This window comes from Ewingella sp. C233 (assembly GCF_055407225.1).
Genome location: NZ_JBUZRI010000001.1, coordinates 977,226 through 1,092,568, shown reverse-complemented (window position 1 = coordinate 1,092,568; position 115,343 = coordinate 977,226). Strand labels below are relative to the sequence as shown.

Here is a 115,343-nt window from a genome sequence, read left to right as displayed (position 1 = left end):
TAAATTCTTAGCAATTTCTAATTCTGCACGAATGATCCCTACAACGCCGCCAGTCCATTGCATAGACGTCGTCATATCAAACCAGATATTCTTTTTCATTATCTTATTACCTCTACAATTCTTCCATGCTCTAGTCTTATAATTTTGTTGCACATAGTTTTGATCATTTCAACATCATGAGACGCAAGTACAAATACTTTCGACGTATTAGAAATCTCTTGCATCTTTAAATTTGCTTTTTTTTGAAAATTCTCATCACCAGTTGAAATCATTTCGTCTACCAAGAAAATTTCCGGTTTAACACTTGTAGCAACACCAAACATCAATCTCATCGTCATACCACTTGAATAAGTGCGCACTGGGAGATCAATAAAATCACCTAAACCTGAAAAATCTATAATTTCGTCAAGAATGCTAAATGCCTCTTTGTAACTTGCACCTTGCAACATTGACATTCGGAGAATATTTTCTCTACCCGTAAGCTCGTGGTCTACACCAGAACCCAATTCAAAAACGGTACTAATCTTACCTTCACAGTTTATAGTACCCTGAGTTGGCTTATATATTCCGGCAATAGTCCTCAGCAACGTACTTTTCCCCGAGCCGTTATGCCCAAGGAGTCCCAGCGAATCGCCTTCATGTATAGACAGGTTAATATCATCTAACGCTTTGATATGAACTTTTTTTCCGGCTTCTGATGAAATTTTACCACCAGTGCCTAATCGTAAAAGATTGTGTCTTAGTGACATTGACTTAGCGTTATAAATTGGAAAATCCAATGACACGCCTGTTAACTCAACATGGGCCATGATAATACCTTTATAGCCAGAATGAAATTTTGTCTTTTTTATATGAAAGCAACGAAACACCAAGTACTACAACAACACAAGTGATTATTGCAAAACCTGTAATTGTTTCTTGTGGAATTGCAACCCCTAATAATGGGTCTCGAATAATATTTACATAATAAGCAATCGGATTAAAATCAATTACCCATGAAGAAATCTTAATTTGCGAAGGTTTGTATATAATTGGTGTAATAAAGAATAGCAGTGGCAGAAAAGCAGTAACTGTCGGCTCCAGATCCCTAAAGCGAGCCCCGATGAACCCCAAAATAAGGCTTAAAAACACCATATTAATAATTACCAAAAGTAAAGCTGGTATTACCAATAGTGTTTCTAAGTTAACCGAAACTTTAAAATAAAGCATCACTAAGATAATGACAGCGAAATTATGTATGAAGTTTATTACATGCTTAGATACTAAGAGACATGGAAAGAAGAAGAACGGTTGGGGGCTATTTTTTATAATACTCCCAGACCGCATATATAATGATGACGACTCTGCAATTGTGTTAGCAACTAATTGCCAGCATACTAAACCAACTGTTAAGTTCGGTATGAAGGTATGACTATCAATATTTAATATTTGGCTCCAGACAATACCTAAACCTAGAACTCCAATTAACGTCCCCAGGGTTAACCAAAAAGGACCTAAAATACTACGGCGATATCTTGCTTCCGTATCAGTCTTTGCGAAGAAAATAATTACATTTATTTTCCTCAGTGTCATTAAAATATCATTTATACCGCTCATGAACTCACCACTCGTAAAAAGCCAAACTTAATCAATAATATTCAATATTTGCTGAGTTTTTTCCAACATTAGTTCTTTGTTATTGGATTCAACATTTAAACGTATAACCGGCTCTGTATTTGATGTGCGTAAATTGAATCGCCAATTAATATGCTCAATGCTCAAGCCATCGGTATAATCGACATTTACTGCATTTTCTTGGTAGATTTCTTTAATTTTTTGTATTACTTTTTCTGAATCTTTTACGGTGCAATTAATTTCACCTGATGCTGGATATAACTCTATTCTGTCATTCACTAACGAACCAAGGCTTGCTGCTTTGTTGCTAACAAGCTCTGCCACTAAAAGCCAGGGGATCATACCGCTATCGCAATATGCAAAGTCACGGAAATAATGATGGGCACTCATCTCTCCGCCATACACAGCATCTTCTAGTCTCATTCTTTCTTTAATAAATGCGTGGCCAGTTTTACTCATTACGGCTATACCGCCAGCACTATCAACAATATCTTTTGTATTCCAGGTTAAACGTGGATCATGGATAATCTTCGAGCCGGGTTCTTTTTGTAAAAATGACTCAGCTAGCAATCCAACCAAATAATAACCTTCTATAAACTGCGACTTTTCATCGAAAAAGAAGCATCTATCAAAATCGCCATCAAACGCTATTCCCATATCAGCGCTATGCAATGTAACTGCATCAGATGTTGCTTTTCGACATTCTGGCAATAAAGGATTAGGAATTCCATTAGGGAAATTACCATTCGCTTCATGGTGTACTTTGATGATGCTAACTGGACACTTAGCAGATTTAAATCGTTTTTCTATCTCATCAATTACGTGACCCGCAGCACCGTTTCCTGAATTAATGACCAGTTTTAAGGGAGTCTTAAATCTATTAAAATCAATATAGCCCATGAGGTGATCAACATATTCAGTCAAAATATTGATCTTCTCTAATGTTCCGCGTTTTGAGCTCTCAACATGCGTAAAGTCATTCTCTTCGGCAAGTTTTTTAATGTCCTTTAACCCGGTATCACCACTAATAGGTTTTGCACCTGCACAAACTAGCTTCATACCATTATAATCCATTGGGTTATGGCTTGCTGTAACCTCAATTCCGCCATCAATGCCTAAATGGAATGTTGCAAAATAAACCTCTTCAGTTCCACTCAAACCGATATCAAATACATTTGTACCGCCATCCATCAAACCATTAGCTAATGCTGACTTCAGGGACTCACTAGTAAGCCGCACATCGCCCCCCACTACTACTGTTTTCGGCTTTAAGAATTCTGCGTATGCTCGACCAATACGATAGGCAATATCTTCGTTTAACTCTTCGCCTAACTTTCCTCTAATATCGTACGCCTTAAAACAATTTAAATTTTTCATGCGACCCTCAAGATCAAATAATATCTAATAATTTTTTTAATTCTATAAAATCGTCATCACCAAGATATGAACCTGACTGAACTTCTAATAGTTCGAGTGGTATTTTACCCGGATTTTCAAGCATATGACTTGAACCGATAGGGATAAATGTTGACTGATTTTCTGTTAATAGAAACGTCTTGTCTTGAATTGTAACTTTGGCTGTGCCTGATAATATAACCCAGTGCTCGGCCCTATGGTGATGCATTTGCAATTGAAACGCCTCACCCGGTTTTACTGTAATGCGATTTACATTGAAACGATTTTCCTGAACAACCACGTCACACTGGCCCCAAGGAAGGTAACTTTCTCGATGTTTTCTGTATTCGCTTCTGTCTTTAGATTTGAGGAATTCAACTACTTTCTTTACATCCTGTACTTGTTCTTTATTAACGACGAGTAAGGCATCTTTAGTATTTATGATTACTAAGTTATTAACACCAATTGCCGCAATGAGCTTTTCATCTGTATTTATATAGCAGTTATCAGTGTTATGAATGAATGTGTCGCCTGTAACAAAATTATTATTTTTATCTTTTTTGCTTACGTCCCACAGAGCAGACCATGAACCAACATCGCTCCACCCAGCATCCATAGGCACCACAAGAGCTTCGCTTGTTTTTTCCATTACGGCATAATCGATTGACTCATCAGGACAAGAAATAAACAACTCTTTATCAATCGTAATGAACTCACCTTCTTCCGTTGATTTTTCAATCGCTTTTTTGCATGCATCAAGAATATCAGGACGAAATTTTTCGAGTTCTTGTAAATATCTTTTTGCACGGAACATGAACATACCACTGTTCCAATAATATTCACCGGAACTTAAATATTCTTCAGCTGTTGCTAAATTAGGTTTTTCAACGAACCGCTCTACTTTGAAAACTGAATCTGCATTATTCTCAGCTTCTTGCCCACGATGTATATATCCATATCCAGTTTCCGGACCAGTAGGGATAATACCAAAAGTAACTAGAGCCCCAGATTCTGCATATTTCGTTGCAATTTCAAGCGCTTTATGGAAAGAAGCATTGTCATTGATAATATGATCAGCAGCTAGAACGAGCATAATCGGATCATCACCATCAGCAATTGCTTTAAGAGCTGCCAAGGCAATCGCAGGAGCAGTATTACGTCCAACTGGTTCAAGAATGATATTGTGCGACAATTTTTTTATTTGCCTAAGCTGCTCTGCCACCAAAAATCTGTGCTCAGTGTTGCATATCACTACCGGCTCTCGAACGTTTATTCCATCAAGGCGGTTCAGTGTTTCCTGTAGCATAGAGCTCTGCCCATGCAATCTTAGGAATTGCTTTGGATGCAACTCTCTTGACATTGGCCACAAACGGCTACCTGTACCACCTGCCATGATTACTGGAAGTAACATTTTTGTTCCTCAAAAATTTATAGTGCTAAGCAAACCAATTAAATTCATTAAAAACAATAAGTTAAAGTCATATCAAGGATTGTAAGCATGCTACCGCCCTTGGCTTGCAGCTACCAACATGCATATACAAATTTTTGTAGAGTACTGACTCGTTGCTTTAATGCTCAAATCTAGTTATCGAAATAACTATCAAAGTTCGTGACCTATTATATCTTTCACTTTTCTGTAAGAATAATATTCAGCGTGCGTATGCTACCATTACATCTGTTTTTTTTCCCCAACATAATTCTCTTATTCTTATTCGCAAAGTTTTTTCTAAGAAACAAATAAATTACATAGTAGATTAGGAGGTTAGCTACACATTTGGGCACTCCATATATTTACTAAAAAGCAAAAAAGCACCGTTCTTCAGTGCTTTTGTTGTTCTCGATATATAAGCAAAATTGAGGATTTACTTCTCAGCAAACTCTTTCAACCAGCTCTCAAACGCTGCACCCTGCGAAGGATGACGAATACCGTACTCGACGAAGGCTTTCATGTAACCCAGCTTGTCGCCACAGTCATGCGAACGGCCGGTCATGGTGAATGCTTCGACGGTTTTCTTCTTCATCAGCAGTGCAATCGCATCGGTCAACTGGATCTCGTTACCTGCACCGTATGGCGTGATTGCCAGCAATGGCCAGATATCTTCTGAGAAAACATAACGCCCTACTACTGCCAGATTTGACGGAGCATCTTTCTGATCCGGTTTTTCAACAATAGCAGTCATTGGCGTACTTTTACCCGGTTCGCCTTCAACGCCATTGCAATCAACCACACCATATTTAGAAACATCTTCTTCTGGTACTTCTTCAACCATAACCTGGCTGTTCCCCGTTTCTTTAAAACGTGCCAGCATGGCGGCAAGGTTATCTTTGCGCAGATCGCTGGTTGAGTCGTCCATCAGAACGTCTGGCAGGATAACGGCGAAAGGAGAATTGCCAATCAGTGGTTTTGCGCACAGTACAGCGTGGCCCAGGCCTTTTGACTGACCCTGACGCACGTTCATGATCGTCACGCCTTTCGGGCAGATAGACTGCACTTCTTCCAACAGCTGGCGCTTAACGCGCGACTCGAGCATGCTTTCCAGCTCGAAAGAGGTATCGAAGTGGTTTTCAATAGCATTTTTGGATGAGTGAGTCACCAGGATGATTTCTTTAATACCCGCGGCAGCACATTCATTAACAATGTATTGAATGAGTGGCTTATCAACGATCGGCAACATTTCTTTAGGAATGGCTTTCGTTGCAGGCAACATACGTGTGCCAAGACCGGCAACAGGGATGACAGCTTTTAACATTGTAAAGGATACTCCTTGAAACCAATAATTCGAAAATTCAGCCAGTTAGAATATCAAAACGGTTTGGTCACTCACTGTACTGAAACTGTTTAAGCAATTTCTTTCTTAGCGCCACATACTCTTACACCAGTATAGACCTTAAGGGTCACATGAGAGTGCGTGCAGCATCATCGACTCATTTCACACTTGCTAATAAGATACCAGTAAGCACCCATAAACGTTAAGCGAAAGACTTAAAATTCAGAATGTTTCCCTCATTCGCAGTTTTTATAACCATAATTTGTCGCTTTCTGACCCATTTTTTTCAAAAAATGATGCTCTCTGCTTTCCATTTAAACCCTCATCTTTCCGGCGGCTAGAGGGCTGATTTAAATTTGAATTTTCATCTGCTTGCGACCATCATTCACGTTGCGACATCCGTCGCGCAACTCAAGGTGAAAAAGGCAATATGGAATGGATCGCCGATCCGTCTATCTGGGCAGGGCTTGCGACTCTGGTCATTCTGGAAATCGTTCTGGGTATCGACAACCTGATTTTTATCGCCATTCTTGCGGAGAAACTCCCCCGTCATCAGCGTGACAAAGCCCGCGTCACCGGCTTGTTGCTTGCTCTGGTTATGCGTTTAGGCCTGCTGGCCTGTATCTCCTGGCTCTCGACCCTCACTCGCCCGCTGGTCACTCTTTTCAGTCAACCGTTCAGCGCCCGCGATATTATTATGCTGATCGGCGGGATATTCCTGCTGTTTAAAGCCACCATGGAACTCAATGAACGGCTCGAAGGTAAGGACGAAGAACAGAGCAACCAACGTTCAGGTGCCAGATTCTGGCCCGTGGTTGCACAAATCGTGGTGCTGGATGCCGTCTTTTCCCTCGACTCGGTGATCACCGCCGTCGGCATGGTTGAACATCTGGCTGTAATGATGGCCGCTGTTTGCATTGCTATCCTGCTGATGCTGCTTGCCAGCCGCCCGTTAACGCGGTTTGTTAATGAGCATCCGACGATTGTTATTCTTTGCCTGAGTTTCTTGCTGATGATTGGGTTCAGTCTGGTCGCAGAAGGTTTTGGCTACAAAATCCCGAAAGGTTATCTGTACGCGGCAATCGGGTTCTCCGTCATTATTGAAGCGCTGAACCAGCTGGCACATTTCAACCGGCGGCGTTTTCTCTCCTCCCGCCGCTCATTGCGCGAACGAACTGCCGAGACGGTATTGCGTGTATTACGGGGGAAACATGAAGAGGCCGAACTGGACCCGCACTCTTCCGGCATGATTGCCGACAGCGGAGGTGAAGCGATATTTAACCAGCAAGAACGCAACATGATCGAACGCGTGCTGGGTCTGGCACAGCGCACGGTCAGCAGCATCATGACCTCACGTCATGACGTTGAGAATCTGGAGCTTAACGATCCGGCCGATGTTCTCGTTCAGCAAATTGCCAATAATCAGCACACACGTATTTTGGTGACAGAAGACAGTTCTACGGATGAGCCACTCGGCGTGGTACACGTTGTCGATTTGCTCAAACAGCAGTTATTACACAATGAACTGGATCTTAAGGTATTGATCCGCCAGCCCCTGATTTTCCCTGAGCAGCTTTCTCTGCTTAAAGCACTGGAGCAGTTCCGTCAGGCGAAAACGCATTTTGCTTTTGTGGTGGATGAGTTTGGATCAGTCGAAGGGATTGTGACCCTGACAGATGTCATGGAGACCATCGCCGGCAGCCTGCCAGAGACCAATGAAACACCGGATGCTCGTCATGATATTCAGCAGCTGGAAGATGGTAGCTGGGTAGCCAACGGCTATATGCCGCTTGAGGATTTGGTGATGTATCTGCCGTTAGCGATAGAGGAGAAGCGCGAATACCACACCCTCGCCGGGTTACTGATGGAGTACGCGCAGAACATCCCGCAGGTGGGTGCCCAACTTCATATCGATAATTACCTTTTTGAACCTTTGGAAGTCAGCAGCCACCGTATTTTGAAAGTCAAAATTACGCCGCTCTCCTCACGAGATAATGAGGATGGCGAAGTTTAACGCTTGGCCTGGACAAGGAAGCTCACCCATAAAAAGGGGCCTCAATAAGTGAGGCCCCTTTTTTCGACAAATATCGATGTTCAGATCACTACTGCTTGATCAGCGATTTAAGGTCTTTGCCTTCTTTACTGCCTTTGTTTTTATCAATCCAATTCTGAATCGCGCTTTTCGCTTCATTCTGCAGCGTCTGGCGCAGAACCTGATCAACCTGCAATTGGTAGTTCAACTGTGACCATGGGCCATACACCCGTAAAGGAATATCGGTATTTTGCAGGCGGGCGATCAAATCGTTGTTGCCTTTCCAGCCACCAGTTACCCGTACGTTCAGGTTTATATCGCTCTGATTATCCTGGAAATTGATAGCGCCCCCGCCTTTTACTGTCAACATATCAGAATTCGCCATCAGGTTTGACAACTGCAAGGTTCCGTCCTCAAGTTCTCCCTGAGCCTGGAGTGTTTTCACGGCAGTGAAATGCTCATAACGATCGAGCCCCTGCACACTGTTATTATTACGGGTAATAGCTTGTTGAATAAGCTGCTGGATATTAAGGCCGTTCAGGCGGGCATTCTCCATCGACAGCTGCGCATTACCGCTCCAGTTCTGGCTGAAATCTTCAGCAGACAGACCCTGCCCTGAAACATCACCGTCCACTGAGAAGTTACCGGACAGCACCTGCGGCAAATTATAGGCGGTCAGTAGCTGACCCAATTCAATATTGTGAACCACGGGTTTGAGGCTGATTAACACCGGCGTCTGTGTGGCGTCCAGAGTGCCCGGCAGCGAGAAATCACCAGGGGACATATTGCCGCTCAGTGTTTTGAGGTTGACCTTACCCTGATGATTTTCAGCCTGCAGATTGAGGTGCTGAATGTTCAAACCGCGGTAGGTCAGATCAGCCACGTTCAGTGCCACATTGGCATTGAAGCTATTGAGTATACTGAAGTTGTTGGTCTGTTTACTGATATCACGGGCAATCACCGGTGCCGAGGTGACGGCTTTAGAAGCCTGAGCCGTCTGATCCGGCGTTTTCGCCTGCCAGCCGGAAAGGGCATCAAGATCCAATTTCTCAGCGTTGAGGTTCACCTGATATTCCGCGGTGCCGGAAAGCGTGGCAGCCGCCGTGCCGCTGAGTTGGTTATCATTCGCCGTCAGCGCCAGCTGGCTGAGCGTAAGACGCTGGCTGTTATTCTCATAACTGGCCTGCATGGCTCCCTCGCCCTGAATTCCCTGAGCAGGAATATCTGCACCACTTAGCTGATAAGTAAATTTATTGACGTTGGCGGAGAACTGCTCAGGATATTTTTGCATATCCAGATCGGCAGAGAGCGCGAAGGTGAGATCGCGCTGATTGCGGTTAATTCGGCTGGAAAGTTCCAGTGTTGCCTGCCGGTGCGCGTTCTGTTCAAGCTGCAGATTCAAATCACGTACATTGATTTGGTCATTCTCACCGCGCTGCCAGATAAGCAGACTGTCAGCCACGCTGATTTTTTCGATATCAAACTTCCACCCGGCTTCAAGTTCGCTGGGTGGCTGGACAGAAGAGGAAGGTGCGACAGGCGCATCCGGTACATTCGCCTCGCTTTCCGGCGTCAGACGGATCACCGCGTTTTTGAACATCACCTGCTTCACCGCCAGTTGATGTGACAGCAGTGGCCAGAGTTTCACGTCGAGGCGCATATTCTCTGCACTGACTACAGGCTTTTGCGCACCCGGCGCGGTCAGCGACGTTTGCCCGGCGATAATGCTCAGCTGTGGCCAGACATGCCAGCGCAAATCACCGCTGATCGCCAGCTGATAGCCGCTTTTTTGTTCAACCCTGTCCGCCATGTAATCACGGAAATCATTCGGATTGATTAAAAATACCAGCGACGTCATACCGGCAATAATCACCACCAGCAGAATAACCAGCGTAGTCAGTAGTCTTCTCATGCCTTCCTCTTGTCGTTTAACCCGCAAATCAGAGGGTATGAACCTGAATCAGTCTTTATCGATGCGGCTTGCCACTGCGCTCTGCTGGTCACGGTATTTCGCATCCTGGCGACTGTTATAAGGACGGGCAGCCGGGCCCGATAAGGGTTCAAAGCTTAACGCACCAATTAACATCCCCGGACGCAGAGCCAGAGGCAACTTACCTGAATTATAGAACTCCAGCACGATCCGGCCTTGCCAGCCGGGATCAATACGGTGTGCCGTCACATGGACCATCAACCCGAGGCGTGCCAAAGATGAACGCCCGTCAAGCCAGCCTACCAGATCATCAGGGATAGAAACGGTTTCGAAAGTAACCGCCAGCGCCAGTTCACCCGGATGCAAAAAGAAAGCCTCGCCTTCCGGCAGGACAATCTCATCACTCATCACTTTATCCAGAGCGGCGCTGACTTCATCCTTCGGGCCGCTGAGATCGATAAAACCGGCGTTATGGCCGAGAAACACGCGGAATCCGTTACCCAGACGCACATCTACCGTCGCGCCGTTTATCCGTTCAATGGGTGGACGCGGGGAAATGGTTAATTTGCCGCTGTCCATCCAGGCTTCTATGTCTCGATCGCACAGTCTCATCGTGTCTCTCTCCGTTTGCTAACTGCTAAAAATGGCCGTCGTAAACAAGGGGCATTTAATTAAAGAACTGGCTGATTTTTGCTTTAAGAATATCGATGGCGATACGATTTTTCCCGCCACGCGGAACGATGATATCTGCGTATTGTTTTGAAGGTTCAATAAATTGCAGGAACATCGGACGAACGGTTTTCTGATATTGCGCCATGACGGAGTCCATCGAACGACCGCGTTCATTGACGTCGCGCTTCATACGGCGCATCAGACAGATATCCAGCGGGGTGTCCACAAAAATAGAGAAGTTCATCTCCTGACGCAGGCGGACATCCGTTAACAGCAGGATGCCTTCAAGAATGATCACTTTCTTTGGCTTAAGGGTGACAGTTTCGCTAAGACGGGTGTGCTCGATAAAGCTGTAGCCCGGTAATTCAATCGCCTGCCCGGCTTTCAGGCTTTGCAGATGCTGGAACAATAAATTGTGGTCCATGGCGCTGGGATGGTCATAGTTCGTTTTTACCCGCTCCTCCATGGTCATATGACTCTGGTCTTTATAGTAGCAATCTTCTGGAATCACCCCGATATGCTCATCACCGACCTGATCACGAAGTTCACGATATAAGGTACTGGCAATAAGGCTTTTTCCAGAGGCAGATGCGCCAGCGATACCTACGATGACACACTGATGGAGCTTGTCAGACATAAAATTAAAGACCTGATTTGGAGGATTGAGGGGCTAAAGCACGCAGACAGTGCTTTGATCGCGCCAATTATAGGGAGTAAGCCGGCGCGACGCCAGCACTTACCGGACACTGGGCGCGATCACCTGAACATTTGGTTAAAACTGTAGCCATAAACAGACGAGGATAGGGTAAAATCTTCTTTCGCCCATTTTTAGAACACAGTCATTGTCCGCCAGAGTTAGAATTAACTCGTTGGTTTGTTGGTGATCTTTCGAATATCCTTGAATTATTTGGAAACAACCGATTATTTCGCTTAAAAAAGAATCCTCCCTATGAATTGGCATTTTCTGACATTTTTCGGCGACAGCATGCTGCTGCTGCCCACCGCAGTCATTATTTTTATTCTGCTGATGTTAAACCCCGTCAGCCGTCAGTCTGCCTGGCAATGGGCACTCCTTTGTGGGGGCGTTGGTAGCATCATTTGCTTGTCAAAGCTGGCTTTCATGGGGTGGGGTATTGGTAGCCGCGAATATGACTTCACGGGTTTTAGTGGTCATTCAGCACTATCAGCCACTGTCTGGCCTGTGATGTTGTGGCTACTTAGCAGGCAATTCCCCATCACAGTGCGCCCAGTGGCCGTGCTCTGCGGTTATATATTGTCTCTTGCCATTGGCTATTCACGTTTAGTTATCCACGTACATTCTACGTCAGAAGTGGTGGCTGGATTGGCGCTGGGCTTCATAGCCAGCAGCACTTTCTTATTGTTACAGCGCAAAAATGTACTGCCACGCCTGTCCTATAAAAAAATTGCCTGCGCGCTAATATTTCCGTTGCTATTAATTAATACCGGTAAGCCAGCACCAACCCAGGGATTACTTGAGAAGATAGCAATGGTGATCTCCTCAATGGAAAAACCCTATACGCGAGCGGATCTGCACGCGACACAACCCACAGCGTGACCCATGCCTGATGAGCAATACAAAACCGGCATCAGCGCCGGTTTTGTATTGCTATAGAAATGATACGTCAGAGCTTATAAAGCGCGGAAAGCAATCTCAGTCGGGATGGCATCGCCCTTCCAATAGAGTTGCGCGGCCATACGGGCGGCTAACTGACGATACAAAAGCGTAAATTCGCTCTGTGGATTGGAGATAACCGTCGGTTCACCGCGATCCAAATCCTCACGCAGCGAAATATGCAGCGGCATTTGAGCCAATAACTCGCAGCGGTATTTTTCTGCCAGCTTCTGCGCACCACCTGTCCCAAAAATGGGCTCATGATGACCGCACTGGCTGCAAATATGCAGGCTCATGTTTTCGATAATACCCAACACCGGCACTTTGACTTTTTCAAACATTACGATGCCCTTCATCGCGTCGAGCAGCGCGATGTCCTGCGGCGTTGTCACTACCACGGCACCCGTCACAGGAATATTCTGCGACAGCGTCAGCTGGATATCACCGGTGCCCGGCGGCAGGTCAATCACCAGATAATCGAGATCTGGCCATAACGTATCCTGTAACATCTGCATCAGCGCCTTGCTGGCCATCGGGCCACGCCACACCATGGCGTTATCGTCCGTCACCAGATAACCGATCGAGTTAGTCGCGAGACCATGCGCCATGATCGGTGCCATGTGCTGGCCATCCGGCGATGTCGGGCGCTCATCTTCAGTACCGAGCATATTGGGCACCGACGGACCATAAATATCAGCGTCCAGAATACCGACTTTACCGCCTTCGGCCGCCAGCGCCAGTGCGACGTTTACCGCCGTCGTTGACTTCCCTACTCCGCCTTTGCCGGAACTAACGGCGATAATATTACGCACGCCTTTGATACCCGGCTGATCGTTAGCACGGCGCAATGTGGCGATATCGTGTTTCAGACGCCACTCAACGGCCTTCGCACCGGTCAGTCGCAGCAATTCCTCGCTGGTGCTGGCTTTGAGCGCTTCAAATCCGCTTTGCCACGCAAACGGCAGGGTCAGATCAAGATGCAGCACGTTGTCCATCAGCGCGCAGTGGTGCAGCGCTTTCATCGACAATAGATCTTTTTGCAGGGTGGAATGGGTAAAGGTGGCCAGTACGCCGGTCACCAGGGCGCGCAGTCCCTCGGGGGTGTTCTGCTCAGGGGAATGAGATGTCATCCCGGCTCCTTGAAACGTGTTATTAAATGACATTATTTTCGAGGCACAGCATAACAGAAGGTACGGCGTCAGCCCCGCTTGTTTACGTGGGATAGCCCTTTCGGTTAACATCAATGCCCCTGATTTCAACAGCAGAAAGCAAGTTCTTACTATGGCTCAAGTCGCGAAAAAAATTTTGGTAACCTGTGCACTTCCGTACGCCAACGGATCTATCCATCTCGGTCACATGCTCGAGCACATCCAGGCTGACGTCTGGGTGCGTTACCAGCGAATGCGTGGCCACGAAGTGCATTTCATCTGTGCTGATGATGCACACGGTACGCCGATCATGCTCAAAGCGCAGCAACTCGGTATTGAACCGGAGCAAATGATTGCCGAGATGAGCCAGGAACATCAGAAAGATTTCGCCGGCTTTGGTATCAGCTATGACAACTACCACTCAACGCACAGTGACGAAAACCGCGAACTCTCTTCGTTGATCTACGGCCGCCTGAAAGAAAACGGTTTCATCAAGAACCGCATTATCTCTCAGCTGTATGATCCGGAAAAAGGCATGTTCCTGCCGGATCGTTTCGTTAAAGGCACTTGTCCGAAGTGTAAATCACCGGACCAGTACGGCGATAACTGCGAAGTCTGCGGCGCAACCTATAGTCCGACCGAGCTTATCGAGCCGAAATCTGTGGTGTCCGGCGCCACGCCGGTGATGCGTGATTCCGAGCACTTCTTCTTTGACCTGCCGGAGTTCAGCGCCATGTTGCAGGCCTGGACACGTTCCGGTGCGTTGCAGGAGCAGGTCGCCAATAAGATGCAAGAGTGGTTTGAATCTGGCCTGCAACAATGGGACATCAGCCGTGACTCGCCGTACTTCGGCTTTGAGATCCCTGATGCGCCGGGTAAATACTTCTACGTATGGCTTGATGCACCTATCGGCTACATGGGTTCATTCAAAAACCTGTGCGATCGTCGCCCTGACCTGAGCTTCGACGAGTTCTGGAAAAAAGACTCCACGACGGAGCTGTATCACTTCATCGGTAAAGATATCGTCTATTTCCACAGCCTGTTCTGGCCTGCGATGCTGGAAGGCAGCGGTTTCCGCAAGCCAACCAACCTGTTCGTGCACGGTTATGTGACGGTCAACGGCGCGAAGATGTCCAAATCCCGTGGCACCTTTATTAAAGCGGGCACCTATCTGAAGCATCTTGATGCGGACTGCCTGCGTTACTACTACGCCGCCAAACTCTCTTCACGTATTGATGATATAGACCTGAACCTGGAAGACTTCGTCCAGCGCGTTAACGCAGACATCGTCAATAAAGTGGTAAACCTGGCGTCGCGCAATGCCGGTTTCATCGCGAAACGTTTTGACGGCGTGCTGGCAGATAAACTGGCAGACGTTGCGCTGTATAAAATCTTCACCGATGCCGCAGAAAGCATTGCCGAAGCTTACGCCAGCCGAGAATCGGGTCGTGCAATCCGCGAAATCATGGCACTGGCCGATCTGGCAAACCGCTATGTTGACGAACAGGCGCCGTGGGTAGTGGCGAAACAGGAAGGCCGTGATGCCGATCTGCAAGCCATCTGTTCCATGGGCATCAACCTGTTCCGTGTCCTGATGACTTACCTGAAACCGGTACTGCCGTCGCTGACCGAGCGCACCGAAGCTTTCCTGAACACGGAACTGACGTGGGATTCCATCGCCCAGCCGTTACTGTCACATAAAGTGAATACGTTTAAAGCGCTGTTCAACCGTATTGAACTCGACAAAGTAGCTGCCATGGTTGATGCATCGAAAGAAGATATCGCTGCGGCGAACGCGAAAGTGGTTACCGGCCCGCTGGCCGACGCGCCGATTCAAGAGACCATCACCTTTGATGATTTCGCCAAAGTGGATATGCGCATCGCGTTGATTCAGAGCGCGGATTTCGTTGAAGGTTCTGACAAGCTGCTGCGTCTGCAACTGGATCTCGGCGGCGAAACCCGTCAGATTTTCTCTGGCATCCGCTCCGCGTATCCGGATCCAAAACTGCTGGAAGGTCGCCTGACTATTATGGTTGCTAACCTGGCACCGCGTAAGATGCGCTTTGGTGTCTCTGAGGGTATGGTGATGGCCGCTGGCCCTGGCGGTAAAGAGATCTTCCTGCTGAGCCCAGATTCCGGTGCCCAGCCAGGTATGCAGGTGAAATAAACCCGTTCGGATTTTGAGCTAACACCTGACCGGTGGGGGAAACCTCACCGGTTTTTTTATGGGCTGGGGCCGCCCAAACTGGCCTTTTTACTTCTTTAAATTCTTTAAATTCAAATTCAAGGTCGTGGGCACCGGCCCACACCGGGATAAGGGGAATGAAACGACTCCCCTTATCAATCCCCCGTTTTATTCACTCCGTTGCTTCGCAAATCCGGATGGCCGTATTTCAGGTACCAAAGCGATCGCCGTAAAATGTCATCGCTTCGCGATTCCCGGCTGCGGGTTCGAGCCAACGGTAAAGATGTTGTCTCTCCACCGACTTGCCGGTGACATTTTGAACACGGCCGGGGCTTTTCTAACTTCAAAACCAAACCTATCTCAGACCTGTTTTTGTCTTTTAAAAAAGTGGGGGCCGCATTCAAAAATGACGCTGAACGAGAGGTGCAAAACCGCGTGTCTTTTTACGCGGGTTGGAACCCGAAGTGAAGGGACCGCCTAAGCGGCGGGATTTTGCGGCTATAACCGATGTACCTGAAACACGTCCATCCCAATTCAGCGATAGCGCGCAGTTAAAAAACGCAGGGGTCCAGGGGAGGCGCGTTTACGCCTCCCCTGGTCGGTGTGGGCCGACGCCCACGACCTTGAATTTAACAGCGCTAGTGAGCCGCCACCTCACCCTCACTTTGGCCATGAAGGCCAAACCTTCCTGTCGTATTCTTTGTGAATATCACCTTGCGTCAACCCGATATCCCTGAGCTGTTCGCCAGTGAGCGACAACAATATTTTACGGCTGACACGTCGTTCATTCCACAACATCACCTTCTGTACTGCTTTTTTTAGCCAGCCCGCTGATTGCGGATGAACGACCTGTACACTCTGTTCTGGTGGAAACTCAACACAATCAGCTGATGCACAACCGCAAAATTGGCGTTCTTCAATGATATTTTTCATGCTGTAACCTCCCGTTAACCCTGTGACAACAGAATGCCGGGGGGCGCGGTTACATTACAGATTCAGATAATCGTTATTTAAACCATACAGTGCTAGCAGGAAGGACAGTTGATGGTCTAGATTAGAAGCATCTGTACTGGTTTAACTTAAAGGCGGCGGTGTTACACATGAATCGATATGAGAATCTGGCACACGTATTGAGCGAGCGCATAGAGCAAGGGCTTTATCCGGCGGGCGTACGGCTGCCATCAGTGCGTATTCTCAGCAGCGAACACGGTGTCAGCGTCAGCACGGTACAACAGGCATATCGCGTACTTGAAGAGAAACATCTGGTGGAAGCGCGGCCTAAATCCGGCTATTTCGTCACGTCGGCCCGCCCGCAGGCGGCACTCCCGGCAGTGTGCCGCCCGGCTCAACGCCCGGTGGATATCACCCAGTGGGATCAGGTACTGGAGCTGATCACCGCACCGGAACGCCCGGACCTGATGGAGCTGGGCCGCGGCTCGCCGGATATTTCCGCCCCCACGCTTAAACCGCTGAACCGCGCCATGTCTCGTGCGGGCCAACATCAGAATCTGCTGGCACTGAAATACGACACCATCTATGGCTCGCTGGAACTGCGCGAACAAATCGCGCGTCTGATGATTGACAGCGGCAGCCATATGGATGCCAGCAACATCCTGATCACCACCGGCTGCCACGAAGCGTTGTCGATTGCCATCCGTTCGGTTTGCGACGTGGGCGACATCGTAGCGGTGGACTCCCCAAGTTTTCACGGTGCCATGCAGACGCTCAAAGGCTTCGGCATGAAGGCACTGGAAATCCCGACCGATCCGGTCACCGGTATCAGCATCGAAGCGCTTGAACTCGCTTTAGAACAGTGGCCCATCAAAGCCATACAGCTAACACCAAACTGCAATAACCCGCTGGGTTACAACATGCCGGATGATCGCAAAAAGGCGCTGTTGCGTCTGGCGCAGTGCTACGACATCGCAATTATCGAAGATGATGTGTATGGCGAACTGGCCTACCAGTACCCCCGCCCGGCGACTATCACCTCGTTTGATGAAGATGGACGCGTGCTGCTGTGCAGTTCATTTTCCAAAACGCTGGCCCCAGGTCTGCGCATTGGCTGGATAGCCCCCGGTCGTTATCACAACCGCGCGCTGCACATGAAATTTATCAGCACCGGCGCCACCTCCACCTTGCCGCAAATTGCCCTGACCGACTTTATCAAACAGGGGCACTACCATCAGCACTTGCGGCGTATGCGCAATCAGTACCAGCGCAATCTGTGTACCGTGACTGACTGGGTGACAAAATATTTCCCGTGTGGCGTGGGCATCAGCCGTCCACAAGGGGGTTTTTTACTGTGGATTGAGCTCGACGAACGCCTCGATGCGCAGCGGCTCAACCGTATGCTGGAAGAACACAAAGTGCATATTGCGATAGGGTCGATATTTTCTGCATCAGGGAAGTATCGCAACTGCCTGCGGATCAATTATGCTCAGCCGTTGACAGAAATTTACGAACGGGCGATCCAGCAGATTGGTCAGTCGATACACGAACTGATGGCGTGCCAGTGAAGTCTGCAATCCGGTGGTAGTCCGACGCTGGTTACTCAGTCATGTTTTGAGGATGCAACGTGCAGATTGAGCCTTTACCCCCGCTGAACACCCTGGTGGCGTTTGAATGTGTTGCGCGTTATTGCAGTTTTTCCCGCGCCGCCGATGAACTCAATCTGACCCAAAGTGCCATCAGCCGGCAGATATTACAGCTGGAGGAGATGCTGGGCTGCAAGCTGTTTCAGCGCAACCAGCGGAAAGTCAGCCTGACGCCGCGCGGTGAAATTTATGCCGAACAGGTACGGAAATGGCTGGGGGATATTTCGCAATCCACCGCCGAGGTGATGGGCTGGAATGGTTTACCGCAGGTGACACTGGCCTGTACCAGCGCCATGAGCGGCCTGTGGCTATCATCACGGCTCTCGGCCCTGCGTCAGCTGATGCCTGACCTGCAAATTCGTATGAAGATCTCTGACAGCTTCTCAGAGCTGAAATCGTCAGAGTTCGATCTGGCGATTTTCTATCTCCGCGCCCCGCCCGTCGGCTACCATGCTGAACCGCTGTTTGATGAAGTCTGTTACCCGATGTGCTCCCCCGCGCTGCTCAAACAGCTACCCGCCGGCGTCAGTGCCTCCGACCTGCTTAACCACACCCTGCTGATTCAGGATGATCCGCAGCGCGAATGGACCGGCTGGCGCGACTGGTTCGCCTCACAGGGCATCCAGCACATTGCCCCACGCAAGACCTGGCGGGCCAACAATTATCCTTTTCTGGTGCAGTCTGCCGTGCTGGGAGACGGTATTTTACTCGGTTGGGAAGGACTGGTGCAGGATTTCGTCAACAGCGGGCAACTGGTGCCTGCCCACCCCGGGAAGCTCGCCGCTGAGGGGAAGTGTTTTATGCTGACGCCAAAAGACCGGTATTTGAGACCCGTGATTCGGCGGGTGAGTGAGTGGCTTTTGAAAAGCCAGCAAACTAACCATTGAGTTGCGACTCAAACCCGCTTTTTAAATTCAAGGTCAAAACCTTGGGTTGCCACCCAAACTGGCCTCAAGGGTGGTCTATCGCCACCACCCTTGAGAATCCCGGGCTCTTTTAAAAACAGCAGCTGCGCTGGTCACAATGGCCGTGTTTCAGGTACCACAGTGATAACCGCAAAATGTCATCGCTCCGCGATCCCCGGCTGCGGGTTCGAGCCAACGATAAAGATGTTGTCTCTCCACCGACTTGCCGGTGACATTTTGAACACGGCCGAAGCTTCATAAAATTCAAGACCAAGCACTTTTTGCCTTTCAGAAGGTTACCTTTAAATTCAACATCAGGGCCTTTCTTGTCTTTTAAAAAAGTCCTGGCCGCATTCAAAAATACCGCCGGAGGAGAGGTGCAAAACCGCGCGTCTTTTTGCGCGGGTCGGAACCCGAACGAAGGGGACCGCAACGCGGCGGGATTTTGCGGCTATAGCAGCGGTAACTGGAACACGTCCGTTCCAATTTAGCGATAGCGCGCAGTTAAAAGAGCGGGGAGTCCAGAGGGACGAGCGACTGCGGCCCTCTGGTCGGTGTGGGCCGACGCCCACGAATTTGACGTTAAAGCGGGTTTGGGTGGCAACCCAAGGTTTAGACCCTGAATTTAAATTTTGTAATAAAAATCTCACCTTTATTTTAAATGTCAACTCTTGGAGTTTTATTCCGCTCCATATAACGCCGTTTTCTCGCCGCATTCATTCCAAGTAAAGTAAACAAAAGCCAGCACGACTGGGAAATACAGGACGCCAGATTGAAATCATGGCTTAAAGAATAGAGCCCAAACACACCGCCAATAATATTAAGATATGCGTAAACGTTAGCATCAACTGCTAGTCTTCGCATCTGAACCAGCGCATACGCCAACAGATAACAAAACACGCCAATTAAGCCCACAACGGTATGCAGTTCCACCCATTATTTCCCATTATCAAAATCATCCACAGGCAAAATAAAACTTTACGGGGTGTTCTGCCGCGCATTTTTCGCATACCCTCATGATAAATTCTCATGCAAGTTCATGGAGGTGTTTTGATATAAATCACTTGGACAGAATACAAATACTGAACCACTTTTGCCTGCAATCACCAGGTTTCGCCACCACGGAGTCATACAATAATATGAAAGATAAAAATTCCGCTTTGACGCAATTAATGCAGGATGCAAAACTCAGCCGCCGCGGCTTTATTACCAGCGCTGCTGCTGTGGGTATTACTACCGCTTATGGCCTTTCTCCATTATCTGCTTTTGCCGCTGAACCAAAAAAAGGCGGCGTATTAAAACTGGGAATGTCAGGGGGTAACACCAGTGATACCTTAGATCCCACATTATTCAGCGACTGGGTGCCATTAAATCAGGCATATATGCTGATGAACGGTCTGGTGGAGATCGATGAAAATAACAAAGCCATTCCAGAACTCTTTGCCAGTTGGGAAGCGAAACCCGGCGCCACAGAATGGTTGTTTACCCTGCAGGATGACGTAACATTTCACAACGGCAAAAAACTCGATGCCGACGACATTATTTACTCCATTAATTTGCACCGCGGTGATAAATCCAAAAGCGCCATCAAAACCCAGCTCGCGCCGATCACCGGTCTGACCAAACAGGGCGATAAGCAAATCCTCATCACGCTGGAAAGCGGTAACGCCGACCTGCCTTACCTGCTGGCAGATTATCACCTGCTGGTGGTGCCGAACGGCTTTACGGACTGGTCGCACCCGATTGGAACCGGCGGTTTCACCTTCGACCAATACGAGCCCGGCGTTCGCTCACTGTTCAAACGCAACCCAAATTACTGGAAAAAAGATCGCGCCTTTGTCGACGCGGTGGAAGTCATCGTTATCAACGACCCAACGGCCCGCACCAATGCGCTGATTTCTGGTCAGGTTCATGCCATCAACCGCGTTGACTTCAAAACCGTCGACTTCCTCAAACGCAGCCCGATGCTCAACATTGTGCGTTCCTCCGGCGGTCAGCACTTTACCTTCCTGATGGACTGCAGCGTCGCACCGTTTAACACCAACGATGTGCGCATGGCGATTAAACACGGTATCGACCGGCAGAAAATTCTCGATACCGTACTGCGTGGCTACGGCTCATTGGGCAACGACCATCCGATCCCAAAAACCGACCGCTTCTTCAACCACCAGCTGGAGCAGCGCGTTTATGACCCGGATAAATCGGCCTTCTATCTGAAAAAAGCCGGGCTGACCGATCTGAAAGTGGAGCTCTCTTCCTCTGATGCCGCATTTGCCGGTGCGCTCGACGCCGCGGCCCTGTTTCAGGGGCAGGCGCAGAAAGGCGGAATTCAGGTCAGCATCAAACGCCAGCCAGCCGACAGCTACTGGGACGATGTATGGATGAAAGCCCCGTTCAGCATGGGTTACTGGGGCGGACGCCCGACGGCGGATCAGATGTTCTCTACAGCCTACCAGTCCACCGCCAAGTGGAACGATACGCACTGGAAGGATGACAAATTCGACGCCCTGCTGGTGCAGGCCCGCTCCCTGCTCGACGACAGTAAACGCGCTGAAATTTACGGCGAACTGCAAAGCATTGTGCGCGATAACGGCGGCGCGATGATCCCGTTATTCGGTGATTATCTCGATGCCGCGAACAAGAAGGTTGGCGGTATCAAACCGCATCCGATGTTCAACTTCATGGGTGGTCGTCTGGCCGAGCGCGTCTGGCTGGAGGCATGATGAAGAAGAGGATTTTACAACGCGTACTGCTTGGCGTGGGTACGCTTTGGCTGGTGTCACTGCTGATTTTTGTCGGAACAGAAATGCTGCCGGGGGACGTTGCTACGGCCATCCTCGGCCAGAGTGCCACGCCGGAGACGGTTGCCGCCATGCGCCTGCAACTGGGCCTCGATGAACCCGCCGTGCTGCGATACCTCCATTGGCTGGTGGGTATTTTGCATGGCGATCTCGGAAATTCTCTGGCGAACGGCAGGCCGATTGGTAACGAGCTGCTGCCGCGTCTGGGCAACACACTATTTCTGGCGGGTTACGCCGCCATCATCGCCATTCCGCTGGCCGTGGGTTTAGGTATTGCCTCGGCCATCTGGCGCGGTTCAGTATTTGACCGGCTGGCGAATACCCTGACGCTCATCAGCATTTCGGTCCCGGAATTCTTCGTCGGCTATGTGCTGGTGATCGCCTTTGCCATCCGGCTGACGTGGTTCCCAAGTCTGGCAATGGTTGACTCAGGAACGTCGTTCGCCGAGCGGCTGTATGTGTGCACGTTGCCCATGCTGACCCTGACGCTGGTGGTGCTGGCGCATATGCTGCGTATGACCCGCGCGTCGGTTACTGCCGTGATGTCCAGCCCCTACATCGAAAGCGCCGTGCTCAAAGGCATCTCGCGCTGGCGGATAGTCGTGTCACACGCGCTGCCTAATGCCCTCGCACCGATTATCAACGTGGTGGCCTTCAATCTGGCGTATCTGGTGGTCGGCGTGATTCTGGTGGAAGTGGTGTTTGTCTATCCGGGCATCGGCCAGTACATGGTAGACGCTGTGACCAAACGCGACCTGCCGGTCGTGCAGGCCTGCGGATTGCTGTTTGGCGGCACCTATATCTTCCTCAATACCACCGCTGATTTGCTGGCGATTTGGTGTAACCCACGTTTACGCCATGCGCGCTAGAGGCCGGACATCATGAAACGTTCATTTATCAACATTCCGGTCTCGGCCTGGATTGGCATCATTATCATTGCGGTCAACCTGCTTGCAGCAATTTTCGCGCCCTGGCTGGCACCGCACAGCGAAACCGAACAGGTCGGCGATATCTGGCTGCTGCCTTCGGCGGCCACGCCGTTTGGCACGGACAGTCTGGGCCGTGACATGCTGTCACGCATTCTATTTGGTGCACGTACCACCATCGCCATCGCGCTGACCATCACTTTCACCTCGTTTGTCATCGGCATCATCACCGGCTTTGCGGCGGCGATTTATGGCAAATGGGTGGACGTGCTGCTGACACGCATCGTCGATACTGTAATGTCCATTCCGGTGCTGATTTTCGCCCTGATGGTGCTTTCGGTGATGGGGACCTCCATTCCGGTACTGGTGTTGACCATCGCCCTGCTCGACTCCACCCGCGTATTTCGGCTGGCCCGTCTGGTCGCGCAGGCCATTGTCTGTCAGGAGTACGTTGAGGCGGCACGCCTGCGGGGCGAAGGCCTGCTCTGGGTGCTGCGAAAAGAGATATTACCTAACGCCATCCCTCCGCTGCTGGCGGAATTCGGTATGCGTTTTTGCTTCACCTTCCTGTTTATCGCGGGCCTGAGCTTCTTAGGTTTGGGCATTCAGCCGCCGTACGCCGACTGGGGCAGCATGGTCCGCGACAACGCACAGGCGATTAACTTCGGCCAGTTCGCGCCGCTTTACCCTGCCGCGGCGATTGCCGTACTGACCATTGGTGTCAATCTGGTGGTTGACTGGCTTTTGGCCCGCAACAGCCTGCCACACGGAGAAGAAGCATGAACCCGTTAACTCAGGAATTGATTCTGGAAATGCGCGGGCTGCGGGTGGAAACCCTCGACGGCTCACCGCTGGTTCACAATATCTCGCTGCAACTGGCACGAGGCGAAGTCCTCGGGCTTATCGGTGAATCCGGCGCGGGTAAATCGACTATCGGGCTGGCGGCGCTCGGCTATGCGCGCCAGGGCTGCCGGATTGCCGGTGGCGAAGTGATCCTCGACGGCACCGATATCGTGCCGCAACCGGCGCGAGTCAAACGTGAATGGCGCGGACGCCGCGTGGCTTATGTGGCACAGAGCGCCGCCGCCGCCTTCAATCCGGCACTCACTATTGAGAAACAGGTATGCGAAGGGCCGATCCGCCACGGTTTGATGAGCAAAGAAGAGAGCCGTCAGTGGGCCATCACCCTGTTCCGTTCGTTGGATCTGCCTGACCCGGAAAACATCGGTAAACGTTATCCGCATCAGCTTTCCGGCGGGCAGTTGCAGCGTGCGATGGCGGCGATGGCGATGTCTTGTAAGCCGGATCTGCTGGTGATGGATGAACCGACCACGGCGTTGGACGTCACCACGCAGATTGAAGTGCTGGTGATGCTGCGCAAACTGGTGCGTGAATTCAACACGGCGGCGCTCTACATCACTCACGATCTGGCCGTGGTTGCCCAGCTTGCCGACCGCATCATGGTATTGCGTCACGGCAAAGAGGTGGAAACCGGCACCACGGAGAACATTCTCAATTATCCGCAGCAGGAATATACCCGCCGTCTGGTGGCCGAGCGTGAACACGCCGCGGCCCCGGTGACCGCTTCGCAGCCTTCCGGCAGCGCAGCCCTGCTGACCATCAGCAACCTCAGTACCGGCTATAACCGCAAAAAAGTGGTCAGTGAGATCAATCTCCAACTGCCGCGCGGCAAAACGCTGGCGATCATCGGGGAGTCCGGCAGCGGAAAAAGTACGCTGGCGCGGGCGCTGGTGGGTTTGCTGCCCGATACCGAAGGCAAGGTGGAATTCGACGGCGCCACCCTTGCGCCGCTCTATCAGCAGCGGCAGAAAGAGACGCTGCGCCGCATCCAGATGATCTATCAGTTGCCTGACGTAGCGCTTAATCCGCGCCAGACCATTCTCGAGCTGATTGGCCGCCCGGTGGCGTTCTATTTCGGGCTGAATAAACGTCAGGTCCGCGCACGGGTGGAAGAGTTGCTCAAACTGACTGAGCTGCCGCTCAAACTGATTGACCGCTATCCCGGAGAGCTTTCCGGCGGGCAGAAGCAGCGTGTCTGCATTGCGCGTGCTCTGGCGGCGCAGCCTGAACTGATTATTTGCGATGAAGCCACGTCAGCCCTCGATCCGCTGGTGGCAGAAGAGGTGCTGAATCTGCTGCGCGGATTGCAGGAAAAACTGGGCCTCTCTTATCTGTTCATCACCCATGACCTCGGGACGGTGAAACGCATTGCCCATCAGGTCGCGGTGATGTATCAGGGCAAGATTGTCGCCAGCGGTGATACCAGCGTAGTGTTCAGCCCGCCGATGCACGGCTACACTGAAAAACTCCTGACCTCGGTGCCGGAAATGCGCACCGACTGGCTCGACGAGGTTCTGACCTTGCGTTCATCCTCTCTTTCCACCGAGAAATCTTCACATACAGGCGCATTATGAGCACTAAACGCATCATTACTGAGTTCCCTCACAAGGTTACGACGGTAGAACATCTGTGGATCAAACTGAGTGACGGCACCCGTCTTGCCGCCCGTTTATGGTTGCCGGATTCTGCCGGCGACACGCCGGTGCCGGCCATTCTCGAATACATTCCTTACCGCAAACGCGACGGCACCCGCACGCGCGATGAGCCGATGCACGGCTATTTTGCCGGGAATGGTTACGCAGTTCTGCGCGTGGACCTGCGCGGCAGCGGAGAATCCGACGGGCTGCTGGCCGATGAATACCTGCTGCAGGAACAGAACGACGCGCTGGAAGTGATTGAGTGGATAACCGCGCAGAGCTGGTGCAGCGGTAACGTCGGCATGATGGGTAAATCCTGGGGCGGTTTTAACTCGCTTCAGGTTGCGGCCCGCCGCCCGGCGGCCCTCAAAGCCATTATCACCGTCTGCTCTACCGACGACCGCTACCGTGACGACATTCACTACAAAGGCGGTTGCCTGCTCAACGACAACCTCTGGTGGGGCGGCATCATGCTCGCTTACCAGAGCCGCCCTGCCGACCCGGCGCTGGTAGGCGATGGCTGGTACAACGAATGGCTGCACCGCCTGGAAAACATGCCGTTCTTCCCGGCGCTGTGGATGGAACATCCGCTGCGTGACCGCTACTGGCAGCACGGTTCCGTGTGTGAAGACTGGTCGGCGATCCGCTGCCCGGTGCTGGCGATTGGCGGCTGGGCAGATGCCTACAGCAACGCCGTTTTCCGCCTGATGGATAACCTGAAAGTCGCACGCCGCGCCATTATCGGCCCGTGGGCGCACGTTTACCCGCAGGACGGCACGCCGGAACCTGCCATCGGTTTCTTACAGGAAGCACTCACATGGTGGGATCACTGGCTTAAAGACGAACAAAACGGCGCGATGGATGGCCCGATGATTCAGGCATGGCAGCAGGACAGCCAGCCACCGTCAGCGCAGCGTCCGGTGAGCAAAGGCCGCTGGGTAGGGTTTGACCGCGGCACGGCCAGCAACGTTGCCCACGATACTCTCTGGCTGACGCGCGGCCAGCTTAACCGGCAGCCGGATGCGGATGCCGGTGTAATTTCAATCTGTTCGCCACAAAACCACGGTCTGATGTCCGGTGAGTGGATGGGTGCAGGCGTGCTGGGTGAAACGCCGCCCGATCAGCGCGTGGATGACGGCAATGCGGAGATTTTCGACGGTGAACCGCTGGCCGAACCGCTGGCCATATTCGGTTTCCCGGAGTTTACCGTCGAGCTGAGCAGTGATAAACCTGCGGCCATGCTGTATGTGCGGCTGTCGGATGTGTCGCCGGAGGGCGCGGTCAATCGTGTCACTCACGGCTGGCTGAATCTGGCGCACCTGCAAGGCCACGACCAATCTGTGCCGCTGGTGCCCGGTGAAAAAGTCCACGTACCGGTTCAGCTGGACGGCATTTCGCACCGCTTTGAAGCCGGCCACCGCCTGCGTATTTCACTCGCCACCACCTACTGGCCGATGATTTGGCCGATGGCCGAAGCCGCCACGCTGACGCTTGACCTGCACAGCGCCCAGCTTTCGCTGCCGGTGTGTGAAAAACCGTTAGAAATCGACGGCCCGAATAAGCAGCCGGAAAGCGCCGAGCCAACGCCGCAAACCGTGCTGACGCAGGGCCGCGTGGACCGTACGGTCAGCTATGACTTCCTGACCGACAGCTGGACCTGCGTGACCAACGGTGTGGGTGGCGTATTCGGCGAAGGCGTTTACCGCTTCGATGATATCGACACGACGGTCGATCATAATCTGCGACGGGAGCTGACGATCGGCAACAGCGATCCACTTTCTGCGCGTTATCTGCTGACGCAGACCATGAAAATGGGCCGCGAAGGCTGGCGGATTGAAGCGGTGATCACCCTCGATATGCGCAGTGATTTGACCCATTTCATCGTCAGCGGCGATATGGTGGTCAGCCTCAACGGCGAGGAAGAGTTCACAAAATACTGGCACGAGAGAATTGCGCGTTAAGCGTCAGGAATAACCGCCGTAATATCCCGGCTTTCCAATAACCGTCCGTCCTGCGCGCGAAGTTCGATTTTGCGCAGCGGCTGACGGTTTTTTGCATCCACCAGACGGGTGCAGGGTTCACCGTCTGCAAACAGATATTCGCTGCCCCACTGCCCTAAGGCCACCAGAATCGGCTGCAACGCGATGCCCTTTTCCGTCAGGACATAATCCTGATAAGCCGAACCATCGGCCGCGGGTTCCACCCGTAAAATCCCTTCTGCCACCAGCGCCTTCAGCCGCGTACTGAGAATATTTTTTGCCGCACCCAGGCTGCGCTGAAATTCGCTAAAGCGGGTCATGCCGCGCATGGCATCGCGCACAATCAGCAGCGTCCACCAGTCACCGATCAAATCCAGCGCACGCGCGGTCGGACACGGGGTATTTTCCAGACGGGTTCGTTTCATCAACGTGCTCCTGAAGCGATAGCAAATAATGCGGTGATTGAAAATCTGGTTGCATTATAGGACTACCTCGCGTAATTATCATCTGGTTTTATTATTAAACCACAATTCACGCATATCGAGGTATCACACAATGGCTACATCAACACATTCAAACCCTGTCGCCCTAATCACCGGCGCATCCAGCGGTATTGGCGCAACCTACGCGGACCGTCTGGCGAAACGCGGCTACGATCTGGTGCTGGTCGCCCGTGACGGCAAACGCATGGAAGTGCTGGCGGCACAGCTTCGTGAATCAAACAGTGTCGCTGTTGAGGTACTTCCGGCGGATCTGACCCGTCACGATGACCTGCTTCGGGTGGAAGATTATCTGCGCAGTCACCCAGCCATTTCCCTGCTGGTGAATAATGCCGGTGCGTCGCTGCCGGGCGGGTTCGATACCAGTGATGCCGACACCATCGACCACCTGATCCGGCTCAATGTCACCTCCGTTGCCCGCCTCTCCCGCGTGGCGCTGGACGGCCTGCTGAAACACCCCGACGGCGCCATTATTAATATTGCGTCCGTGATGGCACTGGCCCCGGAACTGCGCTCGGCGGTCTATTCCGCCACCAAAGCCTTCGTGTTGACGTTCACCCAGACGCTGCAATGTGAGCTGGAAGAGCGCGGACTGTATCTGCAAGCGGTACTTCCGGCGGCGACCCGTACGGAAATCTGGGAAAAATCCGGGCGTGATCTGAAGGATGTACAGGGGTTAATGGAAGTGGGTGATCTGGTTGACGCCGCGCTGGTGGGCTTCGACCGCAAAGAAAAAATCACCATCCCGCCCCTGCATAACGAAAAACAGTGGGACGATTATAACGCCCTGCGCGTTGCCATGCTGCCGGGCTTTATGCAGTCTCAGCCGGGCGAGCGCTATACCCGTTAATATCCGTTAACAAACTCCCCCCTGACCAGCGAAGCAAATTTGCTGGTCAATTCCCCGCCTCTTTGCAAAGATAACAAAACATTAACGTACAGATTGTTATGTGATTTTTATCTGGCTTGCCAACCTCATCCCTTCGCGCATTGAGACTAAAACCATGACTGATTATGTAATAACTCCCCCTGCCGTTCCGTCACTGGCCGTTGAAGACCAACAGACCCGCTTCCCGCTGCGCCGCGTGTACTGTGTTGGGCGAAATTATGCCGACCACGCCCGTGAGATGGGCCATAACCCGGATCGCGAACCGCCGTTTTTCTTCTCCAAACCGGCGGATGCCGTCGTCCCGGCCAGCGGTGACGTGCCTTATCCGTCACTGACGAAGGAGTTGCATTACGAAGTGGAACTGGTGGTGGCAATCGGTAAAGGCGGTAAAGACATCGCGCCGGAAGATGCGCTGGAACATGTTTGGGGTTACACCGTCGGGGTGGATTTAACCCGCCGCGATTTGCAGACGCAGGCAAAGAAAGCCGGGCGCCCGTGGGATCTGTCTAAAGGTTTCGACGCCTCCGCGCCGACCCACCCGCTGTTGCCGTTAATCCAGACCGGTCATCCGGCACAGGGCAAGATCTGGCTGAAGGTCAATGGCGAAGCGCGCCAGCAGGGTAATTTGAACGAGCAGATCTGGCAGGTGCCTGAAATCATCAGCTACCTGTCGCAGGCAGTAGAACTGCAACCGGGCGATCTGATTTACACCGGCACACCGGCCGGCGTCGGTGAGATCAAGCCGGGCGATGTCGTCACCGGCGGTATCGAGAATATCGGTACGTTCAGCTTCACCCTCGTCTGATATCACCACGTTCTGCTACAACAACGGCGTCCTGTCTCAGGGCGCTGTCTGTTCAATATCCTGCTTGACCCGTGGTGCCAGCTTTTCAAACCCGCAGGCGGTGGCGGGGTCAAACAGCGACAGCGACTCTATCTGGCTAAACAGGATCACTTTGCGAAAGTTAAGCGCATTATCCGGCTCAGACACCGGCGTTATCCAGTGCTGCTGAAAATAGGCCGCATAGTTATGCTCCACCACCAGTTGCTGGGTCTGGCGGTCGCGGTAGCCGCTGATCATCGGGATGACCACTACGTTATCGGTTGACGAGGTTTCACAGCGCGCCGTATGCACCATACCGATGTAAACCCGGTGCGAGCTCAGCGTGATGTAAATCATGTCACCCCGCTCCATGCACTGGTACAAAATGCCCTCCACGCCGTTAGCGCTGGTCAGCTGTTTATACAGGTGCTTACGCCCGGCGCTATTAAGCCGCAGGCCCGGCGACCAGGTGGTACGGAAAAGACAGAGCATCACCGAGACGCACAGCATAATCACCACCGGCGCCTGGATCCCTAAGAAACTCCAGTTGATGAAGTCGCGGTGATAATGCACATCCTGGTTCAGCGCGTGGATCTCAGGCAAATGGTTAATCGCCGAGGAAACACCCCACAAAAGCAGGTAGACAATCGCGATGACCAGCACGCCTTGCAAAACGAAGATACAGCCGTAGAGCGCCACCAGAAAATAGACGTCCCAGCCAAAGGTACGTTTTAGTTTAAAGCGCGTGGAGATGTCGCGCGTGGTGTACCAGTAGCCGCACACCATCAGTACCATAAATACCGCCGTCGCCATCAGAGCACGCTCATCTTTTTCACGTGACGGGTGAAGTCCTGCTGCACCTGTTCATTAGATGGGTTGACCGACGCAATGCCGTTTTCATCAATGATAATGCGTTCTCCCTCTTCGATGGTTTCTTGAATGTCGTTCGCGCTGAACAACCCTAAAAATTTTTCCGGGCTGGAAAAGACCCGCAGGAAGATTTTCAGCATGAGTGCTCCTTTTTCGTAAACATACAGCGTAGCGAAGAAAGCGGATCATGCGACCTGAGAAAAGACTTTTCAGAATAGTTACTGGCGGGAAGAGAAGAATAGTGGAAAAGAGATGAAGCAAAAAGGGCGCAGCTTTCACGCCGCGCCCTTGGTACTTATCACATCAGCCGTAGCCTTCAGTGATTTTTATTCTATTCGCTGCGTGACGTCTTCTCTTCACTCGCGTGATGCGCTTCTTCGTGAGCCACCTGTTCGGCTTTCACTTCTTTGGCGCGGTTACGCAAACCGTACCAGCCAAGTACCAGCAGAATGATCAGGATCGGAATAGTCCCCACGGTGAAGGTACCGTTCGGGTAGTCAAAGGCCATCAGCACCAGCACGCTGGCGAGGAAAGCCAATGTCAGCCAGGAAGTGACCGGCGCCCACGGCATCTTAAAGGAGACCTCTTTGGCCTTGCCCTCTTTGATGGCTTTACGCAGTTTCATCTGGCACACCACGATAAAGGCCCATGAGCTCAGGATACCCAGCGAGGCGACGTTCAGTACAATCTCAAACACCTGCGACGGCACGTAATAGTTCAGTACCACGCCGATGATATAGATACCGACGGTGACCAGGATCCCGGCGTAAGGTACCTGCTGAGCGTTCATTTTTGACATGAACTTCGGTGCAGAACCGCCCATCGACAGCGAACGCAGAATACGCCCGGTAGAGTAAAGGCCCGAGTTAAGGCTCGACAGCGCAGCGGTCAGCACCACGATATTCATGATCGTGCCGATGTAAGGCACGCCAAGTTTGCTAAAGAAAGTCACGAACGGGCTTTGCCCTGCCTGATAGGCATTCCACGGCAGCAGTAGCACCAGCAGTACCACTGATCCAACGTAGAACAGCGCAATACGCCAGATCACGCTGTTAATGGCTTTCGGCAGCACTTTTTCCGGATTTTTGGTTTCGCCGGCCGCTGTGCCCACCAGCTCAATGGCGGCAAAGGCAAACACAACGCCCTGCACCAACACCAGTGCAGGTAACAGACCGTGCGGGAAGATGCCGCCGTTGTCGGTGATAAGGTGCAGGCCAGTCGCATTACCCGCGATTTCTTTGCCTGTTCCGAGTACCACGACGCCGACAATCAGGAACAGCGCAATGGCCGCCACTTTGATCAACGCAAACCAGAATTCCATTTCGGCAAACCACTTCACGCCGATCATATTCATGGTGCCGACAATCGCCAGTGCGCCAAGGGCAAACATCCACTGTGGGATATCACCGAAGGTGCCCCAGTAATGCATGTAAAGTGCCACGGCGGTGATGTCCACAATCCCGGTCATCGCCCAGTTGAGGAAGTACATCCAGCCCGCCACATAGGAAGCTTTCTCGCCGAGAAATTCGCGCGCGTAAGAGACAAAACTGCCGCTGGTTGGGCGGTGTAATACCAGTTCGCCCAGCGCACGGAGAATGAAGAAAGAGAAGATACCGCACACCGCATACACAATGGCCAGCGCCGGACCGGCCATCTGTAAACGCGCACCCGCTCCGAGGAATAAGCCGGTACCGATAGAACCACCGATAGCAATCATCTGAACCTGACGATTGCCCATACTCTTGTGATAACCGTCGTCATGTGAATCCAACCAACGTCGCTTGGCGGCTTGTTTTGCCTCAGCAGACTTTCTATGTAATCGCATTCGATCCTGTTCTCCAAAATGCCCGATGCCTGAAATCCTTACAGGCAAACGATTGCAGATGCTGACGTTTACGCGGCTTTGCCGCTGTATTATTTTTAGCCTGACTGAATATCAGTATATTTCCGGCGTTGGATGCTACCCGTTCTCAACTGGACTGGCAAAAAAAACCGTCGGGTAAAATTGTGAACAGTCATAATTCGTGACAAAAATTTTGTGCGTAAAAATAGCCTAGCGTTCTTCGGCGCTGCGGCTCTCTTTGCGCACCCGCTCTATATTGATCGACAGATACATGATCTCTTCGGTGCTCAGTTCACGCTGATAATGCGTGGTCAGATAGGCACTTATTTTCTCCGCACAGGACCAGGCTTTCGGATAATTCTCTTTTACCGCGACGTGCAGCATCAGATCATCATCCGGGACCACGGAACGACTCAGCATACGCTGGGAGAAAAATTTCAGATGCGTGACAAAGCGCTGATAACTGAGGGACTCTTCGTCATAATCAATCCGTAGCTGGTATTTGACCATGTGCAGAATTTCCTGCATCACCTTGGTGATTTGCGTCACTTCCGCCATTTCACCGTTGAGCTGCGCATTGACCAGATGCAGGGCAATAAACCCGGCCTCGTCAACCGGCAGACGCACGCCGAGCCGGGTGTCGATCATCTCCAGTGCTTCCAGCCCCAGCGCGTACTCTTTCGGGTAGAGGCGGCGCGTCTCCCACAACAACGCATTGCTGACAGGTACCCCCTGTTTTTGCCGTTCGATGGCAAAATTACAGTGGTCAGTCAGCGCGATGTACAGATTTTCCTGCAATTTCCCCAGCCGCTGGCTCGCCAGCTGAATGATCTGGTCACAGGTGGTCATCACTTCCATCGGAATATGACCGAGTAATTCGGAAAGTCTCGCCACCAGTTGATCATTTTTCAGCGCAAACACTTTCTCAATCTTGCTGTCGTCGAGGCTGTCTCCCACTTGTTTCTGAAAAGCCAGCCCACGCCCCATGACCACCTGCTCACGCAGCTGATCGTCTAACACCACCACCACATTATTATTAAGTATTTTGGCGATTATCATTTACGTCCCCTGAAAACAAAAAAACCCGACCGCCCGGTAAAGGGTGATCAGGTTTTGCCTGCGTGAGCAGTAACAATCCAACGGAGGATTTTAGCAGTTTTCAGAGGCGCCTCAATGGATGCCTTGCTGAAACGTGATAAAGATCGCCGCTGCCCGTGATTTAGAAGGTAACGATGGCCTTCAGTCCGGTCACCCACGCATCCTGCGTCTCTTTAATGCCTGCCGGACGGTACCAGTATTGCAGATCCGGTTGCAGGATAAGCCACGGTCTGACCTTGATTTGATAGTATAAATCAGCATTCACGGAATGCCCCGGCACCGGACGGTAAAGCGGATTGCCGTAGTCATCTACCTGATTGACGTCATTAATATTAATTTGGTTTTGACGGTAGTGATCGCTCATCTTAACGTAAGTGACGCCAAGGCCCAGCCAGTCATCCGGACGGGCATCAAACAGCCCGCGATAACGCATCGAGGCTGCCTGAGAATAGTGAATATAGTTGCTGCGCGGGTCGCCCAACCCGAGGCTGTACGAGACGCTCATGCCGCGATTCGCATCGCCGTCCCTTTGCGTGATCTGCTGGTTAAAGCCGGTATACATAAACCACGTGCGGTCGTGGCTGTCATAACCTTCGGGATCGGTTGCACCGTTACTTTGGGATTTGCCCTCAGACAAGTCCTGCTGCGGCGCATTAGTAAACAGCACGCCGAGGTTATAAATACCGGGAAGGCCATTCACCGTGGTTTTCAGTTCCGCTTCCACCGGTAACAGCACACCTTTGCTGCCTTTGGTTGACCAACTCCAGGCATGGCTGCGCGCCGGGGCCTGCGGGTTCTGTTCCAGCACCCCGGTTTTCAGCGTCAGTTCCGGCGTCAGTTTATACTGCACGGTGGTTCCCCAATAATGCACGTTCCAGTTGTACCAGGTCAGGGAGTTGGCTGATTTACCACCGCACTGGCTCAGAACCTGAAAGTCGCAGGGGATGATCTGGTCAAAGTCCTGGTTTTTATTCATCATGCCGATGCGCCAGTGCAGGCGACGATCGTCAAAACTGCGGGCAAAGGTCAGCCAGCCCAGACGGGTGATTGACTGCCCTCCCCAGCTCTCCTGCGCGACATCGTTGAAAGCTACACGGGAGTCCTGCGTACGTTCGGTGGTGAGATTGTCATTATGATTACGGTTAACAATATTACCTTCGATGGCCGCGTCAGGAATACCGGTCCACATTTCGAGATCCTGAGTGAACGTCAGTGAAAACTGATCTATATAGGCGGTCTTTTTATCATGGTTATATCCGCCACCCGCGTTATATGCAGATTCGCTTAAATAACCCAGATTATAATGGAAACCGTTATTTTCCAGGATCGGGCGAATACCCAGCATGTCGCCAAGCATACCTTCGGGCTGCGCTTCGAAGCCAAGCACCGTGCCGTTCCAGGCGGTACCGGCCTGAGCGGAGAGCGGACCGGCAAGGCAGCAGGCCATTATTACGGCGCAGCCTGTTTTACTGGCGACAGGATTCAGTCTCTTTCGAATGGGTTTCATCATTATAACCTTGTTGATCATTTTATTATTTTTGCTCATTCACCGGGCATAGAAATCCCTGCGATAGAGGTCGCATATTATTTTCTGATTACTTTTAAATAGCGGCTTAATGGAAGAAATTCATTAAACCGCCGGAGGGATTAATTATGCTTTGAGTGTGGCACCGTTATTTTTAATAATATCGGCATACCAGTAAAAACTTTTCTTGCGGCGGCGTTCCAGCGTGCCATTGCCTTCGTCGTCACGGTCAACGTAGATATAACCGTAGCGCTTGGAGAACTCCGCTTTAGAGGCGCTGACCAGATCGATGGGCCCCCAGCTGGTATAGCCCATCACTTCCACACCGTCTTCAATGGCTTCGCGCACCTGCACCAGATGATCGTTGATGTACTGAATGCGGTAATCGTCGTTAATACTGCCGTCTGCCTCGACGGTGTCACGCGCACCCAGGCCATTTTCCACGATAAACAACGGTTTCTGATAACGGTCATACAACTCATTCATCAGATAGCGCAGCCCTTCCGGGTCAATCTGCCAGCCCCATTCGGAACTTGCCAGATGTGGATTCGGCACCATATTGAGAATATTAGCGCGGGCTTTTTGATTTTGCTCTTCGTCTGTGGTTACACAGCCCGTCATGTAATAACTAAAGGAGATAAAATCGACAGTCTCTTTCAGCGCCGCTTTATCCTCTTCGGTAACGTTCAGCGCAATATTATGCTGCTTAAAGAAACGCTTCATATATGCCGGATAATAACCGCGCACCTGCACGTCACCGAAGAATAACCAGTCACGGTTCTGTTGCAGGGTTTCCATAACGTCAGCCGGTTTGCAGGTCAGCGGATAGAGCATTCCGCCGAGCAGCATATTGCCGATTTTCGCGTCAGGAATGATTTCATGACAAGCTTTCACGGCTTTGGCACTGGCCACCAACTGATGGTGGATGGCCTGATAGATCGCCTGTTTGTCGCTCGTTTCTGGTAAACCCACACCGGTAAACGGCGCGTGCAGCGACATATTGATTTCGTTGAAGGTCAGCCAGTGTTTCACTTTTTGCTGATAGCGCTGGAAGACGGTGCGGGCATAATTTTCGAAGAAGCAGATGGTGTCACGACTGCCCCAGCCACCGTGTTTTTTCACTAATCCGTAAGGCATTTCGTAGTGTGACAACGTCACAAGCGGCGTAATGCCGTACTTTTTCATCTCATCAAACAGACGATCGTAGTACGCCAGACCTGCTTCGTTCGGCTGCGTCTCGTCCCCTTCAGGGAAAATGCGCGTCCAGGCAATCGAGGTGCGCAGCACGGTGAATCCCATCTCGGCAAACAGCTTCATGTCTTCCGGGAAGCGGTGATAGAAATCGATGGCTACATCCTTGATGCCAAAATCACCTTCCACACGCTGCCGGATTTCGCCAAAAATCCCCTCAGGTTGCAGATCCGAGGTCGACAGCCCTTTGCCATCGGTCAGATACGCGCCTTCAACCTGATTGGCGGCAACCGCGCCGCCCCACAAGAAACCATCAGGAAAACGTAAGTTCATTGGAACCTCCTTTAAGGATAAAAATTAACGTAACGAGATCGGTATTAACGTAATAGCGTCAGTAAGGGTGCGTTTTGTGCGACGTCCTGCCCGCTGGCGGCGGGGATGACATCCAGATAGTCGTCGCTATTGGTAATAATGACCGGCGTGGTCAGGTCATAGCCGGCCGCCTCAATCCCCTGCATATCGAATTCGAGTAACAGATCGCCCTTTTTCACCACATCATCGACTTTTACGTGTGGCGTAAAGAACTGACCGTCGAGTTTGACCGTATCGATGCCGACGTGGATCAGGACCTCAGCGCCGTTGTCGCACTCAATTCCGATAGCATGATGCGTGCGAAACAGTGAGGCGATCACCCCGTCGGCCGGTGCGACCACCTGACCGACGGTCGGTTTCACCGCGATACCTTTTCCCAGCAAGCCGCTGGCAAAGGTCGGGTCCTGTACGTCAGCAAGGGCAATCAGGTCGCCCGTCATCGGGCTGGTGACGGCGGCTTTTTCACGGGCTTCGTTAGCGGGTGTGGCTTTCACTGTTTCGGTGTTAACCGGCTGTTTAGCAGGATGCCCGAACAGATAGGTGCTGGCCGCGGCAAAAATAAAGGCCACCAGGGTTCCGGCGATGGCGGCAGTTACCGTCTCGTCGAACCCTGACGGTGGAATAACCTGTGTAAAGGTGAAGATATTCGCAAAACCGAAGGAGTAAGCCGTGGTGTGGAAATACCCCAACATGGCCGATCCCATCGCCCCACCGATGCAGCCGAAGATAAAGGCGCGACGGTTCGGCAGCGTGATGCCGTAGACCGCAGGTTCGGTGATGCCGAAGATCCCGGCGCTCACGGCAGAGCCTGCCAGCGCTTTGGTTCGGGCATCGTTGGTACGCAGCATAATGCCCAGCGTTGCCCCTACTTGTCCCATCACAGCAGGTAACAATAGCGGCAGCATGGTGTCATGGCCCAGCATACTGAAATTGTTGATCATCAGTGGGATCAGGCCCCAGTGCAGGCCGAAGATCACACACACCTGCCAGAATGCTCCGACGAACGCCCCGGCAATCACCGGGCTGATGTTGTAAATCGCCAGATAGCCATGCGCCAGTTGCTGACTCGCCCAGGTGGCGGCGGGACCGATCAACAGGAACGTCAGGGGTACCACGACCATCAGACAGATCAGCGGTGCGATGAAATTACGCAGTGCGCCCGGCAGGATTTTCATCACCCGCCGCTCAAGCCAGCTGGAGGCCCATGCCGCCAGAATCACCGGAATGACCGATGACGCATAGTTGATAAACACCAGCGGAATGCCTAAGAAGTACTGCACCGGCGCACCGGGCTGCATTGAAGCGTCAAAGGCGGATATCATCAGCGGATGCATCATCGCGCCGCCAATCATCATGGTGATAAAAGGGTTGCCGCCAAATTTTTTACCGGCGGTATAACCGATGATCAGCGGGAAGAAGTAGAACATGGCGTCACTGGCGGCAAACAGCACTTTGTACGTGCCGCTCTCCGCCGTGGTCCAATGGCAGGCCATTGCCAGTGCCAGAAAACCTTTCAAAATACCGGAAGCGGCCATAATGCCGATAAAAGGCGTGAAAATACTGGATATCACATCAATCAGGCGGGCAAATATACTTTCTTTCTCGCCCGGCTCCGCGCCGCTGTTTTCCGCTGAGTCACCGTTGGGATTAATCGCATTGAACACGTCGCCCACATGATTGCCGATCACCACCTGAAACTGCCCGCCACTTTCGACCACCATGATCACACCGGGGTTGCGCTTGAGCAGTTCGGCATTCGCCTTACTGTTATCTTTGAGTTTGAATCGTAAACGGGTGGCGCAATGCACCAGACTTTTGACGTTCTCGCGACCGCCGACACCTGAGAGGATCTCTTCCGCTAATACTTTATATTCCATTAATTTATCTCGTAATCATGACTTTTTTGCGAATGAAATGGCGTCGTGCACGACATTGCCGTTAAGAGTCTGAGTAAAAGGATGTCGTTGATTTCAGGTCAAAAAAAAACCTAAACTTCATGCCTCTTCCACCGTTGGGGGTGAAGAAGCAGAAAGTTTAGGTTTTGCCTGATTAACAGTAACAATCCTGTTTTCTGACAGCGATTCTGTTGCGAACCCGCGTCAGATACAAGCAGCAAATTCCGCGGGACGTTTAAATTGTGACGGACTTCAGATTTTGGCTTCGGGTGATGCTTGCGGACATCCAACCCGCCAGTTAAAGAGCAGATGGCTTGCCAGCGCCAGCAGCCAGACACCCAGCGCGCCATAGATTAACACGCCGCCAAAGCCGTCGATCAGCGCCTGACGGGCGGCGCTTTGCACCGTATCCAGCTCCGCGCCACCAGCAATGCGTTCAGCCAGCCGGTACAGATCAGCGTCCTGAAGCGGTAACGGCAAGCGGCCGCGCAGGCTGGCGGCAATGCCCGCCACCAGCAGACTGCCCATCAGTGCGATATTGATCGCCAGCGTGATCAGCCGCGCACTGATATCAATCCCGGACGCCATGCCGGAACGGTCGCCCGGTACCGAACCGGTGGTGGTATTGGTGACCGGCGTATTGGTCAGCCCCAGCGCAGTGCCTGCCAGCAGCGCCCCCGGCAGCAATGTCCAGCCGCTGGCGGCTGCATATTTCATTAGCATGAAACCCGCACCTATGGCAAACAGGCCCAGCGGAATCACCTTCGCTGCGCCATATCGCGCCACCAGTTTTTCCGCCAGCGGTGGCATAAGCAACGTGGGTAAGGTGTAAGCCAGCAGCACCAAACCAGTTTGCACGCTGCCGTAACCCAGACCGCCCTGATAATAGACCGGCAGATAGATCATCAGCGGCCAGAAGCTGAAATTCATGCCCACCGACCCCATCAGCGCACCGGAAAAGCGCCGGATGCGGAAGACGCCGAAATCAAACATCGGGCGCGGATGGCGTTTCTCAATCCAGACAAACAGCCCGGCACTCAGCACAGTGACCAGGCCGATGGCCTGCGCCGCGCCGCTTTGCCAGCCGAGGCTGCTGCCCTGTGTGATAAGAAACGTGGTGCCCAACACCGTAAGTGACAACGTAACAAGCCCGCCGATATCCAATTTTTGAGCGTTTAAATCGCGCGATTCCACCACGTTTCCCACCGCCAGAATCAGCGTGAGCAGCGCAATAAATACGTGAACCAGAAACACCCATTGCCAACTGAACAGCGCTACCAGTGCGCCGCCGATGATCGGCCCGAACCCCAGCCCGAAACCAAACAGGATCCCCCAGGCGGCAAACGCCCGGCTGCGCGCTTTGCCATGGGGAAACTGAGACGAGAGAATAGCGATAAGACAGGTCAGCATCGCCCCTCCGCTCAGCCCCTGCAAAAAGCGCCCGGCGATGAGCCACGCCGCGCTGCCCGCCAGCCCGCACATCAGCGACGTCAGCCCGAAAGCGATGATACTGATAATGAAAATTCGTTTGCGGCCAAAGCGGTCAGCCAGCGTCCCGGTTGCCATCAGCACCGTGGTGCAGGCCAGCGTATAGGCATTCATGATCCATTGCAGATCGTTAAAGCTGGCGTGCATCTGTTTTTCCAGCACCGGCAGGATCACCGGCACGCTTGAGATCTCCAGCCCCGACATCAGCGCCGCCAGACAGACGGCGGTCAGAGCCAATAGATTTTTCATAACAATTTCCTGCAAAGCATTCAGAGACCGCCAGCATGGAAGAACTCCGCCACGGTGGAAATCAGCCCGGATGCCATGTATCGTCAAGATCATGCCAACTTTACCGAACCCTGCCCTTAATGCCAAAAATGACTGCCTTGACTAAAATCGCCGCGCCCCTTCCGGCTATGCCGCCCCACAACCGGCGGCTGGTGCTGCTGGCTTATGAATGTTTGTGCACTTTTGAGTTCGGCATTGCGGTCGAAGCCTTTGGCCGCGCCGACGAGCTGCTCGGAAAGCCGCTGTACGATCTCGAGGTTGCTTCGGTAGAAGAAGGCACGTTTGGCGCACAGGGTGGCGTGCGGCTGATGGTCGATGGCGGGCTGGAGTTACTCGAAGATGCCGGAACTATTGTGATCCCCGGCTGGCGCAGCATTGACGAACCGGCCACAGAACGGCTGATTGCCGCACTGCAAAAAGCCCATGCACGCGGCACCCGAATTGTGTCTATTTGTGCCGGCAGTTTTGTGCTGGCCGCCGCAGGGCTGCTCGATGGCAAACGCGCCACTGCGCACTGGAACAGCACCCACGCTCTGGCGCAGCGCTTTCCAAAAATTCAGGTCGAACACGGCATGATTTATGTCGATGAAGGCAGCGTGATCACCTCGGCCGGTGGCGCTGCCGGTGTGGATTTATGCCTGCATCTGATACGCCGTGATTATGGTATTGACGTCGCCAACCGTACCGCGAGGCGCATGGTGACGCCGCCGCACCGTGAAGGAAATCAGGCACAATTTATTCAGCAACCAGTGCCGGTTGGCCCGGCCAAAACGCTGTCGCCGCTGCTGGACGACCTTCGCACCCGCCTGAATAAACCGCTGGCGATTGAACAACTGGCGATGGAGGCTGGCATGAGCCGCCGCACTTTCCTACGCCGCTTTCATGACGCCACCGGCACCACGCCGGGCGAATGGATGCTCGGTGTGCGGCTGGAAAAAGCCTGTGCCTTGCTGGAAAGCAGTACGCTGAGTATTGACCGGGTGGCCGAACAGTCTGGTTTCGGCTCACCCGAAACGTTGCGTCACCACTTCCGCCAGCGCATGGGAACCACGCCGACACTCTACCGCCGGCAATTCAGCCACCGTGCGCTGACGTTATAGCGCCTTACCGGCAGACGGCCTGACTTTCCCATTCCGTTAAGAGCCGCATGATCTCACGGGAATCTGCCGGACGCGCCGCTGGCCGGTTCAGTGAAAGCTGCCCGCCTTTCAGCGCATCCCAGACCTGCCGCACCTGATAATAGAAAGCATCGCCGTCAGCCTCCGATGAATAATTCTTCTCATCCCCTTCGCCTTCATAAGGCAGTACGCGGATCCAGTTGCCTTGCGCTTGCGGCAGCCACGGGTTGGAGACAATCTCCATACGCCCCAGGGTACCGGCCACGGAAAATGCCCAGAACATGCCGTAATCTTCCGCACAATGCAGTTGTGCCAGCGTGCCGTTATCGAACTGAATCACCGCTGCCGTTTCACACACGTTATCGTCGCCGTTACGCCGCCCGTGAGCCGTCAGGTTCCACGCCGGACACTGGCCGTCATTACTAGCGTTTTGCATGACCAGATGGATGAGCGACGCCGGATAGCAACCGAGGTTGTAAATCGCACCTTTACTGTCGGGATTGACAAACTGGGCGATGGACGCACAGTAACTGGCATTGATGGATTTAATCTCCCCCAGCGCGCCGCCACGAATAAGGGTGGCTATCTGAGTGGCAAAAGGATGGGTCAGGTACATCAGTCCTTCGAGGAAAAACACGCCATTACGCGCCACGGCGTCTAGCGCGGCATCGGTGTCGGCCATGTTCACCGAGAGCGATTTCTCACACAGAATGGCTTTACCGGCGTTGGCCGCTTTAATCACATATTCATGATGAATGTGGTTTGGCAGGCCGATATACACCACGTCAACATCAGGATCGCTAATCAATGCATCGTAGTGGTCATACTGGCGCTGTACCGGATGTTGCTGCACAAAAGCCTCAAGTCCCTGTGGAGATCGCCCGGCCACGGCAAATAGCGTTGAGCCGTCATGTTTTTCAATGGCATCGGCCATGATGCCGGAAATAAAGCTGGTTCCGAGCACGCCCCAGTTAAGGGGTTTTATCGTGGTCATGCGGCAGGCTCCTGTTCTGGTAGCTGGCACAGCGTCGCCCCGACAAACTCAGTGAGGCCTGAATGAATAAACCGCTGCGTATGGGGTTCGTCAAAGTGACGCAGCGATGCGGCTTCGTTCTCATAGCGTTCCCACAGTATAATACGGCGCGGGTCCTGCTTGTCCTGCAATGCCATGGCAAAAGAGCAACCGGCTTCGCTGTTCATGTCGAGACAAAATTGATGGATTGCAGCAAGTGCGTCATTGATCGGCACATCATCTTTGATGCGGATCTCAGCGTTAACAAAATGACCTTGTATAAACATTATTTTTCCATGGGTTCGGCAGGTGAAGTCAGGTTCTGGCTCGCATAAATGATTGCTCTTACTCTAAGAGAAAAAAATGAAAAGCCAATATTATTAATATGTCGCCACTCCCCAAAACAGTGCGGGGTAATAGAAATCTCACCACCATGGGGCGTTATTTAAATTAACAGAGCTTCTTCGTTGCTTTTTTGAACGCAAGCGATTACCTGTGATAAACACAATGAAAAAACCAGATGAGTTTTGTGAGCTTGCTGTTATAGTTCGCTTTTAAAACACCACTCAAACTTTCTGGGATCCTCATGGCGTCAAATATAATGCATTTTCTGCTGAGCCTTATAATGGTATTCGGCATAAGCTGGCTGATTAGCTACAACAAACGCGGTGTTAAAGTGCGCTATGTGTTGCAAATCCTGGTGATTGAAATCGCGCTGGCATGGGTGCTGCTCTACAGCCAGGCTGGGGTTTACCTGATTTCTGGCCTGTCGGGTGTATTCACCAACCTGATGAGCTATGCCCGCGTCGGGACTGATTTTGTGTTCGGTGGTCTGGTCAATGAAAACCAGTTCAGCTTCTTCTTATTTGTCCTGTGCCCGATTATCTTTATTTCTGCACTGATTGGTATTCTCCAGCACCTGCGTATTTTACCGTTAATGATTAAAGGTATTGGTTGGGCTTTATCCAAAATTAATGGCATGCCAAAACTGGAGTCCTTTAATGCGGTGAGTTCATTATTGGTCGGTCAGTCTGAAAACTTTATCGCTATTAAAGATATTGTTCCTCATCTGAATGAACGCCGGATGTATACCTTATCAGCAACGGCCATTTCGACCGTTTCCATGTCAATTGTCGGTTCTTATATGACCTTGCTGGAACCGCGCTATGTGATGCTGTCGCTGATCCTCAATATGCTCTCTACCTTCGCCGTGTTGCAGGTCGTGAACCCGTATTCTGATGAAGCAGACAACGAAATGCCGAAGATGGAAAGACCCAAGCACAGCTTTGTCGAAATGCTGGGTGAGTACATCATGGCAGGTTTCAAAATGGCGATGATCGTGGCCGCCATGCTGGTCGGTTTCAACGCCCTGTTGGCGATGATCAACGCCATCTTCCTGCACGGCGTCGGTCTGAGCTTCCAGGACATCATCGGTTATCTGTTCTACCCGGTAGCCTGGTTGACCGGTATTGTCAGCCATGACTCCCTGACCGCAGGCAGCATCATGGGCACCAAGATTGTGGCCAATGAATTCGTGGCCATGTTGCAGATGAAAGATCTGATCGCCCAACTGGAACCCCGCACCGTCGCCATTCTGTCCGTGTTCCTGGTCTCCTTCGCCAACATTTCTACCGTCGGTATTATCGCCGGGGCGGTAAAAAGTATCGAAGAAGTTCAGGGCAATATGGTCGCCCGTGCAGCCTTCCGCCTGCTGGTTGGCGCAACGCTGGTCAGCCTGCTGTCCGCGTCTATCGTCGGTCTGGTTTACCGCTAAGTTCCTCGCCCTCTTTAAGGGCAGCGCGTTGCTGCCCTTACACTCCACTTAAGCTACAGTTAAACCATTATCTTTCCACAAGGTTTAACTATGCTCTCCGTAAAGCACTATATTCACACCCGCCCCCGTTTGCTGATCGCCATTGCCGCCGGTGTGGTCTGCTATTTTTCGCTCCCCTTGCTGCCTGCGCATTTATCCCAGTTTGAACGTTTGATGGTCAGCTGGAACGTGCTGGCGTGGCTTTATCTCATCATGATCTGGACGTTAATGATGACGGCCGCCCCGCAGCGCATCCGCACGATTGCCCGCGCGCAAGATGAGAGTGCCAGTCAGGTGTTGATGCTGGTGAGCATCACCTGTCTGGTCAGTATGCTGGTGATTTTCATGGAGCTGAGTACGGTGAAACAGCTCTCCGGCGCGGCAAAATCTTTTCATCTTATCCTGACCGCCACCACGCTGATTGTGTCATGGTCCCTGCTGCCTACGGCCTTTTCGATGCACTATGCCCATCTCTACTACCGGCACGGCGCAGAGGAACATAAGGCGCTGCTGTTCCCGGATAAAATCGAAAAACCGGAGTATTGGGATTTTCTCTACTTCTCCTTCACGCTGGCTGTTGCGTGCCAGACGGCGGATGTGGCGACCGGCAATACGGAAGTCCGCCGCATCACGCTGATTCAGTCCGTCATGGCGTTTGTGTTTAATCTGGCGATTTTAGGCCTGTCGGTGAACGTGGCCGCCGGACTGATGAGTTAATTCTCCCCCACTATCCCGCTTCCTTTCGCTACGTACTGACCTCAGCGCGAAACTCCCGCTGGGGAGCTTTCGCACGGCTTTTATGCACAATATTTTCCTTTTTCTCAGGCAAAACTTGCGCGTCACATAAGCAGATACTAATGTTTCATCATGACTGAAAATAATATCTTCAAAGCGCTGGCCGACCCTACCCGCCGCGCTATTTTCGAGAAGCTGGCGACCGGTGGCCTGAATGCTACTGCGCTGCGGGAAGGCATGACGATCAGCCAGTCGGCCATGTCCCAGCATCTCACGATTCTGCGTAACGCTAACCTGGTGCGCGAAGAGCGGCAGGGTCGTTTTGTGCATTATGAAGTTGATTCACAAGGTCTGGCGTTTATCACCCAGTGGCTGGAAAAGTACCGCGCCTTCTGGCCAGAACGCATCGACACGTTGAAAACTGTGCTGAAGGATATGGAGTGAATAACATGAAAACCCGGATGCCAATTCAGCCCCTTGTGCTGAAATATGAGCTTGATGCGCCACCGGAAAAAGTCTGGCGGGCCATCAGCCAGCCCGCCTTACGTAAGCAGTGGTTGCCTACAGAGGTACTGGTCGGGAGTGACCCGGTCTGTTTCCTGCCTGGCGAGGAAATCCGCTACCGCATGCGGGACGATGAGCCGCCATTTCTTGAAAGCGTAGTGATTTTTCAGCTCAGGCCTAATGTACTGGGCGGTACCACGCTCACTATCGTTCACGGACTGGACGATGCCCGGTTAGTCGCCGCTAATGATACTCAGTCCGGCCTGATGTGTGCAGCCTGAGAAAACCAGCCTCAAAAACCTTCCCTGAATAAAGGAGTTCGCCCATGCGCGAAATGATGCAACTCGTCCCGATGGTGGTCGAGCAATCCAGCACGGGCGAGCGCTCTTTCGATATCTATTCACGCCTGCTGCGCGACCGGATCATTTTCCTCAACGGTGAGGTTAACGATCCCTTGTCCACCCTCATCTGCGCGCAACTGTTATTTCTGGAAGCAGAAAATCCCGGCAAACCGATCAACCTCTACATCAACTCACCCGGTGGCGTTATCACCAGCGGTTTGGCGATTTATGACACGATGCGGTTTATCCAGGCCCCAGTGCACACCTTATGCATGGGTACAGCAGGTTCGATGGGCTCGTTCCTTCTGATGGCTGGCGAACCTGGTCATCGGATGGCACTGCCCAACGCCAGTATTGTGGTACATCAGCCATCCGGAGGATTTCAGGGGCAGGCCTCTGACATTTTCATCCATGCTCAGGAGATGCAACACACCAAACACCGCATCACCGCGTTGTATGCACAGCATTGCGACCAGACTATTGAAGAGGCTGAGCGTGCACTCGACCGCGATAACTATATGACTGCGGAGCAAGCTCTGCAGTGGCGGCTGATTGACTGCATTCTGACCCGCAGGCCTTAGCCTTCTATGAGTAGCGGAATGTTTAACTCAACGGCCAGACCGTCACGTGACAGACCATTGCCTTAACTGGTTAATGATCCGCTTAATTTGTGGCAAATCCCGTTGAGTTTTATGAATATGAATAAACGTGTTGTAGGGGTTATCGGATAAAAATGGGCACTCGACAGCGCGTAATGGAAGTAACGTGCAGCAAAAATGACTGAACGATCGCGGCGCAAAAACAACGGCATCTGAATGTTGAACATTCAGCAATAAGTTGATCATTGATGAGCTCTTGTAAGGACGATCCATCAGCTGGTAGCCCTCAAAAGTTATGTAGTACATATCCCGGTCTATCGATTCGTGAGGCGGAGCCCAACTGAGTAACTTTTCTAATTTAAGTTGATCAATCGTAGCAGAGCCTTGCAGGCGCGGATGGTCTTTGCGGCAGAGTAAAACGCTACCGTGCATATGGACAGGATACTTCAGGATGGAGCTGTCATCGTCTAAGGCGAAGCCGATATCTATGTCAGTCTGCCTTTTACGCAGCAATTCAAGGCGGGTTTTAATGTTGGCGGCGTAATAAAGAAAGTCCAACGAGGGGAGTGGAACAGGATTATCTCTGTCCTGCAAAATCTCATAAGTCAGACGCCATTCAAACATTGAATTACAGCGAATTCGCAGGGTCTTTTTTTGCATATTGAGATCATGGTCATTGCTCAGATTATCGGTCGTGTCCAGCATGTCCAGCGCGGGCTTAAAGACTTTGTAAAGTTCCAGCGCCGTGACCGTCGGTTCTACCCCTTTTCCTGTTCGGATCACTATCGGGTCATTGTAATGCTTGCGCAACTTGCTCAGCCCATAGCTGACAACGGATATTGCCATGTCAAGACGCAGGGCCGCCTGGGTTACTGCACCTGATTCAATGACTGCACATAAAACACGGATCAAATTCAAATCCAGGGATTGTTTCACCTATGACCACCTCTTTTCATTCTCTAACTGTAAGTATACTAGATGATTTCTTATTTTTAGAAAACGTGTTTTCGCCATGTCGTTGGTTATTATATTAAAAAAATAATAAATTAACCCTACCACTTAATTTGCTCCACAAATCAATTACCGACTTTCGGACATAAGACAAATCCGACAACAACAAAGGTATTCTTAATGACTTGCTGGTGCAACAAACCGGATAATGACTTTTATGGAAAATTACCGTTCAATTTGTGTCTCCAATTATAATGGTGTGCCTATGTATGGCTCTTCAGGGAATCAGATAAACTTCTACGTATATTCTCAAAATGAATTACTTAATTATTCGCTGGTGCAGTTTATTTCTACTGTTATTATTGCAGGTGGGAATGACCCACATACCATCAACGTCACTGCCAAAGAGAACATCAGTGACGTCATCCTGTCCATACTTCGAAGCAGGTCAAAGTCCGTTATCATCCTCGATTTCGACAGTATGTTTTTTCCTGACAAACTGAATATTATCGAGAAGCTGAACACCGTAAGCACGACATTTAAAACCATTGCGGTATGTAACGAAAAAGAGTACGAAAGTTTCTCTAAACTTTACTCTGCACTTTTCGATGCTGTCATGTTGAAAAAAGCCTCACTTCCAGAAATGGAAAAGATATTTACTCATGAAATTAAAGCGCTCGCAGGGCAGGAATTTAATTTTCATGACGATAATCCCATGACATCCTCCCACTACCAATATTTAATGTTGACACCCAGAGAAGACATCATTTTACGAAAAATAATGTCGGGAAGTAATAGCGATCAGATTGCGCGGGAGCTGTTCATCAGCAGCAAGACGGTTTATACACATCGTTCTAATATCTATGCAAAATTTCACGTCAGGACTCTTTCAGAGCTCTATAACTGCCTGAAAAGAGAGTCTCTGATGGGTAACGAATACGGCAACGGATATGCACCAACCTAGCACGTCGCTACGTCGCTTCATTCAGGCCTGTTAAAAACAGTCATTAGCTTCCCCAGAACTTTATTGCATTCTTTCAGGTAAGTATTCTGTCTAAAAATGAATAACTCACATTTAAAATACCCTTTAACGCTCAGGGTTGTTTTCATAGTGTTTTTTAACTATTAGCGGTAAGTAAAGGATATTATTAAGAGTTATACTATTAATAAAGGTTAGTATCATTTAATAGATAACCCCCGATTTTGTAACAATAAGGTCGGGTTACCATGACGTTTACTGAAACTTTAACAAACCCGAATCCCAGACTTTAAGCATAAGAGACTGCTGCTTTAAAAGCTCGTATAAAACAACAATAAACCTCCTAATGCAATAGGACATTTCTTGCAGAAAATTATCATAGGGTTTCATGTTTTCGGCATTGAGCATAAAGACAGCAATTAATTTAAGCTCATTCAAAACCCACAAAAAAACAAACAATCAGCCTGTTCTTATTTCCCATTGTAAAATTTCACTTCTGCTAACATAAAGGGCAACGCTACTTTGTGTAGTATGTTGGGAAATCAGCAATACCGTATGAATTTCATCGGCCCGTAATAATAAAAAATATTAGCGTCGGTCCCACAAAGCCACAGCCAACCACACAGCATCCTTTCCGACATGTGCTGAGCACGTCGTTAGATGCAGAGGCAGATAAACGTTAAAAGGCGCCAACCTTACGGTGGGCGCCTCTATGCTTTTGCTAAATGTTCACATCATCTCCTGAACTGGCCATTAAGACACCTCAGAGATAGAGGATCTGGATAGTCGCCGTGGCGGTAAAAGGACCTGGCTGAACCTCACCAAATGAGACCAGTTCAGCCCGTAAAGGCACTTCTATCTTGGTATCAGTGGCGGAGAAATTGGCCAGGAAGAACGGCGTTTCCAATGGGACCGGTTGCTCTGAATTAACATTCATCACCCGGATGCCAAACCCACTGTCGATAGCGGGTAAAATCAGGCCGTTTTTCTCATAGGGTGACGACATGAATCCATTGATTTGGATCGGTGTCTCGCACCCCGTTTTATCAAGAATTAGGGAGAAGTTTTGACTCGGCGTCGCCGGGCTAAAACCAGTCGGTGTTAACTGAATCGTCCCGAAATCGACTACGCCAGGTGAAGGCGTCACGGTAACATCGATAAGACAAGTGGTCGCCTCAATAAAATTCAGATCAGTAATGTGATACTGGAAGTTATGACGCGTGACGTTCAGGCCATATTGACCGTCCAGCTGATACAGCACATAGTCAGGATCAGGAGGCGGCGAGAAAGGCGTCAAACCGCGCTTACGAATAACCGGCTGAAAAGTGACATAAAATGTCCCGCTGGTCGCACAAAGACTCATATCCCCGGTCGGACAGGCCGGAACGGTGGCACCGGTCAGAATGGCAGCATTCCCTCCCCCACCCTGAGGCCATAAATCCACGCCGTTCACCCGCATTCCGAAGTCGATTCCCCATACTGATGACTGAACATCAAGCGGGTTCACATAGAAATAGATATTCTCAATTTCATCACGGGCGTTGGCCAGGTCACGGTAACACATCGCCGAAATACTGCGGGTCTGGCCGCGCCAGATAACGGTCCCATCGGGCACGTAGGTCGGTACCTTTACCGTTGAACCGATACTTTCGTACATATCAGCCCCCGAGCCATCTTTTGTGACGCACGCCATCGCCCAGCTGCTGTTTGGCATGATCGTACACAATGCAAATAACAACAGAAGCAGGCGCCTCATGACGATTTCTTCGTATCGTTGACCTTACATGTTCCCGCTGCGCAATCGAACGCCGTTTGCTGCTCGCCACCGTAGTCATTCATATGCGAGACCACAATGCGGGCAGATCCTTCACCGGAATAAGGCACATTGATGCTCTGGCCGGGGCTGAGCATCACCGGTTCGAATTTCACTGGCGCGTTATTCGCGCCCGTTGTCAGAGCGACCACGGTCACATGCAATGGCGTCGGGTTGGTGATCGACATGTTTTTGCCCTGTGGCACGATCACCAGATGCGCCGCGGCATTGTCCCCTCTGGCAGGAATGACCGCCGTCGGGCGATAAAAGAGTTTGATCTTGGAGTGCAAAGCTATCTGCAACGCATTAACTTTATTCGACTTTGGTGGAATTTCACGAATATTGAGATAAAACACGGTCTCTTTATCTTTGGGCAGCACCACTTCAGGGAGCAAGGTCACGCGGATCAACGTCTTATCGCCGGCCTCGATGCGCTCAAGCGGTGGCAGCACGATAAACGGCGTGGTGATCTTCTTACCGTTGCTGTCCTCAATCCAGGACTGAGCAATATACGGATCCGCCGTGCTTTTATTGGTCACGCCAATACTCAGGGACTGAGTCCCTTCATTGTAAATCAGCCGGGTTCTGTCGAGGATAAGAGCTGCTTGTGCTGACGAGACACTCAAGCAACCCAGCAGCGCCAGACCCACCCATTTATTACACTTACGCATGAAAACTCCTGAATTTATTTTTACTGACAAAGAAGAATCTGTGGACTCCCGGACTCTTCCGGCAGTTTTTCTGGCAATGTGAGAGTGCAGTGGTTTTCCCCCCAATTGGCAGTTAACGCCTCTTGCGGTTGTAAACCTGTCAGCCAGGTGAGGCCATCTTCACCCACCACAGCGACATATTTTCCACTTTTGGCGACATTCACCTCGGCCCCAAATGGCACGGCACTCTGATTGGCCATCCTGAGCGTCGCCAGCAGTTTGCCGCCTTTGTTCATCTCAAATGGCAAGTAGCCAATGGCGCCATCGGTCAGTACCACGCGCTTGATGGGAAGTTCGGTTTCGGCATTTTTGGGCAGCCGAGTGACATCCAGTCTTGCCTCATACAGGTCGTAGGAAGGCAAACCGTCGATCACACCATAGCCATAGCGGTTGGTTACGGTTTTCTGATTATTGAACCAGACATCTTTGACGCCCTGCGTGTCCACCAGCAGACGGGTATTCCCTCCGCTGCCGTTCGCGTGCAAGGCACTGCCTTTTGGTGTCGCCACCATGGACCCACTGAGGGTCGCAGAGATGGCGTTATAGCTGTCTGAGACGTAAGAACCGTTAAGGCCGTACTGCGCCTGCGGCAACGACTTCTGATAAATCCCGCTCATCATTGGCTGGTTAGACTGGCCGCCGCCGGTTAACTGGTAGTAATCATCACGCCCGCGGTTCTGACGCCACGACACTGTCTGGTCAAAGCGCCCGCGCCCGGTCTGCAGGTTGTAGTTAACGCGCTGGTTATTTTCGAGCGGGACACTAAATCCGATGTAGCCAATCACTTCGCGCGTGTTACTCCCTTCAGCAGGATTTTCACTGTAGGAAAGGGACGTATTGAGCGACACATTCTTAAAATTGACGAAGTTGAATAATGTCGTGGCATTGAGATCCAGGCGCTGAGTCGATTTTGAGTTCCAGTAAGAGTCATGTGAATACGATAAGTAGGTGGAAACACTGCTCACCTGCTTAGCAATAGAGACGGTATAGCGCTGTTTATTCGCATACTGCCACTGGTCGTTGGTCATGCTCGAGAAATCGGACAGAGAGATAAATTTGCTGTCAGAAAAACGATAACCAAAGAAACGTAAATCGGTATCCAGCGAGTCAATGCGCTTGGAGTAGTTCAGGCGCCAGGACTGGCCAATTTGCTGGTCGTCATCGATGATGGCGCGGGACTGCGTCACATCGGCTGACACGGCCCCCAGCAGATTCATGTCTTTACCGACACCCACTGCTGTTGAAGTATAGTCATTGGCACCGATAGCACCACCATATAAAGACCAGGTACTGCTCAGCCCATAAGAGATTTCACTCATGGCAAACATCGGGTCCTGAACATGGTTCTGCGACAGGCTGGGCTTGCCGGCTGACAGGTTGTAGCGCAACTGTCCCTGACGGGTCAGGAACGGAACCGAGGCCGTGTTCATACTGTACTGCGTGACCGAGCCGTCTTCGCCCTCGATTTTGACATCCAGCGTGCCTTGCACGGAGCTGTTCATATCCTGAATGCTGAACGGACCGGTTGGCACCGTCGTCATATAAATCGTTCTGCCCGACTGACTGACGGTCACTTTTGAGTTGGTCTTGGCAATGCCAGTGATCAGCGGCGCATAGCCCCGTAAGCTAGGCGGTAACATGCGATCGTCAGAGGACATGCTCATGCCGGTATAACTCAACGTATCGAAGATATTGGAGCTGAGGTAGGTCTGCCCCAGCGTCAGCTGCGATCGTATTGAAGGCAGCGCACGGTATAAATGCGTGCTGTTTAAATCAAAGCTGTTCGCGCTCTCAGCGCTGGCACCGCTGTACTGGTTGTATTGATAATTACTGCGCAGACGCCATGGCCCGGCGTTGGTTCCCACGGTACCAAAGGCGGAAAGGGAGTTGACCCGGTCCTGATTTTGGTTTTGGCGGCTGTTCACCACGGCGCGATAGTCCATTAACAGACCGGGAATACCATCATCCCATTGCGATGGCGGCGCATAATTACTGTCTTTATATTGTAAGAGTATTTGTGGGACAGTAATAACGAGCTGGCTGCTGCTTTTCTTGAAAAGAATGGCAATATCAGGCAACTGATCTGGCGTAAGACACACAGCTGTGCGATCGAGTTTTTTTAAATAGTCATCTTTCAGACCAAACATCTCGATCACTTCCCGCGTAATACAAGGAACGGCGGATTCTTTATTCTTTCCAGGAAAGAATTTGATCTCTTTCTGCAACAGGTAATTTTTATTGACGATGATATCGACAATATAACTTCCCGGTACAATATTTTCAGCATGAGAGAATTGAGATAAATCGGCGGACGCATTATCCCCAATTTTCAGAAAATCGGTATTAAACTCAGTTGATTCAGCAGGAGAAATGAAAAAAAACAAAAACAGAAGGCATTTATAATAATTATTGTTATTCATTTTTGCGACCCTGCAAAAAAAAAGGGGAGAGCCTTCTCCCCTTTTATCTATCAATTTAGAAACTATTACAGATAAGCAACGGTGAACTGTGCGTTAGCATCCGCGTCACCGGCGGTTACGCCAGCGGCTGTTGCTTCGTACATAGCACCAAATTGCAGATGGTTATCACCATTACTCAGCAGCATTGGGCTTGACGCTGTACCCAGTTTCAGGAACTCATTGGTACCCGCCTGAATACGGATGCCTACGTTAGTCGCAGCACCAGTAATACCCAAGATATCCGAGTTATCAACGCTGTTCGCACCAGTAAAGGTTACGGTCGCATTTTTATAAGTGGTGGTGTCGCAATCAGTCAGTACAATTTCAAAAGGAACCGTCGTTGAGCGGTCGCCCTTTTTGACGAACAGATGAGAAGGAACCTGACCCAGATTAACAACCTGATCCAGTGAATTAGAATCAATACCACATGCGCCAGAAACGATTTCACCCTGGAAACGAACGGTACCTGGAGTCCCTGCTGCCGGAGGTGCTGCCTGAACTGCTACAGAAAAAGTGGCTGCCATCATTGCTGTCAAAAGTAATTTTTTCATTATCATTTCCTTGATAAATAAATTTTGATATTAAGTGATATTTCTTTCACTTGGTTATTTCGCTGCGGGACAAATGATAATAACACTCACTTGTCTGGTAATGAATTACCCAATTAATTGCTGGTAAGTTCATGGGGCGTATTATGATGAGGGTCTTAATGAAGATATATAGGATATTGCGGAGATTGCTCGGATTAATCCGAGGCATTTCAACATAGGATAAAGATTATGTGGAATAATTCTCAATTACTGAGACCCATACTCCATGAGATTAATCTCGATTGCAATAGACTTTTCTCATTATTAATACCATTGAGATTTTAAAACATTGAGTTATAGCAGTGAAGTTAGCACGTTAACCAATAAATGTTTATTCTGGTACCAGAAATCATTTACCGACCTCGCACTTAACGTTTAGAAAAATCGAGAGCAGCCAGGGGTTATTCAAATAGCGCCTGACTGCCTATATAAGAGTGCGATGAACTACCCGTGCGCCTTCTGTACTGCCATTTGGATCATCTCCTGCGAAGTCCCGCCAGGCACCACTGAAACCCGGTGAGTATCCGGTGTTTTCGCCTGCGGCAACACAACAAATACCGGCGTTCCGGTGATATTCATCTGTTGCGCCAGCGCCATATTTGCCTGCAGGGCATCATAGACCGCACCGTTCTTGGGTGCCTGCTTCAGCGCGTTGAAAGCTTTGTCGTTCAGCCACTCCTTCGCGGCGGCCTGCACATCCTGTTCGGTCAGTTGCCCTTCCACTTTCCCCGTCGCGTAAAGACCATTGTGGTAGGCCAGATAGGCTGCACCGCCTTTACTGAACCACACTTGTTCCCCAACGCGGGCGGCCAGTGCCGACACCGGCCAGCGAGTGGAGAAAATCGGCAACTCTTTAAACACAAAACGCACGTCTGGGTTAGCCTTGACCAGCGCTTCAACTACCGGTGCCATTTTGCTGCAATACGAGCACTGGTAATCAAAGAACATCACGACGGTCGCTTTGGCGTCCGCAGGCCCGACTGACGGGCTGTTTTTATCCTGTAATTCGGCCTGATGTTGTATCGCCATTTGCACCATCGCCTGTTGCTGAGCCAATTGCTGTTGCTGACGCAAGCTTTCGCCAGCCGCCACCAGAAACTCGGGGTGGTCAGCCAGATACGTCGCCATGACTTCCCCCATTTTCTCGGGGTGAGCGGCTAAATAATCTTCAGAAACCTTGCCGATTTGCTCCTGCTGAGCGGCAGTAAAAGCACTGCTGGGGCCAGTTTCAGCCGCCTGAACAGCGCATGTCGCGCCAGTCAGTATTAACAACAGCGATAAACTCACACGGCTGCGGGTTGATTTAAAGGAAAGAGGTAATGACATAATATTTCTCACTCTGTTTTTGGATAGCAGAAAGCCTGCGGCTGATAACCCGCACAGATTTTTGCCTGTAAAATAATGTTTTATTCCCTGCACGATACAGGGGCAGTATTGTTAAAAGTCTATTTTTACTTTGCCTGAACGGCGACGCTGACAGCGGTATTTCCGTTAAGGGTCAGTGACACAGGCGGCATGACCCGCCCGTAATCATTGATGCTTTGCCACTGTAGTTGGCAGGCCGTTGCCTTACCGCACCATGGCGCGGTCCGATGCGCAAACGGCGCGACCATACCAGCGTCGTTAAACGCCTGACCATTGCCGTTCAGTTGGAATAATGTGACGTAATAAGGAGTCGGATTTTCCACAACAACCTGATTACCAGCACGTGACCATTTCAGCTGCGTGTAAGCATTTTGCGGATCACCACTCAATCCCTTCGGACGGTAAAATAGCTTCAGGCCTGAGCGTACTGCCAGTTGCACTGTATCTGACCCTTCCTTCCCGGAAGGAATGGAAGCAATGCTCAGGGTGAACAGACTTTCCTGGTTCGACGGTAAATCGCCAGCAACCCGAATGATTCGGATACTGCTCTCTCGTCCAGCCCCCAAAGAAAACAGAGGCGGTGTAGCAACAAAAGGCACCTCTTTTCGGTGGTTGTTCACCCCGGCCCATGCCCCCCCAGGCAATATTTTCGTGTTCAGCAAATACGATGCTTTTGACTGATTGCGAACAAACACTTGAATTCCTGGGCTTGCCTCGCCGTAGATAAAACGAGTACCGCCAATGACCACACCGGCTTGAGCCTGGGGGCAGACCGAGATCAATACTCCCAAACAGCACAGAGCGGCCAGCATTCTCATGCCACGATACTTAAGTAAATCTGAGAATATATTGTTACGCATAAGTTAACATAAAGACGGCGGAAGCATTTGCCGTCCCCGTAGTCACTTTTGCTCCATCAGCAATATAGCGAGCATAGAAATTGAGTTTGACGGCAATCTGGTCAGGGCTCAGAACGGTCTGTTCGCTTTCTTTACCCAGAGGTATCATACTTTTATCAGCATTATAAATACCGATCCCCATGCCGGTGGCATACCCGTCTCCACCATTCAGCGCCAGTAAATCTTGATTCAAGCTATCTGCTCTCCCATGAAAGCTTACCGTGACACCACTGGCTTCCCCCCCACAGTCTTCCAGATTAATAGTAAAAGGTTCATACCGCGTGCCGTCTCCAGCCCGATAAAACTGCTTACTGGCTATATTTCCCATCTCTAATGTGAAATAGATTGAATCAGGTGAGACAACACAAGTGTTATCGTTAATTACGCCGGTAACATACACAGTACCCTCGTGAGCCTGCACACCAAAAGCAAGCCCGCAAAAAATAGCGCTGGCACAAACCATAGTTGTGATTTTTTTCATTTTCACTCCTTACTGGTACTGAAGATCAAAATACATAACTGCGGTGGCATTCCCTGCTGTAACCTTAGGCTGCGTTGATTTGTAGTGCAGATAAAATAGCAAACTATTTGTTCCTGCCTTTAGCGCAAACACAGTTGAGTCATTATTGTTAATGGCAATTGGCGACTGCTTACTATCCAGTATTTCCACCCCGACCCCTGTTGCCAAAGTGTTCTTAATGCCCATCCCTGTATCTGTTAATTTTAATAAATTAGGATTATCATCATCCTGAATCCCTGTAAACCAAACTTTTGATCCGGTAATATCAGGCGTGCAGTTTTTCAGGTTAATATTAAACGCCTTAAACTTTGAAACGCTGCCTACAGCCCGGAATTGCCCTGTTGAAAATTGTCCCATATGGATGGTTTGCTCAGCACTTGAGGTATCTATATCACAAGTTATAGAGGTAATAGTCCCCGTAAACTTCAGATTATAATCAGGCCCGTCCGCCATGGCCGTCTGCCCGGCAGAAAGTGTGAGTATTATTATTGCCAGCAAGGAACTCAGAGTTATTTTCGTCATTGCTATGGTTCCTTATGCAAAATCCACACGCAGATAGGCTAATGCAGTGAATATTCCTTCCTTGGGTGTTTTGCCTGTCGTGCTGACAGGGTAAGCTTTTAGGGTGACATTCGCGTTACCGGAGGAATCAGTCTGAAACGGCACCACACTCGACGTGTTATTGGGATTAAGAATGGTTCCCTGGTCATTAGTCACCACCACGCCAACATCCGGATTATCGGAAGCAATAGCCTGCTGGTAGTGCGTATCTGTCGTTGCCTGAACGCGCAGAGTCAGGTTAGCCGGTGCGGAAATGTTCGTGCACTTAATTGGCACGTTGAACGTTTTGATCGGAGTATCATCAGGTTTTTGTCCTACCACTTTAAAATCACCGCTGTACAAATTACCAAAATCGACACTGACTACTGTCCCAGCATTAATGACACAATTTTGTGGGACAGTGATGGTTCCATTAACAACATAATTATTTCCCGCGATACTGCCATGGTTAGTTTGAGAACCATTGCCAATGGTCCAGTATAATGACCCAACAACTGCGTTTATAATGTAAGTACCACCGATAAAAGGCTTAACAACCTCAAAGGATATTTGCGCTCTCGATCCTGAATGTGAGCCACCAATATATAAGGTGTTATTAGCATTGCAATAGTATTGGGTTTTATCTGTGCCAGTGTCATTACTAATTGGACCAAAAGGCAAAGAAAGCCAAGTATTTTCCAATTGAGACCAAATAGTTAACCCCACGGCCAAATACTCGTTATTCGGAATGTTATAGTAAGTAACCCCGCCACTGGTGTTATATTTTGTGAGTGTTGTATCACCAAACATCCATAAATTATCATACGGGCCACCACTACAAGCGCAATAGAATGTTTGCGACTGTACACCTGAGCTCACTTGGTGGGATGGGGTAATATATCCTGCCACATTGGAGTCTGGATCGGTAATATTATAAACCCCCCAGTTATATTCTGAATTTATGGTTCCGCCATTGGGGTCACAGTTACCGGCTCCTGTTGCAAAACTTGCCTGACTCCACCCCGCTATCAATATTCCAAAGAGTAAAATCATATTTTTTATTAATTTCATGTCTATTTACACTCCACTTTTTGACGAACCAGCGGCTGCTTGCTGTCCGGTATCTGATAATTCGCCTGGCACTGTTGATTCGGACCTGAGCCCCATTGCACTTTCAGGGTACCGGTTGTTGCCAGACCTGACAGGTAAGCTTCGCCACTATCTCCGACAATGGTATCTCCACCGCTGTCGCTGCGGCTGACGGTAGCCCCGAATGGCACCGACTTGCCGTTATGCGTTAGCGTGACCAGGGCGCGCTTACCAACACGGGCTTTGAAGCTGGCACGCACAATCGCTCCCTGGGTCGGAACGACATTCACCACGGCATCATCAATATCGGTCTCATCGTTCAGTGTATTAGTGTCAAGCGCTACGCGATTCAGACGGTAAGTTGTGGCATACGGCACCACGGCGTAACCCTTCCAGTCAGTATGTACACCCGGCTCATCTTCCACATTCACGTCATCAGCACCTGGCGCGGCGATTAGCACATTCGTGTCGCCCAGTGGTTGTCCGAAGGTGATGCCATTACGGTGAGCTACAATGCCCCCACTCAGGCCATAGTTAACCTGCTGATAATCACCGTTGTCGCTGTAGTTGTAACCGACGTTGGCATTACCGTAACCCCCGTCATACTCCATGCTGCTGTTACCGCTGGCGCCACCGCCGTCATGGTTCTGATAACCCTGCTGCACGCTGTAATTCAGGTTGTTATCATCCAACAATGTACCGTTTACGCCTGTGTTCTGAGTCGTATTGCCGTGCTTGTCGGTACTGGCGTTATACGTCGCATAAGTATTATGGTTTTGCTGCGTCACGTCTCCGCCGGGATGCATCCACTGCCCCAATGGCAGGGAGATGCTAAAGGCATAAATTTGGTCGCCTTCCGGTTCACCGGGCGACTTATTGTAGTTGTAGCTCACATTGTAAGAAACACCGGCGGCGGTACCGCTGTAGCCAAGCTGTAGTAAGGTGCTTTTTTCATCCGTGTGCCAGTAAGTCTGCTCGCTCCCGGTCAGATATATCGATCCCTCATCACCCAGTTGCTGTGAGATATTGAGCTGTGCTTTACCTCGTTTGGTGTAATACAGGTTGTAATAATCGCTCCAGTCTGGTTTTTCATCATCCTTGCCGTCCTGAGTATCTACCGTATAACCGTCCATATGCTTATAGGTGGTTTCATCCAAGGTATAGAACCCGGAAGTGGAATATCGGTAACCCAGCAATTGAAAATTGGTCCCCACATCGTTCAGGGCTTTTGCATAGAGAAAACGCACGGACTGCCCCTCATGGGTACTGTCATCCGCCAGGGTGCTATCGGCCTGAGTGATGTCCATCGAAAGAGCACCAAGGTCGCCCATGTTCAGCCCTGCGCCCAACGCACCCGCGGTGTAATCATCAGAGAACTGAGTACCTCCATAGACGGTGAAACCATGAGGCAGCCCCCAAATCAGCGTTCCCTGCCCAAAATCAACATCATCCTGCGAGCCACCGTTACTGCGATATTTAGCCCCTGTGAAAGCGTACTTCACTCGCCCCTCACGCTGCAGAATGGGTACCGCCGAGTAGGGAACGGTATAGCTGCTTGTCGTACCGTCAGACTCTTTAACCTCCACCGTCAAATCCCCACTGGAAGAGGTCGGGAACAGGTCGTTGATTTCAAAAGCACCGGGTTGAACATAACTCTGGTAGATGGTGTAACCATTCTGCTTAATGGTCACTTGGGCATTGCTTTTCGCAATGCCACGGATGGTCGGCGCAAAACCCTTCATGCTGTCCGGCATCATATTGTCATCAGAGGCCAGCTGTATGCCTCGAAAGCTTAAAGAATCGAACACGTCCGATGGCGTATAGCTATCACCCATCGTCAACTCACCTTTCAGTGGAATAATAGCTCGCTCAGCATAGGTACTAATATGTTGAATATCGCTCTTATCATTTTCATTATTACTGTCATAGTTCCAGGTGGAATAATCCCGCAGACGCCACGCCCCCACATTCAGACCACTATTCAGGCCAAGAAAGTAGTTATTATCTGCTGTTCCAGCTTCACTATGATCGCTGCTGTTGGAACCAGTAAAATTATAATTGAGAGATAACGCATTAATTCCTTCATCCCACTGGTCCGGAGGAATATACCCGCGCGCGTTATTACGCATAGCTGCCTGAGGAATACTGATATCCAGACGCTGTTGTTCAAAGTCAAACACCGCGGCGGCAGCCGGAATAGCCGTGGCAATATTCACGCAACTGTTTGGAGCAACCTTGGCCAGCGCAGGGAACGGTTGAAGATTAACGCCCATCGCATCAAGCGATTTTGGCGTTAAACAGGCAGTCAACCCTGTATCGTCCTGATTGGTTGCCGGATTTGCCGCCTTCGTCGGTCCCGGTTGAGCTGCAGAAGTGGTCTGTGGTATGCCGGTTGTATTCTTTAAAGCATCAACCGGCGCCACATTCGCCGTCTTAAAGGTTACATCGCGGGTAGCCACAAAAGTACCGTTCAGATAAATATCGACCCGATAGCTGCCTGGGGCCTGACCATTACCTTCAAACCGCGAAAGATCCGCCACCCCGGCCGTATCGTTTGAGAGAAATGCTGGATTATAATAGGTGTCTGCCCATGTCTTCTGGTTGGCCAGAATACTTAGCAAGACCAGCGTCAATGGTGTCAGCGTGTTACGGATAGTTGGACGTTTCATTTGTTGCGTTTCACACTTCATGCCTTCTCTACCTTGCTAATAATTCTAAATCTCATAACCGGATATAACATCGACATAGGTTGATACTGCGCCGATTTGTACCTGTTCAGCCCGTACAGGTTTGTGTTTCCGTATTTGCACCAAAATCATTGACCGTCTGCAACGTCACTTTGCCGCTACCTTCACCCGGCACATCAACGACCAGACTACCTTTAGGCGGCACCATGGAATTTGGCAGCTTACGTCCGCCTACATATAACTGAACCGTTGATACATAGTAGGGTGACGGATTAGTCATAGTGAGCTTTCCATCGGAAACTATGCAGCGCAGCGTTTTAGGGGCCTGAATAGAAGGCGTGGGTAGATTTTTAGGCCGAATAAAAAGTTTGATAACGCTCTGTGTGGCAATCTGCAACGTATTACCCTGCAACTTGCTTTTATCCACTGATGGAATCGCTTTGCTGTTCAGGTAAAAAACACTTTCTCGATCCGTTGATAATTCTGGTCCGACATACATGATGCGCATTGTGTTTTCTTTTTTCGGATGCATCACAAACAAAGGAGGCGTCAGAATAAAATCAGGTGATTTATTATTATCAGCAGTGGCCACCCAAGATTGAATGAGAAAAGAACTACTTTCAGATGAATTAGTAATAGGTAATGAAACTTGCTTTTCACCTTGCGGATAAATAACACGGGTTGCGCCCAGCGCCACGCCACCTGCATATGCTGGCACCGATGCACTTATTATCACTGCGCCTGTTATCATGGCTGGCAATAGACAACGCGTCACAAATCCCATCCGGGCGGTTGGTTTTATTACATTATTTTTAGTGTTCATATTTTCTTCACTTTTACTCGTTTCCAACCCGAATGGGTTATTCATTGATTTACTGATAGACGACGTTGAACCACACCTGGGTATCCGCAGTCCCTGGATGCACAACACGATCGGTTGCCCGGTAGCGGGCGATGTAACTCAGCACATTCTCCCCATCTTGAAGTGGGGCATACCATAAAGGTGCAGTATTGGGAGGAAGCAGATTATCGTCAGCGTCAAAGATACCGATCCCCACGCCTTGTGCGGCACCAGCGCCCCATCCGGCTCTGAAAACCTGTGAATCTTTACCATCAGAGACACCTGTGAATAACACACCTACTGACTGGTAGACGGTTGTAGAACAGTCCTCAAGTTTGATCTGAAACGGCACAGGATCTTCCCAGTCCCCCAAACTCTTAAATTCATTGCTGCGTATCTGTCCCATCTGTACTGTCTGGTCACGACTATTAGCACTGACAGAGCAAGCAGCATCCATTACCTGACCGGCGAAATGGACATCTCCGCCATCAATGCTGACGAAATGGTGATCACCTGCCATAACTGGCAAAGAATTTAAAACAGTCACGCATGTACAAAGCAGCGCATAACACCACCTACGATGTTTTTTCAATCGCATAATGCACCCCTTTAAAATCTATTTACTTAAAATCCCCGCACATTCATGCGGGGGTAATATCGTTAATTCAAAAATCAGGAATAAACCATATTGAACGTAGCAGTGGCTGACACGTTACCCGCAGTTGCCGCTCCGGTAGCGATATAGTCAACGCTCAACGGGATGGTATTTTGACCGTCAATCAGGGGGTATTCGGAGGAAGTATCACCTAGCTTCAGAACCTGGCCATCTGGCCCGTACAGTTGCAATGCAACGTTTGTTGCCGAGCCGGCACCCGCCGTGTTCGCCAGTGCTCCGGCCTGATTCTCATCAGATTGGCCGTTGAAAATGACGGCCGCATTCGTGCTGACGGTTGTGTCGCAGTCTTCCAGCTTAATCGTGAAATCTTCTTTTTGGTTCGCAACCTCTCCCGCGCTCGCCAGTTTTGCAGAACGTACCTGGCTCAGCGTGACAGTCTGATCAACAGAATCAGAAGATACAGAACAAGCTGCATCAACAACCTCACCAACAAAATTGACAGTACCACCGGATACGGTCGCAGTAGTCGTTTCAGCCTGAGCAGCGGACATTGCGCCACCTGCCATAAGGGCAGCTACGGTCATTGCTAATACATGCTTTTTCATTTGGAACCTTTTTAAATAGAGAGAAAATTACATACATGACGTTTAGCCCGCTAATAAAAATCAGCCGGAAACGTTCCCACGTGTTCTTAAAAAAAATGCGATAAATCCAACACCCTTTGTGATAATAAATATTTACACACACAAGCCTTGTATTAGGTTACATCCCCACGACTTGACGGGGCGCATTATTTATAATCGAAGGTTGAAAGGCAACGCCAAATGAAGTCCTTAAAAGGATGATGTGTAGTTTGTTGTTTTTTATGTGAAAAATAAAAATCCACTCAATGAGACTCATTGCCAAAAAATGATACTCATGTTAAATGCCACTATTACACTGGAACAAACAGACCAAAAATGAAATAACCCAAGACATGTCATCGTCAGAAAAAAGTCATTCACCTTAGCTGTCATGATAAATTTTTCGTGCAATAGGATTAACTTTGCTATAAAAAACAGCATATCCTGACGACATAAAAACATCTGCAGGGACTTATTTTTGACGGTATTGCCTTACCTTCCTATACTATTTTTAAGAGCAATAAAAACTAAATCAGGAGCTTCATGTGGATTCCGAATTTATTCCAGAAAGTACATTGCACTCATATAGTTTCGCGCAGAAAACAAAACCATTATTAGCGCTGGACTCTTTATTCGAACGCTTTACCCCACACAGCACAGAGTTTGTATTACCCGCCGAGTCTACTTATCACTTCAGCCCCGACAAGGAACGGGCCGGGATGGTACTTTTTCACGAAGGCATTGCCTCGCTCTGCCACAGCGAGAATGGATTACATATGTCCACAATATTTGCTCCTTCGGTTCTTGGCTTAGTGGATGGTTACAGCCTGTTTTACGATGTTCCATCGCGGCCCCAACATTACATGTATGCAGAAACAGACTGCAGATGCAGCTTCGTTCCCATTGATACCTTTCTTGAACTGGCTGATGAGCACAATTTATGGCATGACCTGGCCCGCGTTCTTGCTCACCGGTTGATGGTCATGAGTATCCGCGAACAAGAGTTGGTCGGAGTTGACTCATATCTCAAGGTCAGGTCGTTATTGATTGAACTTTGGGTTTATCCTGAGGTGTACAGAAAGAAAATTAACGTCATGAGCTTCATTCTCAAACGAACAGGTCTCTCAAGAAGCCGTACCATGGCGATTCTTTCGGAATTAAAAAAAGGGGGGTATATCGAGATCGAGTCAGGGAAACTTGCCATGCAACGAAAATTGCCCGTAGCGTTTTAAGAAAACTGACTGCCGTTGTGAGTAAAGACAACTAAAATTCCCTGAACTTCAAACCCTTCCCCAAAACGTGTGGTAAGCATCTTGATCCCATCCGCCGTCTCATTAATACTGTATATAAAACCAGTAACAATGAGACGCTTTTATGATTTTCCATACTCCCGCCGAACACCACCAGAAAACCGCCCTGCCTTTGTTTCTCGATCGCGTAGCGTGCGGCTTTCCGTCACCGGCTCAGGACTACGTGGAATCACGTCTGGATCTGAACAAACTGCTGATTGCGCATCCCAGCGCGACGTACTTTGTCCGGGTCTCCGGCCATTCGATGACCGATGCCAATATCAATGAAGGCGATCTGCTGGTGGTCGACAGTTCGCTGACTGCTGCACATGGAGACATTGTCGTTGCCGCCGTAGATGGTGAGTTCACAGTGAAGAAATTGCGCACCCGGCCGGCCATCCAACTGGTGCCCATGAACCCCAAATTTGCGCCGATCACTTTCAGCAACGAAGAGGCGCTGGAGATCTTCGGCGTGGTCACATTTATCATCTATGCTGCCCGCTGAATATGTTTGCTCTGGTTGATGTCAACAGCTTCTACGCCTCATGCGAAACCATCTTCAGGCCAGACCTGCAGGGACGTCCGGTCATTGTGCTGTCAAACAACGATGGATGTGTCATTGCCCGCAACGCAAAAGCCAAGCAGGCAGAGATTCAAATGGGTGCGCCGTTTTTCAAAATGCGCGAGGCCATTTTGCGGCATAACGTGGTGGTATTTTCCTCAAACTATGCGCTGTATGCCGATATGTCCAACCGCGTCATGGAGACCCTGGAATTACTGGCTCCGGCCGTGGACGTCTATTCCATCGATGAAGCCTTTCTGGATATTACCGGTATCGATAACTGCATCTCCTGGCACGATTTCGGCAAACAGGTGCAGGATAAGATTTGGAAAGAGAATCATCTTGCGGTTGGCGTCGGTATTGCGCCAACCAAAACGCTGGCAAAACTGGCTAATTTTGCGGCGAAGAAATGGAAAGGTACCGGAGGGGTGCTGGATTTGTCGCAGACCCTACGGCAAAGAAAGCTGATGAACCTGATCCCCGTAGATGAAGTATGGGGCGTCGGGCGGCGTATCACTAAGCAACTGGATTTACTGGGTATTAAGACCGCGCTGCAACTGGCTGACAGTCCCTCTTCCTTTATCCGCAAGCATTTCAGTGTCGTGCTGGAACGCACTGTGCGCGAGCTGCGCGGTGAATCCTGTTTGGCGTTTGAAGAGTCCGTACCCACCAAGCAGCAGATCATCTGCTCCCGCTCGTTTGGCGAGCGCATTACTGACTATCAGGACATGCGTGAAGCGATTTGCAATTACGCGGTGCGTGCCGCTGAGAAACTGCGCGGCGAACATCAGTATTGCAGGTATATCTCGGCGTTCGTGAAAACCAGCCCACACGACCCGAACGTGCCATATTACAGTAACCATGCAGGCCTGAAATTACTGACACCGACGCAAGACAGCCGCGATATTCTCAACGCCGCCGTGCGATGTCTGGAGCAAATCTGGCGCCCCGGTTATCGCTATCAGAAAGGGGGGATCATGCTGGGGGATTTTTTCAGCCAAGGCGTCGCTCAGCTCAATCTTTTCGACGACTATCAGCCTAAAAGAAACAGTGAACAACTGATGGCGACGCTGGATAAAATCCACAGGGATGGCGTTGGTAAAGTGTGGTTCGCCGGTCAGGGCATCCAGCGCGGCTGGGGAATGAAGCGCGACATGCTGTCGCCTGCCTATACTACCCGTGTCGATGAACTGATGCAGGCGAAGGTTTGACTCTATTATTGTTCTCTCTTCAGGATAGAAAGAAGCCTGGCCTTCCCCGCAGGATGCCACATCGTCTCAGAAAAGTTATATTAAGCATCGCCCTTATCCGCTGCTGCACCTGCAGTATCATCACGTTTGAAGGAGTTTTACGATGTCCGGTTCTGACGCCACTCTGCTTTCAGCTTCTTTTGTTATTGCGGTACCCGATCTTAAGAAAAGCGCCGCCTATTTCCGTGACGTCCTTGGGTTCAGTCTGTCCTGGCCTGAAGATATGGGCTGGCAGATGGCGTCACGGGGAAGCGTGCGGATCATGTTGGGGCATTCACCAGAGGCGATACCCCCTTCTGCCACTGGCGACCACAGCTATTTTGCCTATCTGAACGTCGATGATGCCGATGCGCTTCATCAAGAATTTGTCAGCCGGGGAGCCATCATTCTTCAGGCTCCGGCCGATAAACCCCACGGCATGCGCGAATTCACCGTCGCCACCCCGGATGGTCACAGAATGATGATCGGTCAGGACTTATAAGCTAACCGGGAAATCACCGGCGATGTCACGACAACACAGGGCGTGCTTCGCGCTCAAGATACCCGAGACAGAGCGATTCAAGCTGAGCACAAAGCTCGGGGATCTTCAGTTGCGGCAACGTTCCATCAAGCAGAAAACGGATGGGGCCGACCAGCGCGCCCATCAACATGAACGTCACCATACCCACATCATCAAAATGCGCATCGCAAGCGGTCTTCAGCATCGCTTCCAGCGCCGCACGATTGCGTCCTGCGACGTCGCGAACGTAATCCCGCGAGTCGAGCTCAAGGGCCACAGCATAAAGAGAGCGCGATTCATCCAGATTCTCTGTCTTGGCTTGTACGAACGCGGTCACGACAGCCTTCACCATCACCGGCAACGTGGCGTGATGCACTGACGCCGCAGCCTCCTCCGTCGCGGTCACCACCCTCTCCAGATGCCGCTGCAATACGGCAAAAAGCAACGCCTGCTTTTGCGGAAAATATTGATAAAGGCTGCCAACCGACACGCCTGCCCTCTCCGCCACGCGGATAGTCGTCAGCCGTTGCAACCCTTCAGCCTGTAAAACCTGAATAGTCGCATCAAAAATAGCGTCCACGGTCGCCAGAGATCGCGCCTGTTGTGGCTGTTTGCGGGCTTCAAGCCCTTGTCCGTTATCGGTCTGCATATGCGAATTCACAATATGAATGATTATTCGTATTCTACATCAACATCTCGCCATTGACGAAATAAGGAACGTATCCATGACTGAAGTAACACGAGCCGGTACTTTTAAACTGGGCGATCTGCCCGTTACGCGCATGGGCTACGGTGCGATGCAGCTTGCCGGGCCGCACGTTTTCGGGCCACCTAAAGACAAGGCCGCCGCACTGACTGTGCTGCGTGCCGCCGTCGAAAGCGGGATCACTCATATCGACACCAGCGATTTTTACGGGCCGCACGTCACCAATCACCTGATCCGTGAGGCGCTGCATCCCTATTCGGACGCGCTTACAATTGTGACCAAGGTGGGTGCCCGCCGGGGAAGCGATGCGTCGTGGAATCTGGCGTCATCGGCGGCAGAGCTGGAATCCGCGGTGCATGACAACCTGCGTAATCTCGGTCTGGATGTGCTGGACGTGGTGAACTTTCGGGTGATGCTGAGCGCCGGCGCACCAGTCGAAGGTGACATTGAAGAACCGCTGACGGCGCTGGCAGAACTTCAGAACAAAGGGCTGATCCGTCACATCGGGCTGAGTAACGTCACCGCAAAACAGATCGCTCAGGGCCGTACGATCACCGAGATTGTATCCGTGCAGAACATGTACAACCTGGCCCATCGTCACGATGACGCGCTGATTGATCATCTCGAAAAAGAGGGGATCGCCTATGTGCCGTATTTCCCACTCGGCGGCTTTTCTCCCCTGCAGGCCGATGCACTAAGCCACGCCGCAGAGCAGTGCGGGGCCACACCGATGCAGGTCGCTCTGGCCTGGTTGTTACATCGTGCGCCCAACATTCTGCTGATACCGGGCACCTCGTCAGTGGAACATTTGCAGCAGAACATTCAGAGCGTGAACCTGCAGTTGTCGGAACATCTTCTGTCCTCACTGGATAACATGGGTTAAAGCTGCATCTTTTTCAGCATCCATTCGCGTAACGTGCTGACATCAGGACGTTGCGCAATTTCATCCAGCGTCAGCAGATAATAGTTACCACCCGGCAGATAAACGTCAAAAGGGGCGACCAGAATCCCCCGCTGTAATAAATCGCCAACCAGCAACTGGCTGGCGATCACTACACCCTGCCCCGCCACCGCCGCCTGTAGTGCATGCGTTTCGTCACTAAAATGCAGGCCCCGCGAAATATTCAACGCCGTTGGCCCGTAGCGTTGCTGCCAGTGTTTCCAGTCCGGCGTCTCTGCAGGCACATGCCGGTGTTCAACGTGCAGCAGCGTTGCGCGCTGTAAATCCTCAGGTGTTTTCAGTCCCAGCGCGGGGCTGGCGACAACCATAAAATGGTCTTCGTAGAGCAACGTGCTGTGCAGATCCGTCTCGGCTTTTTCCCGGTAGCGGATAGCCACATCGACCGTCCGCTGGGTCAAATCAACCCGTTCAATGCCAGTATGCAGGCGTAAATCAATCTGAGGAAAGGTTGTCTTAAAATCCGCCAGACGCGGAACCAGCCAGTTAGTCAGAAAGTTCGAGGTGGTGGTAATAGTCAGCGCGGGCAGTTGCCTGAGGTGATCAATTTTCAGGACGGAATCTTCCAGCGCCGTAAAGGCAGATTGCGTACTGGAATAGAGGATCGCCCCCGCGTCGGTCAGCGTAACACCCTGCGCATTGCGCTCGAAGACACGGCATTCCAGCATTGATTCAATCAGGCGGATCTGATGACTGACGGCCGTTGCGCTGACGTTAAGCTGCAACGCGGCCCGTTTAAAGCTGAGGCAACCAGCCACGGCATGAAAGGCTCGCAGCGCGCCAAGCGGGGGTAAGCGTGATGATTTCATGATGAGTTATTTTCATCCATAGGTGAAAAGCATGACTTTGACCCTCTTATTATGCAAGGGATAAGCTCACTGCACGTTCTGATTATGGATGAATTTAACTGAGCATGGCTGCTTTTCATAGTGAGACTTATCATGACAATGATTGCTTTACCTGACACCTTCCCGCCTGCCGAGCAGGCACGACTCCATGCCGGCATTCTTTTGTGCAGCGGGCTGGCCGCAGAGGGAGTCCTGTTACTGAAACTCTCTGCATGGGGAAATTTACTCATCAGTATCGGGCTGCTGGCGTTGCTGGTTATTGCGTTTACGACAGGCGCATATCTGGCACAGTGGCCCCTGATACAACGGCAAAATACGCTGACACGGTTGCGTCAGGGTTTTCTCATCAGCGCCGCCGGGTTATTGCTGCTGCTGGCCGCTTCCCGCGACTTATCCCACTGGCTGCCCCTGCTGGCGGGCATTTTACTCTCCGGCGTTGGGCAAGGGATGGTCGGAAACGCGGTCATGAAAGGGCGCAAAAAAAAGTGGAGTAGCGGTTACACACCGGGGTTGATGGCAACCCTGCTGATCACCGGGGTTGTACTGGCGGTGACGGCGGTCCTGCTGCTACAAACCCGTTTCGCCGGAACGGCCGGTTTTCCTTATGGGTTTGGGCTGCTGCTGGATTTATCACTGCTGGGTGCGCTGTATGTGCGGATTATTGAGAGTGAGAACTGACGGCTGAGGCGCCTTGCCACGAAACCGGCAGGTTGTTAAAAAAAAGCCGATAACATCTTCATGTTATCGGCTTTTCACTGCGCGCCGGCAAAGGCGCAGAGGCATTATGCGTTCAGCAACTGCTGTGCTGTTTTGTCCACCAGCGCCAACAGGACTTTGACATCCTCCAGCGTCACGGTTGGGTTCAGCAAGGTCAGCTTCAGGCAGGTGACGCCGTTGTGCTCGGTCACGCCCACGTTAGCGCGGCCGGACTCCAGCAGTGCATCACCAATCTTCTGGTTCAGCAGGGCAATAGCCGCATCACTGGCGTCGGGTAAAGACTGCGGGCGGAAACGGAACAGTACGCTGGCCAGTTGTGGCTGCATCACCAGTTCCAGCGCCGCCTGTTCAGTGACATATTTCGCTACGTCCTGCGCCAGCGTCACACCGTGATCGATGATTTCGGCATACTGCTTCTGGCCCAACGCTTCCAGACCCATCCACAGTTTTAACGCATCAAAACGGCGGGTGGTCTGCAACGATTTAGACACCAGGTTCGGTACACCGGCTTCTTCATCGAATTCGGAGTTCAGATAAGCGGCCTGATAGCGCATCAGCTCGTAATGGCGCTCTTCTTTAAGCAGGAACGCGCCACAGCTAATGGTCTGGAAGAACTGCTTGTGGAAATCCAGGGTAATGGAATCCACCAGCTCAATGCCGTCCAGATAGTCGCGGTATTTCTCGGACAAGAGCAGTGCTCCGCCCCACGCCGCATCCACATGCACCCAGATCTGGTACTCTGCCGCCAGCTGTGCGATAGCACGCAGCGGGTCGATAGCACCGGCATCGGTCGTGCCTGCGGTCGCGACAATCGCCAGGATCTGCTCACCGTTGGCTTGCGCCTGTGCCAGTTTTTCCTGAAGATCGTTGACGTCCATACGGGCGAACTTGTCGGTTTTCACCAGCGTGACGGACTGGTAACCCAGACCGAGCAACGCCATGTTCTTCTGCACCGAGAAATGCGCGTTTTCAGAACAGAACACTTTAATCTTCTTCAGGTTACCGACAAGGCCATCCTGCTGGATGGAGTGACCTTGACGAGCGAAGAACGCATCGCGCGCCAGCATCAGGCCCATCAGGTTACTCTGGGTGCCACCGCTGGTGAACACGCCAGCGTCACCAGCCTGATAACCCACCTGAGTACGCAGCCATTCAATCAGCTTCATCTCGATGATGGTGGCTGACGGGCTTTGGTCCCAGGAGTCCATGCTCTGGTTAGTGGCGTTAATCAGCACTTCCGCGGCCTGGCTTATCACCAAGCTTGGGCAGTGCAGGTGCGCCACGCACTGCGGGTGATGCACGGACAGACTATCTTTTAAAAAGTACTCAATGGCACGTTCAATCGCTGCCTGGTTGCCCAGGCCCTGCGGATTAAAATCGAGCGTAATGCGTTCACGCAGTTCAGCAACGGTTTTGCCCTGATACATCTCGGGTTGTTGCAGCCACTGCACCACCGCTTTACTGCTCTGGGCAATCGCCTGCTGGTAAGCCTCAGTACTTTGCGCTGAGGCGCCCAGAATTGGGTTTAACTCGGACATCGCGGTCTTTTACTCCACTCAGACAGGCTTGAGGCCGGTCGCTAACAGTGCCTGCTCAAACTTATCGAGGAAAATTCCCAACTCATCGTTGGTGATCAGCAGGGATGGCAACAGGCGCAGCACGCAACCGTCGCGGCCGCCGCGTTCCAGAATCAGCCCGGCTTCGAAACATTTTTTCTGCAGCAATGCGGAGAGATCAGCATCAGCCGGATAGCAGCCCATGTGATCCTGCGCGTCGTTCGGTTTAACAATCTCAATACCGATCATTAAGCCCAGACCGCGCACGTGACCAATAACCGGGTAACGTTTTTGCAGATTGGCCAGTTGAGCTTTCAGCCATTCACCCTGTGCTGCCACTTTGTCAGCGATCTTGTGTTCTTTCAGGATCTGCAAAGTCGTCAGGCCGGTTGCCATCGCCAGCTGGTTACCGCGGAAGGTGCCGGTGTGGTGGCCAGGTGACCAGGCGTCGAATTGTTTTTTGATACCCAGAACCGCCAGTGGCAGACCGCCGCCAACCGCTTTGGACATCACAATAATGTCTGGCTCAATACCTGCGTGCTCGAAGGCGAACTGTTTGCCGGTACGGCAGAAACCTGCCTGCACTTCGTCGAGGATCAGCAGAATACCGTGCTCCTGCGTCACTTTACGGATGCGCTGCAACCACTCGGCCGGTGCCGGGTTCACGCCGCCTTCACCCTGAACGGCTTCGAGAATAACGGCCGCTGGTTTGCGCACGCCACTTTCAACGTCGTTGATCAGGTTGTCGAAGTAATAGGTCAGTGCTTTCACGCCCGCATCACCGCCAATGCCCAGCGGGCAGCGGTACTCGTGCGGATAAGGCATAAACTGCACTTCCGGCATCATGCCGTTGACCGCTTCTTTCGGTGACAGGTTGCCTGTTACCGCGAGCGCGCCATGGGTCATGCCGTGATAGCCACCGGAGAAGCTGATCACGCCAGAACGGCCAGTGTATTTTTTTGCCAGTTTCAGGGCAGCTTCAACCGCATCGGCACCCGATGGGCCGGTGAACTGCAGGCAATACTCTTTGCCCTGTCCTGGTAATAATGAGAGCAGATATTCAGAGAACTGATCTTTCAACGGCGTTGTCAGATCCAGTGTATGTAACGGCAAGCCGCTGGTAATGACATTTTGGATGCTTTGCAGCACGTCAGGATGGTTGTGTCCAAGAGCCAAAGTTCCCGCGCCAGCCAGGCAGTCAAGATATTGATTATTCTCAACATCAGTGATCCACACGCCATGGGCCTGTGCAATGGCTAACGGCAATTTGCGGGGGTAACTCCTAACATTCGATTCAAATTCAGCCTGTCTCGCCAAATAGGTTTCATTATTTGCATGTAATGAATTCGCGCCAAAATTATCAATACGGACTTTATCCGTCATCATATCTCTCCTACAACTGGGTTATCGCTAACGCCGAAGTTGAATAATTGATTAAAAAAATAACCACCCTGAATAAATCGCGGCCAATATATGGCTTTTTGGGTTGCATCTCAATAATTTATTGTATGGAAATCTGTTAAAGGTTTTTTTAGGCGAATCAATGATTTGCTCACTTAATGGCCGATCATCCTGTCATAAGGTTGTTACGCGGTCATTAATATTGGGTGACATAATAATATTAAAAGCGTAAACGCGCGCGTTATGGCGTTGATTAACGGCCTTAATCTGCTTTTCTGCCGTTCTTCTTTTGATCTGCTTCGACCTTCAATGATACTGTGTTAATCAACAGTCTGTGTAAATGCACAGCCCGAATTGGGTGACATTTAAAGGGAGCATCATGGGAGAATTTACCGGTTTTACTCAGCAGGGCCTGACCTTCTTACAGCAACTTCGCCAGAATAATAATAAAGAGTGGTTCGAGGAGCACCGCGATATCTATCAGCAGCAACTGCTTGAGCCGGTGCGTAAGCTGGTGACAGGCTTAAGCCAGGATATGCAGGTCATTGACGACCTGTTTGAATTGCGCCCGGCGATTGGAAAAACCATCTCCCGTATGCACCGCGATACGCGCTTCTCGCACGACAAGTCGATTTATCGCAGCAATATCTGGATCACCTTCAAACGCTCGCGCAAAAACTGGACCGACGCCCCCACCTACTTTTTTGAATTCGGGCAGGACTGGTGGCGTTACGGGCTGGGCTACTACAGCGCCTCCAAAACCACGATGGACTTGTTCCGCCAACAGCTGCTGCGCGATCCTGAGGCGTTTCTGAAAATGGCAAAGTGCATCGAACCCAATTTCACGATTGAAGGCGACAGCTACAAGCGGCCGCTTGTCAAAGATCAGGCCCCTGAACTGGCGGCCTGGTATAACAAAAAATCCTTCGCATTGATCAGCAGCCATAGGGACATGGAGACGATTTTCTCTGACACGTTGGTCGGCATTCTGAGCAAAGAGTTCCAGCGTATCGCCCCGCTGTATCACATGCTGATGAAAATCGAAGGAATGAAAAAAAACCAGCTTTCACTGGGGGAGTGATCCGTTTTACAGCGCGCGGTGCGCCATAGACCGCGTAGTTGTACACTCTGTGCCGATTGAAAGGCATGCAGCCTTTCGTAAACCAGCACAATGAGGTCAATATGATATCTGTTTTCGGGCACCTGAACCCTGACAGCGACACGGTTTGCAGCGCACTGATTGCCGCTGACTGGCTAAATGCACAAGGGCGACCGGCGCGCGCATTCCGTCTGGGAGAGATAAACCCGGAAACCCGCTTTATCCTTCAGGCTGCTGGCGTGGAAGCCCCGCCGTTGCTAGAAGAGAGTATCGAAGATAAAGACGTCTGGCTGGTCGACTTCAGCGAATTTGAACAAGGTCCCGCGTCGTTGCCTCTGAGCAACATTCTGGGGATAGTAGACCATCACCGACTGGGCACGGTGACAACGCGTAACCCTGCCGAAGTGTGGGTTCAGCCGCTGGGCAGTTGTGCCACGCTGCTGTGGCAGTTGATCACGCGCGAAACGGATCAGGTGATCACCGCGTCTCAAGCCACGCTGATGCTCGGCGCACTGTTGAGCGACACCGTTGCCCTCACCTCGCCAACCACCACGCCGGTTGATGTCAAAGCCGCCGATGCGCTGTTTGCTATCAGCCAGTTGGATCGTGAAACCTTTATCAGCGGCCTGCTGGCAGCGAAAACCGATCTGGCCGGGATGAGCGCAGAAACGCTGATCAATAAGGACGCGAAAAACTATCAGATTGCCGGTCTGGACGTGCTGCTGGCGCAAATTGAAGTCAGCAGCTTTACCCAAACCGACGCGATTTTGCCACAATTGATTGCCTCGATGGACAGCCAGTGCAGCGCAAACGCACTGGATCTGTTTGCACTGATCATTACCGATATTAGTACTAAAAACTCGGTGATCTACTTCTCGAAAAATACGCTGTTAGACGCCACCTCCGTCCCGCTGCCGGGCATGCTCAGCCGCAAGAAAGAGGTTCTGCCTTGGCTGACGACCACGCTGGAAAAGCGTCAGGGCGCGTGATCGTCGGCTAAAGATCGACTTCCACCACCGTAATACCGGCTTTCTTCGCCTGCCGGATGCAGTCCGCTGTATCTTCACCGCCGGGGAAAGCCAGAATCGCATCTGGCTTACTGTCTTCGAGCATAAAGAGATTACGGCGCAGCTCGGCATATTTGCCGTGCATCGCCCAGTTGGCCGGATAGCGCACGACGTGAACGTCCGCGTCTCTGGCCCAGCTCTCAATAATTCCTCCCGAAGATTGATGCCCGCCGTGGATCACCACCTGTATCGGATACGACTGCAAATAAAGATCCAATATCCGGGTCATATTTTTTGTGTCGGCGTAAAAACGCCCTGCGCAGATTAACACTCTCATCGTAATACTCTCATCGCGTCTTATTCCTGAACCTGTGTCTCTTCACCCAGCCGGTCAATAACCGGATAGGCAACGGCGGCAATATGGTGATGGACCCGGCGGTAATCACGCAGCACGCGCTGGAAAATATCCCCGGACTCCGCCCAGGCATTTTTATCCTCCCGCAGCTTTTTGAAATGTTCGCGGCTGGCCGAAGCCTCCATCTGGCGGATCGCTTCTTTGCGCGCCACCAGTTGATGCGCGGCGTACAGGTCCTCCCCCAGAAATGCGCTGATCGCCAGACGCAGGCTGGTGAGCATTTCCCAGTGCAGCAGCCGGATATGATTTAGTTCAAACTCGTTGAACTCCTCGCCACGGCGGGCGCGGCGGGTGGCCAGTTGCGTCAGGTTGCTGGAGAGAATGTCGCCTGCGTGTTCGACATTAATGACAAACATCAGGATCTCCTGCGCCCGGTCGGCATCGGCGTCGCTCAGGCCGTCGTGCCCCAGATCTGCCAGATAGGCGCGGATCGCCGCACTCAGCAGATCCAGTGACTGGTCCATCTGACGAATTTCGTCCGCCGCGCCCTGCTCCAACGTTTCAAACAGTACGTACAGACGGTCGAGCATGACCGTCAGCATATCCGCCGCCCGCAGCGACTCGCGTACTGAATTGGAGAGTCCGAGGTACGCAACGTTCAGCCCCGCTTCATCCAGATAGAGCGGCATTCCTGCGTCGCCTGCGCGCTCCTCCTCAACAAACATCCTCTCCAGTAAACGGGCCAGCGGGCCGGTCAGCCAGATGAACGACAGCGCCAGCACCGCGCTGAAAGCAGTATGGAACCAGACCACCAGTTGCGGCGTAGTGAGCGTCATTTTGGCGACCCACTCCGTCAGCCACGGCAGCAGCGCCATTGCCAACACCGCCCCCAGCGAGCGAACCATCAGGTTGCCGATCGGCAGACGCAGGGCCACTGACGAACCGGCATTCAGCACCGGAGGCAGTGCGCCGCCGATGTTGGCGCCGAGTACCAGCACCATCGCTGTAGCGGGTGTCATGACGCCGGTCGCCGCCAGCGAGGCGATCAGTAAAACCACCGCCACGCTGGAGTGGCAAATTAGCGTGAGGATCACCGCCACCAGCAGCGCGATCAGGGTGTCGCCTTCCAGACCGGCCATGACGGCGTGGAAAACCGGCGTCGCTTCAATATGACCCAGCGTCGCACTAAGCAGACTCAGAGCCAGCAGCATCAGGCCGAGGCCAATCATGGCGCAGCCTGCACTTTCAAAGCCCGAGTTATCGCGTAATTTGAACACCACATAGCCGCCCAGCATCAGCAGGGGAATAGCAATGGCAGTGTTGAAGCTCATGAGTTGCACCACCAGCGTGGAGCCAATATTAGCGCCGAGCATTACCGCCAGCGCCGGGGCCAGGCTGAGCGTACCCGCTGCCGCAAAGGAAGTGGCCATCAGGCTCACCGCCGTGCTGCTTTGCAAAATACCGGTGATGCCAATACCGGACAGCAGCGCCATCCAGCGGTTATTCAGGTGACGCCCCATCCAGTGCCGCAATGGGGTGCCGAAGCCGCGTTGCAGTGCGGTTGAGATCATATGGCTGCCCCACAGCAACAGCGCGATGGCCCCAGCCAGATTAATTAACAGAGTGGTTCCAGACATGATAATTCCCCCTTATTCAGGGTTGTTCTTGTAAAGCAAAATGCTGATTATTTTTCGATGTACAGGTTTGAAAAGCAGGTGCCGCGATCCGTTGCGGCACCTGGTTCAGACAGTCAGCGGAGAGTATGCCGGGGCATCAGAACCACTGCTTGAAACGGCGGATATAAAACATCTTCATACCCTGTGCCACGCAGCAATACGCCAGCAAGGTGCCCACCAGCCATGGGAAGTACTGCCACGGCAGAGCCTGCAATCCGACCATCGGCCCCAGCGGTGAGAACGGCACATAGATACCCGTCGCCATCACCAGTCCGGTCATCAGCATCACCGGCAGCGCAGCCGTGCTCTGGAAGAACGGGATCTTCTGGGTACGCAGCATATGCACCACCAGCGTCTGCGACAGCAGCCCTTCAACAAACCAGCCAGACTGGAACAGCGTCTGCATATGTTCACTGTTGGCGGCGAAGACGTACCACATCAGCGCAAAAGTTGTCATATCGAAAATGGATGACGTTGGCCCAATCCACACCATAAAGCGGCCGATGTTTTTGGCATCCCACTTACGCGGCTTCTTCAAAAACTCCTTATCAATTTTGTCCCACGGCAGCGCCAGCTGGGAAATGTCATACATCAGGTTTTGCAGCAGCAACTGGATAGCCAGCATCGGTAAGAACGGAATAAACGCACTGGCGACCAGCACCGAGAACACGTTGCCAAAGTTGGAACTGGCCGTCATGTTGAGGTACTTCATAATATTGCCGAAGGTCTCGCGGCCTTTCAGCACGCCCTCCTCCAGCACCATCAGGCTCTTTTCCAGCAAGATGATATCGGCAGACTCTTTCGCAATATCCGTACCGCTGTCTACGGAGATACCTACATCAGCATCCCGCAGCGCAGGCGCATCGTTAATACCGTCGCCGAGGAACCCGACGGTATGGCCGTTGGATTGCAGCGCTTTCAGCACCCGCGATTTTTGCAGCGGCGTCAGTTTGGCAAACACCGTGCGCTCTTCCACCAGCACTTTCAGCGTGGCGTCATCCAGTTTTTCCAGCTGCGGCCCCAGCACCGGCTCGCCCGGCTCCAACCCGACCTGACGGCAGATCCGGCAAGTCACTACCGCGTTATCACCGGTCAGCACTTTCACCGCCACGCCGATATCGCGCAGTGCGGCAATCGCCGGACCGGCGGTCTCTTTCGGCGGATCCAGGAAGGTCAGGAACCCGCGGATGATCAGGTCAGACTCATCGGCCGTGCTGTACTGCTTTTTCGCCTCGCTCTTTTTGATGTCACGGCTCGCCACGACCAGGACGCGGAAACCGTCCTTGTTGTAGTCGTTAGCCAGTTTCAGCAGCGCATCACGGCGCGCGTCGTCCAGTTCAATCACGTTGCCGTTTTCATGCATATGGGTAGAAATGCTCAGCATCTCTTCCACCGCCCCTTTACACACCAGCAGATGATTGGACTGCGGGTCTTTCACCACAATCGACAGGCGACGGCGGATAAAATCAAACGGCAACTCATCAACTTTGGTGTATCCCTGCGGCTTGACGAAGTTCGGCTCATTTTCTGAAAAATAGAGCACGGCCTGATCCATCAGGTTCTTAATACCGCTCTGGTGATGGCTATTCAGCCACGCCAGCGAGAGCACCGACTCGTTTTTCTGCCCGTTGGCATCAATATGATGTTCGAGGATGATCTTATCCTGCGTCAGCGTGCCGGTTTTATCGGTGCAGAGCACGTCCATGGCGCCGAGGTTCTGAATCGCATTGAGGCGTTTGACCACCACTTTGCGTTTCGCCATCGCCATGGCCCCTTTCGCCAGGTTGGCGCTGACAATCATCGGTAACATTTCTGGTGTCAGACCGACGGCCACCGCCACGGCAAACAGCATCGCATCCCACCAGTCGCCCTTCATCAGGCCGTTGATCAGGAACACAATCGGTACCATCACCAGCATGAAGCGGATCAATAACCAGCTGACGCTGTTCACACCCCGGTCAAACGCGGTCTGGGCGCGGGTGCCCACAATCGCTTTCGCCAGTGACCCGAAGTAAGTCCGCGGACCTGTCGCCACCACTACAGCCTGCGCCGTACCGCTGACCACGTTGGTGCCCATGAAGCAGATGTTCGGCATGTCGAGCAGGTTCTCTTCATCTTCTGAGACCGCACTCGCCGACTTTTGCGCCACATCGCCCAGCGTGTCGTATTTCTCCACCGGCAGCGCTTCGCCGGTTAATACGGCTTGACTGATAAACAGGTCGCGGGACTCGATCAGCCGCACATCGGCCGGGATCATATCTCCAGCGTAGAGCTGCACAATGTCACCCACCACCAGCTCGCGCATTGGAATTTCGCGCAATTTCCCTGGCATTGCCGCGTTATCACGGCGCAGCACCGTGGCGGTGGTCCGTACCATCGCCTTCAGCGCTTCAGCCGATTTTGCCGAGCGATGTTCCTGCCAGAAACGCACCAGTCCGCTGAGCGCAACCATGGTGCCGATGATGTAAACCGAGGTCAGATCCGTCTCTTCACCGGCACGGAAAGGGAACCAGAAATCGGTGAAGAAGCTGATGATACCCAGTACGACTAATACATAAATAAACGGGTTGTTGAATGCTTTGATCAACTGAATTAACGCGTGAGGCGGCTTGTCGTGTGCGACTTCGTTATAGCCCTCTTTTTCCAGCCGTCCGGCGGCATGGGAATTCAGCAGCCCTTCACGGGTCGCGCCGACGTTAAGCAGCGTAACGGCGACGCCGTTTTTGGCTTCCTGAACAGCACGCATGGAGAGCTTGCTGTCCTTTGGCTTTTTCTTTTGCGTGTTTTTGATTTCTACAGTCATGGTGGTGCTCCTGTCGCCACACAACAGAGAGTATTTAACGGGGTCCCGGATAATAGGCAGCCGTCAATATTCCGCATCGTTTAAAGCGATCGGTTTTTTAATTAATTTCGCGCAGGGTTTTCCGCCCTTAAATAAATAAAGGGGTGTAACCTTATGGGGTATCTTTTATTTCCGCATGGCTTCGCCGCCCTCTGTTTTCTTTAATAAGAAAAGCGAGAGGATAACGTTCAGGCGTTAATAATGACGAAATTCAGAACGTGTATGCTGATCTTACACTATCGGCTCAACCGGCGTTCACGGCATGAATCAGGCAAAGAAGGATCGACTATGTGGATCATCGCTATCAGAAAAGGAGCAGCGCTGTTCCAGCTGGCCGGTGACAGGACTGACACGCCAGTTGGTAATGCGTTGATTCAATTCATTGATTTTAGTCGAAAAAATTGAAACGGAGTGTTTTTTACGCACAGCCAAAGTCCGGTCACGGGAATGGCGAACACGCAACGTGGATGTCAGTGAATTGACATCAGGAAAAAGGGTCGATTTGAAGTTCATAATACACCTCGGCACCGTGATAGTTCAGGTTGAGGTGTTTAGACACGAGAGCATCAGGCTCTGGCGAGGCACACCCAAACGATGAAACGATCACAGTCGATTTCATGTTTAATATTCCGAATGGCGTTATCGGCAACATTCGGGAAGCTACTAGATACAGTGTCCATTAGTCTCTTATGTTAAGTTTAGAAAGGCCGCTACTTCCGGCTCGTGCAATCTACCCATGCACTCTATTATTGTCAACCGTAAATTAGGATTAATAGCATCCGTTTATATTCCGTCGATATTCAGCGCCGAAATAAAGGGAACGCCAATTAATCCTCAGACACATTATTTACTGAATATTAAACGTCTGTACCATTATCCTGTACTGATTTCGCCAGCGCCCCGATATCTTTGCTTTCCAGCACATAGCGCCCTTTGGCACCCCGTGCGGCGTTGAGCATCGCCAGGCCAAGGATTTCAGTCGTAATAACCTGCCGGGGGAAAAGTTTGCGGGCAAGAGCCAGCAGTGGTTTGCTCAGACGGTAGAAAATCCGGTAGCTGGCTGTTTTCGACTCAATACCGTGCAGGGGGACAATGACGCCAGGACGGAACAAACAGACACTGGCAAAAGGTAGTTTCAGTAAATCGTTTTCCGTGCGGCCTTTGACCCGCGCCCACATCACGCGCCCTTTCTCTGTGCTGTCGGTGCCTGCGCCGGAGACGTAGGTAAAGGTCATGTTAGGCGAGTGTACGGCCAGCAGTTTCGCCACGCCTAACGTCATGTCGTAGGTTTCATGACGATAAATCGCTTCGCTCTTTCCTGACGACGACATCCCCAGGCAGAAGAAGCAGGCGTCATAACCTTTCAACTGCTCTTCTATTATTTCCGGGCGATATAAATCCGCCAGCAGCACCTGATGGAGTTTCGGGTCACTCTGCGTTAAGGGCGTGCGTCCGACGGCGGTGACCTGTTCGACGTCTGCGGCCAGTAAACATTCACGCAGTACACCCTGCCCGACCATGCCCGTCGCCCCGAAGATGATGATTTTCATTGCACTGCTTTCCCCTGTCCCGCCGATATAGCGATGAGCGGCCAGCATACGGCGTTCTTTGAGCAGACGTGATGGCAATTCGTGGCTTTATTCGGTTTCGCGCTATTTTGCCTATTTATGGCAGCGCAGCTCTCCGGTTAAACCTGAGCACCGCTATCTGCTGCCTTAGAGCATCATCGCTAAAAAGGAGCCGAAAATGGCCAGCAGACTGGCAAACACCGCGTGCATTCCGCGCAGTAAAGCGGCAAAAACCGCGATACCCAGCGACGCAACAGAAACGATAACCCGTGACGGGTTTTCAATGACATATCCCAAAAAAACTTCCATGCCCTGTAATTCCTGAAAAATATTTCAAAATATTGCAAAAGCTTAACATGTTGCGATATCAGGCCGTTTTGCTCTTTACAGGACATTACTTTTGCACGGTTCCGGGCCATACGCATTGTGCTCTGCGTTTCTTTATAGATGTACACGACTGCGTAAACACGGTTATCATCACGCCCTAAAAATATACCGGCAGAGTCTTTCCGGTGTGCGAGACAAAGATCATCTGCTCAAAATTATCTTTACGAAGGTTTTACGCGCAGCCCGGTGAACCAAGACAGAGCGCTTGAGTCTACTGGTGACAAGGATGATAATAATTTTTCATTCGCAGATCGGATGAGCAAATTTTGCCAAGGAGTAAGCGTTGAAAGCCTTAATCATATGCCGCGATAATATTGGTGACACCATTATCACTACACCATTAATCAGAAGCGTCTCTGAAGAGCTTAATTTTGATGTGGATGTTCTCGCCAACAGTTACAATGCGGCAGTATTGGATGGCAATTCAAATATTAAAAATATTTATACTTATAAAAAGACGCACCATCGGGCTGCTGGTGAATCCGTTGTAAAAATAATCTTAAGCCGTCTCGCGCTGATGATTAAGCTGAGAAGAAAACATTACGACGTTGTTTTTATTGCCAAGGGCCGTTGGGATAAAAGAGTATTACGCTGGGTACCCTTAATTCGCCCCTTGAAAGTCATCGCTCTCGGTCTTAGCCAACACCGGTTCGTCACGGATTTGGTCATTGCACCAGAACCGAGTAACGAACATTGCGTAGAACGCATGCATCGTTTATTAGAACCCTATGACGCCAAAGAAGCGCCCGGCCGCCTTGAAATAACCGCGGATCCGCAACGCGTTCTCGCCACCCGCGAAAAATACGGCATCAGCGATACTCTCCCGGTTTTTGCTCTTCACATCAGCTCCCGTAAAGTGAGACAACGTTGGTCAGCCGAGAATTTCGCCGCTTTGGCCCGCCATATTGTTGCGTTGACGCCCTGCCAGATAATGTTGTTATGGTCGCCAGGGGATGACAATAATCCAAGACACCCCGGTGATGATGCAAAAGCAGAGAAAGTGATGTCGCTGTGTGCGGATCTGCCTATCACTGCGGTTCCCACCCATCAGTTGGAAGAGATGATTGCCGCCACACAGTTGTGCGATTTCATTGTCTGCAGTGATGGCGGCGCAATGCACGTAGCCGCTGCACTCAATAAGCCTATTATTGCGTTATTTGGCAATAGTGACCCTATTAGCTGGGCTCCCTGGGCAGTACCGCACAAAATATTACAGAAAAGCGACCAGAATGTGATGTCTATATCTGTGGATGAAGTTTTTGATGAAGTTCGCCAACTCGTGAAAACCGTTGGAATTACGCAGTAAGCCCTTTATTCGCTATCAATAAAAAACAGGCCGATATTATTGACCTGTTTTTTTATCATTGACGTCAATATAAATTAATCTGCACTGCCTGCGCTAACCTGCTATTTAACGCCAGCCTTCATAATATACTTACGAATAGGCGCACTGGGCTCACGTTTTATCATATGCAGAAATTCCTGAGCTTTGTTGTTAGTCGCGTAAATGGCCGGCACACCGAAATCCTGTACCATCGCCCACCGCTCAAACATCTCGTTGTCAGATTCCTTCATAAACCACAACATTTTTATCGCCGTAATAGCGACAGCGGGGATCTGCGTAACCTTCCCCGTGATCCACTTGTTAAGCGTAGACCGCTGTACTCCGAGCAAGATACACAATGCAGGTTGATCGATCCCTAACCTCGTAAAATAATCCTGAAACTCTTCCTGACTCGTCATCTTGATTTACCTCTTTTTTATCCTTCACTGGCATTCTACACCATTCTTGTAGACATTTCATTGCGTCGCTATTCGCTACATCAACCTAGCAGAGCCATTGCATGGCTACATAAACAGCGCCCTAACAGCTACGAATAAATGTGCTAAATGAAAGATTTTCATGTAACGAAATAAGCTTACGTTTCTTGACATAAGTCAAACGCACCGTGAATACGTGAAGCAAGTCACATTCACCGCGTGTATGCTTTTCACCAAGAGACAGTTATTAAGCTCCACAGAAAGCATTTAATTGTCGCTAATAGCTACTTATTTTACTGGCGGAAAAAACAAATGAAAGATCAGGCTACATCGCGCAACGTCCACAATACAGCTGCTTGCTCATTAGCAAATACCCATAAAACAGCGTTAACTAATTTAATGGGTGTTTCGTCTTTGAACGTTCGCCGTGTACTTGTAGGAGCAACATTGGCTATGGTGACTGTTGCCATGATTCAACCTGCTCAAGCCGCTTTGTCAGCCGATGAAATAGCAGCGGTTAATTACTACTACGCGCAAAACCCGAACATAGGCATAGACAAATATAATATGCTTATAAAAGCCACTGATTGGAATCAAGTTCTTAATTTGTCAAATGGAAATAGCTATAGCAATGGTACGACCAGTGTGCCATTTCCACCCGTCACATTAACGTTTCCGGCAAAAACACTAACCCCTTCGGTTCCCTCTACTCCCGTAGCGCCTGTCACCATCCCAATGACGGATATTATCCCGACCAAACCTGTCACTGCACTGATGACTGATACTACAAACGCGACCGGCCCTAAAGGTGATACCGGTGCCAAAGGTGATAACGGCGAGATAGGTCCTAAAGGTGATATCGGTGCCAAAGGCGATACCGGCGAGACAGGTCCTAAAGGTGATACCGGTGCCAAAGGCGATACGGGCGAGACAGGTCCTAAAGGTGATACCGGTGCCAAAGGCGATACGGGCGCAGCGGGAACCAACGGCGTCGATGGCGCCAAAGGTGACACAGGCGCAACTGGGGCTGACGGTAAAGATGCTGACATGAATCAGGTGCAGGCTGCACAGCAAACCGCAGACCACGCCCAGACTTCTGCCAATACGGCACAGGCCAATGCAGAAGGCATTGCAAAGCAAATAGCGATCCAAAACGGCGATAAAGTGCAAGGGATGCTTCACGCCAAGACCGAAGCGGAAATCAATGCAGCGGTTACCCAAAATCAGGCTGCCATTCAACTTCAACAAAATAGTAATGCCCGCACGCAAAATGCAGAGATCAAGAACATTGAGGCCACCACCGCTGCCCAGACCCAACAAACCATCATTCAACAGCAAGTCCGCTCAACCTATTACGACCAGCAGATCACTGCACTGAATGCTGAAGCCGAAAAAAATCATGCCGAAGTGCTGTCGGAATCTCATGCGCGGGCATCAGGTGATGCGCAGACGTTGCAACAGTCTCAGGACTACACCAACAACAAATTCGCTGACCTGAAATCTCAGGTAGATGACAACAAGAAACAGGCTGCTGCGGGCTCTGCTTCTGCCATGGCTCAGGCGAATATCCCCCAGGTTCAGGAATCACAACAGTTTGCTATCGGCGCAGGTATTGGTGGTTACGATTCTGAGAACGCCCTGTCTGTAGGCGCATCCTTCCATGCAGGGAGAGCCACCATCGTCAAAATGTCCGTTTCGAATGACACGCAAAGTAACTTCGGTTATGGCGCTGGCGTCAGCGTCGGCTGGTAATACCGACCGGTATGAGGCTGGCTCCGGTCAGCCTCTATATTTAACAGAACAATTTTAAGGTTCATTTATGAAAAAACTCATCACTCTGGCTGTTCTTTCTGCTGCCCTGCTGGCGGGCTGTTCTACTCAGGCATCACGCATGGCGGAGTGTGAAGCACAAAGCGTATCAAAAGATGCCTGCTACATCGCAGAAAAAAACCACCAGGCCAGTATTGAGAATGCGGCGGAAAGTCAGGCCCTGCGTAATGCTGCCGCGCAATACGGGCAAGCCACTCATAAATCCCAAAAAGTTCAGGTGAATATTAAAGGCATCAGTATCAAAATTTATCCGCAGGATAAACAGGCCTGGATTGAGTCAACCGCGGCTGCCCTGACTGAAGAAAACGAACATGTGCAGGTTTACCAAAAAGGCATTTTTACCGCCATCTGGTACAAGTTGACTCATATGATCATGTTGTTACGTGATGGTCATTTAGTAGGGAAAAGCTGGGCATGAAAAAAACACACACAGACCGCTTCAGGCATCTCTCTTCCGAGCAGCAGTATCAGTGCCTTCAAGCTCTAAAAAGTGTCGATGAGGCACAACTACAAGATGGGGTGATGGGCCTGGCGGTGTCGGTCATTATGGATGATGGGCACAGGGCCACGATGAGTAAATTTGCTCCCGCCCCTGAAGAGATCTCTGTGTTGGTTAGTTGGGAATAGTGTTCTGGTGGAGATGCGTATTTATCGCCCCCACCGTTTTCCCTATTTTGCCTCTCCCATTAGATCGGTACGTTTCTTGTCCTAACTCATTGATAAGTTTGTTGGGTAGAAATTTAGAAACATCACCCCGTGAAGAGAGGTTAAAAATGGCAAAAAATATCAGTGAAGTATATCCACAACATAGTTTTATTAAGTCGGGGCATACCGCCTTACTTGTTAAGTAGAGAATTATTACTAATGAACGTAGCAACAATAATCACTATCCAAGCAGTACAGGCAAACAATAAACAGATTCAAAAAGGTTTCAGGCCAACCACCCTCAACGGTAAAGCTGTGGGCAACATCCACGAACTGACTACCGGTGAATATGGCGTTTCTTGCGATATGTCATCTCGCAACTCTTTCATAAAAGCACTCGGTCACATAGTGCAGTTCGTCAAGGCTGCTGCTCAGCCAGCATGTAAAGTTTCCAAAGCAGTATTCTTATTCGCTCTGCTGGCTGCCGTGATGGTACCTGCTGCACATGCTATTGATGCCTCCGATGTCAAAACCGCCAACGGTGGAGATGTTGAAACCAGCCTCGCACAAGCTCACGGGGAAATCTCAGGTTTAAGCCAAGATGTCACTTCCCTGTACAGCAAAACTGACGCTAACGCTCAGGCCATCACTGATAATGCCGCTGACCAAGCCAAACGGGACACTGTCCAGAATCAGCACCTATACGCTCTGGATACCGCTGTAATCGACAAGGTTGACAAGACTGACTTTGACGCTGATCAAGCCAGACAAGATGAACAGGCGAAAGCTGACCGTGATGTTCGCGACAATGCTGACAAGGCGCTCGAAAACACCATCAACAATAACTCTGATTCAATCCGTGGCGTTCGTCAGGAACAAGCTGCACAAGGTCAATTCGTCCAACAGAACAGCGCGAACATTGCCCAGAATCGTCAGGTAATCAATCAACACTCTCGAACGCTGGCAAACCACGAATCGCGCATTGGGAGTCTTGAAGGGCAAACGAAGCAAAACCGTGATGATATCCAGACCAACAAGAAGAACATCAGCCGTGTGGGTGCTATGGCTCAGGCTATCAGTGGGCTTCACTACGATGCTAACAACACGGGCATTGCAGTAGCTGCTGGCACATACGATGGTTCAAATTCGCTGGCGATGGGGTCACAGTTCAACACAACCGAGCGGTCAGCCGCAACTGTTGGCGTCTCCTACGACGGTAATGTTGTTGGTGCAAATGCCGGCTGGCATACATCATTCTGATGAAGTTAATTTCATATAAATAGACATCAATAAAAAAGGGTTCGGCATTGATTGCCGAACCCTTTTTAGCTTTAATTTTTACTGCTTATTTACCACGCGACGCGATGATATTTTCGGCGACGTTGCGCGGTGCCTCGGCGTAATGGTTGAATTCCATAGTGTAGGTTGCACGGCCCTGCGACATTGATCGCAACGTGGTCGAGTAACCAAACATCTCAGAAAGTGGCACTTCGGCTTTGATGATTTTGCCACCGCCGCCCGCAATCTCTTCCATGCCTTGCACCGTACCGCGACGTGAGGATAAATCGCCCATCACGCTGCCTGTATAGTCTTCCGGCGTTTCCACTTCAACACGCATCATCGGCTCGAGGATCACGGGGCTTGCAAGGCGCGCGGCTTCTTTGAAGCCAAAGATAGCCGCCATTTTGAACGCCATTTCTGAGGAGTCCACCTCATGGTAAGAGCCAAAGGTCAGCGTAACTTTGACGTCCACCACCGGGTAACCCGCCAAAATGCCGTTGTTCAGCGCTTCCACCACGCCCTTCTCTACGGCCGGTATGAATTCGCGCGGCACCACGCCGCCCTTGGTGGCATCGACAAACGCAAAGCCTTTGCCCGCCTCCTGCGGCTCCAGCGTAAAGACCACGTGTCCGTACTGCCCTTTACCCCCGGACTGACGCACAAACTTGCCGTCCACCTCTTTCACCGTTTTACGCACGGTTTCGCGGTAGGTGACCTGCGGTTTACCGATATTCGCCTCAACACCAAACTCACGCTTCATACGGTCAACGATGATCTCCAGATGCAACTCACCCATGCCGGAGATGATGGTCTGGCCGGACTCTTCGTCAGTGCGGATTCGGAAAGAGGGGTCCTCCGACGCCAGCCTTGAGAGCGCGATACCCATTTTCTCCTGATCGGCCTTGGTTTTCGGCTCGATAGCCTGCGAGATCACCGGTTCAGGAAACTCCATGCGCACCAGCGTAATAATATCCGTTGGGTCGCACAGCGTTTCCCCCGTCGTCACGTCTTTCAGCCCGACGCAGGCCGCAATATCACCGGCGCGGATTTCGTCAATCTCGATGCGGTCGTTAGCGTGCATCTGCACGATACGACCAATGCGCTCTTTTTTGCCGCGTATCGGGTTATAGACGCTGTCGCCCTTTTTCAGCACGCCGGAATAGACGCGCACAAAGGTCAGCTGGCCGACATACGGGTCTGTCATCAGTTTGAACGCCAGCGCCGAGAACTTCTCGCTGTCGTCGGAGTGACGGAACACCTCGTTGCCGTCTTCGTCCGTGCCTGCCACCGGCGGAATATCCAGCGGTGACGGCATCAGTTCGATCACCGCATCAAGCATGCGCTGCACGCCTTTGTTCTTGAAGGCGCTGCCGCACAGCATCGGCTGAATTTCACCGGCGATGGTGCGAATACGCAGGCCCTGGGTGATTTCATCCTCTGACAAATCAGCTTCTTCAAGGTATTTATCCATCAGCGCTTCGCTGGCTTCTGCCGCCGCAGAGACCATTTTCTCGCGCCACTCTTCAGCCAGAGATTGCAGTTCAGCCGGCACTTCGCCATAGCTGAAGGTCATGCCCTGCGTCTCATCATCCCAGTAGATTGCGCGCATTTTGCGTAAATCCACCACGCCAGTGAAGTGCTCTTCGCTGCCGATAGGAATGACAATCGGCACCGGATTGGCTTTCAGGCGGTCTACCATCATCTGGCGGACACGGAAGAAATCAGCCCCCGGACGGTCCATTTTGTTGACGAAGGCCAGACGCGGCACGTTGTATTTATTCGCCTGACGCCAGACGGTTTCCGACTGCGGCTGCACGCCACCGACCGAGTCATAAACCATCACCGCGCCGTCGAGAACGCGCATGGAGCGCTCTACTTCAATGGTGAAATCCACGTGCCCGGGGGTGTCGATAATATTGATACGGTGCGAATCAAACGAGTGATCCATTCCCTGCCAGAAACAGGTGACCGCCGCAGAGGTAATAGTAATTCCGCGCTCCTGCTCCTGCGCCATCCAGTCCGTAGTCGCGCCGCCGTCATGCACTTCACCCAGTTTGTGATTCATGCCGGTGTAAAAAAGAATACGCTCGGTAGTCGTCGTTTTACCGGCGTCGATGTGTGCTGAGATACCGATGTTGCGGTAGCGCTCAATGGGGGTTTGGCGAGCCATATAACGTCCTTACGTGATGGATGGCAAAAGTTGACGCACTGTTCAGTACAGTTTTTCGTCATTTCGGTTTACGGAGCGTATAATACAACTGTACGAGTATATTCGTACAATGATATTTTCTATTGATGAAATCGGTGCTTTCGCAGACGCGCTGTAAACTGCAGCGGGTATAGGCTATATTGCGCGACCTGCGCGAAATCGGCGTGAAAAATGAAAATTGGGAGATGGGCCAATGATAGCTAACCACCCGGAACGCGAGCAGATCCGCCTTGAAAACGTCCTGACTGCATTGGGTAATCCGCTGCGGCTGGCCGTCGTACGTACGCTGGCGAAAGGCGGTGAACATCCCTGCGGCACACTGTTGCAGGGGTTATCAAAATCGACATTAACTCATCACTGGCGCGTGTTGCGCGACAGCGGCGTGATCTGGCAGCGCCCGGACGGCCGTGCCAATTTGCTGTCACTGCGTCGCAATGATCTCGACGCCCGCTTTCCCGGTTTGCTGGACTCCCTGCTGAGCGCGATTGAATCAGACGGCATTACGCTGGAAGCCACGCAAAAGCATATTTCCGAGCAGCATCTTTAATCACCTGCCAGTTTGGCTTTCACCAGATCGCAGAATGCATTAATTATAGCCGATGACCGGACGTCTTCCCGGCGGGCAAGATAGAGCGGCGCACTGAGCTGCGCCTGCGGCGAGAGTTTTAGAAAAACCATGCCATCGCCGCCCAGACGGGTCATTGATTCCGGCACAATCGACACGCCAAGCCCCGCGCCCACCAGGCTCAGACATGAGGTCAGACGCGGCGCTTCCTGCACGATCTTCGGGCTAAATCCCGCGCGAAAACAAGCGGCCAGAATGGCGTCGTAAAGCCCCTGTCCGGCCGGACGCCGGTATAAGACGAAAGATTCATTCGCCAGCAGCTTCAGGAAAATTGGCTCGTCGGGCGGTAAACCCGCCAGCGGATGTCGCGCAGGAAGGGCGACGCGCATCGGCTCCTGCAGCACCCTTTCCACCGTCAGTTCCGGCATCCCGTGAACCGGCATCCGCACGAAAGCCACGTCCACCCGCTGCGCTACCACCGCCTGTAACAACTCACCGCTGCCCGCCTCCTCCAGTCGCGTCGTCACGGATGGATAAAGCTCGCGGTAACGGCGCAGCAGCTCAGGCACAAAAGCGTGCAACGCCGAGGAGCTGGTAAAACCGATGGTAATACTGCCCTGCTTCCCCTGCGCCGCGCGCTGCATCGCCGCTTCCAGCTGGTCGGCACGCGCCAACAGCTCCCGCGCCTCCTCCAGCAAAACTTTTCCGGCGTCCGTCGGCACCACGCCACGCGGCTGACGATGCAAAAGCGCAACGCCAAAATCGGCTTCCAGTCCCTGTAATAAGCGACTGAGCGGCGGTTGCTGAATGAACAAACGCTCAGCCGCAGCAGAAATGCTGCCCTGTTCCACAACGATAACGAATGCACGCAGTTTACGCAGATCGGGGATTGACATACCTTTTAGGTATCCTTAGTGATTAATAAAGGCATTAGACATCATGGCACGCTGCCGCGCATGATGGCAAAAAAACCACGGCGTAATGCGCGATTGCAGGGAAATACCGTTATGACACATCACTCTTTAGACACCGTACCGGTCGGTGAAACCGACCTGACCTCGCCCGACTGCCGCCAGCTTTTTATGGGTTTTTTCGTCCTCGGCCTGACCGGTTTTGGCGGCGTATTACCGATGGCACGGCACATGCTGGTAGAAAAGCGTCGCTGGATGAGCGGCGACCAGTTTGCCGAACTGCTCGGGCTGTGCCAGTTCCTGCCGGGTGGCAATATTATTAATTTGTCTGTCGCGCTGGGCATGGAGTTTCGCGGGCTGCGCGGCGCGCTGTCGGCGCTGCTGGGATTGATTCTTGCACCGACTGTTTGCGTGGTGCTGCTGGGTCTGGTGTATGCGCGTTACCAGAATGACCTGCTGGTTGAGCACCTGTTTGCCGGGCTGGCCGCCGCCGCGGGTGGCTTGCTGCTCTCCACCGGCATTAAAATGCTGGCGCCGCTGTGGGGAAAATGGCTTCAAATGGTGATTGTGGTGGCGGGTGTGATTGCCATCGCCGGCCTGCGGTTGCCGATGCTGCCGGTCATGCTGGTGTTGTCTCCCATCAGTATCTTCATCTGCGCGAGGAGCAAAGCATGAGCCCGGTTCTGCTCAGCCTGGCCCTGCTGTTTACCCAGCTTTCCCTGTTGGCATTCGGTGGCGGCAACACGATTTTGCCGGAAATGCAGCGCGAAGTGGTGCAGGTTCACCAGTGGATGAGCGCGCAGGAGTTCAGTGCCCTGTTTGCATTAGCACAGGCAGCGCCTGGCCCCAATATGATGATTGTGCCGCTGGTCGGCTGGCAGGTGGCGGGATGGTCTGGCTTGCTGGTGTCATCTCTGGCGAAGTTCGGCCCGTCATCGCTGGTGACTCTTATCGCCATGGGCGGCTGGAAACGTTACAAGGATCGGCCGTGGCGGCAGATTATCCAGCGTGGGCTGGTGCCGGTCACCGTCGGGCTGGTAGCATCGAGTGGTTTACTGATCGCCAAAGCCTCGGCGCCCACCTTGCCGCTGGCCGGGGTGATCGCCATTTGTACGCTGATGGCCCTGAGTAAACGACTGCATCCGCTTTGGGTGCTGGCGATTGGCGGCTTATTAGGGTTGGCGCTGGCGTAAAGACTTTCACATTTATCATTAAAGATGATTAATCAGTCAATTCAATCTATTTGAATGACCTCCTTTTCGGACCGATACTGCTTGCACTCTCCTTACCGAAAAGGACGTCATCATGGCAGTATCCGCAATAAACTCAATGGTTGTACATAACGAAGGGGCCGATCTGGCCTGTTATGTGCAAGGCGCAGGCCCGTTATTACTGCTGGTGGTCGGCGGAAATGGCGACAGCCGTCTGTTTACCTCCCTCTCTGCGCAGCTGGCAAACCGTTATACCGTGGTGCGTTATGACCTCCGCGCCAATGCGCACAGCACCGGTGACGTTAACGGTGAAATGGACATGGCCCAGCAGGGGCGTGACGCCGCCGCGGTTATCCGCGCCATGAATACCGGTAAAGCCTACGTCTTCGGCAACAGCGCCGGAGCCAATATCGCCCTCAAACTGACACAGGATCACCCGCATTGGGTACGCGGTCTGGTCGATCACGAACCCCCTATCACCGGCATTCTTCCTGACAGCGCGCAGTGGCGACAATTCTTTGACCGCGTCTACGACACTTATCTGGCCGAGGGCGGCGCAGCGGCGATGAAGCTGTTCGCCTCCACCTTCGTCGGCTTCGATAAAAGCGCTCCGGCCCCTGCGGACCAAAATGGCAGTCACGACCGCTTTCTGGCCCACGAATTTAATGTGATCAACCGCTTCGTGCCCGATCTCAATGCCCTGCGCCAGGGCGGTGTACCGATGGTGACCGCCGTTGGACTCGCCAGCGGCGACGCCTTTTATGTGCAGACCGCCCGCAAGCTGGCCCGTCTGCTGCCATGCCCCTGTATTGAGGTGATCGGTAATCATTTGGGCTACGCTTTTGAAGCCGCCACTTTTGCCGATCAGCTTCATCAGATTATTTCCTCGCTGCCTCAGGCCGCAACTCAGAATCCGGCGAACTAATTCAAGGAATCAGAATATGAAAATCATCACCATCGAAGAACATGTTTCGGATCGCGCACTGGCGCAGGCCTGCCAGCAAGCACAGGCCGCTGAAGCAGCCTATTTTGGCGACTGGGCGAAAGCCTCCAAAGACGGTCAAAACCCGTCCACCGAAAATATTCCTAAACTGGTCAGCGCTGCCACCGCCATGGCCGGTGCTGCCAATATGGGGGCTGAGCGCATTATTTACGCCGTCGACTATCCTTATCTGACCAATACCGGCGCACGCGATTTTCTAGAAAACGCGCCGATCACTGCGGAGCAAAAGGCCCTGATCGGCCACGGTAACGCAGAGCGCTTATTTAAACTCTGAGTACCTGAACGGCACAACATCACGCGGACGCTTAAGGCGTCCGTTTTAGTTTTGCGAAGGGCATCGCAGCAAGATGGCGGCGGAATATGAGACAGTACTGACCATTAAATACAATAATTTCAATGTAATGCCCTCTTTTTCCTCAATGTTATTAAGGATGATGATGAAAATTACCCTTCTGAGTGCCGCCATTACCGCTATTGCCATGACTGCCAGCACCCCGCTTCTGGCCGCCGAACAGCCCGAACTCAGCCAGCGCGTGGTGAAAGTGCTGGCCGTCGATGGCCTGAAATTTAAAGATCTGGATAAATCCGGCAAACTGGAACCCTTCGAAGACTGGCGTCTAACGCCGCAAGAGCGTGCCGCGGATCTGGTAAAGCGCATGACGTTGGAAGAAAAAGCCGGAGTGATGATGCACGGCTCGGCACCGACCGCCAACAGCCCGATTGGCGCAGGAAAAAATTATGACCTGAAAGCCGCAAAAGCGATGATTGATGACCAGAAAGTCAACAGCCTGATCACCCGCCTCTCTGCCGACGATGCTGCCGTGTTTGCAGAAGAGAATAATAAGTTGCAGGCTCTCGCCGAAGCCACGCGGCTCGGCATTCCGCTGACCCTCAGCAGTGACCCGCGCAACGCGTATGAATATCTCGATGGCGCCAGTACTTCCGCCGGGAAATTTTCCCAATGGCCTGAAACCCTTGGTCTTGCCGCCATTGGCGATGAAAAACTCACCCGCCGTTATGCCGATATCATCCGTCAGGAATACAGAGCGGTGGGCATCCGCGAAGCTCTCTCCCCGCAGGCTGATTTAGCCACCGAGCCGCGCTGGGCGAGGATCAGCGGTACATTTGGCGAGGACCCGACGCGCGTTCACAATATGGTGCGTGGTTATATCGAAGGGATGCAAAATGGCCCCGATGGCCTGAACACTGGCAGCGTGATTTCAGTAGTGAAACACTGGGTCGGCTATGGTGCCGCCGAGAATGGATACGACAGCCACAACGTTTACGGCAAAAATGCCGTCTTCCCCGGTGACAATCTCAAAGAGCATATCTATCCGTTTACCGGCGCGTTTGAAGTTAACGTCGCCAGCGTCATGCCAACCTATTCGATTCTGAAAAACCTCATGATAGAAGGCAAGGAGGTGGAACAGGTCGGTGCCGGTTTCAACCATCAATTACTCACTGATATTCTGCGCGATCAGTACGGTTTCAAAGGCGTGATCCTCAGCGACTGGTTGATCACTAATGACTGCGATGACGCCTGCGTTAACGGCACCCAAGAGGGTGTCGAACCTGTGCCAGGTGGAATGTCATGGGGCGTGGAAAATATCACTCAACAGGCGCGCTTTGTAAAAGCCGTACAGGCAGGCGTTGATCAATTTGGCGGCGTGACCGACTCGAATATGATCGTCAAAGCTGTAGAAGAGAAACAACTGAGTGAAACACGGATTAATCAGTCGGTTGAGCGGATCCTGGAACAAAAATTCCGCATCGGTCTGTTTGAAAACCCGTACGTCGATATCCAGAAAGCAGCGCAAACCCTGGGCCGCCCTGACTGGCAAAAAGAGGCTGACGCCGCTCAGGCCCGTTCGCTGGTCTTGCTGCAAAACAGTGATAATCTTTTACCACTGAAAAAAGGCAAAAAAGTGTGGCTGTACGGCATCGCACCGCAGGCTGCCGTGACTGCCGGATTCACGGTCGTCGATGCCCCTGAACAAGCCGATGTGGCGTTAATCCGCGCCCACGCGCCATTTGAGCAACCGCATAAGAATTATTTCTTCGGCAAACGTCATCATGAGGGATCGTTGGCCTTTATGTCTGACAACGCTGACTATCAGGCCATCGTAAAAGCCAGTGCTAAAGTCCCTGTTGTGGTGACTGTTTATCTCGACCGACCGGCAATCCTGACCAATGTGCAGGACAAAGCCAAAGCAATTATTGGCAACTTTGGGGTCAGCGATACCGTACTGTTTAGCCGCCTGACCAGCGATGAGGCGTACACCGGCAAACTGCCGTTCGAGCTGCCATCATCGATGGAAGAAGTGCTGCAACAGAAATCGGATATGCCGCACGACACCGAAAATCCGCTCTACCCGATTGGCGCTGGTCTGGCGCGTTAAGGCAGGAACAATATCAAACTGAAGACGTAACGCTTCACATAATAACGGGCACAGAAAGTGCCCGTTATTATTCACAGCCAGTAATGACTTTTAATGTACAACTTAACTTATGAGCAGAAGACGCGTGCGTCGCGTGGCGTATAGATGCCGAAAGTCACCATACCCAACAAGACGTCCGGGAAAGTTTGCTGAACTTCAACGCGAACGACTTTATCAGCGCCACCACACACTTTCGCTGCATCAACAGATTTCTGTTGCCCTATCCCGCCAACAAAGAAGTGATGCGTTGTGACAACTTTCGGCTGAGTCGCGATGCCCTGTCCCATATTGAAAGTCTGCTGCGCGCAGCCGGTCAGTAACACGGCAAAAGCAGCCGTCATCAATAATTTTTTCATAAATAGACCCCGTAAACCTTAAGTATTCTCGGCAAGCAAAGTGCCTGCCGATAAAGATTGCCAACAAAAGACGGTCTTGCTTTGAAAAACCGAAATAGTAAAGCGGCGGTATTATCGGCATTAACTGTAAAACGGGGTAGAAAAATCTCCCATAATCCCTATTTAGTTTAAGGTTTATGTACATAAACCCACCTAATACCCTGATTTTTATGTGGATAGAAATCCCCTCACTTCACATTTTTTGGAAAAGTTCACTTGATAATGTAAAATAATAATGATAACAATTATCATTAAGTTTAACATCTGCGGCAAATGTTACGGAATACACCTTCTTTTGGCGGGTGGGAATTCCTGCGCGGAAAAGTGGGCTTCCGGGGTTTGTTTTATCTACGTACTGCACACAGTTAATTAATCACTCGATAATTTATTTCTTTATTTATAGGGACTTTGAACTTGAATACACTGGCCTTCCCTCTTAAGCGTTCGGTGCTGCTTTGCGCCGTCGCACTGACGCTTCCTGCTGCCTCTTTCGCGGAAGAAACCGTCGTTGTCACCGCTACACCGGCACAAACCGCTGATACCCCCACGCAGGGTTACAGCGCAAAAACCAGCAGAACGGCCACCAAAACCGATCAGCCGATTATTACCACCGGTCAGGCCGTGTCCGTTGTGACGCGTCAGCAGATGGATGACCAGAACGCCACTACCGTTAACGCCGCGCTGAACTACACGCCGGGCGTATTCACCAACTTTGCCGGTGGCGCAACGCGCTATGACACCATCTCCCTGCGCGGTTTCCACGGCGGTGATGTTAACAACACCTTCCTCGATGGCCTGCGTATTCTCAGCGATGGCGCCAGCTATAACTCCATTCAGGTGGATCCGTGGTTCCTGGAACGCATTGATGTTATCAAAGGCCCCTCTTCTGCCCTGTATGGTCAGAGCATTCCGGGCGGTCTGGTGATGGAAAGCACCAAGCGCCCGCAGTTTGCTGAAGAGGGACATTTCCGTCTCTCCGGCGGTACGCAAGACACCAAGGGCGGCGCGTTCGATTACACTAACGCCATCAACGACCAGTGGGCATTCCGCCTGACAGGTATGACCCGCACCAGCGACACCCAGTATGACCACCAGCGCGAAGAGCGTTATGCCATTTCCCCGCAATTAATGTGGCAGCCGGATGAAAATACCTCGCTGTTACTGCGCGCCTATCTGCAAAAAGATCCGTCTGGTGGTTATCACGCCGCTGTGCCTGCTGATGGCAGCTTGTACGGTGATAAACTGAGCCGCGGATTCTTCGACGGCGAATCTTCGCTTAACCAGTTCAAACGCTGGGAGCAGATCTACAGCTACGAATTCCGTCACGCCTTCAACGACGTGTGGTCATTCCGCCAGAACGCCAACTACACCCACTCCAACACCGAGCTGGATCAGGTATATCAGGCAGGCTGGAATGCGGACCGTACCCTGATGAACCGTTACTACTCCGGTGAGACCTCCTCGCTGGACAGCGTTGCCATCGATAACCAATTGGAAGCGGACTTCGCCACCGGCGAGCTGGAACATAAAGTGGTGGTTGGTTTCGATTACTCCTACTTTATGAATGACCTGAAATCCCTGGGCGCGACGGCCAGTCAGCTGAACCCGTACACCGGTTACACCGGCGGTCCGAATCTGGCTTACTACAGCAGCAAAACCGGCAAAGACCGTTATGAGCAGATGGGCACTTATCTGCAAGATGATATGAGCTGGAACCAGTGGCACCTGACACTGTCGGGTCGTTATGACACGCTGAAAACCAAAAACACCGCCTATGACAGCATCGCTGTTAAAGATACCAGCAGCGAGCGTACCGACCGCCACTTCAACAGCCGTGCGTCTTTACTGTATGCGTTTGAAAACGGGATCTCGCCTTACGTCAGCTACAGCCAGGCCATGACGCCTTCTGCCTTGCCTGGTCAGGATGGAACCCTGCTCAAACCGATGCAGAGTGAGCAATACGAAGCCGGTATCAAATACCAACCGGTGGGAACGTCAGACTTGTATACCGCCGCGTTGTTTGACCTGACGCAGGATGATGTCGGTAATCGTGTCGTTGTGGGCAGCTACTATGAGCCGGCAGGGAAAGTCCGTTCTCAGGGCCTTGAACTGGAAGCGAAGAAACAGATCACCGAACGCTTCAACGTGATGGCCGGTTATACCTATAACAAAGTGCGCTTTGATGATTCCACCAGCAACGATGGCAACACGCCCTACGTGACACCAAAACAGATGGCGTCAATCTGGGGTCAGTACAATACGCCGATCGGCGTGGATGTGGGTGCAGGTGTGCGTTATATCGGTACACAGTGGGCTGATAACGAAAACACCCTGAGTATGCCGTCCGCCACGCTGGTTGATGCTTCACTGCGTATGAATCTGGTGCAGTTCAATCCGCAGCTGAAAGGTGCGTTTGTGCAGCTGAATGCCAATAACCTGTTCGACAAGAAATATGTCGCGGCCTGTTACGGCACCAGCTATTGCTACTGGGGTCAGGAACGTACTGTGGTAGCAACCGTTGGATATGATTTCTGATAGCTGACTGAAACGGGAAAACCTTCACACAGTTTCCCCTCAAATGTCTGCCCTTTGAAGCCCTGAGCAATCAGGGCTTTTTTTATGCCAATCCGAGCCGGGTTTTAATCCTCAATCTGGCATTTTCCAGCAACGCATCGGATGCCGCACGCTCAGGTTCACAGCGTGCCAGCGACAAAATCCCCATCAGCTCGGCGGTAACCGACAGCGCAACACTTTCTGGTTCAGGGATCTGCATTTCGCGTAGCTGGCCGGTGATCATGCCGCGAATATTGGCAATGCCCTGCGCAAATGCCGCCTGACAGGGTGCGCTCATCCGAGGCGTTTCTGATGCCAGCGCCGAAACCGGACAGCCCTGCGCCCTATTGTCGCGGTGCCACGCTGACAGATAAAAGTCGATATATCCGGCCAGCTGTTCAGGTGGCGTCAGGCCTTTGTTCTCTTTCTCCCAGCGCGCCATCACCTGATTGAACATCTGCCCGATAGCGGCTTCGATCAGCACCTCTTTCGAGGCAAAGTGCGCATAAAAACCACCGTGAGTCAGCCCGGCTTTGCTCATCACGCCCGCCACGCTCACCTGCTGAGGGCCTTTGGCGCGAATGGCCTTCGCCGCCTCCCTGACGATGCGCTCGCGGATTTTCGGTTTATGTTCACTCTCATAACGCATGGTTTGCTCCCTGATAAACGGCGGTTCCTGCTGCGGCCACAGTCTGGCGCACTGCGCCATGACAATCAATCCCGCAGGGCAATTCGCGCATCGACGGACAACCCTGGCCGCAACGATACCAGCTCCGGCTGCCCGGCGTTCAGCCGGATACGCACCGGGACACGCTGCACAATTTTCGTGAAATTGCCGGTGCCCGGCTCGAAAGGCAACAGGGCAAACGTAGAGCCGGACCCCGGTGCCAGACTGTCCACCACGCCGGTGAATTTGACGCCCGGCAGCGCGTCCACGCTGACGCTGGCTTTTTGTCCAGGCTGAATACGTTCAGTCTGCGTCTCTTTAAAGTTGGCAATGACGTAGAGATCACGCTGCGGCACCAGCGTCATCAGGCGCTGGCCGGGCGTGACGTAATCGCCAATCTGCACCTGACGGTTACCCACTACGCCCTCGACGGCGGCAAAAATTGTGGTGTGTTTTTGGTCCTGCTGCGCAAGATCCAGCGCAGCTTGCGCTTTTTGTACCGTCGCACGGGCCAGCGCCAGCGAGGCCTGAATTTCTGCCCGCTGTGCGTGCGTCACTTGCGCCTGATTCTGCGCCACGTCAAGCATCGCTCTGGCATGGGCTGCCTCCTGTTCGGCAGTAATGGCCACCGTTTTGTAGCGGTCCGCATCATTACGTGATGTAGCACCGCTCACCGCCAGCGACTGGTAACGACGCTGCTCATCCTGCGCGTGCTGCTGCTCCGCCTGTGACGAGCGGATGGCGGTGCGTGCCGCCTGAATCTGCGCTTGTGCCAGTTGCTCCTGAGCCTGCTGACTGATTAACGCCGCCTGCTGCGCCGCCACCTGAGCTTTACCATCGGCAACATCACCCTCTGCGGCGGCGACGCGGGCATCGAACTCTTCGCTGTCGATCACCACCAGCGGCTGTCCGGCTTTCACCCACTGGTTGTGCTTCACCAGTACGCTGGACACAAAACCTTTCACTTTGGGTGCGACAGTCGTGGCATCCACGCTGACATAGGCATCATCAGTGGATTCACTGGCTGGTGCGGCGAGTAACCAGGCTGCGCCGCCCAATGCTACCACCAGCGCAATACCGCTGACGATCCAGGTCCGCGACGGGCGACGAAAGCCCGACTTTTCCTTCTCTGAAACTGGCGCACTCTCTGTGGTTGTTACCGCTGCTTCACTCATTTTTCTTCTCGCTCATTGCATGATGGCTATCATATTAATATGATGCCAATCATATAAACAAGTGCAAAAGGTTTAAACGATGTCCTCAGCCACCCTTTCTGCTTCTGCTCAACAGCCCGTCTCGCCCGGCGATCTGCCGACGGCGCGCAAATTTCTGATCTTCAGCGTGATGGCATTCGGTATGTTTCTGGCGCTGATTGATATCCAGATTGTGGCCGCCTCACTCAACGATGTGCAGGCCGGATTGTCCGCCGGGCCGGATGAAATCAGTTGGGTGCAGACCTCCTATCTGATTGCCGAACTGGTGATGATCCCGTTCTCCGCATTTCTGACACAGGCCCTTTCCACCCGCTGGCTGTTCAGTGCGTCGGCGGCGCTGTTCACACTTAGTAGCATCGGCTGCGGGCTGGCGTGGAATATTGAGTCGATGATTTTCTTTCGCGCCCTGCAGGGGTTTACCGGCGGCGCAATGGTGCCGACGGTATTTTCTACCGGTTTTACACTGTTTAAAGGTAAGCAACAGGCACTGATCCCGGCGATCCTCGGTATGGTCAGCGTGCTGGCACCGACGCTTGGCCCTACCGTCGGCGGCGTGGTCACTCAGTGGCTGGACTGGCGCTGGATCTTCTTTATCAATATCGTGCCCGGCATTTTAGTCGCGACCGGGGCTGTGCTGTTTATCCATGTCGATAAGGCCGATTTTTCGATGCTTAAACGCATCGACTGGGTGCATTTGCTGTCGATGGCCGTCGCGCTGGGCTGTCTGGAGTACGTGCTGGAGGAAGGGCCGCGCAAGAACTGGTTTAGCGATCCGCAAATCCAAATCTCGGCATGGTTTTCTCTGGTAGCCTTTGTCTTGTTTCTTGAGCGCTCATTTTATTCGAAAAACCCGATAGTGCGCCTGACGCCCTTCCGCGACCCGACCTTCACGTTTGCCTGCGTATTTAATCTGGTGATTGGCTTCGGGCTTTATGCCTCGACCTACCTCACGCCGGTTTTTCTCGGCCGCATCCGCGACTTCGACAGTTTGCAAATCGGTACCACCGTTTTTGTGGTCGGCATCGGACAGTTTTTCAGCACGATTTTGGCGGCGAAATTGATTGGCGTGGTTGACCGGCGGATCCTGGTGTCGGTTGGTCTGCTCGGTTTCTCCCTCAGCATGTGGCTGACCAGCGCGGTGACTACGCAATGGGGTGCAGATCAGTTTTTGTGGCCACAGATCATCCGCGGTTTGTTCATTATGCTGTGCATCGTGCCCAGCGTGAATATGGCGCTGACGGCGTTTCAGGGGCCGGAATTGCGTTACGCCTCGGGGCTGTTCAATCTGATGCGCAACCTCGGGGGCGCAATTGGTATCGCCACCGTCAATACCTGGTTGCAGGACTGGACGCGGGTTCACACCACCCGTTTTGGCGAATCGCTGGGGCATTATGGCCGTGAGGCTCAGGAAGTGATATCCGCCATGGCAGCACGATTTGCTCAGGTAACGCCAGATGCCCAACATGCGCTGCTGATGGCCAAAGGAATATTTGGCGCAAAAGTGGCCGCAGATGCCTTTACGCTGGCCTTCAACGACGTGTTTATGCTGATGTCATGGATGTTTCTGGCGGCTTTGCTGATGGTGCCATTTTGTCGAAAATAAGCAGTGGAATGTCATGAAATGTAAAAGGTCTGTGATCAATCTGGTAAAAAATGCAGTCTCTTTAGGGAACTTTTCACACTTGCTGAGAAAGCTTTGGCCTGTTTGAAATAAATCCTTATAATTGGCGGCCCGGAAATGTGATTAGTTACACATCTTGATTCACTCTCAGGCCCGTGTGTACCTACAATAGTCATCCGGCTGTTTAACGCCGGGGGAACAACCTGACAACAACTGCCTGTGTGGCAATAACAATAACCAACGAAAATATGAAAATGAGCATTCGCGCGATCCTTACTATGGTTTTGGCAGTTGCTGCGTACAGCCAGGCAGCTTTTGCCGTGGTCTATCCTCTCCCGGCCAATAATGGTCGGCTGATCGGGGAGAACATCACCGTCACCGTTCCAGAAAACAGCAAATTACCGCTGGAAAGTTATGCTGCACAGTTCCAGATGGGCCTGAGCAATATGCTTGAAGCTAACCCGGGCGTGGATCCTTTCCTGCCAACACCGGGCACCGTGCTGACTATTCCACATCAGCTGATCCTGCCAGACACCCCACATGAAGGCATTGTTATCAATAGTGCTGAAATGCGTCTGTATTACTACCCGAAAGGCAGCAATACTGTAGTGGTTCTGCCAATCGGTATCGGCGAACTGGGCAAAGACACCCCACTGAACTGGGTGACCACTATCCAGCGTAAGAAAGCCGGTCCGACCTGGACTCCAACTGCCAAAATGCATGAAGAATATGCAGCACGCGGAGAGTTCCTGCCAGCCGTCTTCCCTGCTGGTCCAGATAACCCGATGGGCCTGTATGCACTCTACGTTGGCCGCCTGTATGCCGTTCACGGTACCAACGCCAACTTTGGTATTGGTCTGCGTGTGAGCCACGGTTGTGTGCGTCTGCGTGATGCTGACATCAAATGGCTGTACGACAACGTGCCGCAGGGCACCCGCGTGCAGTTCATCAACGAGCCGGTGAAAGCCACCGTTGAGCAAGGCGGCAAGCGTTATGTGGAGATCCACAACCCGCTGTCTGCTAACCAGCAAGAGTTTGACTCTCAGGAGCCAATCCCTGTTTCCCTGACCGGTAACGTCGGTGCTGTCGCTATGGACCCAAGCGTGAACCAGACCATCGTTCAGCGCGCCATCGAACTGCGTTCAGGAATGCCAACGCTGATTAATTAATTTCAGCTTCAGCAGCATCAGAAAGCTCCTCACATGAGGGGCTTTTTTTATGCCTGAGATCCGGCTTTTTGCATTAAATGTCACATGTCATAAAAACGTCACGCCACTGACTTAAGCTCCCATGTAACAAAGTAAGACAAGTTGTATCTCTTCTTATCTGACGTTTCATTACACGGAGTTTTCTTTATGCATCAGCCTGTATCTCTTGTCGCCCGTGCGGTTGTCGCCGCTCTGCTGTTCACCTCTGCTCAGGCCGCACTGGCTGAAGCCTCCCTGACCTCCCGCGCCGCTGTGGGCGACATCACCGAGCAAGGAGGTGCACGTCGCCTGATCGGTGATCAGACCGAGGCCCTGAAAGCCTCGCTTTCCAATAAGACAGTGAAAAACGTGATCCTGCTGATTGGCGACGGCATGGGCGACTCTGAAATCACCTCGGCGCGTAACTATGCGGAAGGTGCGGGCGGTTATTTCAAAGGCATCGATGCGCTGCCGCTGACCGGTCAGTACACCCACTATTCGCTCGACAAAAAAACCCATAAACCGAACTACGTCACCGACTCCGCCGCTTCGGCGACCGCCTGGTCAACCGGTGTCAAAAGTTACAACGGTGCCCTGGGCGTTGACGTCAACGGCAAAGACCACGCAACCTTGCTGGAGCTGGCTAAAGCGGCCGGTTTTGCCACCGGTAACGTCTCTACCGCCGAATTGCAGGATGCCACGCCGGCAGCACAAATCTCTCACGTGACGTCACGTAAATGTTACGGTCCGGAAGAAACCAGTGAAAAATGCCCGACGAACGCGCTGGAGAATGGCGGTCGTGGATCGATCACTGAGCAACTGCTGAAAACCCGTGCGGACGTCACCCTCGGCGGCGGCGCGAAATCCTTCACTCAGTTAGCTAAAAGCGGCGAATTTCAGGGGAAATCACTGAAGGCTCAAGCTACTGCACAGGGTTATCAATGGGTAGAAAATGCGGATGAACTGAACGCTATTACCCTGGCCAATCAATCTAAACCACTGTTGGGTCTGTTTTCTGCGGGCAATATGCCGGTGCGCTGGAGTGGCCCGAAAGCCAGCTATCACGGGAATATTGATAAGCCTGCTGTGACCTGTGAAGCCAATCCGCAGCGTACCGGCGACATTCCAACGCTGGCGGCGATGACCGAAAAAGCCATCGATTTGCTGAAAACTCAGCCGAACGGATTCTTCCTGCAAGTGGAAGGCGCGTCGATTGATAAACAGGATCACGCAGCCAACCCGTGCGGTCAGTTTGGTGAAACGGTCGATCTCGACGAAGCGGTGCAAAAAGCCCTCGAGTTTGCCCGTAAGGAGGGTAATACGCTGGTGATTGTGACGGCTGACCACGCCCATTCCAGCCAGATCATTGAGGCAGATGCTAAAGCACCGGGGCTGACCCAAACGCTCACCACAAAAGATGGTGCGCCGATGACCATCAGCTATGGCAACTCTGAAGAGGATTCACAGGGCCATACCGGTACACAGTTGCGCATCGCCGCTTATGGTCCGCACGCAGCCAACGTTGTGGGGCTGACAGATCAGACTGACCTGTTCTTCACCATTAAAAATGCGATGGCAATTAAATAATCATTCCCCTTTATTTTCTCCCTTCACTATTTCGGCTCACGGGCCGGAATAGTGAACATATTAACTTCACTGACTTATGCTGCATCCCCTTTGATTCATGGTTTCCGCTAAGCGATTACGGTATAGTTTCGCCCGCTGCGGCAAAATCCGCAGCCGGGATTTGCACCCTGGATAACACAACGTCGATATATAGATTACTTTTATATATTGAAGCCTTGGCACACCTTTTGTTTGTTACTCGTTCACGTAATAAGCAACTGCTCTATGGTGGCTCAGGCGGGGCAGCCTTCGGGCTGGCCGGTGATCCGTTGTGGCCGGTAGTGCAAACTCCGTCTGGGCTACCACCCAAGAGATTTGCACCTCTAAGTGGTAGCGGAATTCGTTTTGCAACGGAGAATGCGAATGTCTATCACCAAACTGGAAGTAAAAAAAACCCGTAAAGTAAAAACCTCACCTTTGGACAAGCGCCCGGCTCAGAATTGGCACCCGGCAGATATTATTGCGGCGTTACACAAAAACGGCACCACGCTGGCCGCGTTATCACGCAACTCTGGTCTGTGTTCATCAACCCTGGCCAATACCCTTTCCCGCCCCTGGCCTAAGGGGGAACTGTTGATAGCGCAAGCCCTTGGTACTGTCCCGTCTGAAATCTGGCCGCAGCGCTACTTCACTGAAAATGGACAGCCGATCGTCAAAATCATGAGGAACAGAACCAAAGTCTGAGGCTAAACTCTGGCGGTGTAAGGAACAGAAAGTACTTTGTTCCTTTGTTGTCACCGCCTTATTGATGCCAGTACTCACCTCAACTGTTATACGCTTTATTCATTATACTGTTACTGTTATACAACAAGGCCTCCGTGTTTAAATTCACTCCTCGCAAAAACCCAACGTGACCTGACCTTTCTTCGAGAATTCACCTGCAAATCTCATCGCGCGCCTTTACCTGCCTGCGCCTATGCTGAAAGAGTCATTCCACAAAAACAGAGGTTGTTATGTTTGGTCTGGATGCACTCGAACTGGCCCGGATCCAGTTTGCTTTCACCGTGTCGTTTCACATCATTTTTCCCGCCATCACTATCGGACTCGCCAGTTTTCTTGCGGTCCTGGAAGGCATGTGGCTAAAAACCAAAAAAGAGGAATACCGCGACCTCTATCATTTCTGGTCGAAAATTTTCGCCGTCAACTTTGGAATGGGCGTGGTATCAGGGCTGGTCATGGCGTACCAGTTTGGCACCAACTGGAGTTTCTTCTCCTCGTTCGCGGGCAGCATTACCGGCCCGTTACTCACTTATGAAGTCCTGACAGCGTTCTTCCTCGAAGCAGGGTTTCTCGGCGTGATGCTGTTTGGCTGGAACCGCGTTGGCCCCGGTCTGCACTTCTTTGCCTCCTGTATGGTGGCGCTCGGCACGCTGATGTCCACCTTCTGGATCTTAGCCTCGAACAGCTGGATGCAAACCCCGCAGGGCTTTGAGATCGTCAATAATCAGGTCGTGCCGGTTGACTGGCTGAAAGTCATCTTCAACCCGTCATTCCCTTACCGCTTATTGCACATGACCACCGCCGCCTTCCTCTCTTCCGCTTTCTTTGTCGGCGCGTCGGCCTCCTGGCATCTGCTCAAAGGCCGCGATACTCCGGCGATGCGCACAATGTTGTCGATGGCGATGTGGATGGCGCTGATTGTCGCGCCCATTCAGGCCGGTATCGGTGATGCGCATGGCCTGAATACCCTGAAGTATCAGCCCGCAAAAATAGCCGCGATTGAAGGCCACTGGGAAAATAAGAACAGTGGGCCGTCGCCTCTGGTGCTGATTGGCTATCCGGACATGAACCGCGAAGAGACACGCTACGCGCTGGAAATTCCGTGGCTCGGCAGCCTGATCCTGACCCACAGTCTGGACCAGCAAATTCCGGCGCTGAAATCGTTCGCCAAGGAGGACCGGCCGAATTCCACCATCATTTTCTTCACCTTCCGCATCATGGTAGGACTGGGTTTACTGATGATTCTTGCAGGCGTCTGGAGCCTTTGGCTGCGCCATCGCGGCACCTTGTACCGCTCGCGCACCTTCCTGCATTTCATCTTCTGGATGGGTCCGTCAGGTTTGCTGGCGCTGCTGGCGGGCTGGTTTACGACAGAAATTGGCCGTCAGCCTTGGGTGGTGTATGGCCTGCTGCGCACCAAAGACGCGGTGTCGGGGCACGGCGAAATGCAGATGAGCATTAGCCTGCTGCTGTTTATCCTGATTTACTGCTCGGTGTTTGGCGTCGGTTATCTGTACATGATGCGTCTGATCCGCAAAGGGCCGGTCGCTCATGAAGGTCTCGAAACCAACCACGGCGGACCAGGGCAACACCGCACACCGGCGCGTCCGCTTTCTGCGGCGCAGGAATCGCTGAATGATGCTGTTAGAGGGACTGACAATGAACGTTGATCTTCCGCTGATCTGGTTTTTAATCATCGTCTTTGGCGTGATGATGTACGTGGTGATGGACGGCTTCGACTTAGGCATCGGCATTCTCTTCCCGCTGGTGAAAGCCGAACATGAGCGCGACGTGATGATGAACACCGTGGCGCCGGTCTGGGACGGCAACGAAACGTGGCTGGTGCTCGGCGGTGCGGCGCTGTTTGGCGCGTTCCCGCTGGCCTATGCCGTGATCCTCGATGCGCTGGCGATCCCGCTGACGCTGATGCTGTTCGGGTTGATTTTTCGCGGCGTGGCTTTTGAATTTCGTTTCAAAGCCAGCGCCGAAAAGCGCCATGTCTGGGACAAAGCCTTTATCTGGGGATCGCTGTTTGCCACCTTCAGTCAGGGCGTGGTGCTGGGGGCGGTGATAAACGGCATTCCGGTGGTTAACCGTGCCTATGCGGGCGGCGCGCTGGACTGGCTGACGCCGTTTACGCTGTTTTGCGGCGTCGGCCTGGTGGTGGCCTATGCCCTGCTCGGCTGTACATGGCTTATCATGAAAACTGAAGGCCCGTTGCAGGAGAATATGCAAAGCCGGGTGAAACCGCTGCTGCTGGTTTTCCTGCTGGTGATGGCCACCATCAGCCTGTGGACGCCGCTGGCGCACCCGGAAATTGCTGACCGCTGGTTCACCCTGCCGAGTATTCTCTGGTTCCTGCCGGTCCCTGTGCTGGTGCTGCTGGTGTCGCTGTGGATGTTGCGTACCGTGAACAAAAAATCACATCATGCGCCGTTCCTGCTGACGCTGGCGCTGATTTTCCTCGGCTACAGCGGGCTTGGCATCAGCCTCTGGCCGAACATCATTCCGCCGTCCGTGACGCTGTGGGAAGCTGCCGCACCGCCGCAAAGCCTGAGCTTTATGCTGGTCGGGGCACTGATCATTATTCCGATCATTCTGGTCTACACCTTCTGGAGCTACTACGTGTTCCGCGGAAAAGTGACCCACGATCAGGGCTACCATTGAGGTGATGATGAAAAAGTTAATCAAAGAAATGGATGATGAAACCGTGATCCATCAGCCGTGGTGGAAACGCGTCGCCTGGCTGGCCATGATCTGGGGCGGCAGCGTGCTGGCGCTGTTTGTGGTGGCGTCGGTGTTCAGATTATTGATGACAGTGGCGGGTATGCGGGGTCACTAAACAAAACGGGCGCAGAGGATATCAGCCGCTGCGCCCGATGAAACACCGCGAATCAGCGGTTACTTAACAATATTATTGAGTAAATCATCCAGCCGGTCATCGTCAATGCCCGCAGGTTCGAGATGCGCCGTGACGTCTGCGGAATTGAACAGCAAGCTGACAGCCACTTCGGCGGCATCGCCGATATCGTGCCCGACATCAACCGACAGATTGCCGTCAACTTCCACATGGAAATCCACAAACACGCGGTCTCCGCCGTTGCGGGTACGCACGTCATGCACACCGCTGACGCCCGGCACGCTAAGTACGGCGGCTTTGATGCGTTTGCGGTCTTCAATATCCAGTTCACGATCCAGCAGTTGCTTGAGGGCATCACCCGCCATCCCGCGTGCGTTCCAGACCATATAGAACGAAATCAGCAGTGCGCCGATGGAATCAGAGCGGGTCCAGCCAAAGTGACTTTCCAGCACCAGTGCCACCAACACCGCCACGTTAACAGCCACATCCGTAATGTAATGCGCACGGTCGGCAGCAATCGCCGTGGAACCGGTGCGTTTCACCACGTAGGTTTGCATCAATACCAGACAGACTGCCGCGCAGCAACTGCCGATGATCACCCAGATACCCAGACCCAACTGCGCCAGCGGCTGCGGATTGATAATACGGCTGATGGATTCACCGCCCAGCACCAGACCGGCAGCGCCGAGTAACAGTGCCTGCACAAACGCCGCCACGGCTTCGGCTTTGCCGTGCCCGTAACGGTGCCCTTTATCGGCCGGGCGTCCGGCGTAGCGCACGCCAATCAGCGTTACCAACGAAGCCAGCACGTCGACCAGACCGTCAGCGGCTGACGTCAGCATGGCAATCGATCCGGTGGCAATCCAGGCCCAGACTTTAATGAAGACCAGCACCAGCGCCACGCACACTGAAATCAGTGAAGCAACGCGCGTCAGACCTCTATACGGGATAGGACGGCTCATGAAGCGGCCCGGGAAATAACAGCTAGTTGAGAATTTTTCACACGTGGTTCCTGATACAAAATTCGGCTTTATTGAAAGTCACAATGTCTAAACTAAAATGAGGGCGGGCATTATACCCGTTTCTGCATTTTTCGGAGCATACCTATAGTGTGGATCTTCGTGCCCTCAGTGTACTAACTTGACGCTTATTTACTTGCTTTTACATCAATACAATCTAGGTTAAAACGAGAATAATGAGATTTCTCGTTCAGGCATTATGCCGATAACCAGATGAGTATTATGACCACTAATAAAAATGACGCCAGCCGCCACGACGATGCATCGTCCACCCACGCACAAACTGAACTCGATTCCAGCCAGGTAAAATCCGGTGAAGGACACCAATCCTCCTCGCCCGGCGACGAAGAGAGAGATACGCGTTCGTCTAAAAAGGAAAAAGAGCAGGACGCTCAGGAAGAGGACAAAGACGACAGCCAGGATGAGGGCGAAAAGCGCAAAGGTCCCGGCAAAAAGCCCCTGATTATCCTCGGTATTGTGGTGATTGTGATGGCCATTGTGGCATTGGTCTGGTGGCTAATGACCAAAGATCAAATCACCACCGATGATGCTTTTACCGATGGTGACGCTGTCACTATTGCGCCAAAAATCTCCGGTTATGTCACGAATCTGGCGGTAAAAGATAATCAGTTGGTGAAGCAAGGTCAGCTGTTGGTGCAGATTGATCCGCGTGATGCCACCGCGCAGCGCGATCAGGCGCAGGCACAGCTTGGCGTTGCCATTTCCCAACTGCATCAGGCACAGGTGCAGTATGACCTGTCGAAAGTCCAGTATCCGGCGCAGCTTGCGCAGGCCGAGGCGCAACAAGCGCGGGCTGAGGCAAGTTTGCTGAACGCCACGGCGGATTACCGCCGTCAGCACGGTGTCGATCCACGTGCAACATCCCAACAGAATATTGACAGTGCCAGCGCACAGCTGCGTTCTGCTAAAGCCGATCTGGAAAATGCTAAGGCGCAGGTGCAGGTTGCCGCGCAAGTCGGGTTGCAGATCCGTCAGGCCGAAACCAACGTCGAAGCGCGCCAACAACAGGTTGAGCAGGCGAAAGCCCAGCTGGAGACCGCGTCGCTGAACCTCTCCTATGCTGACGTACGCGCACCGTATGATGGTTATGTCACCATGCGTAACGTGCAGCTGGGTACGCTGGTACAGGCCGGTTCGTCGCTGTTCTCTATCGTTTCGCCGAATATCTGGATCGTCGCTAACCTCAAAGAGTCACAGTTAGAACGTATGCGTCCGGGCAATAAAGTGCTGGTGAAGATTGACGCCTATCCGGACCTCAAACTGCACGGCCACGTTGACAGCGTGCAGCAGGGCACGGGTTCGCGCTTCTCTGCCTTCCCGGCGGAAAACGCCACCGGTAACTATGTGAAGATTGTTCAGCGCGTGCCGGTGAAAATTGTTATCGACAGCGGGCTGGATCCGAACCAGCCGCTGCCGCTCGGCCTGTCTGTTGACCCGACGGTTACCGTCGAATGAGTGAAGACCACAGCAGCTGGAAACCCGCCAGTAACCCGTGGGCGGTGGCGGCCGTTGTGACCATTGCGGTGTTCATGGAAATTCTGGACACCACGATCGTCAACGTAGCGCTGCCGCACGTCGCCGGCTCTCTCTCCTCCAGCTACGATGAATCCACCTGGGTGCTGACATCCTATCTGGTAGCGAACGGCATCGTTTTGCCGATCTCCGCATTTCTGAGCAGGATGCTTGGCCGTAAAAACTATTTCCTGATTTGTATCGCGATGTTCACCGTCTGCTCTTTCCTGTGCGGCATCGCCACCGAACTGTGGCAGATGATTCTGTTTCGCATTTTGCAGGGCTTCTTCGGCGGCGGTTTGCAGCCGGTGCAACAGTCGGTACTGCTGGATTACTTCAAACCCAAAGATCGCGGCAAAGCTTTCGGCCTCTCCTCGATTGCCATTATCGTCGCGCCGGTTATCGGCCCGACCCTCGGCGGTTACATTACCGATAACGTGAGCTGGCGCTGGATTTTCTTTATCAATATTCCGGTCGGCATTATCGCCCTGCTGGCGATTTACCAGCTGCTGGAAGATCCTCCATGGGAGCGCAAAGCCAAAGGTAAATTGAGCGTCGATTACATCGGCATCGGGCTGATTGCACTGGGACTCGGCTGTTTGCAGGTGATGATGGACCGCGGCGAAGATGAAAACTGGTTCAACTCGGCCTTTATCGTCACCTTTGCCCTGCTGGCGATCACGGGGATTGTCGGTGCGGTTTACTGGCTGCTGTACGCCAAAAAGCCGGTGGTGGATTTACGCTGCCTGAAAGACCGTAACTTTGCCGTTGCCGGCCTGCTGATGGCAGGCATGGCGATGATTCTCTACGGCAGTTCGGTAGTGATACCGCAACTGGCGCAGCAACAGCTCGGTTATACCGCTACGCTCTCGGGGCTGGTGATGTCGCCGGGGGCGATTCTGATCGTGCTGTCGATCCCTCTGGTGCTCAAACTGATGCCTATCGTGCAGACACGTTACATCATCGCCTTTGGCTTCTTCCTGCTGGCCGCGTCGTTTATTTACTCCGGCAGGCTGACACCGAACGTCGATTTCGTCACGCTGGTGATGTACCGCAGCGCACAGTCACTGGGGCTCGGTTTCCTGTTCGTGCCGCTGACCACCATCGCCTTTGTGACCATTCCGCAGCGTCTGAATGCCGATGCTGCCGCGCTGTTTACCATGTTCCGTAACGTCGCCGGATCGATTGGTATTTCGCTCTCTACCGCTGCGGTCACAGAGCGAACGCAGGCGCACAGCGCGCATATGGTGCACAACATGACGCCGCTCAATGAGCAGTTCAATCAGGCCGTCAGTCGCAGCGCCGCCGCCGTGCGCGACTTCGCCAACGTCGTGGGTGACCCGGTGCAGATCGCCACCGCGCGCATGTATCAGGAGATGATTTCGCAATCGCGCATTCTGGCTTACATCGACGTATTCAGTTACTGCGCCATCGTCGCCGTTATTTTGATCCCCTTCTGTCTGCTGCTTTCGCCGGTTAAGAGCGAAGGCAACGCCGGAGCACACTGATAAAAATGAAAACTCTGACATTAACGCTTTCCGCGCTGACCCTGGCCCTGGCCGGTTGTTCGGTCGGCCCTGATTACCAGCAGCCGAAACCCACAACCCCGGCGGTCTTTAACGACATGAGCCGCCCGCAGGTGCAGGAGGGCGCGTCTATCGCCCTGCCCTCGGAGCCAAATCCGGTATGGTGGAAGGCCTTTAAGGATCCGCAACTCGACAGCCTGATTGACCGCGCCATTGCCGGTAATATCTCGTTGCAACAGGCGGTGCTGCGCATTGCCGGTGCCCGTGAGCAGGTTACACAGGCGCGCGGCGCATGGATGCCGTCGGTGCAGGCCAATACCAAATTCACGCGTCAGCAATTGGGGCTGAAGGGCGAATTCGAATCTTCGGGTGTTGAGGGACAGGCTGAAGATCTCAGCCCGGAAGTCTCACAGGCAATTGACGCCGCCACCGGACCGGTGAATCTGTATCAGGGCAGTTTCGACGCCAGTTGGGAGCTTGACCTGTTCGGCGGCACGCGCCGTCAGGTCGAAGCTGCCAACGCCCAGCAGCAATCATCCCTTGAACAGCGTAACGATGCGCTGGTGTCATTGCAGGCCGAAGTGGCGCGCGCCTACCTGCAACTGCGCGGCGCACAAAGCATCACGGCGGCCATTCAAACGCAGATTGATGTCGCGCAGCAGACTCTGGAACTGACGCAAAGTCAGCAGAAAAACGGTCTTGCGCCACAGATGGATGTAGAAAACGCCCGCGCTCAGTTGGGCTCACTGCGCGCCCAGTTGCCGCAATATCAGGCACAGGAACGTCAGGCGATGAACGGGCTGGCGGTACTGCTTGGTCAGGCTCCGGGAACGCTGGACGGTGAACTGACGCCCGTCAAACCGATGCCCGCCTTGCCTGCCGCCGTGCCCGTGGGTGTCCCGTCTCAGTTGGCGCGCCGTCGCCCGGACGTGCGCAAGGCGGAAGCCGATCTCCATGCTGCAACGGCTAACATCGGCGTATCCGTGGCGCAGATGTTCCCGAGTATTTCGCTTACCGGCCAGTTCGGGATGCGTAACACCGACGCCAGCTATCTCGACAACTGGAGCAGCAATTTCTACTCCTTCGGCCCGTCGATCACGCTACCTATTTTCCAGGGCGGACGGCTGGTCTCCAGCGTGCACCTCTCCCGCGCGCAACAGGCCAATGCCGCACTGAATTACCGCCAGACGGTGCTGACCGCCTTACAGGATGTCGATAACGCGCTGGTCAATTACCGCACCGATCAGGACCGCGTCACCGGTCTTGATCAAACCACCGCTGCACTGCAAACCACCTTTGAGCTGGCGACCGACAGCTACAGCAAAGGGCTCTCCTCATTTATCAACGTGCTGGATGCCCAGCGCCAGCTGGCACAGGCAAAGCAGCAATCCGCCGCCGCCAAAGTGCAGACCAGCACCGATCTGGTTTCGCTGTACAAAGCCCTCGGCGGCGGCTGGGAGCCATATCAGAACGTGAAATTGCCGACCTATACGGTGTTTGGCCCGGCTGCAACGCCGGATGTTCGCGTGCAGACGGTCGCGCCCGTCAATTAATGTGAAGAGATAAAATCTGAAGGTGTCGCGGGGGCAGGCAGCGAGAAATCCTGCCTCATGCGCACCACTTCATTGACCGGCGTCTGACCAAACAGGCGCTTAAACTCGCGGCTGAATTGCGACACGCTTTCATATCCCACCTGCGCACTGGCTGCCGAGGCGGTCAGGTTATTACGCAGCATCAATAATCTGGCCTGATGTAATCGCGTTGATTTGAGATATTGCATCGGCGAGGTGTCAGTAACCGTTTTGAAATGGCTGTGGAATGTCGCCTGACTCATCCCTGCTTCCTGCGCCAGCGCGTTCACATCAAGATGTGTAGCGTACTCCGCGTGCAACTTCCTCAGCGCTCTGGCCACTTTACCGAATTGCCCCTGCATGGCCAGCGCACTGCGTAAGGTGGCCCCCTGCGGGCCGGTAAGCACGCGGTAATAGAGTTCGCGCACCATCGCCGGTCCGAGGATCTCCGCCTCCTGCGGCGAGCGCATAAGTTGTAAAAAACGCAGCACCGAGTGCTGCATTGGCCCATCCATCAGGCTTGACACCATACTTCGCGGCGGTTCCGTCACCGGCCATTCAACAGCATCGAGCTGCAACATCAGCCCGGCCGCTATGCTGAAATCGAGGCGCAGATAAATCGCCAGCATCGGCTCGGCGGCGCTGGCGTCCGTTTCCATTGTGAACGGCACCGGTACCGCGACCATCAGATAATGCTGCGCATCATACAAATAGACATCATGCCCGAGATAACCCCGCTTGCGGCCCTGCACCACAATCACAATGCCCGGCTCATACAATACCGGCGTGCGCAGCAGCGGGCGGTTAGATCGCAGAAAGCGCACGTCCGCCAGCGACGTCAGGTTATAGCCTTCGAGCGGAGTCATTGCGTCGAGCAGTTCCACCATTTGGGCAGTGACCGCGACATCGGAAGTGTTCATGGGATCCTGAAAATCATGCCGGATAATGACGAAAGTGTGGCACTTCTCATAACGGCAGTCCAGCCTGCTCAGAGGAATAGGCAAACATCAGCGAGGATCGGACCTACGCTTTACCGCCGGTCCGCTCTATGCTTTCAGTCCACATTAGTGAGGAGAACATCATGAGCCCATCCAAATTACTCTTTATCACCGGCGTCAGCAGCGGATTTGGCCGCGCACTGGCAGAAGAAGCACTGAAAGCCGGTCACCGCGTTGTCGGCACTGTGCGTATCCCGCAGGCAAAAGAGGCATTCGAAGCGCTGGATCCGGGTCGCTGTTTTGGCCGTATTCTGGATGTATCTGACTTTGCAGCGATCGCCCCGCTGGCAGATGAAGTTGAGCGGGAGTTCGGTCCGGTTGACGTGCTGGTGAATAACGCCGGTTACGGACATGAAGGTATTATGGAAGAGTCACCCCTGAGCGCTATCCTGCATCAGTTCGACGTCAACGTATTTGGTGCGGTGGCGGTGATTAAAGCCTTTCTGCCCTATTTCCGCGCGCGCCGCGCCGGGCATATTCTCAACGTGACCTCTATGGGTGGCTTCATTACCTTGCCGGGAATCAGCTACTATCACGGCAGTAAATTCGCGTTGCAGGGCATTTCTGAATCCCTGACTAAAGAACTTAAGCCGTTTAATATTGCCGTTAC

At 52.1% G+C, this 115,343-nt stretch carries 104 protein-coding genes (2 of these 104 cut by a window edge); 50 read left to right on the top strand and 54 right to left on the bottom strand.

The genetic code is table 11. The annotated features are described in order from the left end of the window. The 6 genes from ACZRKO_RS05010 to galU all read right to left on the bottom strand — a co-directional run. Positions 1-99: the 5' end (the start) of a glycosyltransferase gene (locus ACZRKO_RS05010; protein ID WP_463736126.1), read on the bottom strand. Its footprint begins 2,811 nt before the window's first position; only the first 99 of its 2,910 coding nucleotides appear in the window; its start codon is at positions 97-99; its stop codon lies beyond the left edge, outside the window. Beyond that, positions 99-809 carry an ABC transporter ATP-binding protein gene (locus ACZRKO_RS05005; protein ID WP_463736125.1) on the bottom strand — a complete coding sequence of 237 codons (711 nt, stop codon included), beginning with the start codon at positions 807-809 and terminating at the stop codon, positions 99-101. Before ACZRKO_RS05005 ends, ACZRKO_RS05010 begins: the two co-directional genes overlap by 1 nt. A 10-nt stretch (positions 810-819) precedes the next feature. Beyond that, positions 820-1,596 carry an ABC transporter permease gene (locus tag ACZRKO_RS05000; RefSeq protein WP_463736124.1) on the bottom strand — a complete coding sequence of 259 codons (777 nt, stop codon included), beginning with the start codon at positions 1,594-1,596 and terminating at the stop codon, positions 820-822. A gap of 27 nt (positions 1,597-1,623) precedes the next feature. Next, the gene (locus tag ACZRKO_RS04995) at positions 1,624-2,991 is read right to left on the bottom strand and encodes a phosphohexomutase domain-containing protein (protein WP_463736123.1); all 1,368 of its coding nucleotides are present in this window, start codon (positions 2,989-2,991) and stop codon (positions 1,624-1,626) included. 13 nt (positions 2,992-3,004) lie between these two features. Continuing rightward, the gene (locus ACZRKO_RS04990) at positions 3,005-4,420 is read right to left on the bottom strand and encodes a mannose-1-phosphate guanylyltransferase/mannose-6-phosphate isomerase (protein WP_463736122.1); all 1,416 of its coding nucleotides are present in this window, start codon (positions 4,418-4,420) and stop codon (positions 3,005-3,007) included. Positions 4,421-4,871: 451 nt separating this feature from the next. After that, positions 4,872-5,759 carry a UTP--glucose-1-phosphate uridylyltransferase GalU gene (galU, locus tag ACZRKO_RS04985; RefSeq protein ID WP_463736121.1) on the bottom strand — a complete coding sequence of 296 codons (888 nt, stop codon included), beginning with the start codon at positions 5,757-5,759 and terminating at the stop codon, positions 4,872-4,874. Positions 5,760-6,207: 448 nt separating this feature from the next. Between galU and ACZRKO_RS04980 the strand changes: the two genes are divergently transcribed. Further along, positions 6,208-7,791, top strand: a complete 1,584-nt coding sequence (locus tag ACZRKO_RS04980; protein ID WP_463736120.1) for a TerC family protein — start codon at positions 6,208-6,210, stop codon at positions 7,789-7,791. Positions 7,792-7,879: 88 nt separating this feature from the next. On the opposite strand, the gene asmA is transcribed toward ACZRKO_RS04980, so the two are convergent. The 3 genes from asmA to udk are packed head-to-tail and all read right to left on the bottom strand — an operon-like array spanning position 7,880 to position 11,048. Continuing rightward, positions 7,880-9,721, bottom strand: coding sequence for an outer membrane assembly protein AsmA (asmA, locus tag ACZRKO_RS04975; RefSeq protein ID WP_463736119.1), 1,842 nt, complete (start codon positions 9,719-9,721; stop codon positions 7,880-7,882). Between the two features lie 48 nt (positions 9,722-9,769). After that, a complete protein-coding gene (gene dcd, locus ACZRKO_RS04970) occupies positions 9,770-10,351 on the bottom strand; it encodes a dCTP deaminase (RefSeq protein ID WP_463736118.1) in 582 nt (193 codons plus the stop codon). Between the two features lie 55 nt (positions 10,352-10,406). Next, entirely contained in the window at positions 10,407-11,048 is a 642-nt protein-coding gene (gene udk / locus ACZRKO_RS04965; RefSeq protein ID WP_463736117.1) for a uridine kinase, read from the bottom strand. Positions 11,049-11,360: 312 nt separating this feature from the next. Here udk and ACZRKO_RS04960 point away from each other — a divergent pair, with 312 nt between their 5' ends. Further along, entirely contained in the window at positions 11,361-11,987 is a 627-nt protein-coding gene (locus ACZRKO_RS04960) for a phosphatase PAP2 family protein (protein WP_463736116.1), read from the top strand. Positions 11,988-12,061: 74 nt separating this feature from the next. On the opposite strand, the gene apbC is transcribed toward ACZRKO_RS04960, so the two are convergent. Continuing rightward, entirely contained in the window at positions 12,062-13,174 is a 1,113-nt protein-coding gene (apbC, locus tag ACZRKO_RS04955; protein ID WP_463736115.1) for an iron-sulfur cluster carrier protein ApbC, read from the bottom strand. Between the two features lie 151 nt (positions 13,175-13,325). Between apbC and metG the strand changes: the two genes are divergently transcribed. Continuing rightward, positions 13,326-15,359 (top strand): methionine--tRNA ligase, encoded by a 2,034-nt coding sequence (gene metG / locus ACZRKO_RS04950; RefSeq protein WP_463736114.1) that lies wholly within the window; start codon positions 13,326-13,328, stop codon positions 15,357-15,359. Positions 15,360-16,037: 678 nt separating this feature from the next. Here metG and ACZRKO_RS04945 read toward each other — a convergent pair. After that, positions 16,038-16,310, bottom strand: a complete 273-nt coding sequence (locus ACZRKO_RS04945) for a DUF1127 domain-containing protein (protein ID WP_463736113.1) — start codon at positions 16,308-16,310, stop codon at positions 16,038-16,040. A gap of 167 nt (positions 16,311-16,477) precedes the next feature. Here ACZRKO_RS04945 and ACZRKO_RS04940 point away from each other — a divergent pair, with 167 nt between their 5' ends. Further along, positions 16,478-17,896, top strand: coding sequence for an aminotransferase-like domain-containing protein (locus ACZRKO_RS04940; protein ID WP_463736112.1), 1,419 nt, complete (start codon positions 16,478-16,480; stop codon positions 17,894-17,896). Positions 17,897-17,955: 59 nt separating this feature from the next. After that, a complete protein-coding gene (locus ACZRKO_RS04935; protein ID WP_463736111.1) occupies positions 17,956-18,861 on the top strand; it encodes a LysR substrate-binding domain-containing protein in 906 nt (301 codons plus the stop codon). Positions 18,862-19,536: 675 nt separating this feature from the next. On the opposite strand, the gene ACZRKO_RS04930 is transcribed toward ACZRKO_RS04935, so the two are convergent. Further along, a complete protein-coding gene (locus ACZRKO_RS04930; RefSeq protein ID WP_463736110.1) occupies positions 19,537-19,812 on the bottom strand; it encodes a CBU_0592 family membrane protein in 276 nt (91 codons plus the stop codon). 206 nt (positions 19,813-20,018) lie between these two features. Here ACZRKO_RS04930 and ACZRKO_RS04925 point away from each other — a divergent pair, with 206 nt between their 5' ends. The 5 genes from ACZRKO_RS04925 to ACZRKO_RS04905 are packed head-to-tail and all read left to right on the top strand — an operon-like array spanning position 20,019 to position 27,065. Continuing rightward, positions 20,019-21,602 (top strand): ABC transporter substrate-binding protein, encoded by a 1,584-nt coding sequence (locus ACZRKO_RS04925; protein WP_463736109.1) that lies wholly within the window; start codon positions 20,019-20,021, stop codon positions 21,600-21,602. Continuing rightward, the gene (locus ACZRKO_RS04920) at positions 21,602-22,549 is read left to right on the top strand and encodes an ABC transporter permease (protein ID WP_463736108.1); all 948 of its coding nucleotides are present in this window, start codon (positions 21,602-21,604) and stop codon (positions 22,547-22,549) included. Before ACZRKO_RS04925 ends, ACZRKO_RS04920 begins: the two co-directional genes overlap by 1 nt. Positions 22,550-22,561: 12 nt before the next feature. Then, positions 22,562-23,389: an ABC transporter permease gene (locus tag ACZRKO_RS04915; protein WP_463736107.1), complete on the top strand. Its 828-nt coding sequence runs from the start codon at positions 22,562-22,564 to the stop codon at positions 23,387-23,389. Then, positions 23,386-25,041, top strand: coding sequence for an ABC transporter ATP-binding protein (locus ACZRKO_RS04910; protein ID WP_463736106.1), 1,656 nt, complete (start codon positions 23,386-23,388; stop codon positions 25,039-25,041). Before ACZRKO_RS04915 ends, ACZRKO_RS04910 begins: the two co-directional genes overlap by 4 nt. Beyond that, positions 25,038-27,065 (top strand): CocE/NonD family hydrolase, encoded by a 2,028-nt coding sequence (locus ACZRKO_RS04905; RefSeq protein WP_463736105.1) that lies wholly within the window; start codon positions 25,038-25,040, stop codon positions 27,063-27,065. Before ACZRKO_RS04910 ends, ACZRKO_RS04905 begins: the two co-directional genes overlap by 4 nt. Here the strand turns inward: ACZRKO_RS04905 and ACZRKO_RS04900 are convergent. Next, positions 27,062-27,508: a winged helix-turn-helix transcriptional regulator gene (locus ACZRKO_RS04900; protein WP_463736104.1), complete on the bottom strand. Its 447-nt coding sequence runs from the start codon at positions 27,506-27,508 to the stop codon at positions 27,062-27,064. The genes ACZRKO_RS04905 and ACZRKO_RS04900 overlap by 4 nt on opposite strands. Positions 27,509-27,638: 130 nt before the next feature. On the opposite strand from ACZRKO_RS04900, the gene ACZRKO_RS04895 reads away from it, so the two are divergent. Both ACZRKO_RS04895 and ACZRKO_RS04890 read left to right on the top strand, forming a co-directional pair. Next, on the top strand, positions 27,639-28,433 hold the full coding sequence (locus ACZRKO_RS04895; RefSeq protein WP_463736103.1) for an SDR family NAD(P)-dependent oxidoreductase: 795 nt from the start codon (positions 27,639-27,641) through the stop codon (positions 28,431-28,433). A gap of 154 nt (positions 28,434-28,587) precedes the next feature. Further along, positions 28,588-29,277 (top strand): fumarylacetoacetate hydrolase family protein, encoded by a 690-nt coding sequence (locus tag ACZRKO_RS04890; RefSeq protein ID WP_463736102.1) that lies wholly within the window; start codon positions 28,588-28,590, stop codon positions 29,275-29,277. A gap of 36 nt (positions 29,278-29,313) precedes the next feature. Here the strand turns inward: ACZRKO_RS04890 and ACZRKO_RS04885 are convergent, their stop codons facing one another. From ACZRKO_RS04885 to ACZRKO_RS04850, 8 genes are all read right to left on the bottom strand, one after another. Then, complete coding sequence (locus ACZRKO_RS04885; protein WP_463736101.1) at positions 29,314-30,108, bottom strand: hypothetical protein; 795 nt, start codon at positions 30,106-30,108, stop codon at positions 29,314-29,316. Next, the gene (locus ACZRKO_RS04880; RefSeq protein ID WP_463736100.1) at positions 30,108-30,305 is read right to left on the bottom strand and encodes a hypothetical protein; all 198 of its coding nucleotides are present in this window, start codon (positions 30,303-30,305) and stop codon (positions 30,108-30,110) included. The genes ACZRKO_RS04885 and ACZRKO_RS04880 overlap by 1 nt, the downstream gene beginning before the upstream one ends. A 191-nt stretch (positions 30,306-30,496) precedes the next feature. Beyond that, positions 30,497-31,990, bottom strand: coding sequence for an L-asparagine permease (gene ansP / locus ACZRKO_RS04875; RefSeq protein ID WP_463736099.1), 1,494 nt, complete (start codon positions 31,988-31,990; stop codon positions 30,497-30,499). 228 nt (positions 31,991-32,218) lie between these two features. Then, positions 32,219-33,067: a transcriptional antiterminator BglG gene (gene bglG / locus ACZRKO_RS04870; protein ID WP_463736098.1), complete on the bottom strand. Its 849-nt coding sequence runs from the start codon at positions 33,065-33,067 to the stop codon at positions 32,219-32,221. 160 nt (positions 33,068-33,227) lie between these two features. Beyond that, complete coding sequence (locus tag ACZRKO_RS04865; protein ID WP_463737472.1) at positions 33,228-34,553, bottom strand: carbohydrate porin; 1,326 nt, start codon at positions 34,551-34,553, stop codon at positions 33,228-33,230. A 204-nt stretch (positions 34,554-34,757) separates the two neighbouring features. Beyond that, on the bottom strand, positions 34,758-36,155 hold the full coding sequence (locus ACZRKO_RS04860; RefSeq protein WP_463736097.1) for a glycoside hydrolase family 1 protein: 1,398 nt from the start codon (positions 36,153-36,155) through the stop codon (positions 34,758-34,760). Positions 36,156-36,199: 44 nt separating this feature from the next. Then, complete coding sequence (gene bglF / locus ACZRKO_RS04855; RefSeq protein ID WP_463736096.1) at positions 36,200-38,071, bottom strand: PTS beta-glucoside transporter subunit IIABC; 1,872 nt, start codon at positions 38,069-38,071, stop codon at positions 36,200-36,202. Between the two features lie 270 nt (positions 38,072-38,341). Next, entirely contained in the window at positions 38,342-39,826 is a 1,485-nt protein-coding gene (locus ACZRKO_RS04850; RefSeq protein WP_463736095.1) for an MFS transporter, read from the bottom strand. 128 nt (positions 39,827-39,954) lie between these two features. On the opposite strand from ACZRKO_RS04850, the gene ftrA reads away from it, so the two are divergent. After that, complete coding sequence (ftrA, locus tag ACZRKO_RS04845) at positions 39,955-40,965, top strand: transcriptional regulator FtrA (protein WP_463736094.1); 1,011 nt, start codon at positions 39,955-39,957, stop codon at positions 40,963-40,965. A gap of 4 nt (positions 40,966-40,969) precedes the next feature. Here the strand turns inward: ftrA and ACZRKO_RS04840 are convergent, their stop codons facing one another. Together ACZRKO_RS04840 and ACZRKO_RS04835 are read right to left on the bottom strand one after the other, a co-directional pair. Then, positions 40,970-41,977: a Gfo/Idh/MocA family protein gene (locus ACZRKO_RS04840; RefSeq protein WP_463736093.1), complete on the bottom strand. Its 1,008-nt coding sequence runs from the start codon at positions 41,975-41,977 to the stop codon at positions 40,970-40,972. After that, positions 41,974-42,282, bottom strand: a complete 309-nt coding sequence (locus tag ACZRKO_RS04835) for a putative quinol monooxygenase (RefSeq protein WP_463736092.1) — start codon at positions 42,280-42,282, stop codon at positions 41,974-41,976. Before ACZRKO_RS04835 ends, ACZRKO_RS04840 begins: the two co-directional genes overlap by 4 nt. Positions 42,283-42,581: 299 nt before the next feature. Here ACZRKO_RS04835 and ACZRKO_RS04830 point away from each other — a divergent pair, with 299 nt between their 5' ends. The 5 genes from ACZRKO_RS04830 to ACZRKO_RS04810 all read left to right on the top strand — a co-directional run bounded on the left by ACZRKO_RS04830 (position 42,582) and on the right by ACZRKO_RS04810 (position 45,969). Then, positions 42,582-43,769: a NupC/NupG family nucleoside CNT transporter gene (locus ACZRKO_RS04830; RefSeq protein WP_463736091.1), complete on the top strand. Its 1,188-nt coding sequence runs from the start codon at positions 42,582-42,584 to the stop codon at positions 43,767-43,769. A 90-nt stretch (positions 43,770-43,859) separates the two neighbouring features. Next, positions 43,860-44,525: a DUF1345 domain-containing protein gene (locus tag ACZRKO_RS04825; RefSeq protein WP_463736090.1), complete on the top strand. Its 666-nt coding sequence runs from the start codon at positions 43,860-43,862 to the stop codon at positions 44,523-44,525. Positions 44,526-44,675: 150 nt separating this feature from the next. After that, positions 44,676-44,987 (top strand): ArsR/SmtB family transcription factor, encoded by a 312-nt coding sequence (locus ACZRKO_RS04820; protein WP_463736089.1) that lies wholly within the window; start codon positions 44,676-44,678, stop codon positions 44,985-44,987. 5 nt (positions 44,988-44,992) lie between these two features. Continuing rightward, the gene (locus ACZRKO_RS04815; protein WP_463737471.1) at positions 44,993-45,328 is read left to right on the top strand and encodes an SRPBCC family protein; all 336 of its coding nucleotides are present in this window, start codon (positions 44,993-44,995) and stop codon (positions 45,326-45,328) included. A 44-nt stretch (positions 45,329-45,372) separates the two neighbouring features. Beyond that, on the top strand, positions 45,373-45,969 hold the full coding sequence (locus ACZRKO_RS04810; protein ID WP_463736088.1) for an ATP-dependent Clp protease proteolytic subunit: 597 nt from the start codon (positions 45,373-45,375) through the stop codon (positions 45,967-45,969). Between the two features lie 42 nt (positions 45,970-46,011). Here ACZRKO_RS04810 and ACZRKO_RS04805 read toward each other — a convergent pair whose 3' ends face one another. Beyond that, on the bottom strand, positions 46,012-46,923 hold the full coding sequence (locus ACZRKO_RS04805) for a LysR family transcriptional regulator (protein ID WP_463736087.1): 912 nt from the start codon (positions 46,921-46,923) through the stop codon (positions 46,012-46,014). Positions 46,924-47,155: 232 nt separating this feature from the next. On the opposite strand from ACZRKO_RS04805, the gene ACZRKO_RS04800 reads away from it, so the two are divergent. Continuing rightward, positions 47,156-47,902: a helix-turn-helix transcriptional regulator gene (locus ACZRKO_RS04800; protein WP_463736086.1), complete on the top strand. Its 747-nt coding sequence runs from the start codon at positions 47,156-47,158 to the stop codon at positions 47,900-47,902. 778 nt (positions 47,903-48,680) lie between these two features. On the opposite strand, the gene ACZRKO_RS04795 is transcribed toward ACZRKO_RS04800, so the two are convergent. From ACZRKO_RS04795 to ACZRKO_RS04735, 13 genes are all read right to left on the bottom strand, one after another. Continuing rightward, positions 48,681-49,673 (bottom strand): fimbrial protein, encoded by a 993-nt coding sequence (locus ACZRKO_RS04795; RefSeq protein WP_463736085.1) that lies wholly within the window; start codon positions 49,671-49,673, stop codon positions 48,681-48,683. Then, complete coding sequence (locus ACZRKO_RS04790) at positions 49,670-50,401, bottom strand: fimbrial biogenesis chaperone (protein WP_463736084.1); 732 nt, start codon at positions 50,399-50,401, stop codon at positions 49,670-49,672. The genes ACZRKO_RS04795 and ACZRKO_RS04790 overlap by 4 nt, the downstream gene beginning before the upstream one ends. Before the next feature lie 20 nt (positions 50,402-50,421). Continuing rightward, positions 50,422-52,860, bottom strand: a complete 2,439-nt coding sequence (locus tag ACZRKO_RS04785) for a fimbria/pilus outer membrane usher protein (protein ID WP_463736083.1) — start codon at positions 52,858-52,860, stop codon at positions 50,422-50,424. 65 nt (positions 52,861-52,925) lie between these two features. Beyond that, positions 52,926-53,450 carry a fimbrial protein gene (locus tag ACZRKO_RS04780; RefSeq protein WP_463736082.1) on the bottom strand — a complete coding sequence of 175 codons (525 nt, stop codon included), beginning with the start codon at positions 53,448-53,450 and terminating at the stop codon, positions 52,926-52,928. A gap of 483 nt (positions 53,451-53,933) precedes the next feature. Beyond that, positions 53,934-54,815 carry a DsbA family protein gene (locus tag ACZRKO_RS04775; protein WP_463736081.1) on the bottom strand — a complete coding sequence of 294 codons (882 nt, stop codon included), beginning with the start codon at positions 54,813-54,815 and terminating at the stop codon, positions 53,934-53,936. A gap of 125 nt (positions 54,816-54,940) precedes the next feature. Next, the gene (locus tag ACZRKO_RS04770; protein ID WP_463736080.1) at positions 54,941-55,666 is read right to left on the bottom strand and encodes a fimbria/pilus periplasmic chaperone; all 726 of its coding nucleotides are present in this window, start codon (positions 55,664-55,666) and stop codon (positions 54,941-54,943) included. A gap of 40 nt (positions 55,667-55,706) precedes the next feature. Next, positions 55,707-56,234 carry a fimbrial protein gene (locus ACZRKO_RS04765; RefSeq protein ID WP_463736079.1) on the bottom strand — a complete coding sequence of 176 codons (528 nt, stop codon included), beginning with the start codon at positions 56,232-56,234 and terminating at the stop codon, positions 55,707-55,709. A gap of 9 nt (positions 56,235-56,243) precedes the next feature. Further along, positions 56,244-56,726: a fimbrial protein gene (locus tag ACZRKO_RS04760; RefSeq protein WP_463737470.1), complete on the bottom strand. Its 483-nt coding sequence runs from the start codon at positions 56,724-56,726 to the stop codon at positions 56,244-56,246. Positions 56,727-56,807: 81 nt separating this feature from the next. Next, positions 56,808-57,884 (bottom strand): fimbrial protein, encoded by a 1,077-nt coding sequence (locus ACZRKO_RS04755; protein ID WP_463736078.1) that lies wholly within the window; start codon positions 57,882-57,884, stop codon positions 56,808-56,810. 2 nt (positions 57,885-57,886) lie between these two features. Further along, a complete protein-coding gene (locus tag ACZRKO_RS04750) occupies positions 57,887-60,571 on the bottom strand; it encodes a fimbrial biogenesis usher protein (protein ID WP_463736077.1) in 2,685 nt (894 codons plus the stop codon). A gap of 106 nt (positions 60,572-60,677) precedes the next feature. Further along, entirely contained in the window at positions 60,678-61,340 is a 663-nt protein-coding gene (locus ACZRKO_RS04745) for a fimbria/pilus periplasmic chaperone (RefSeq protein WP_463737469.1), read from the bottom strand. Positions 61,341-61,461: 121 nt separating this feature from the next. Next, positions 61,462-62,028, bottom strand: coding sequence for a fimbrial protein (locus ACZRKO_RS04740; RefSeq protein WP_463736076.1), 567 nt, complete (start codon positions 62,026-62,028; stop codon positions 61,462-61,464). A 74-nt stretch (positions 62,029-62,102) separates the two neighbouring features. Beyond that, complete coding sequence (locus ACZRKO_RS04735; protein ID WP_463736075.1) at positions 62,103-62,651, bottom strand: fimbrial protein BcfA; 549 nt, start codon at positions 62,649-62,651, stop codon at positions 62,103-62,105. 563 nt (positions 62,652-63,214) lie between these two features. Between ACZRKO_RS04735 and ACZRKO_RS04730 the strand changes: the two genes are divergently transcribed. From ACZRKO_RS04730 to ACZRKO_RS04715, 4 genes are all read left to right on the top strand, one after another. Beyond that, positions 63,215-63,901 carry a winged helix-turn-helix transcriptional regulator gene (locus tag ACZRKO_RS04730; RefSeq protein ID WP_463736074.1) on the top strand — a complete coding sequence of 229 codons (687 nt, stop codon included), beginning with the start codon at positions 63,215-63,217 and terminating at the stop codon, positions 63,899-63,901. A gap of 142 nt (positions 63,902-64,043) precedes the next feature. After that, a complete protein-coding gene (gene umuD, locus ACZRKO_RS04725) occupies positions 64,044-64,463 on the top strand; it encodes a translesion error-prone DNA polymerase V autoproteolytic subunit (RefSeq protein WP_463736073.1) in 420 nt (139 codons plus the stop codon). A gap of 2 nt (positions 64,464-64,465) precedes the next feature. Continuing rightward, positions 64,466-65,731 carry a translesion error-prone DNA polymerase V subunit UmuC gene (umuC, locus tag ACZRKO_RS04720; RefSeq protein WP_463736072.1) on the top strand — a complete coding sequence of 422 codons (1,266 nt, stop codon included), beginning with the start codon at positions 64,466-64,468 and terminating at the stop codon, positions 65,729-65,731. A gap of 142 nt (positions 65,732-65,873) precedes the next feature. Next, on the top strand, positions 65,874-66,251 hold the full coding sequence (locus tag ACZRKO_RS04715; protein WP_463736071.1) for a VOC family protein: 378 nt from the start codon (positions 65,874-65,876) through the stop codon (positions 66,249-66,251). Positions 66,252-66,276: 25 nt separating this feature from the next. On the opposite strand, the gene ACZRKO_RS04710 is transcribed toward ACZRKO_RS04715, so the two are convergent. After that, entirely contained in the window at positions 66,277-66,918 is a 642-nt protein-coding gene (locus ACZRKO_RS04710) for a TetR/AcrR family transcriptional regulator (RefSeq protein ID WP_463736070.1), read from the bottom strand. Positions 66,919-66,994: 76 nt separating this feature from the next. On the opposite strand from ACZRKO_RS04710, the gene ACZRKO_RS04705 reads away from it, so the two are divergent. Continuing rightward, entirely contained in the window at positions 66,995-67,858 is an 864-nt protein-coding gene (locus tag ACZRKO_RS04705) for an aldo/keto reductase family oxidoreductase (RefSeq protein ID WP_463736069.1), read from the top strand. Here ACZRKO_RS04705 and ACZRKO_RS04700 read toward each other — a convergent pair. Beyond that, positions 67,855-68,742, bottom strand: coding sequence for a LysR substrate-binding domain-containing protein (locus tag ACZRKO_RS04700; protein WP_463736068.1), 888 nt, complete (start codon positions 68,740-68,742; stop codon positions 67,855-67,857). The genes ACZRKO_RS04705 and ACZRKO_RS04700 overlap by 4 nt on opposite strands. Positions 68,743-68,874: 132 nt before the next feature. Between ACZRKO_RS04700 and ACZRKO_RS04695 the strand changes: the two genes are divergently transcribed. After that, positions 68,875-69,459, top strand: a complete 585-nt coding sequence (locus ACZRKO_RS04695) for a hypothetical protein (RefSeq protein ID WP_463736067.1) — start codon at positions 68,875-68,877, stop codon at positions 69,457-69,459. A 104-nt stretch (positions 69,460-69,563) separates the two neighbouring features. On the opposite strand, the gene ACZRKO_RS04690 is transcribed toward ACZRKO_RS04695, so the two are convergent. Further along, positions 69,564-71,036, bottom strand: coding sequence for a pyridoxal phosphate-dependent decarboxylase family protein (locus tag ACZRKO_RS04690; protein WP_463736066.1), 1,473 nt, complete (start codon positions 71,034-71,036; stop codon positions 69,564-69,566). A gap of 18 nt (positions 71,037-71,054) precedes the next feature. After that, positions 71,055-72,440 carry a diaminobutyrate--2-oxoglutarate transaminase gene (locus tag ACZRKO_RS04685; protein WP_463736065.1) on the bottom strand — a complete coding sequence of 462 codons (1,386 nt, stop codon included), beginning with the start codon at positions 72,438-72,440 and terminating at the stop codon, positions 71,055-71,057. 391 nt (positions 72,441-72,831) lie between these two features. Here ACZRKO_RS04685 and ACZRKO_RS04680 point away from each other — a divergent pair, with 391 nt between their 5' ends. Continuing rightward, a complete protein-coding gene (locus ACZRKO_RS04680; RefSeq protein ID WP_463737468.1) occupies positions 72,832-73,536 on the top strand; it encodes a DUF2461 domain-containing protein in 705 nt (234 codons plus the stop codon). 101 nt (positions 73,537-73,637) lie between these two features. Beyond that, complete coding sequence (locus ACZRKO_RS04675; protein WP_463736064.1) at positions 73,638-74,543, top strand: manganese-dependent inorganic pyrophosphatase; 906 nt, start codon at positions 73,638-73,640, stop codon at positions 74,541-74,543. Positions 74,544-74,550: 7 nt separating this feature from the next. On the opposite strand, the gene ACZRKO_RS04670 is transcribed toward ACZRKO_RS04675, so the two are convergent. From ACZRKO_RS04670 to ACZRKO_RS04650, 5 genes are all read right to left on the bottom strand, one after another. Continuing rightward, on the bottom strand, positions 74,551-74,898 hold the full coding sequence (locus ACZRKO_RS04670; RefSeq protein ID WP_463736063.1) for a DUF2493 domain-containing protein: 348 nt from the start codon (positions 74,896-74,898) through the stop codon (positions 74,551-74,553). Positions 74,899-74,918: 20 nt separating this feature from the next. Then, positions 74,919-76,553 carry a Na/Pi cotransporter family protein gene (locus ACZRKO_RS04665; RefSeq protein WP_463736062.1) on the bottom strand — a complete coding sequence of 545 codons (1,635 nt, stop codon included), beginning with the start codon at positions 76,551-76,553 and terminating at the stop codon, positions 74,919-74,921. A gap of 136 nt (positions 76,554-76,689) precedes the next feature. Continuing rightward, the gene (mgtA, locus tag ACZRKO_RS04660; protein ID WP_463736061.1) at positions 76,690-79,395 is read right to left on the bottom strand and encodes a magnesium-translocating P-type ATPase; all 2,706 of its coding nucleotides are present in this window, start codon (positions 79,393-79,395) and stop codon (positions 76,690-76,692) included. 896 nt (positions 79,396-80,291) lie between these two features. Continuing rightward, complete coding sequence (locus ACZRKO_RS04655; protein ID WP_463737467.1) at positions 80,292-80,984, bottom strand: NAD(P)H-binding protein; 693 nt, start codon at positions 80,982-80,984, stop codon at positions 80,292-80,294. 165 nt (positions 80,985-81,149) lie between these two features. Then, entirely contained in the window at positions 81,150-81,311 is a 162-nt protein-coding gene (locus ACZRKO_RS04650; RefSeq protein WP_161985754.1) for a hypothetical protein, read from the bottom strand. Between the two features lie 361 nt (positions 81,312-81,672). Here ACZRKO_RS04650 and ACZRKO_RS04645 point away from each other — a divergent pair, with 361 nt between their 5' ends. Further along, positions 81,673-82,695 (top strand): glycosyltransferase family 9 protein, encoded by a 1,023-nt coding sequence (locus ACZRKO_RS04645; protein WP_463736060.1) that lies wholly within the window; start codon positions 81,673-81,675, stop codon positions 82,693-82,695. A 101-nt stretch (positions 82,696-82,796) separates the two neighbouring features. Here the strand turns inward: ACZRKO_RS04645 and ACZRKO_RS04640 are convergent, their stop codons facing one another. Beyond that, on the bottom strand, positions 82,797-83,132 hold the full coding sequence (locus ACZRKO_RS04640) for a helix-turn-helix domain-containing protein (protein ID WP_463736059.1): 336 nt from the start codon (positions 83,130-83,132) through the stop codon (positions 82,797-82,799). Positions 83,133-83,462: 330 nt separating this feature from the next. Here ACZRKO_RS04640 and ACZRKO_RS04635 point away from each other — a divergent pair, with 330 nt between their 5' ends. The 4 genes from ACZRKO_RS04635 to ACZRKO_RS04620 all read left to right on the top strand — a co-directional run bounded on the left by ACZRKO_RS04635 (position 83,463) and on the right by ACZRKO_RS04620 (position 86,885). Beyond that, a complete protein-coding gene (locus tag ACZRKO_RS04635) occupies positions 83,463-84,902 on the top strand; it encodes a YadA-like family protein (RefSeq protein WP_463736058.1) in 1,440 nt (479 codons plus the stop codon). 67 nt (positions 84,903-84,969) lie between these two features. Further along, positions 84,970-85,398 carry a hypothetical protein gene (locus tag ACZRKO_RS04630; protein WP_463736057.1) on the top strand — a complete coding sequence of 143 codons (429 nt, stop codon included), beginning with the start codon at positions 84,970-84,972 and terminating at the stop codon, positions 85,396-85,398. Beyond that, positions 85,395-85,607, top strand: coding sequence for a hypothetical protein (locus ACZRKO_RS04625; RefSeq protein ID WP_463736056.1), 213 nt, complete (start codon positions 85,395-85,397; stop codon positions 85,605-85,607). The genes ACZRKO_RS04630 and ACZRKO_RS04625 overlap by 4 nt, the downstream gene beginning before the upstream one ends. Before the next feature lie 237 nt (positions 85,608-85,844). Beyond that, entirely contained in the window at positions 85,845-86,885 is a 1,041-nt protein-coding gene (locus ACZRKO_RS04620; protein ID WP_463736055.1) for a YadA C-terminal domain-containing protein, read from the top strand. An 85-nt stretch (positions 86,886-86,970) separates the two neighbouring features. Here the strand turns inward: ACZRKO_RS04620 and fusA are convergent, their stop codons facing one another. Beyond that, positions 86,971-89,076, bottom strand: coding sequence for an elongation factor G (gene fusA / locus ACZRKO_RS04615; protein ID WP_463736054.1), 2,106 nt, complete (start codon positions 89,074-89,076; stop codon positions 86,971-86,973). A 232-nt stretch (positions 89,077-89,308) separates the two neighbouring features. Here fusA and ACZRKO_RS04610 point away from each other — a divergent pair, with 232 nt between their 5' ends. Further along, positions 89,309-89,662, top strand: a complete 354-nt coding sequence (locus tag ACZRKO_RS04610; RefSeq protein WP_463736053.1) for an ArsR/SmtB family transcription factor — start codon at positions 89,309-89,311, stop codon at positions 89,660-89,662. Here ACZRKO_RS04610 and ACZRKO_RS04605 read toward each other — a convergent pair. Further along, the gene (locus ACZRKO_RS04605; protein WP_463736052.1) at positions 89,659-90,576 is read right to left on the bottom strand and encodes a LysR family transcriptional regulator; all 918 of its coding nucleotides are present in this window, start codon (positions 90,574-90,576) and stop codon (positions 89,659-89,661) included. The genes ACZRKO_RS04610 and ACZRKO_RS04605 overlap by 4 nt on opposite strands. 111 nt (positions 90,577-90,687) lie before the next feature. Here ACZRKO_RS04605 and ACZRKO_RS04600 point away from each other — a divergent pair, with 111 nt between their 5' ends. The 5 genes from ACZRKO_RS04600 to ACZRKO_RS04580 all read left to right on the top strand — a co-directional run bounded on the left by ACZRKO_RS04600 (position 90,688) and on the right by ACZRKO_RS04580 (position 95,204). Continuing rightward, positions 90,688-91,266, top strand: a complete 579-nt coding sequence (locus ACZRKO_RS04600; protein ID WP_463736051.1) for a chromate transporter — start codon at positions 90,688-90,690, stop codon at positions 91,264-91,266. Then, a complete protein-coding gene (locus ACZRKO_RS04595; protein WP_463736050.1) occupies positions 91,263-91,784 on the top strand; it encodes a chromate transporter in 522 nt (173 codons plus the stop codon). The genes ACZRKO_RS04600 and ACZRKO_RS04595 overlap by 4 nt, the downstream gene beginning before the upstream one ends. Positions 91,785-91,896: 112 nt before the next feature. Further along, complete coding sequence (locus ACZRKO_RS04590; protein WP_463736049.1) at positions 91,897-92,727, top strand: alpha/beta fold hydrolase; 831 nt, start codon at positions 91,897-91,899, stop codon at positions 92,725-92,727. 16 nt (positions 92,728-92,743) lie between these two features. After that, positions 92,744-93,079 (top strand): amidohydrolase family protein, encoded by a 336-nt coding sequence (locus ACZRKO_RS04585; RefSeq protein WP_463736048.1) that lies wholly within the window; start codon positions 92,744-92,746, stop codon positions 93,077-93,079. Positions 93,080-93,242: 163 nt separating this feature from the next. After that, positions 93,243-95,204: a glycoside hydrolase family 3 protein gene (locus ACZRKO_RS04580; protein WP_463736047.1), complete on the top strand. Its 1,962-nt coding sequence runs from the start codon at positions 93,243-93,245 to the stop codon at positions 95,202-95,204. A 107-nt stretch (positions 95,205-95,311) separates the two neighbouring features. Here ACZRKO_RS04580 and ACZRKO_RS04575 read toward each other — a convergent pair whose 3' ends face one another. Next, positions 95,312-95,599 (bottom strand): Bor family protein, encoded by a 288-nt coding sequence (locus tag ACZRKO_RS04575; protein ID WP_463736046.1) that lies wholly within the window; start codon positions 95,597-95,599, stop codon positions 95,312-95,314. A gap of 453 nt (positions 95,600-96,052) precedes the next feature. Here ACZRKO_RS04575 and ACZRKO_RS04570 point away from each other — a divergent pair, with 453 nt between their 5' ends. Further along, on the top strand, positions 96,053-98,173 hold the full coding sequence (locus tag ACZRKO_RS04570) for a TonB-dependent siderophore receptor (protein ID WP_463736045.1): 2,121 nt from the start codon (positions 96,053-96,055) through the stop codon (positions 98,171-98,173). Between the two features lie 82 nt (positions 98,174-98,255). On the opposite strand, the gene ACZRKO_RS04565 is transcribed toward ACZRKO_RS04570, so the two are convergent. Together ACZRKO_RS04565 and ACZRKO_RS04560 are read right to left on the bottom strand one after the other, a co-directional pair. Then, entirely contained in the window at positions 98,256-98,900 is a 645-nt protein-coding gene (locus tag ACZRKO_RS04565; protein WP_463736044.1) for a TetR/AcrR family transcriptional regulator, read from the bottom strand. 5 nt (positions 98,901-98,905) lie between these two features. Beyond that, positions 98,906-100,033, bottom strand: a complete 1,128-nt coding sequence (locus ACZRKO_RS04560) for an HlyD family secretion protein (RefSeq protein WP_463736043.1) — start codon at positions 100,031-100,033, stop codon at positions 98,906-98,908. A 79-nt stretch (positions 100,034-100,112) separates the two neighbouring features. On the opposite strand from ACZRKO_RS04560, the gene ACZRKO_RS04555 reads away from it, so the two are divergent. From ACZRKO_RS04555 to ACZRKO_RS04525, 7 genes are all read left to right on the top strand, one after another. Beyond that, positions 100,113-101,675 (top strand): DHA2 family efflux MFS transporter permease subunit, encoded by a 1,563-nt coding sequence (locus tag ACZRKO_RS04555; RefSeq protein ID WP_463736042.1) that lies wholly within the window; start codon positions 100,113-100,115, stop codon positions 101,673-101,675. A 266-nt stretch (positions 101,676-101,941) separates the two neighbouring features. Next, complete coding sequence (locus ACZRKO_RS04550; protein ID WP_463736041.1) at positions 101,942-102,862, top strand: L,D-transpeptidase family protein; 921 nt, start codon at positions 101,942-101,944, stop codon at positions 102,860-102,862. A 186-nt stretch (positions 102,863-103,048) separates the two neighbouring features. After that, on the top strand, positions 103,049-104,467 hold the full coding sequence (gene phoA, locus ACZRKO_RS04545) for an alkaline phosphatase (protein WP_463736040.1): 1,419 nt from the start codon (positions 103,049-103,051) through the stop codon (positions 104,465-104,467). Between the two features lie 402 nt (positions 104,468-104,869). Continuing rightward, positions 104,870-105,190, top strand: coding sequence for a helix-turn-helix domain-containing protein (locus tag ACZRKO_RS04540; protein ID WP_463736039.1), 321 nt, complete (start codon positions 104,870-104,872; stop codon positions 105,188-105,190). Positions 105,191-105,459: 269 nt separating this feature from the next. After that, positions 105,460-106,896 carry a cytochrome ubiquinol oxidase subunit I gene (locus ACZRKO_RS04535; RefSeq protein WP_463736038.1) on the top strand — a complete coding sequence of 479 codons (1,437 nt, stop codon included), beginning with the start codon at positions 105,460-105,462 and terminating at the stop codon, positions 106,894-106,896. After that, positions 106,886-107,893, top strand: a complete 1,008-nt coding sequence (gene cydB, locus ACZRKO_RS04530) for a cytochrome d ubiquinol oxidase subunit II (RefSeq protein WP_463737466.1) — start codon at positions 106,886-106,888, stop codon at positions 107,891-107,893. Before ACZRKO_RS04535 ends, cydB begins: the two co-directional genes overlap by 11 nt. 28 nt (positions 107,894-107,921) lie before the next feature. After that, positions 107,922-108,068 carry a DUF2474 domain-containing protein gene (locus ACZRKO_RS04525; RefSeq protein ID WP_463737465.1) on the top strand — a complete coding sequence of 49 codons (147 nt, stop codon included), beginning with the start codon at positions 107,922-107,924 and terminating at the stop codon, positions 108,066-108,068. A 59-nt stretch (positions 108,069-108,127) separates the two neighbouring features. Here ACZRKO_RS04525 and ACZRKO_RS04520 read toward each other — a convergent pair whose 3' ends face one another. Beyond that, positions 108,128-109,048: a cation diffusion facilitator family transporter gene (locus ACZRKO_RS04520; RefSeq protein WP_463736037.1), complete on the bottom strand. Its 921-nt coding sequence runs from the start codon at positions 109,046-109,048 to the stop codon at positions 108,128-108,130. A 279-nt stretch (positions 109,049-109,327) separates the two neighbouring features. Here ACZRKO_RS04520 and ACZRKO_RS04515 point away from each other — a divergent pair, with 279 nt between their 5' ends. Genes ACZRKO_RS04515 through ACZRKO_RS04505 form a run of 3 tightly spaced genes read left to right on the top strand, consistent with a single transcriptional unit; the run spans position 109,328 to position 113,717 of the window. Further along, positions 109,328-110,581: an HlyD family secretion protein gene (locus tag ACZRKO_RS04515; protein ID WP_463736036.1), complete on the top strand. Its 1,254-nt coding sequence runs from the start codon at positions 109,328-109,330 to the stop codon at positions 110,579-110,581. Then, positions 110,578-112,146: a DHA2 family efflux MFS transporter permease subunit gene (locus tag ACZRKO_RS04510; RefSeq protein ID WP_463736035.1), complete on the top strand. Its 1,569-nt coding sequence runs from the start codon at positions 110,578-110,580 to the stop codon at positions 112,144-112,146. The genes ACZRKO_RS04515 and ACZRKO_RS04510 overlap by 4 nt, the downstream gene beginning before the upstream one ends. Before the next feature lie 5 nt (positions 112,147-112,151). Continuing rightward, on the top strand, positions 112,152-113,717 hold the full coding sequence (locus ACZRKO_RS04505) for an efflux transporter outer membrane subunit (protein WP_463736034.1): 1,566 nt from the start codon (positions 112,152-112,154) through the stop codon (positions 113,715-113,717). Here ACZRKO_RS04505 and ACZRKO_RS04500 read toward each other — a convergent pair. Next, entirely contained in the window at positions 113,714-114,655 is a 942-nt protein-coding gene (locus ACZRKO_RS04500; RefSeq protein WP_463736033.1) for an AraC family transcriptional regulator, read from the bottom strand. The two genes, ACZRKO_RS04505 and ACZRKO_RS04500, sit on opposite strands and share 4 nt — an antisense overlap. A gap of 161 nt (positions 114,656-114,816) precedes the next feature. Here ACZRKO_RS04500 and ACZRKO_RS04495 point away from each other — a divergent pair, with 161 nt between their 5' ends. Next, positions 114,817-115,343, top strand: partial view of an oxidoreductase gene (locus ACZRKO_RS04495; RefSeq protein WP_463736032.1) — the 5' portion only. Its footprint extends 307 nt past the window's final position; only the first 527 of its 834 coding nucleotides appear in the window; its start codon is at positions 114,817-114,819; its stop codon lies beyond the right edge, outside the window.

What these genes read in the sequence shown, in the direction of transcription:
- ACZRKO_RS05005 (WP_463736125.1), bottom strand. Translation starts at nt 809, where the DNA reads ATGGCCCATGTTGAGTTAACAGGCGTGTCATTGGATTTTCCAATTTAT.
- ACZRKO_RS05000 (WP_463736124.1), bottom strand. Translation starts at nt 1,596, where the DNA reads ATGAGCGGTATAAATGATATTTTAATGACACTGAGGAAAATAAATGTA.
- ACZRKO_RS04995 (WP_463736123.1), bottom strand. Translation starts at nt 2,991, where the DNA reads ATGAAAAATTTAAATTGTTTTAAGGCGTACGATATTAGAGGAAAGTTA.
- ACZRKO_RS04990 (WP_463736122.1), bottom strand. Translation starts at nt 4,420, where the DNA reads ATGTTACTTCCAGTAATCATGGCAGGTGGTACAGGTAGCCGTTTGTGG.
- galU (WP_463736121.1), bottom strand. Translation starts at nt 5,759, where the DNA reads ATGTTAAAAGCTGTCATCCCTGTTGCCGGTCTTGGCACACGTATGTTG.
- ACZRKO_RS04980 (WP_463736120.1), top strand. Translation starts at nt 6,208, where the DNA reads ATGGAATGGATCGCCGATCCGTCTATCTGGGCAGGGCTTGCGACTCTG.
- asmA (WP_463736119.1), bottom strand. Translation starts at nt 9,721, where the DNA reads ATGAGAAGACTACTGACTACGCTGGTTATTCTGCTGGTGGTGATTATT.
- dcd (WP_463736118.1), bottom strand. Translation starts at nt 10,351, where the DNA reads ATGAGACTGTGCGATCGAGACATAGAAGCCTGGATGGACAGCGGCAAA.
- udk (WP_463736117.1), bottom strand. Translation starts at nt 11,048, where the DNA reads ATGTCTGACAAGCTCCATCAGTGTGTCATCGTAGGTATCGCTGGCGCA.
- ACZRKO_RS04960 (WP_463736116.1), top strand. Translation starts at nt 11,361, where the DNA reads ATGAATTGGCATTTTCTGACATTTTTCGGCGACAGCATGCTGCTGCTG.
- apbC (WP_463736115.1), bottom strand. Translation starts at nt 13,174, where the DNA reads ATGACATCTCATTCCCCTGAGCAGAACACCCCCGAGGGACTGCGCGCC.
- metG (WP_463736114.1), top strand. Translation starts at nt 13,326, where the DNA reads ATGGCTCAAGTCGCGAAAAAAATTTTGGTAACCTGTGCACTTCCGTAC.
- ACZRKO_RS04945 (WP_463736113.1), bottom strand. Translation starts at nt 16,310, where the DNA reads ATGAAAAATATCATTGAAGAACGCCAATTTTGCGGTTGTGCATCAGCT.
- ACZRKO_RS04940 (WP_463736112.1), top strand. Translation starts at nt 16,478, where the DNA reads ATGAATCGATATGAGAATCTGGCACACGTATTGAGCGAGCGCATAGAG.
- ACZRKO_RS04925 (WP_463736109.1), top strand. Translation starts at nt 20,019, where the DNA reads ATGAAAGATAAAAATTCCGCTTTGACGCAATTAATGCAGGATGCAAAA.
- ACZRKO_RS04920 (WP_463736108.1), top strand. Translation starts at nt 21,602, where the DNA reads ATGAAGAAGAGGATTTTACAACGCGTACTGCTTGGCGTGGGTACGCTT.
- ACZRKO_RS04915 (WP_463736107.1), top strand. Translation starts at nt 22,562, where the DNA reads ATGAAACGTTCATTTATCAACATTCCGGTCTCGGCCTGGATTGGCATC.
- ACZRKO_RS04910 (WP_463736106.1), top strand. Translation starts at nt 23,386, where the DNA reads ATGAACCCGTTAACTCAGGAATTGATTCTGGAAATGCGCGGGCTGCGG.
- ACZRKO_RS04905 (WP_463736105.1), top strand. Translation starts at nt 25,038, where the DNA reads ATGAGCACTAAACGCATCATTACTGAGTTCCCTCACAAGGTTACGACG.
- ACZRKO_RS04900 (WP_463736104.1), bottom strand. Translation starts at nt 27,508, where the DNA reads ATGAAACGAACCCGTCTGGAAAATACCCCGTGTCCGACCGCGCGTGCG.
- ACZRKO_RS04895 (WP_463736103.1), top strand. Translation starts at nt 27,639, where the DNA reads ATGGCTACATCAACACATTCAAACCCTGTCGCCCTAATCACCGGCGCA.
- ACZRKO_RS04890 (WP_463736102.1), top strand. Translation starts at nt 28,588, where the DNA reads ATGACTGATTATGTAATAACTCCCCCTGCCGTTCCGTCACTGGCCGTT.
- ACZRKO_RS04885 (WP_463736101.1), bottom strand. Translation starts at nt 30,108, where the DNA reads ATGGCGACGGCGGTATTTATGGTACTGATGGTGTGCGGCTACTGGTAC.
- ACZRKO_RS04880 (WP_463736100.1), bottom strand. Translation starts at nt 30,305, where the DNA reads ATGCTGAAAATCTTCCTGCGGGTCTTTTCCAGCCCGGAAAAATTTTTA.
- ansP (WP_463736099.1), bottom strand. Translation starts at nt 31,990, where the DNA reads ATGCGATTACATAGAAAGTCTGCTGAGGCAAAACAAGCCGCCAAGCGA.
- bglG (WP_463736098.1), bottom strand. Translation starts at nt 33,067, where the DNA reads ATGATAATCGCCAAAATACTTAATAATAATGTGGTGGTGGTGTTAGAC.
- ACZRKO_RS04865 (WP_463737472.1), bottom strand. Translation starts at nt 34,553, where the DNA reads ATGGCCTGCTGCCTTGCCGGTCCGCTCTCCGCTCAGGCCGGTACCGCC.
- ACZRKO_RS04860 (WP_463736097.1), bottom strand. Translation starts at nt 36,155, where the DNA reads ATGAACTTACGTTTTCCTGATGGTTTCTTGTGGGGCGGCGCGGTTGCC.
- bglF (WP_463736096.1), bottom strand. Translation starts at nt 38,071, where the DNA reads ATGGAATATAAAGTATTAGCGGAAGAGATCCTCTCAGGTGTCGGCGGT.
- ACZRKO_RS04850 (WP_463736095.1), bottom strand. Translation starts at nt 39,826, where the DNA reads ATGAAAAATCTATTGGCTCTGACCGCCGTCTGTCTGGCGGCGCTGATG.
- ftrA (WP_463736094.1), top strand. Translation starts at nt 39,955, where the DNA reads ATGACTGCCTTGACTAAAATCGCCGCGCCCCTTCCGGCTATGCCGCCC.
- ACZRKO_RS04840 (WP_463736093.1), bottom strand. Translation starts at nt 41,977, where the DNA reads ATGACCACGATAAAACCCCTTAACTGGGGCGTGCTCGGAACCAGCTTT.
- ACZRKO_RS04835 (WP_463736092.1), bottom strand. Translation starts at nt 42,282, where the DNA reads ATGTTTATACAAGGTCATTTTGTTAACGCTGAGATCCGCATCAAAGAT.
- ACZRKO_RS04830 (WP_463736091.1), top strand. Translation starts at nt 42,582, where the DNA reads ATGGCGTCAAATATAATGCATTTTCTGCTGAGCCTTATAATGGTATTC.
- ACZRKO_RS04825 (WP_463736090.1), top strand. Translation starts at nt 43,860, where the DNA reads ATGCTCTCCGTAAAGCACTATATTCACACCCGCCCCCGTTTGCTGATC.
- ACZRKO_RS04820 (WP_463736089.1), top strand. Translation starts at nt 44,676, where the DNA reads ATGACTGAAAATAATATCTTCAAAGCGCTGGCCGACCCTACCCGCCGC.
- ACZRKO_RS04815 (WP_463737471.1), top strand. Translation starts at nt 44,993, where the DNA reads ATGAAAACCCGGATGCCAATTCAGCCCCTTGTGCTGAAATATGAGCTT.
- ACZRKO_RS04810 (WP_463736088.1), top strand. Translation starts at nt 45,373, where the DNA reads ATGCGCGAAATGATGCAACTCGTCCCGATGGTGGTCGAGCAATCCAGC.
- ACZRKO_RS04800 (WP_463736086.1), top strand. Translation starts at nt 47,156, where the DNA reads ATGGAAAATTACCGTTCAATTTGTGTCTCCAATTATAATGGTGTGCCT.
- ACZRKO_RS04795 (WP_463736085.1), bottom strand. Translation starts at nt 49,673, where the DNA reads ATGAGGCGCCTGCTTCTGTTGTTATTTGCATTGTGTACGATCATGCCA.
- ACZRKO_RS04790 (WP_463736084.1), bottom strand. Translation starts at nt 50,401, where the DNA reads ATGCGTAAGTGTAATAAATGGGTGGGTCTGGCGCTGCTGGGTTGCTTG.
- ACZRKO_RS04785 (WP_463736083.1), bottom strand. Translation starts at nt 52,860, where the DNA reads ATGAATAACAATAATTATTATAAATGCCTTCTGTTTTTGTTTTTTTTC.
- ACZRKO_RS04780 (WP_463736082.1), bottom strand. Translation starts at nt 53,450, where the DNA reads ATGAAAAAATTACTTTTGACAGCAATGATGGCAGCCACTTTTTCTGTA.
- ACZRKO_RS04775 (WP_463736081.1), bottom strand. Translation starts at nt 54,815, where the DNA reads ATGTCATTACCTCTTTCCTTTAAATCAACCCGCAGCCGTGTGAGTTTA.
- ACZRKO_RS04770 (WP_463736080.1), bottom strand. Translation starts at nt 55,666, where the DNA reads ATGCTGGCCGCTCTGTGCTGTTTGGGAGTATTGATCTCGGTCTGCCCC.
- ACZRKO_RS04765 (WP_463736079.1), bottom strand. Translation starts at nt 56,234, where the DNA reads ATGAAAAAAATCACAACTATGGTTTGTGCCAGCGCTATTTTTTGCGGG.
- ACZRKO_RS04760 (WP_463737470.1), bottom strand. Translation starts at nt 56,726, where the DNA reads ATGGCGGACGGGCCTGATTATAATCTGAAGTTTACGGGGACTATTACC.
- ACZRKO_RS04755 (WP_463736078.1), bottom strand. Translation starts at nt 57,884, where the DNA reads ATGAAATTAATAAAAAATATGATTTTACTCTTTGGAATATTGATAGCG.
- ACZRKO_RS04750 (WP_463736077.1), bottom strand. Translation starts at nt 60,571, where the DNA reads ATGAAACGTCCAACTATCCGTAACACGCTGACACCATTGACGCTGGTC.
- ACZRKO_RS04745 (WP_463737469.1), bottom strand. Translation starts at nt 61,340, where the DNA reads ATGATAACAGGCGCAGTGATAATAAGTGCATCGGTGCCAGCATATGCA.
- ACZRKO_RS04740 (WP_463736076.1), bottom strand. Translation starts at nt 62,028, where the DNA reads ATGCGATTGAAAAAACATCGTAGGTGGTGTTATGCGCTGCTTTGTACA.
- ACZRKO_RS04735 (WP_463736075.1), bottom strand. Translation starts at nt 62,651, where the DNA reads ATGAAAAAGCATGTATTAGCAATGACCGTAGCTGCCCTTATGGCAGGT.
- umuD (WP_463736073.1), top strand. Translation starts at nt 64,044, where the DNA reads ATGATTTTCCATACTCCCGCCGAACACCACCAGAAAACCGCCCTGCCT.
- umuC (WP_463736072.1), top strand. Translation starts at nt 64,466, where the DNA reads ATGTTTGCTCTGGTTGATGTCAACAGCTTCTACGCCTCATGCGAAACC.
- ACZRKO_RS04715 (WP_463736071.1), top strand. Translation starts at nt 65,874, where the DNA reads ATGTCCGGTTCTGACGCCACTCTGCTTTCAGCTTCTTTTGTTATTGCG.
- ACZRKO_RS04710 (WP_463736070.1), bottom strand. Translation starts at nt 66,918, where the DNA reads ATGCAGACCGATAACGGACAAGGGCTTGAAGCCCGCAAACAGCCACAA.
- ACZRKO_RS04705 (WP_463736069.1), top strand. Translation starts at nt 66,995, where the DNA reads ATGACTGAAGTAACACGAGCCGGTACTTTTAAACTGGGCGATCTGCCC.
- ACZRKO_RS04700 (WP_463736068.1), bottom strand. Translation starts at nt 68,742, where the DNA reads ATGAAATCATCACGCTTACCCCCGCTTGGCGCGCTGCGAGCCTTTCAT.
- ACZRKO_RS04695 (WP_463736067.1), top strand. Translation starts at nt 68,875, where the DNA reads ATGACAATGATTGCTTTACCTGACACCTTCCCGCCTGCCGAGCAGGCA.
- ACZRKO_RS04690 (WP_463736066.1), bottom strand. Translation starts at nt 71,036, where the DNA reads ATGTCCGAGTTAAACCCAATTCTGGGCGCCTCAGCGCAAAGTACTGAG.
- ACZRKO_RS04685 (WP_463736065.1), bottom strand. Translation starts at nt 72,440, where the DNA reads ATGATGACGGATAAAGTCCGTATTGATAATTTTGGCGCGAATTCATTA.
- ACZRKO_RS04675 (WP_463736064.1), top strand. Translation starts at nt 73,638, where the DNA reads ATGATATCTGTTTTCGGGCACCTGAACCCTGACAGCGACACGGTTTGC.
- ACZRKO_RS04670 (WP_463736063.1), bottom strand. Translation starts at nt 74,898, where the DNA reads ATGAGAGTGTTAATCTGCGCAGGGCGTTTTTACGCCGACACAAAAAAT.
- ACZRKO_RS04665 (WP_463736062.1), bottom strand. Translation starts at nt 76,553, where the DNA reads ATGTCTGGAACCACTCTGTTAATTAATCTGGCTGGGGCCATCGCGCTG.
- mgtA (WP_463736061.1), bottom strand. Translation starts at nt 79,395, where the DNA reads ATGACTGTAGAAATCAAAAACACGCAAAAGAAAAAGCCAAAGGACAGC.
- ACZRKO_RS04655 (WP_463737467.1), bottom strand. Translation starts at nt 80,984, where the DNA reads ATGAAAATCATCATCTTCGGGGCGACGGGCATGGTCGGGCAGGGTGTA.
- ACZRKO_RS04650 (WP_161985754.1), bottom strand. Translation starts at nt 81,311, where the DNA reads ATGGAAGTTTTTTTGGGATATGTCATTGAAAACCCGTCACGGGTTATC.
- ACZRKO_RS04640 (WP_463736059.1), bottom strand. Translation starts at nt 83,132, where the DNA reads ATGACGAGTCAGGAAGAGTTTCAGGATTATTTTACGAGGTTAGGGATC.
- ACZRKO_RS04635 (WP_463736058.1), top strand. Translation starts at nt 83,463, where the DNA reads ATGAAAGATCAGGCTACATCGCGCAACGTCCACAATACAGCTGCTTGC.
- ACZRKO_RS04630 (WP_463736057.1), top strand. Translation starts at nt 84,970, where the DNA reads ATGAAAAAACTCATCACTCTGGCTGTTCTTTCTGCTGCCCTGCTGGCG.
- ACZRKO_RS04625 (WP_463736056.1), top strand. Translation starts at nt 85,395, where the DNA reads ATGAAAAAAACACACACAGACCGCTTCAGGCATCTCTCTTCCGAGCAG.
- ACZRKO_RS04620 (WP_463736055.1), top strand. Translation starts at nt 85,845, where the DNA reads ATGAACGTAGCAACAATAATCACTATCCAAGCAGTACAGGCAAACAAT.
- fusA (WP_463736054.1), bottom strand. Translation starts at nt 89,076, where the DNA reads ATGGCTCGCCAAACCCCCATTGAGCGCTACCGCAACATCGGTATCTCA.
- ACZRKO_RS04610 (WP_463736053.1), top strand. Translation starts at nt 89,309, where the DNA reads ATGATAGCTAACCACCCGGAACGCGAGCAGATCCGCCTTGAAAACGTC.
- ACZRKO_RS04605 (WP_463736052.1), bottom strand. Translation starts at nt 90,576, where the DNA reads ATGTCAATCCCCGATCTGCGTAAACTGCGTGCATTCGTTATCGTTGTG.
- ACZRKO_RS04600 (WP_463736051.1), top strand. Translation starts at nt 90,688, where the DNA reads ATGACACATCACTCTTTAGACACCGTACCGGTCGGTGAAACCGACCTG.
- ACZRKO_RS04595 (WP_463736050.1), top strand. Translation starts at nt 91,263, where the DNA reads ATGAGCCCGGTTCTGCTCAGCCTGGCCCTGCTGTTTACCCAGCTTTCC.
- ACZRKO_RS04590 (WP_463736049.1), top strand. Translation starts at nt 91,897, where the DNA reads ATGGCAGTATCCGCAATAAACTCAATGGTTGTACATAACGAAGGGGCC.
- ACZRKO_RS04585 (WP_463736048.1), top strand. Translation starts at nt 92,744, where the DNA reads ATGAAAATCATCACCATCGAAGAACATGTTTCGGATCGCGCACTGGCG.
- ACZRKO_RS04580 (WP_463736047.1), top strand. Translation starts at nt 93,243, where the DNA reads ATGAAAATTACCCTTCTGAGTGCCGCCATTACCGCTATTGCCATGACT.
- ACZRKO_RS04575 (WP_463736046.1), bottom strand. Translation starts at nt 95,599, where the DNA reads ATGAAAAAATTATTGATGACGGCTGCTTTTGCCGTGTTACTGACCGGC.
- ACZRKO_RS04565 (WP_463736044.1), bottom strand. Translation starts at nt 98,900, where the DNA reads ATGGCGCAGTGCGCCAGACTGTGGCCGCAGCAGGAACCGCCGTTTATC.
- ACZRKO_RS04560 (WP_463736043.1), bottom strand. Translation starts at nt 100,033, where the DNA reads ATGAGTGAAGCAGCGGTAACAACCACAGAGAGTGCGCCAGTTTCAGAG.
- ACZRKO_RS04555 (WP_463736042.1), top strand. Translation starts at nt 100,113, where the DNA reads ATGTCCTCAGCCACCCTTTCTGCTTCTGCTCAACAGCCCGTCTCGCCC.
- ACZRKO_RS04550 (WP_463736041.1), top strand. Translation starts at nt 101,942, where the DNA reads ATGAAAATGAGCATTCGCGCGATCCTTACTATGGTTTTGGCAGTTGCT.
- phoA (WP_463736040.1), top strand. Translation starts at nt 103,049, where the DNA reads ATGCATCAGCCTGTATCTCTTGTCGCCCGTGCGGTTGTCGCCGCTCTG.
- ACZRKO_RS04540 (WP_463736039.1), top strand. Translation starts at nt 104,870, where the DNA reads ATGTCTATCACCAAACTGGAAGTAAAAAAAACCCGTAAAGTAAAAACC.
- ACZRKO_RS04535 (WP_463736038.1), top strand. Translation starts at nt 105,460, where the DNA reads ATGTTTGGTCTGGATGCACTCGAACTGGCCCGGATCCAGTTTGCTTTC.
- cydB (WP_463737466.1), top strand. Translation starts at nt 106,886, where the DNA reads ATGAACGTTGATCTTCCGCTGATCTGGTTTTTAATCATCGTCTTTGGC.
- ACZRKO_RS04525 (WP_463737465.1), top strand. Translation starts at nt 107,922, where the DNA reads ATGGATGATGAAACCGTGATCCATCAGCCGTGGTGGAAACGCGTCGCC.
- ACZRKO_RS04520 (WP_463736037.1), bottom strand. Translation starts at nt 109,048, where the DNA reads ATGAGCCGTCCTATCCCGTATAGAGGTCTGACGCGCGTTGCTTCACTG.
- ACZRKO_RS04515 (WP_463736036.1), top strand. Translation starts at nt 109,328, where the DNA reads ATGACCACTAATAAAAATGACGCCAGCCGCCACGACGATGCATCGTCC.
- ACZRKO_RS04510 (WP_463736035.1), top strand. Translation starts at nt 110,578, where the DNA reads ATGAGTGAAGACCACAGCAGCTGGAAACCCGCCAGTAACCCGTGGGCG.
- ACZRKO_RS04505 (WP_463736034.1), top strand. Translation starts at nt 112,152, where the DNA reads ATGAAAACTCTGACATTAACGCTTTCCGCGCTGACCCTGGCCCTGGCC.
- ACZRKO_RS04500 (WP_463736033.1), bottom strand. Translation starts at nt 114,655, where the DNA reads ATGAACACTTCCGATGTCGCGGTCACTGCCCAAATGGTGGAACTGCTC.